General features: G+C 36.8%; 134 protein-coding genes, 2 pseudogenes, 2 riboswitches and 1 other annotated feature (2 of these 139 cut by a window edge). Of the genes and pseudogenes, 84 read left to right on the top strand and 52 right to left on the bottom strand.

The features are described from left to right. From RBB48_RS19110 to RBB48_RS19120, 3 genes and pseudogenes are all read left to right on the top strand, one after another. A protein-coding gene (locus tag RBB48_RS19110) for a YxeA family protein (protein WP_088064660.1) crosses the window boundary here: on the top strand, positions 1–57 show its end. The gene continues 291 nt to the left of window position 1, outside the view; only the last 57 of its 348 coding nucleotides appear in the window; its start codon lies beyond the left edge, outside the window; its stop codon occupies positions 55–57. A gap of 75 nt (positions 58–132) precedes the next feature. Then, positions 133–312 (top strand): hypothetical protein, encoded by a 180-nt coding sequence (locus RBB48_RS19115; RefSeq protein WP_088064659.1) that lies wholly within the window; start codon positions 133–135, stop codon positions 310–312. A 19-nt stretch (positions 313–331) separates the two neighbouring features. Continuing rightward, positions 332–648: pseudogene (locus RBB48_RS19120) on the top strand (FtsX-like permease family protein); the annotation flags it as partial. A gap of 283 nt (positions 649–931) precedes the next feature. Here RBB48_RS19120 and RBB48_RS19125 read toward each other — a convergent pair. The 3 genes from RBB48_RS19125 to hpt form a co-directional block, all read right to left on the bottom strand. Next, complete coding sequence (locus tag RBB48_RS19125; RefSeq protein ID WP_000289924.1) at positions 932–1,111, bottom strand: cold-inducible protein YdjO-related protein; 180 nt, start codon at positions 1,109–1,111, stop codon at positions 932–934. Between the two features lie 148 nt (positions 1,112–1,259). Then, positions 1,260–2,162, bottom strand: a complete 903-nt coding sequence (locus RBB48_RS19130) for a diacylglycerol/lipid kinase family protein (RefSeq protein WP_088064658.1) — start codon at positions 2,160–2,162, stop codon at positions 1,260–1,262. Between the two features lie 82 nt (positions 2,163–2,244). Next, complete coding sequence (gene hpt, locus RBB48_RS19135; RefSeq protein WP_001047287.1) at positions 2,245–2,772, bottom strand: hypoxanthine phosphoribosyltransferase; 528 nt, start codon at positions 2,770–2,772, stop codon at positions 2,245–2,247. 161 nt (positions 2,773–2,933) lie between these two features. Here hpt and RBB48_RS19140 point away from each other — a divergent pair, with 161 nt between their 5' ends. The 6 genes from RBB48_RS19140 to RBB48_RS19165 all read left to right on the top strand — a co-directional run bounded on the left by RBB48_RS19140 (position 2,934) and on the right by RBB48_RS19165 (position 7,616). Next, positions 2,934–3,149, top strand: coding sequence for a hypothetical protein (locus RBB48_RS19140; protein ID WP_048541082.1), 216 nt, complete (start codon positions 2,934–2,936; stop codon positions 3,147–3,149). 183 nt (positions 3,150–3,332) lie between these two features. Beyond that, positions 3,333–3,665 carry a hypothetical protein gene (locus RBB48_RS19145; RefSeq protein ID WP_046199459.1) on the top strand — a complete coding sequence of 111 codons (333 nt, stop codon included), beginning with the start codon at positions 3,333–3,335 and terminating at the stop codon, positions 3,663–3,665. Between the two features lie 177 nt (positions 3,666–3,842). Next, entirely contained in the window at positions 3,843–4,331 is a 489-nt protein-coding gene (locus RBB48_RS19150; protein WP_088064657.1) for an LPXTG cell wall anchor domain-containing protein, read from the top strand. 88 nt (positions 4,332–4,419) lie between these two features. Continuing rightward, the gene (locus RBB48_RS19155) at positions 4,420–5,040 is read left to right on the top strand and encodes a class D sortase (protein ID WP_088064656.1); all 621 of its coding nucleotides are present in this window, start codon (positions 4,420–4,422) and stop codon (positions 5,038–5,040) included. Between the two features lie 39 nt (positions 5,041–5,079). After that, entirely contained in the window at positions 5,080–5,769 is a 690-nt protein-coding gene (locus RBB48_RS19160; protein WP_060486642.1) for a response regulator transcription factor, read from the top strand. Further along, complete coding sequence (locus tag RBB48_RS19165; protein WP_088064655.1) at positions 5,766–7,616, top strand: sensor histidine kinase; 1,851 nt, start codon at positions 5,766–5,768, stop codon at positions 7,614–7,616. The genes RBB48_RS19160 and RBB48_RS19165 overlap by 4 nt, the downstream gene beginning before the upstream one ends. Positions 7,617–7,824: 208 nt before the next feature. Here the strand turns inward: RBB48_RS19165 and thiT are convergent, their stop codons facing one another. Further along, positions 7,825–8,493 carry an energy-coupled thiamine transporter ThiT gene (gene thiT, locus RBB48_RS19170; protein ID WP_088064654.1) on the bottom strand — a complete coding sequence of 223 codons (669 nt, stop codon included), beginning with the start codon at positions 8,491–8,493 and terminating at the stop codon, positions 7,825–7,827. Positions 8,494–8,579: 86 nt separating this feature from the next. Next, positions 8,580–8,681: riboswitch (TPP riboswitch) on the bottom strand. 194 nt (positions 8,682–8,875) lie between these two features. On the opposite strand from thiT, the gene RBB48_RS19175 reads away from it, so the two are divergent. The 3 genes from RBB48_RS19175 to RBB48_RS19185 are packed head-to-tail and all read left to right on the top strand — an operon-like array spanning position 8,876 to position 11,272. Then, positions 8,876–9,103, top strand: a complete 228-nt coding sequence (locus RBB48_RS19175) for a FeoA family protein (RefSeq protein ID WP_000060518.1) — start codon at positions 8,876–8,878, stop codon at positions 9,101–9,103. Beyond that, positions 9,100–11,088, top strand: a complete 1,989-nt coding sequence (gene feoB, locus RBB48_RS19180; RefSeq protein ID WP_088064653.1) for a ferrous iron transport protein B — start codon at positions 9,100–9,102, stop codon at positions 11,086–11,088. Before RBB48_RS19175 ends, feoB begins: the two co-directional genes overlap by 4 nt. Before the next feature lie 16 nt (positions 11,089–11,104). Further along, positions 11,105–11,272 carry a FeoB-associated Cys-rich membrane protein gene (locus RBB48_RS19185; protein WP_000989599.1) on the top strand — a complete coding sequence of 56 codons (168 nt, stop codon included), beginning with the start codon at positions 11,105–11,107 and terminating at the stop codon, positions 11,270–11,272. Positions 11,273–11,308: 36 nt separating this feature from the next. Here the strand turns inward: RBB48_RS19185 and RBB48_RS19190 are convergent, their stop codons facing one another. Then, positions 11,309–11,887 carry a lipoprotein BA_5634 family protein gene (locus tag RBB48_RS19190; RefSeq protein WP_088064652.1) on the bottom strand — a complete coding sequence of 193 codons (579 nt, stop codon included), beginning with the start codon at positions 11,885–11,887 and terminating at the stop codon, positions 11,309–11,311. Positions 11,888–12,291: 404 nt separating this feature from the next. On the opposite strand from RBB48_RS19190, the gene RBB48_RS19195 reads away from it, so the two are divergent. The 5 genes from RBB48_RS19195 (at position 12,292) to RBB48_RS19215 (ending at position 15,114) form a co-directional block, all read left to right on the top strand. Next, positions 12,292–12,957: a PspA/IM30 family protein gene (locus RBB48_RS19195; RefSeq protein WP_000110287.1), complete on the top strand. Its 666-nt coding sequence runs from the start codon at positions 12,292–12,294 to the stop codon at positions 12,955–12,957. 79 nt (positions 12,958–13,036) lie between these two features. Next, entirely contained in the window at positions 13,037–13,441 is a 405-nt protein-coding gene (locus tag RBB48_RS19200; protein WP_000220323.1) for a DUF350 domain-containing protein, read from the top strand. 21 nt (positions 13,442–13,462) lie between these two features. Beyond that, positions 13,463–13,969, top strand: a complete 507-nt coding sequence (locus tag RBB48_RS19205) for a DUF4178 domain-containing protein (protein WP_088064651.1) — start codon at positions 13,463–13,465, stop codon at positions 13,967–13,969. A 12-nt stretch (positions 13,970–13,981) separates the two neighbouring features. Next, positions 13,982–14,797 (top strand): DUF4247 domain-containing protein, encoded by an 816-nt coding sequence (locus RBB48_RS19210; RefSeq protein WP_000071201.1) that lies wholly within the window; start codon positions 13,982–13,984, stop codon positions 14,795–14,797. Between the two features lie 98 nt (positions 14,798–14,895). Next, a complete protein-coding gene (locus RBB48_RS19215) occupies positions 14,896–15,114 on the top strand; it encodes a hypothetical protein (protein ID WP_088064650.1) in 219 nt (72 codons plus the stop codon). Positions 15,115–15,223: 109 nt separating this feature from the next. Here the strand turns inward: RBB48_RS19215 and RBB48_RS19220 are convergent, their stop codons facing one another. Next, positions 15,224–16,096, bottom strand: coding sequence for a YitT family protein (locus RBB48_RS19220; RefSeq protein ID WP_088064649.1), 873 nt, complete (start codon positions 16,094–16,096; stop codon positions 15,224–15,226). 187 nt (positions 16,097–16,283) lie between these two features. Then, entirely contained in the window at positions 16,284–17,318 is a 1,035-nt protein-coding gene (locus RBB48_RS19225; protein WP_087984896.1) for a YdcF family protein, read from the bottom strand. Between the two features lie 710 nt (positions 17,319–18,028). Between RBB48_RS19225 and RBB48_RS19230 the strand changes: the two genes are divergently transcribed. Then, positions 18,029–18,859, top strand: a complete 831-nt coding sequence (locus RBB48_RS19230; protein WP_088064648.1) for an S-layer homology domain-containing protein — start codon at positions 18,029–18,031, stop codon at positions 18,857–18,859. An 82-nt stretch (positions 18,860–18,941) separates the two neighbouring features. Continuing rightward, positions 18,942–19,175, top strand: a complete 234-nt coding sequence (locus RBB48_RS19235; protein WP_033657613.1) for a spore germination protein — start codon at positions 18,942–18,944, stop codon at positions 19,173–19,175. A gap of 166 nt (positions 19,176–19,341) precedes the next feature. On the opposite strand, the gene cydB is transcribed toward RBB48_RS19235, so the two are convergent. Together cydB and cydA are read right to left on the bottom strand one after the other, a co-directional pair. Further along, the gene (gene cydB / locus RBB48_RS19240) at positions 19,342–20,370 is read right to left on the bottom strand and encodes a cytochrome d ubiquinol oxidase subunit II (RefSeq protein ID WP_088064647.1); all 1,029 of its coding nucleotides are present in this window, start codon (positions 20,368–20,370) and stop codon (positions 19,342–19,344) included. Beyond that, positions 20,360–21,709: a cytochrome ubiquinol oxidase subunit I gene (cydA, locus tag RBB48_RS19245; protein WP_048541033.1), complete on the bottom strand. Its 1,350-nt coding sequence runs from the start codon at positions 21,707–21,709 to the stop codon at positions 20,360–20,362. The genes cydB and cydA overlap by 11 nt, the downstream gene beginning before the upstream one ends. A 224-nt stretch (positions 21,710–21,933) precedes the next feature. Between cydA and RBB48_RS19250 the strand changes: the two genes are divergently transcribed. After that, positions 21,934–22,497, top strand: coding sequence for a beta-class carbonic anhydrase (locus RBB48_RS19250; protein WP_000838167.1), 564 nt, complete (start codon positions 21,934–21,936; stop codon positions 22,495–22,497). Here the strand turns inward: RBB48_RS19250 and yidD are convergent. Next, positions 22,494–22,730, bottom strand: coding sequence for a membrane protein insertion efficiency factor YidD (gene yidD, locus RBB48_RS19255; RefSeq protein WP_000809334.1), 237 nt, complete (start codon positions 22,728–22,730; stop codon positions 22,494–22,496). The two genes, RBB48_RS19250 and yidD, sit on opposite strands and share 4 nt — an antisense overlap. Positions 22,731–22,858: 128 nt before the next feature. Here yidD and luxS point away from each other — a divergent pair, with 128 nt between their 5' ends. Further along, positions 22,859–23,332, top strand: coding sequence for an S-ribosylhomocysteine lyase LuxS (luxS, locus tag RBB48_RS19260; RefSeq protein WP_001141371.1), 474 nt, complete (start codon positions 22,859–22,861; stop codon positions 23,330–23,332). Between the two features lie 227 nt (positions 23,333–23,559). Here the strand turns inward: luxS and RBB48_RS19265 are convergent, their stop codons facing one another. The 6 genes from RBB48_RS19265 to ytzI are packed head-to-tail and all read right to left on the bottom strand — an operon-like array spanning position 23,560 to position 24,941. Next, the gene (locus tag RBB48_RS19265) at positions 23,560–23,790 is read right to left on the bottom strand and encodes a YczI family protein (protein WP_088064646.1); all 231 of its coding nucleotides are present in this window, start codon (positions 23,788–23,790) and stop codon (positions 23,560–23,562) included. 11 nt (positions 23,791–23,801) lie between these two features. Then, complete coding sequence (locus RBB48_RS19270; protein ID WP_088064645.1) at positions 23,802–24,041, bottom strand: hypothetical protein; 240 nt, start codon at positions 24,039–24,041, stop codon at positions 23,802–23,804. A 24-nt stretch (positions 24,042–24,065) separates the two neighbouring features. Next, positions 24,066–24,299: a DUF3953 domain-containing protein gene (locus RBB48_RS19275; RefSeq protein ID WP_088064644.1), complete on the bottom strand. Its 234-nt coding sequence runs from the start codon at positions 24,297–24,299 to the stop codon at positions 24,066–24,068. Between the two features lie 28 nt (positions 24,300–24,327). Then, the gene (locus RBB48_RS19280) at positions 24,328–24,558 is read right to left on the bottom strand and encodes a YczI family protein (RefSeq protein ID WP_088064643.1); all 231 of its coding nucleotides are present in this window, start codon (positions 24,556–24,558) and stop codon (positions 24,328–24,330) included. Positions 24,559–24,601: 43 nt separating this feature from the next. Further along, complete coding sequence (locus RBB48_RS19285; RefSeq protein ID WP_088064693.1) at positions 24,602–24,799, bottom strand: DUF3953 domain-containing protein; 198 nt, start codon at positions 24,797–24,799, stop codon at positions 24,602–24,604. After that, positions 24,792–24,941 carry a YtzI protein gene (gene ytzI, locus RBB48_RS19290; RefSeq protein WP_000472802.1) on the bottom strand — a complete coding sequence of 50 codons (150 nt, stop codon included), beginning with the start codon at positions 24,939–24,941 and terminating at the stop codon, positions 24,792–24,794. Before ytzI ends, RBB48_RS19285 begins: the two co-directional genes overlap by 8 nt. 83 nt (positions 24,942–25,024) lie before the next feature. Between ytzI and RBB48_RS19295 the strand changes: the two genes are divergently transcribed. The 3 genes from RBB48_RS19295 (at position 25,025) to RBB48_RS19305 (ending at position 26,555) form a co-directional block, all read left to right on the top strand. Beyond that, the gene (locus tag RBB48_RS19295) at positions 25,025–25,342 is read left to right on the top strand and encodes a hypothetical protein (RefSeq protein WP_000448410.1); all 318 of its coding nucleotides are present in this window, start codon (positions 25,025–25,027) and stop codon (positions 25,340–25,342) included. Positions 25,343–25,426: 84 nt separating this feature from the next. Next, on the top strand, positions 25,427–25,906 hold the full coding sequence (gene mutTA, locus RBB48_RS19300) for an antimutator 8-oxo-(dGTP/GTP)ase (RefSeq protein ID WP_000276386.1): 480 nt from the start codon (positions 25,427–25,429) through the stop codon (positions 25,904–25,906). 112 nt (positions 25,907–26,018) lie between these two features. Further along, positions 26,019–26,555 carry a DUF3267 domain-containing protein gene (locus RBB48_RS19305; RefSeq protein ID WP_087984890.1) on the top strand — a complete coding sequence of 179 codons (537 nt, stop codon included), beginning with the start codon at positions 26,019–26,021 and terminating at the stop codon, positions 26,553–26,555. 105 nt (positions 26,556–26,660) lie between these two features. On the opposite strand, the gene RBB48_RS19310 is transcribed toward RBB48_RS19305, so the two are convergent. Then, positions 26,661–27,332 carry an HAD family hydrolase gene (locus tag RBB48_RS19310; protein ID WP_088064642.1) on the bottom strand — a complete coding sequence of 224 codons (672 nt, stop codon included), beginning with the start codon at positions 27,330–27,332 and terminating at the stop codon, positions 26,661–26,663. 81 nt (positions 27,333–27,413) lie between these two features. Between RBB48_RS19310 and RBB48_RS19315 the strand changes: the two genes are divergently transcribed. Together RBB48_RS19315 and RBB48_RS19320 are read left to right on the top strand one after the other, a co-directional pair. After that, positions 27,414–28,538, top strand: a complete 1,125-nt coding sequence (locus RBB48_RS19315; protein ID WP_098133826.1) for a zinc metalloprotease — start codon at positions 27,414–27,416, stop codon at positions 28,536–28,538. A gap of 214 nt (positions 28,539–28,752) precedes the next feature. Further along, a complete protein-coding gene (locus RBB48_RS19320; RefSeq protein ID WP_000849118.1) occupies positions 28,753–28,980 on the top strand; it encodes a hypothetical protein in 228 nt (75 codons plus the stop codon). A gap of 33 nt (positions 28,981–29,013) precedes the next feature. Here the strand turns inward: RBB48_RS19320 and RBB48_RS19325 are convergent, their stop codons facing one another. The 3 genes from RBB48_RS19325 to RBB48_RS19335 are packed head-to-tail and all read right to left on the bottom strand — an operon-like array spanning position 29,014 to position 31,596. Continuing rightward, positions 29,014–29,820 (bottom strand): ABC transporter permease, encoded by an 807-nt coding sequence (locus RBB48_RS19325; protein ID WP_088064640.1) that lies wholly within the window; start codon positions 29,818–29,820, stop codon positions 29,014–29,016. After that, positions 29,813–30,577, bottom strand: a complete 765-nt coding sequence (locus RBB48_RS19330) for an ABC transporter ATP-binding protein (protein WP_088064639.1) — start codon at positions 30,575–30,577, stop codon at positions 29,813–29,815. The genes RBB48_RS19325 and RBB48_RS19330 overlap by 8 nt, the downstream gene beginning before the upstream one ends. Before the next feature lie 11 nt (positions 30,578–30,588). Further along, positions 30,589–31,596, bottom strand: coding sequence for an ABC transporter substrate-binding protein (locus RBB48_RS19335; protein ID WP_137035365.1), 1,008 nt, complete (start codon positions 31,594–31,596; stop codon positions 30,589–30,591). Positions 31,597–31,716: 120 nt separating this feature from the next. Between RBB48_RS19335 and RBB48_RS19340 the strand changes: the two genes are divergently transcribed. The 3 genes from RBB48_RS19340 to RBB48_RS19350 all read left to right on the top strand — a co-directional run bounded on the left by RBB48_RS19340 (position 31,717) and on the right by RBB48_RS19350 (position 34,673). Next, on the top strand, positions 31,717–32,013 hold the full coding sequence (locus RBB48_RS19340; protein ID WP_088064638.1) for a DUF3986 family protein: 297 nt from the start codon (positions 31,717–31,719) through the stop codon (positions 32,011–32,013). 11 nt (positions 32,014–32,024) lie between these two features. After that, on the top strand, positions 32,025–32,255 hold the full coding sequence (locus RBB48_RS19345) for a hypothetical protein (RefSeq protein WP_087984884.1): 231 nt from the start codon (positions 32,025–32,027) through the stop codon (positions 32,253–32,255). Between the two features lie 273 nt (positions 32,256–32,528). After that, positions 32,529–34,673: an LTA synthase family protein gene (locus tag RBB48_RS19350; protein ID WP_141542725.1), complete on the top strand. Its 2,145-nt coding sequence runs from the start codon at positions 32,529–32,531 to the stop codon at positions 34,671–34,673. Between the two features lie 715 nt (positions 34,674–35,388). Here RBB48_RS19350 and RBB48_RS19355 read toward each other — a convergent pair. Further along, positions 35,389–36,159: pseudogene (locus RBB48_RS19355) on the bottom strand (catalase); the annotation flags it as partial. A gap of 182 nt (positions 36,160–36,341) precedes the next feature. Here RBB48_RS19355 and RBB48_RS19360 point away from each other — a divergent pair. After that, on the top strand, positions 36,342–37,598 hold the full coding sequence (locus RBB48_RS19360) for an ATP-binding protein (protein WP_088064634.1): 1,257 nt from the start codon (positions 36,342–36,344) through the stop codon (positions 37,596–37,598). After that, complete coding sequence (locus RBB48_RS19365; RefSeq protein WP_046958663.1) at positions 37,595–38,812, top strand: ATP-binding protein; 1,218 nt, start codon at positions 37,595–37,597, stop codon at positions 38,810–38,812. Before RBB48_RS19360 ends, RBB48_RS19365 begins: the two co-directional genes overlap by 4 nt. Before the next feature lie 80 nt (positions 38,813–38,892). On the opposite strand, the gene RBB48_RS19370 is transcribed toward RBB48_RS19365, so the two are convergent. Both RBB48_RS19370 and RBB48_RS19375 read right to left on the bottom strand, forming a co-directional pair. Further along, on the bottom strand, positions 38,893–39,999 hold the full coding sequence (locus RBB48_RS19370) for a collagen-like domain-containing protein (RefSeq protein ID WP_306007979.1): 1,107 nt from the start codon (positions 39,997–39,999) through the stop codon (positions 38,893–38,895). Between the two features lie 215 nt (positions 40,000–40,214). Next, positions 40,215–40,379 (bottom strand): hypothetical protein, encoded by a 165-nt coding sequence (locus RBB48_RS19375; RefSeq protein ID WP_087984879.1) that lies wholly within the window; start codon positions 40,377–40,379, stop codon positions 40,215–40,217. Positions 40,380–40,502: 123 nt separating this feature from the next. Between RBB48_RS19375 and RBB48_RS19380 the strand changes: the two genes are divergently transcribed. Together RBB48_RS19380 and RBB48_RS19385 are read left to right on the top strand one after the other, a co-directional pair. After that, positions 40,503–40,826, top strand: a complete 324-nt coding sequence (locus RBB48_RS19380) for an iron-sulfur cluster biosynthesis family protein (RefSeq protein ID WP_048540845.1) — start codon at positions 40,503–40,505, stop codon at positions 40,824–40,826. A gap of 223 nt (positions 40,827–41,049) precedes the next feature. Beyond that, positions 41,050–41,955 (top strand): DMT family transporter, encoded by a 906-nt coding sequence (locus RBB48_RS19385; protein ID WP_088064632.1) that lies wholly within the window; start codon positions 41,050–41,052, stop codon positions 41,953–41,955. A 28-nt stretch (positions 41,956–41,983) separates the two neighbouring features. Here the strand turns inward: RBB48_RS19385 and RBB48_RS19390 are convergent, their stop codons facing one another. Beyond that, positions 41,984–42,205, bottom strand: a complete 222-nt coding sequence (locus RBB48_RS19390; RefSeq protein ID WP_000639043.1) for a hypothetical protein — start codon at positions 42,203–42,205, stop codon at positions 41,984–41,986. 291 nt (positions 42,206–42,496) lie between these two features. Here RBB48_RS19390 and RBB48_RS19395 point away from each other — a divergent pair, with 291 nt between their 5' ends. After that, positions 42,497–42,880 carry an ATP synthase subunit I gene (locus RBB48_RS19395; protein WP_000624934.1) on the top strand — a complete coding sequence of 128 codons (384 nt, stop codon included), beginning with the start codon at positions 42,497–42,499 and terminating at the stop codon, positions 42,878–42,880. A gap of 115 nt (positions 42,881–42,995) precedes the next feature. On the opposite strand, the gene RBB48_RS19400 is transcribed toward RBB48_RS19395, so the two are convergent. Both RBB48_RS19400 and pckA read right to left on the bottom strand, forming a co-directional pair. After that, positions 42,996–43,193 (bottom strand): hypothetical protein, encoded by a 198-nt coding sequence (locus RBB48_RS19400; RefSeq protein WP_088064631.1) that lies wholly within the window; start codon positions 43,191–43,193, stop codon positions 42,996–42,998. A 273-nt stretch (positions 43,194–43,466) separates the two neighbouring features. Then, positions 43,467–45,053 (bottom strand): phosphoenolpyruvate carboxykinase (ATP), encoded by a 1,587-nt coding sequence (gene pckA, locus RBB48_RS19405; protein ID WP_087984876.1) that lies wholly within the window; start codon positions 45,051–45,053, stop codon positions 43,467–43,469. Positions 45,054–45,281: 228 nt separating this feature from the next. Further along, positions 45,282–45,403, top strand: a riboswitch (SAM riboswitch). Between the two features lie 169 nt (positions 45,404–45,572). On the opposite strand from pckA, the gene metK reads away from it, so the two are divergent. Further along, the gene (gene metK, locus RBB48_RS19410) at positions 45,573–46,772 is read left to right on the top strand and encodes a methionine adenosyltransferase (RefSeq protein WP_000163113.1); all 1,200 of its coding nucleotides are present in this window, start codon (positions 45,573–45,575) and stop codon (positions 46,770–46,772) included. Positions 46,773–46,813: 41 nt separating this feature from the next. On the opposite strand, the gene RBB48_RS19415 is transcribed toward metK, so the two are convergent. Further along, positions 46,814–46,993 carry a hypothetical protein gene (locus RBB48_RS19415; RefSeq protein ID WP_097889167.1) on the bottom strand — a complete coding sequence of 60 codons (180 nt, stop codon included), beginning with the start codon at positions 46,991–46,993 and terminating at the stop codon, positions 46,814–46,816. A gap of 6 nt (positions 46,994–46,999) precedes the next feature. Then, the gene (locus RBB48_RS19420; RefSeq protein WP_088064629.1) at positions 47,000–47,179 is read right to left on the bottom strand and encodes a hypothetical protein; all 180 of its coding nucleotides are present in this window, start codon (positions 47,177–47,179) and stop codon (positions 47,000–47,002) included. Between the two features lie 238 nt (positions 47,180–47,417). Here RBB48_RS19420 and RBB48_RS19425 point away from each other — a divergent pair, with 238 nt between their 5' ends. Both RBB48_RS19425 and RBB48_RS19430 read left to right on the top strand, forming a co-directional pair. Next, positions 47,418–47,927, top strand: a complete 510-nt coding sequence (locus RBB48_RS19425) for a MogA/MoaB family molybdenum cofactor biosynthesis protein (RefSeq protein ID WP_000117127.1) — start codon at positions 47,418–47,420, stop codon at positions 47,925–47,927. Further along, complete coding sequence (locus RBB48_RS19430) at positions 47,924–48,526, top strand: molybdenum cofactor guanylyltransferase (protein WP_088064627.1); 603 nt, start codon at positions 47,924–47,926, stop codon at positions 48,524–48,526. Before RBB48_RS19425 ends, RBB48_RS19430 begins: the two co-directional genes overlap by 4 nt. Positions 48,527–48,807: 281 nt before the next feature. Here RBB48_RS19430 and RBB48_RS19435 read toward each other — a convergent pair whose 3' ends face one another. From RBB48_RS19435 to RBB48_RS19445, 3 genes are all read right to left on the bottom strand, one after another. Next, positions 48,808–49,950, bottom strand: coding sequence for a glycosyltransferase family 4 protein (locus RBB48_RS19435; protein WP_088064626.1), 1,143 nt, complete (start codon positions 49,948–49,950; stop codon positions 48,808–48,810). 12 nt (positions 49,951–49,962) lie between these two features. Further along, positions 49,963–50,496: a phosphatase PAP2 family protein gene (locus RBB48_RS19440; RefSeq protein WP_000868583.1), complete on the bottom strand. Its 534-nt coding sequence runs from the start codon at positions 50,494–50,496 to the stop codon at positions 49,963–49,965. A gap of 295 nt (positions 50,497–50,791) precedes the next feature. Continuing rightward, complete coding sequence (locus RBB48_RS19445) at positions 50,792–51,304, bottom strand: gamma carbonic anhydrase (protein WP_000640213.1); 513 nt, start codon at positions 51,302–51,304, stop codon at positions 50,792–50,794. A gap of 74 nt (positions 51,305–51,378) precedes the next feature. Here RBB48_RS19445 and RBB48_RS19450 point away from each other — a divergent pair, with 74 nt between their 5' ends. From RBB48_RS19450 to RBB48_RS19460, 3 genes are all read left to right on the top strand, one after another. Beyond that, entirely contained in the window at positions 51,379–52,182 is an 804-nt protein-coding gene (locus RBB48_RS19450; RefSeq protein ID WP_000267444.1) for an alpha/beta hydrolase, read from the top strand. Between the two features lie 41 nt (positions 52,183–52,223). After that, complete coding sequence (locus RBB48_RS19455) at positions 52,224–53,288, top strand: tetraprenyl-beta-curcumene synthase family protein (RefSeq protein WP_142291822.1); 1,065 nt, start codon at positions 52,224–52,226, stop codon at positions 53,286–53,288. Between the two features lie 62 nt (positions 53,289–53,350). Continuing rightward, a complete protein-coding gene (locus RBB48_RS19460) occupies positions 53,351–53,566 on the top strand; it encodes a hypothetical protein (RefSeq protein ID WP_088123562.1) in 216 nt (71 codons plus the stop codon). Between the two features lie 36 nt (positions 53,567–53,602). Here the strand turns inward: RBB48_RS19460 and RBB48_RS19465 are convergent, their stop codons facing one another. The 6 genes from RBB48_RS19465 to mnmL all read right to left on the bottom strand — a co-directional run bounded on the left by RBB48_RS19465 (position 53,603) and on the right by mnmL (position 58,925). After that, positions 53,603–54,904: a PepSY-associated TM helix domain-containing protein gene (locus RBB48_RS19465; RefSeq protein ID WP_088064623.1), complete on the bottom strand. Its 1,302-nt coding sequence runs from the start codon at positions 54,902–54,904 to the stop codon at positions 53,603–53,605. 123 nt (positions 54,905–55,027) lie between these two features. Next, a complete protein-coding gene (locus tag RBB48_RS19470) occupies positions 55,028–55,702 on the bottom strand; it encodes an aspartate/glutamate racemase family protein (protein ID WP_088064622.1) in 675 nt (224 codons plus the stop codon). A 24-nt stretch (positions 55,703–55,726) separates the two neighbouring features. After that, positions 55,727–56,407 (bottom strand): ABC transporter permease, encoded by a 681-nt coding sequence (locus tag RBB48_RS19475; protein ID WP_088064621.1) that lies wholly within the window; start codon positions 56,405–56,407, stop codon positions 55,727–55,729. Between the two features lie 18 nt (positions 56,408–56,425). Then, complete coding sequence (locus RBB48_RS19480; protein WP_088064620.1) at positions 56,426–57,259, bottom strand: ABC transporter ATP-binding protein; 834 nt, start codon at positions 57,257–57,259, stop codon at positions 56,426–56,428. A gap of 137 nt (positions 57,260–57,396) precedes the next feature. Further along, positions 57,397–57,969: a tRNA 5-(aminomethyl)-2-thiouridylate-methyltransferase MnmM gene (gene mnmM / locus RBB48_RS19485; protein WP_088064619.1), complete on the bottom strand. Its 573-nt coding sequence runs from the start codon at positions 57,967–57,969 to the stop codon at positions 57,397–57,399. Further along, positions 57,966–58,925, bottom strand: a complete 960-nt coding sequence (gene mnmL, locus RBB48_RS19490; protein WP_029440192.1) for a tRNA modification radical SAM protein MnmL/YtqA — start codon at positions 58,923–58,925, stop codon at positions 57,966–57,968. Before mnmL ends, mnmM begins: the two co-directional genes overlap by 4 nt. Positions 58,926–59,036: 111 nt before the next feature. Here mnmL and RBB48_RS19495 point away from each other — a divergent pair, with 111 nt between their 5' ends. The 11 genes from RBB48_RS19495 (at position 59,037) to RBB48_RS19545 (ending at position 71,772) form a co-directional block, all read left to right on the top strand. Then, on the top strand, positions 59,037–59,300 hold the full coding sequence (locus RBB48_RS19495; protein WP_000840869.1) for a YtzC family protein: 264 nt from the start codon (positions 59,037–59,039) through the stop codon (positions 59,298–59,300). Positions 59,301–59,315: 15 nt separating this feature from the next. Next, positions 59,316–59,465, top strand: coding sequence for a hypothetical protein (locus RBB48_RS19500; protein WP_001129345.1), 150 nt, complete (start codon positions 59,316–59,318; stop codon positions 59,463–59,465). 136 nt (positions 59,466–59,601) lie between these two features. After that, on the top strand, positions 59,602–60,624 hold the full coding sequence (locus RBB48_RS19505; protein WP_088064618.1) for a DUF418 domain-containing protein: 1,023 nt from the start codon (positions 59,602–59,604) through the stop codon (positions 60,622–60,624). Between the two features lie 252 nt (positions 60,625–60,876). Beyond that, a complete protein-coding gene (locus RBB48_RS19510) occupies positions 60,877–61,638 on the top strand; it encodes an ABC transporter ATP-binding protein (protein WP_046198226.1) in 762 nt (253 codons plus the stop codon). 16 nt (positions 61,639–61,654) lie between these two features. Then, positions 61,655–63,514 (top strand): FtsX-like permease family protein, encoded by a 1,860-nt coding sequence (locus tag RBB48_RS19515; RefSeq protein ID WP_088064617.1) that lies wholly within the window; start codon positions 61,655–61,657, stop codon positions 63,512–63,514. 345 nt (positions 63,515–63,859) lie between these two features. Further along, complete coding sequence (locus RBB48_RS19520) at positions 63,860–64,426, top strand: tyrosine-type recombinase/integrase (protein WP_088064616.1); 567 nt, start codon at positions 63,860–63,862, stop codon at positions 64,424–64,426. Positions 64,427–64,460: 34 nt separating this feature from the next. Further along, a complete protein-coding gene (locus RBB48_RS19525) occupies positions 64,461–64,958 on the top strand; it encodes a cation:proton antiporter regulatory subunit (protein ID WP_001026048.1) in 498 nt (165 codons plus the stop codon). Between the two features lie 3 nt (positions 64,959–64,961). Then, a complete protein-coding gene (locus RBB48_RS19530; RefSeq protein ID WP_087984862.1) occupies positions 64,962–66,185 on the top strand; it encodes a cation:proton antiporter in 1,224 nt (407 codons plus the stop codon). A 318-nt stretch (positions 66,186–66,503) separates the two neighbouring features. Then, on the top strand, positions 66,504–67,697 hold the full coding sequence (locus tag RBB48_RS19535) for an MDR family MFS transporter (protein ID WP_001137571.1): 1,194 nt from the start codon (positions 66,504–66,506) through the stop codon (positions 67,695–67,697). A 188-nt stretch (positions 67,698–67,885) separates the two neighbouring features. Further along, positions 67,886–68,105, top strand: a binding site (T-box leader). A gap of 65 nt (positions 68,106–68,170) precedes the next feature. Then, positions 68,171–70,579 (top strand): leucine--tRNA ligase, encoded by a 2,409-nt coding sequence (leuS, locus tag RBB48_RS19540; protein WP_000009479.1) that lies wholly within the window; start codon positions 68,171–68,173, stop codon positions 70,577–70,579. A 203-nt stretch (positions 70,580–70,782) separates the two neighbouring features. Next, positions 70,783–71,772, top strand: coding sequence for a hypothetical protein (locus RBB48_RS19545; RefSeq protein WP_306007980.1), 990 nt, complete (start codon positions 70,783–70,785; stop codon positions 71,770–71,772). 44 nt (positions 71,773–71,816) lie between these two features. On the opposite strand, the gene RBB48_RS19550 is transcribed toward RBB48_RS19545, so the two are convergent. The 5 genes from RBB48_RS19550 to RBB48_RS19570 form a co-directional block, all read right to left on the bottom strand. Continuing rightward, entirely contained in the window at positions 71,817–72,239 is a 423-nt protein-coding gene (locus RBB48_RS19550; protein WP_000180547.1) for a pyrophosphohydrolase domain-containing protein, read from the bottom strand. Positions 72,240–72,428: 189 nt separating this feature from the next. Further along, on the bottom strand, positions 72,429–72,614 hold the full coding sequence (locus RBB48_RS19555; RefSeq protein ID WP_001982745.1) for a hypothetical protein: 186 nt from the start codon (positions 72,612–72,614) through the stop codon (positions 72,429–72,431). Positions 72,615–72,704: 90 nt separating this feature from the next. Further along, positions 72,705–73,784, bottom strand: a complete 1,080-nt coding sequence (locus RBB48_RS19560; RefSeq protein WP_147786578.1) for a Ger(x)C family spore germination protein — start codon at positions 73,782–73,784, stop codon at positions 72,705–72,707. Next, positions 73,760–74,854 (bottom strand): spore germination protein, encoded by a 1,095-nt coding sequence (locus tag RBB48_RS19565; protein ID WP_262719823.1) that lies wholly within the window; start codon positions 74,852–74,854, stop codon positions 73,760–73,762. The genes RBB48_RS19560 and RBB48_RS19565 overlap by 25 nt, the downstream gene beginning before the upstream one ends. 16 nt (positions 74,855–74,870) lie before the next feature. After that, positions 74,871–76,802 (bottom strand): spore germination protein, encoded by a 1,932-nt coding sequence (locus tag RBB48_RS19570; protein ID WP_306007981.1) that lies wholly within the window; start codon positions 76,800–76,802, stop codon positions 74,871–74,873. Between the two features lie 155 nt (positions 76,803–76,957). Between RBB48_RS19570 and RBB48_RS19575 the strand changes: the two genes are divergently transcribed. Further along, positions 76,958–78,082 (top strand): homoserine O-acetyltransferase family protein, encoded by a 1,125-nt coding sequence (locus tag RBB48_RS19575; protein ID WP_097889178.1) that lies wholly within the window; start codon positions 76,958–76,960, stop codon positions 78,080–78,082. A 49-nt stretch (positions 78,083–78,131) separates the two neighbouring features. Here the strand turns inward: RBB48_RS19575 and RBB48_RS19580 are convergent, their stop codons facing one another. Then, positions 78,132–78,314 (bottom strand): hypothetical protein, encoded by a 183-nt coding sequence (locus RBB48_RS19580; protein ID WP_000171896.1) that lies wholly within the window; start codon positions 78,312–78,314, stop codon positions 78,132–78,134. 199 nt (positions 78,315–78,513) lie between these two features. On the opposite strand from RBB48_RS19580, the gene RBB48_RS19585 reads away from it, so the two are divergent. From RBB48_RS19585 to RBB48_RS19610, 6 genes are all read left to right on the top strand, one after another. Then, positions 78,514–78,819, top strand: coding sequence for a rhodanese-like domain-containing protein (locus RBB48_RS19585; RefSeq protein ID WP_000141210.1), 306 nt, complete (start codon positions 78,514–78,516; stop codon positions 78,817–78,819). Positions 78,820–78,896: 77 nt separating this feature from the next. Continuing rightward, positions 78,897–79,121, top strand: a complete 225-nt coding sequence (locus RBB48_RS19590) for a spore germination protein (protein WP_000512461.1) — start codon at positions 78,897–78,899, stop codon at positions 79,119–79,121. A 20-nt stretch (positions 79,122–79,141) separates the two neighbouring features. Further along, entirely contained in the window at positions 79,142–79,465 is a 324-nt protein-coding gene (locus tag RBB48_RS19595; RefSeq protein ID WP_001110863.1) for a hypothetical protein, read from the top strand. Positions 79,466–79,586: 121 nt separating this feature from the next. Further along, positions 79,587–82,451: a BclA-related collagen-like exosporium protein gene (locus tag RBB48_RS19600; protein ID WP_306007982.1), complete on the top strand. Its 2,865-nt coding sequence runs from the start codon at positions 79,587–79,589 to the stop codon at positions 82,449–82,451. A gap of 173 nt (positions 82,452–82,624) precedes the next feature. Further along, positions 82,625–83,638, top strand: a complete 1,014-nt coding sequence (gene moaA, locus RBB48_RS19605; RefSeq protein ID WP_060486692.1) for a GTP 3',8-cyclase MoaA — start codon at positions 82,625–82,627, stop codon at positions 83,636–83,638. A 16-nt stretch (positions 83,639–83,654) separates the two neighbouring features. Next, complete coding sequence (locus RBB48_RS19610; protein WP_060486693.1) at positions 83,655–84,668, top strand: molybdopterin-synthase adenylyltransferase MoeB; 1,014 nt, start codon at positions 83,655–83,657, stop codon at positions 84,666–84,668. 37 nt (positions 84,669–84,705) lie between these two features. Here RBB48_RS19610 and moaC read toward each other — a convergent pair whose 3' ends face one another. After that, entirely contained in the window at positions 84,706–85,191 is a 486-nt protein-coding gene (gene moaC / locus RBB48_RS19615; RefSeq protein WP_000094144.1) for a cyclic pyranopterin monophosphate synthase MoaC, read from the bottom strand. 84 nt (positions 85,192–85,275) lie between these two features. Between moaC and moeA the strand changes: the two genes are divergently transcribed. The 7 genes from moeA to RBB48_RS19650 all read left to right on the top strand — a co-directional run bounded on the left by moeA (position 85,276) and on the right by RBB48_RS19650 (position 89,952). After that, positions 85,276–86,565: a molybdopterin molybdotransferase MoeA gene (moeA, locus tag RBB48_RS19620; protein ID WP_097856804.1), complete on the top strand. Its 1,290-nt coding sequence runs from the start codon at positions 85,276–85,278 to the stop codon at positions 86,563–86,565. After that, positions 86,535–87,050: a molybdopterin-guanine dinucleotide biosynthesis protein B gene (gene mobB / locus RBB48_RS19625; protein ID WP_060486695.1), complete on the top strand. Its 516-nt coding sequence runs from the start codon at positions 86,535–86,537 to the stop codon at positions 87,048–87,050. Before moeA ends, mobB begins: the two co-directional genes overlap by 31 nt. Beyond that, positions 87,047–87,511, top strand: a complete 465-nt coding sequence (gene moaE, locus RBB48_RS19630; protein WP_306007983.1) for a molybdopterin synthase catalytic subunit MoaE — start codon at positions 87,047–87,049, stop codon at positions 87,509–87,511. Before mobB ends, moaE begins: the two co-directional genes overlap by 4 nt. A 2-nt stretch (positions 87,512–87,513) precedes the next feature. Further along, on the top strand, positions 87,514–87,747 hold the full coding sequence (gene moaD, locus RBB48_RS19635) for a molybdopterin converting factor subunit 1 (RefSeq protein WP_000621775.1): 234 nt from the start codon (positions 87,514–87,516) through the stop codon (positions 87,745–87,747). Positions 87,748–87,839: 92 nt separating this feature from the next. After that, positions 87,840–88,259 (top strand): DUF3888 domain-containing protein, encoded by a 420-nt coding sequence (locus RBB48_RS19640; protein ID WP_306007984.1) that lies wholly within the window; start codon positions 87,840–87,842, stop codon positions 88,257–88,259. A gap of 36 nt (positions 88,260–88,295) precedes the next feature. Beyond that, the gene (gene glcU, locus RBB48_RS19645; RefSeq protein ID WP_048540762.1) at positions 88,296–89,153 is read left to right on the top strand and encodes a glucose uptake protein GlcU; all 858 of its coding nucleotides are present in this window, start codon (positions 88,296–88,298) and stop codon (positions 89,151–89,153) included. A 13-nt stretch (positions 89,154–89,166) separates the two neighbouring features. Next, a complete protein-coding gene (locus RBB48_RS19650; RefSeq protein ID WP_000286669.1) occupies positions 89,167–89,952 on the top strand; it encodes a glucose 1-dehydrogenase in 786 nt (261 codons plus the stop codon). A 72-nt stretch (positions 89,953–90,024) separates the two neighbouring features. Here the strand turns inward: RBB48_RS19650 and RBB48_RS19655 are convergent, their stop codons facing one another. After that, entirely contained in the window at positions 90,025–90,519 is a 495-nt protein-coding gene (locus RBB48_RS19655; RefSeq protein WP_000451450.1) for a CarD family transcriptional regulator, read from the bottom strand. 258 nt (positions 90,520–90,777) lie between these two features. On the opposite strand from RBB48_RS19655, the gene RBB48_RS19660 reads away from it, so the two are divergent. Both RBB48_RS19660 and RBB48_RS19665 read left to right on the top strand, forming a co-directional pair. Continuing rightward, on the top strand, positions 90,778–91,014 hold the full coding sequence (locus RBB48_RS19660; protein WP_000533808.1) for a DUF2553 family protein: 237 nt from the start codon (positions 90,778–90,780) through the stop codon (positions 91,012–91,014). A 1-nt stretch (position 91,015) separates the two neighbouring features. Continuing rightward, positions 91,016–91,198, top strand: a complete 183-nt coding sequence (locus tag RBB48_RS19665; RefSeq protein ID WP_000621751.1) for a sporulation protein Cse60 — start codon at positions 91,016–91,018, stop codon at positions 91,196–91,198. Between the two features lie 34 nt (positions 91,199–91,232). On the opposite strand, the gene RBB48_RS19670 is transcribed toward RBB48_RS19665, so the two are convergent. After that, entirely contained in the window at positions 91,233–91,460 is a 228-nt protein-coding gene (locus RBB48_RS19670) for a DUF3973 domain-containing protein (RefSeq protein ID WP_000498995.1), read from the bottom strand. A 424-nt stretch (positions 91,461–91,884) separates the two neighbouring features. On the opposite strand from RBB48_RS19670, the gene RBB48_RS19675 reads away from it, so the two are divergent. Together RBB48_RS19675 and RBB48_RS19680 are read left to right on the top strand one after the other, a co-directional pair. Further along, positions 91,885–92,316: an SRPBCC family protein gene (locus RBB48_RS19675; RefSeq protein WP_000437776.1), complete on the top strand. Its 432-nt coding sequence runs from the start codon at positions 91,885–91,887 to the stop codon at positions 92,314–92,316. Next, a complete protein-coding gene (locus RBB48_RS19680; protein ID WP_306007985.1) occupies positions 92,317–92,640 on the top strand; it encodes an ArsR/SmtB family transcription factor in 324 nt (107 codons plus the stop codon). Positions 92,641–92,669: 29 nt separating this feature from the next. Here the strand turns inward: RBB48_RS19680 and RBB48_RS19685 are convergent, their stop codons facing one another. Both RBB48_RS19685 and RBB48_RS19690 read right to left on the bottom strand, forming a co-directional pair. After that, positions 92,670–94,112 carry an MDR family MFS transporter gene (locus tag RBB48_RS19685; protein ID WP_098230836.1) on the bottom strand — a complete coding sequence of 481 codons (1,443 nt, stop codon included), beginning with the start codon at positions 94,110–94,112 and terminating at the stop codon, positions 92,670–92,672. A gap of 261 nt (positions 94,113–94,373) precedes the next feature. Further along, positions 94,374–95,645, bottom strand: a complete 1,272-nt coding sequence (locus RBB48_RS19690) for a BaiN/RdsA family NAD(P)/FAD-dependent oxidoreductase (protein WP_000558876.1) — start codon at positions 95,643–95,645, stop codon at positions 94,374–94,376. A 294-nt stretch (positions 95,646–95,939) separates the two neighbouring features. Between RBB48_RS19690 and RBB48_RS19695 the strand changes: the two genes are divergently transcribed. Together RBB48_RS19695 and RBB48_RS19700 are read left to right on the top strand one after the other, a co-directional pair. Further along, positions 95,940–97,592, top strand: a complete 1,653-nt coding sequence (locus RBB48_RS19695) for a putative polysaccharide biosynthesis protein (RefSeq protein ID WP_001284033.1) — start codon at positions 95,940–95,942, stop codon at positions 97,590–97,592. A 41-nt stretch (positions 97,593–97,633) separates the two neighbouring features. Next, positions 97,634–98,362 carry a pseudouridine synthase gene (locus RBB48_RS19700; protein ID WP_001234944.1) on the top strand — a complete coding sequence of 243 codons (729 nt, stop codon included), beginning with the start codon at positions 97,634–97,636 and terminating at the stop codon, positions 98,360–98,362. 81 nt (positions 98,363–98,443) lie between these two features. On the opposite strand, the gene RBB48_RS19705 is transcribed toward RBB48_RS19700, so the two are convergent. After that, positions 98,444–98,665, bottom strand: coding sequence for a DeoR family transcriptional regulator (locus tag RBB48_RS19705; RefSeq protein WP_000805512.1), 222 nt, complete (start codon positions 98,663–98,665; stop codon positions 98,444–98,446). A 357-nt stretch (positions 98,666–99,022) separates the two neighbouring features. Here RBB48_RS19705 and pepV point away from each other — a divergent pair, with 357 nt between their 5' ends. The 4 genes from pepV to RBB48_RS19725 all read left to right on the top strand — a co-directional run bounded on the left by pepV (position 99,023) and on the right by RBB48_RS19725 (position 104,799). Further along, positions 99,023–100,429 (top strand): dipeptidase PepV, encoded by a 1,407-nt coding sequence (pepV, locus tag RBB48_RS19710; protein WP_088609958.1) that lies wholly within the window; start codon positions 99,023–99,025, stop codon positions 100,427–100,429. Positions 100,430–100,798: 369 nt separating this feature from the next. Continuing rightward, positions 100,799–101,344 carry an RNA 2',3'-cyclic phosphodiesterase gene (gene thpR, locus RBB48_RS19715; protein ID WP_088609957.1) on the top strand — a complete coding sequence of 182 codons (546 nt, stop codon included), beginning with the start codon at positions 100,799–100,801 and terminating at the stop codon, positions 101,342–101,344. Between the two features lie 288 nt (positions 101,345–101,632). Further along, positions 101,633–103,774, top strand: a complete 2,142-nt coding sequence (gene pulA, locus RBB48_RS19720; protein WP_306007986.1) for a type I pullulanase — start codon at positions 101,633–101,635, stop codon at positions 103,772–103,774. A gap of 227 nt (positions 103,775–104,001) precedes the next feature. Continuing rightward, a complete protein-coding gene (locus RBB48_RS19725; RefSeq protein WP_087984845.1) occupies positions 104,002–104,799 on the top strand; it encodes a phosphotransferase family protein in 798 nt (265 codons plus the stop codon). A 3-nt stretch (positions 104,800–104,802) separates the two neighbouring features. On the opposite strand, the gene RBB48_RS19730 is transcribed toward RBB48_RS19725, so the two are convergent. Next, positions 104,803–105,081 carry a YtzH-like family protein gene (locus RBB48_RS19730; protein ID WP_001122236.1) on the bottom strand — a complete coding sequence of 93 codons (279 nt, stop codon included), beginning with the start codon at positions 105,079–105,081 and terminating at the stop codon, positions 104,803–104,805. Between the two features lie 228 nt (positions 105,082–105,309). Between RBB48_RS19730 and trmB the strand changes: the two genes are divergently transcribed. Then, on the top strand, positions 105,310–105,963 hold the full coding sequence (gene trmB, locus RBB48_RS19735) for a tRNA (guanosine(46)-N7)-methyltransferase TrmB (RefSeq protein WP_001239384.1): 654 nt from the start codon (positions 105,310–105,312) through the stop codon (positions 105,961–105,963). Positions 105,964–106,034: 71 nt separating this feature from the next. Beyond that, entirely contained in the window at positions 106,035–106,889 is an 855-nt protein-coding gene (locus RBB48_RS19740) for a YtnP family quorum-quenching lactonase (RefSeq protein WP_075311122.1), read from the top strand. 40 nt (positions 106,890–106,929) lie between these two features. Here RBB48_RS19740 and RBB48_RS19745 read toward each other — a convergent pair whose 3' ends face one another. Both RBB48_RS19745 and RBB48_RS19750 read right to left on the bottom strand, forming a co-directional pair. Further along, positions 106,930–107,439 carry a GNAT family N-acetyltransferase gene (locus tag RBB48_RS19745; RefSeq protein ID WP_088609956.1) on the bottom strand — a complete coding sequence of 170 codons (510 nt, stop codon included), beginning with the start codon at positions 107,437–107,439 and terminating at the stop codon, positions 106,930–106,932. Positions 107,440–107,511: 72 nt separating this feature from the next. Further along, the gene (locus RBB48_RS19750) at positions 107,512–107,823 is read right to left on the bottom strand and encodes a PepSY domain-containing protein (RefSeq protein WP_199695299.1); all 312 of its coding nucleotides are present in this window, start codon (positions 107,821–107,823) and stop codon (positions 107,512–107,514) included. 148 nt (positions 107,824–107,971) lie between these two features. Between RBB48_RS19750 and RBB48_RS19755 the strand changes: the two genes are divergently transcribed. From RBB48_RS19755 to RBB48_RS19785, 7 genes are all read left to right on the top strand, one after another. Next, entirely contained in the window at positions 107,972–109,045 is a 1,074-nt protein-coding gene (locus tag RBB48_RS19755) for a M42 family metallopeptidase (protein WP_001031515.1), read from the top strand. Between the two features lie 285 nt (positions 109,046–109,330). Further along, positions 109,331–109,840 carry a DUF84 family protein gene (locus tag RBB48_RS19760; protein WP_088609955.1) on the top strand — a complete coding sequence of 170 codons (510 nt, stop codon included), beginning with the start codon at positions 109,331–109,333 and terminating at the stop codon, positions 109,838–109,840. Between the two features lie 83 nt (positions 109,841–109,923). Continuing rightward, positions 109,924–110,238 carry a thioredoxin family protein gene (locus RBB48_RS19765; protein WP_000838193.1) on the top strand — a complete coding sequence of 105 codons (315 nt, stop codon included), beginning with the start codon at positions 109,924–109,926 and terminating at the stop codon, positions 110,236–110,238. Between the two features lie 78 nt (positions 110,239–110,316). Continuing rightward, positions 110,317–111,129: a DUF1444 domain-containing protein gene (locus tag RBB48_RS19770; RefSeq protein WP_306007987.1), complete on the top strand. Its 813-nt coding sequence runs from the start codon at positions 110,317–110,319 to the stop codon at positions 111,127–111,129. Then, positions 111,126–111,740 carry a YtpR family tRNA-binding protein gene (gene ytpR / locus RBB48_RS19775; RefSeq protein ID WP_088609954.1) on the top strand — a complete coding sequence of 205 codons (615 nt, stop codon included), beginning with the start codon at positions 111,126–111,128 and terminating at the stop codon, positions 111,738–111,740. The genes RBB48_RS19770 and ytpR overlap by 4 nt, the downstream gene beginning before the upstream one ends. Before the next feature lie 194 nt (positions 111,741–111,934). Continuing rightward, a complete protein-coding gene (locus RBB48_RS19780) occupies positions 111,935–112,279 on the top strand; it encodes a thiamine transporter (RefSeq protein WP_087984841.1) in 345 nt (114 codons plus the stop codon). Between the two features lie 38 nt (positions 112,280–112,317). Continuing rightward, positions 112,318–112,862, top strand: partial view of an N-acetylmuramoyl-L-alanine amidase gene (locus RBB48_RS19785; RefSeq protein WP_097889186.1) — the 5' portion only. The gene runs 412 nt beyond the window's last position; the window shows 545 of its 957 coding nt (coding positions 1–545); its start codon is at positions 112,318–112,320; the stop codon falls past the right edge of the window.

Raw genomic sequence — 112,862 nt, forward strand, 5'->3', positions numbered from 1 at the left:
GTACAAGTAACAACAGATAAAATTCCTGATGGAGCGAAGGCGAAATTAGGATTATAAGTATAAAACCGATTCTCAATGAGAGAATCGGTTTTGTTGTTTTATGGTAATGTTTAGTGTAAGGGGGCGAGGGTGATGCTACTCATTGTTAGTCTTATTTTAATCGGGGTTATGTGTAGTATGAGAATAGTATCTTTACATATGATAGAACGAGAAAAGATAGAAGAGCGATATGTATATTGTCCAAAATGTAATGCGAAAATTAGGAGAGGCAATTCTGCTCCCTTTTGTTCGAAATGTAATTTAACATTTTAATTATAGGGAATTTGAAATCATTTTGTATGGTTTTGGATTTTTTACACGAAAGCGTAAGAAAGAAATAGGTCTTTACTCTTTACTAGGTATTGGAAAAAAAGAAATAGGCAAAATGCTGTTTTATGAAAATACGTTAATGGTTTTACTATCGATTAGTAATCGGCATTGTAATTGGTAGTTTACTTTCAAAATCATTCCTTCAGTTATTAGTAAGCATGATGGAATTAGGCGTAAACGTTCATTTTGAAGTACCGATTGGAGCGGTTATTGATACAGCATGTATTTTTTTGTTTCATTTTTCTTTATACATCTTTTAAAGGATATAGCGTTATTTATATTAGTTATTATTTCTTAACGGTTCATTCTTATGTTCGGATTGTGAGTAAATGAAAATAGTGATAAAGTTTTTCGTTTTTTATTAGCTAAAATGAGGTGTGCATAACTAAGGTTTGATAAGGGGAATTTGAAACAGAAAAGAGATGGGAAAACCATCTCTTTTCTGTTTCAATGTTTTACGCTATTATCTATTTTCTTTCTATTCACATATAGGAAATGCATCTTGTAGATAAGGAGAAAGATAATCCTTTATTCTAATATTTAAAGTGGAGAAAAGCAGAAGTTAGAGCTTTTGTAATAAACGCTCGCTACTATTCATATCATTTTTGCATAATGGACATTTTGGTTCTTCTTCTAATGAAAAATTTTTACGCATCCATCCACGGCAGTCTTTTGCCGTGCATTCCCATATAGCTATCGCTTCGGGATCTTCTACAGGCTTATCATTTTTTCTCCAATACATGTGATCGCTCCTCTAAAGTGAAAAGTTTTTTTGAAAAAATAAAAAGGTTGTTAACATTTTTTGTTAACAACCTTTTACTTATTAATTATACTGTATTTTTCGCAAAAATGCGAAGTTTAGTAATTATTAAAGTATAATAAAGTATTCATTACACAACCGCAGGATTATAAATCATCGTAAAGTGTCCTTGTAATAGTTCAATATGACAAGGTGTATGAAGCGAGCTTTCTCCATCTGTATCTACTTCTTTTTCTTCTTCTGTTTCAATATGAATGGATTTCGCTTTTACGTGGAAGATGTCATTTTCATTTGAGTCTTCAAATAGTTTCTTTCCGATATAATCTTTAAACGCTTGAATGCCTGTTGATTTGACTACGAAAATATCAAGTGTTCCGTCGTCGCATTTTACGTTCGGGATAAAGGACGGGATCCCGCCAAGATATTCACCGTTTCCAACCATAACAAGGACAGCTTCGTCTTCATATATTTGTCCATCGTACGTAATTTTTACGGGGAATGTTTCAGCATTCTTTACAGTTCGAATAGTGCTTAAGTAGTAACCAATTTTTCCGAGCTTTGCTTTCTCTTCGGCATCAATATTGTTTGATACTTCAGATACGAGTCCAATGCCCCAGAAATTTAAGAAGTGTTGGCCATTTGCTTTTGCGACGTCAATTGGTTTTACATGTCCTTGTGTAATAAGCTTTGCTGCTTCTGCGATGTTTTGCGGAACGCCAAGTGTACGAGAGAAGTCGTTGCAAGTGCCGCCTGGAATGATTGCAAGTGTAGGTCTAGTTTCAAGAGGTGCTAAGCCGTTTGTGCATTCAAATACAGTGCCGTCACCACCAAAGACGATAATTAAATCTACTTTACTAGCAAACTCTTGGCAATATTTTGTTGCATCGCCTTGCTCTTTCGTATGAAGGATATGTAAGTCAGGAAAAGCTGCCGCAAGAGGTGGTACGATTTTCGTTAAGTTCGTATGTAGATCACCTTGTCCTGCTTTCGGATTTACGATGAGGAGTACTTTTTCAAATTTTGTTTTTGTCATTTTATTCTCTCCCTTTGTCTTTTACGAATCGTGATAGAAAATAAACTTCCATCAATGATTGATAGAAGTTTATTCTATTATATTATTCCGTTACAACTGAAGCGATAAATGGTAAGTTACGATATTTTTCTGCGCAGTCGATACCGTAGCCAACGATAAATTCGTCTGGAATTTGGAAGCCAACATATTCAGCTTTTAAGTCCACTTTACGACGCTCAGGTTTATCAAGTAACGTACAGAATTTCAATGCTTTCGGTTTATGCATAAAGAAGTGGTCTTTTAAGAAGTGAAGTGTTAAACCAGAATCGATAATATCTTCTACGACAATTACGTTTTTTCCAGTAATGTTTACATCGATATCTTTTAATAGTTTTACTTTGCCAGTTGTTTCTGTTTGATTTCCGTAGCTAGATGCAGAAATAAAGTCGATTGTTACATCGTTTTTAATGTGACGAATTAAATCGGCAGCGAATACGAAAGATCCTTTTAATACAGCGATTACTACGATTTCTTCTCCTTCAAAGTCACGTTCGATTTGAAGTGCTAGTTCTTTTACTTTTTCTTGTAATTGTTCTTCAGAAATTAAAGTATCTTTTATTTCAAGATTCATTGGAGTCCTCCTACAGTGTAAAACTTGTGAACATTTCGACTGTAAAGGAAAGAAGGGGAAAAGTCAAAGAAGATATAAGTTTTTTACAGAAATCCCCACAAAATAGTCAGATGATATGATATACTGATCATATAAAGAAAACGCTTCCAAAAAGGGTGATTATGATGAGAAAGAAAGAGTATACAAGTGCAACATTTATAAAAGCATTACTTTTAACAATTGTTCTTGGTAGTTTGGCTTACATAATTGATGTACCAGCGATTCGAATTTCACTAATTGGAATGACTTTAGTATTAGGCGCAATTTCCCACGGTATGATGTCACAGCTACAAGAAGCTGGAGTGGATCATATGAAAGATCATATAGATAAGAAATGAGAAACCTTCACGTATAGAGAGTGAAGGTTTTTTGTTTCTTACAAAAATGTAAGGTAGTTGTAAGGCAAATCGATAGTTGCATAGTAGTGTTTTGGATAAACTATAGGTGTAAGGTAAAAGGCAAGCATATTTTAGGTAAATTAAGTTTTAGGCACTCTATATGTGAAAAAGGAGTAGGAGGGCATGGAGAAACGTTGGACGACCTTTTCTTTTTTAGCAACTAGCAACACCGTAATGCTAGCTGGCGAAATGGATTTTTTGCACTTGTTTGATCGAGAAGACGATCATTCTTCTTCTAAATTTACAATGAAATGGAATAAATGGAGCGAAAGTTGTAGGTTTGAAGAAGAGGCCCCTAACGAAGAGCAAAAGATTATTTTGACAAACCCTATTAAAGCGTGGGTTGTTCAACGTCGTAAGTGTAACGTCAAAAATCACTTAAAGAAAACTGAGCCGAGACAATTAGTTATCGCTCCGGCCCGTTCTACTTCTAAATCACGCGAAAGTAACATGTAAATATTGAGACACACACCCGAAAAAACATCGTATATATTGCGATGTTTTTTTATTTTTCTACAATGAAATCTTTAAATGAAATATATTTCATCTGCATCTTATATTTATATCTCTTGTTTATTCTAGTGATACATCCGATGCGAGTTGATGTGAATAAAATATAAGGAGAGAATGAAGATGAAAAAGAGACTATTACCAATTTGTGCAATGGCACTTTTAACAGTAGGATATTCTTCAGTAGCGAGTGCGGATACTGGAACAGTAACAAAGGAAGAACAGGCACAACTGCAGCAAGATAAAGCGAAAAAAGAAGCAGTGATTAAAGAACAGCAAAAAAGTGAAGAAGAGAAAAAGCGAATAGCGCAAGAGCAGTTGAAAAACGATAAGGCGAAAAAAGAAGCATTGATTAAGGAACAGCAAAAAAGTGAAGAAGAGAAAAAGAGAATAGCACAAGAACAGTTGAAAAATGATATGGCAAAAAAAGAAGCAGCACAAGTACAACAAAAAAATGGTGCGGTAAAAAAAGAAGTAGCGAAGCCAGCTGTACAAGGTGAAAAATTACCAAACACAGCATCTAATAATGTAGCAATGATGGCACTAAGCGCATGTCTTGTAGGGATAGGGACATTATTTGGTTTGAATCGTCGCAATAAAGTTAAGGCGTAAATAAAATATTGTCCTATAAAGAATGGAATAATTTCATATATTAAAAATGGTAGGTTATTCCTACCATTTTTGGCATGGAGGGATGAACATGAAGTTACTCAATTATATAGGTATCATATTGATGGCCATAGGGCTATTCACGGGATCATATTACGCTATGGAATGGTATAAAGGAAAAAGCTCTGCTCAACAATTAACGAAAGAAGAATTAAAGAGCCTTGAAAATATACAACATAAGCAACTTTCTTACGAAACACCTGTAACTTCCCAAGTACCTTCTTCTCAAACAGAACATAAAGAAGGAGAAAAGGTTGCACTGTTAAATATACCGAAAATAAAGAAGAAGTTTTCTATATACTGGGGAGCGGATGATGCAACGTTGAAGAAAGGAGTTGGAATGTTCGTTAGTGATGTAACGACAACACCATCTGGAGGGGGACATACTGTACTGAGTGGACACCGGGATACTGTCTTTACAGATTTAGGGGAGTTAAAAGAAAAAGACACTCTTGTTTTAGAGTATGATAATAAAACTTACACATACGAAATTCAAAAGATATGGATTACCCATGCGGATGATCGTACTGTTATTATAAAAAAAGAAGAACCGATATTAACACTAACGACTTGCTATCCATTTGATTATATAGGGGATGCACCAGATAGATATATTATCGAGGCGAAGTTAACGGCTAGTTATTCAAAATGAAGTGATAGTTTCTGAAAGCGGAAGGGGGATACATAAGTTATGTCAAAAAACATTTTAATTGTGGAAGATGAAGATATTTTGCGTGAAATATTAAAAGATTATTTTTTGAGCGAGCAATATGTAGTGTTTGAAGCAAGAGATGGGAAAGAAGCTTTAGTTGTATTTGAGGAAGAAGAGGTTGATTTAGTTATTTTAGATATTATGTTGCCGGAACTTGATGGATGGTCTGTTTGCCGAAGAATTCGTAAAACATCTGAGGTTCCTATTATTATGCTGACGGCACGTGTAGATGAAGATGATACGTTACTTGGATTTGAACTTGGGGCGGATGACTATGTGACGAAGCCGTATAGCCCACCAATTTTATTAGCAAGAGCGAAAAGGCTGTTAGAAAGTAGAAAAGTAACGAAGCAACTTCTAGAGAATGAAGATGATACATTATCCATTCACGGTATTCACGTCCACTTCCCATCGCGCACTGTTACGGTAGATAGGACAGACATTAATTTAACACATACTGAATTTGAAATATTAGCGTATTTCATGAAAAATCAAGGGATTGTTTTAACGCGAGAGCAACTCATTTCAAGAATTTGGGGATATGAATTTGCTGGTGACGATCGAACGGTTAATAGTCATATTCGTAATTTAAGAAATAAATTAGGAGAGAAAGCAAAGTGCATTACAACTGTAGTACGAACAGGTTATAAATTTGAGGGGAATGTATGAGAAAGGGGATTGTACTAAAATTATTTGCCCTCACAACAGCATTATGTATGTTAATTTTAGCGACGATATTTATTGGACAAACGATATTTTTTAAACAATATTATGCGAATCGAAAAGTAGAAGATATTAAAGTGAATTTAAATTCCTTTGAGAAGAATTATTTGAATTATGCAGGAAGTGCAGAAGGAATTCAGAAGCTGGAGCAAGACTTTTTAAGAGAAAATAATACGTGGATTACAACGTTAGATCAGAATGGGAATTTAAAACATGCGGATGATTTTTATTTTGAAGTAACGATAGATCGTAGGCAACAAAAGAGCTTTGGACAACAAATATTCAAAATTCCTTTATACAATCTCGTCAATATAGAGGAGATTGATAATAAATTATCAGATCCGTTTTTAGGACAAGAAATTTATTTTTCTGGCGTGAAAAAAGGTGATAGTTTTATTCCATTCTCTTTCGCGTTAGGTAAGCAAAATTTAAATGGATCTAATAAACCGTTAGAAAAAGCGTTTCAGGAGAAAATGAAATTAGATGAGGAGAAAAAGAGAGCGGATCAAGAACAACTTGTTAAAGAAAAGAAACCAGCTGTTCAGGAAGAATCTGCTCAGGAATTAGATACTTACATAAGAGGACGTGTTACGAAAGTACAGTTTCCTGATGTAAAAGGTCTTGTAAATCCAATTTATAAAAATAGTCTATTCTTAGATAGCATAAAAGAGTTTCAAAGGGATGTATTACTAAATGAAAGTAATCAAATAGAATATTCAATAAAAACAATGGACTATGAAAAAAATGATATAAAATATAAATTATTAATGAAACCAATAACAGAAAGAGACGGATCAGTCACATATATTTATGCGATGGCTTCTTTACAGCCTGTAGATGAAGCTGTACAAATGGTGCAAGATTACTACATTTACATCATTGCATTTGTAGTCGTTCTTATTTTTCTAGCTTCGTTCTATTATTCAAAACAAATTGCAAAGCCGTTATTAAAAATAAATGATACGACGAAGAAAATAGCACACTTAGATTTCACAGAACAAATACCGATTACTTCAAAAGATGAAATTGGTGATTTATCGAAAAATATTAATGTATTATCTAATAAGCTCCATTCGCATATTGGACAGCTAGAACAAGATATTGAAAAGGAAAGAAAGTTAGAAAATACGCGGAAAGAATTTATTTCTGGTGTTTCGCATGAATTAAAAACACCGCTGAGTATTATGAAAAGCTGTATTTCTATTTTAAAAGATGGAGTAGCTGAGCATAAAAAAGAATACTATTTTCAGGCAATGGAACGAGAAGTAGATAAAATGGATACTTTAATTTTGGATATGCTGGAGTTAGCTAAATTTGAGTCAGGTACATATAAAATGAAAAAGGATGTATTTTATATCGATACAGTAATTGAAGATATATGTGAACACCTTTCTGTGGACATAGAGAAAAAAGAACTTCATGTGCATAAAAATATATGTTCATTTGAAGTAGTCGCAAATCAAAGTCGGATTGAACAAGTAATCGTGAACTTCATTACGAATGCCATACGTTATACACCGAATAAAGAGGATATTATTATTTCTACAATAGATGAGAAAGATCGTATAAAAGTGTGTATTGAAAATAAAGGTACTCACATTGAAGAAGAGCAATTAGATAAAATTTGGGACCGTTTTTATCGCGTGGATGCAGCTCGCCACCGTTCACAAGGTGGAACTGGGCTTGGTCTAGCTATTTCTAAAAATATTTTAGAACTGCACGATGCTGAATATGGGGCAGAAAATACAGAAGATGGTGTATTATTTTACTTTTATTTACCTAAAAAAGCGTAGATGATGCATGCTACGCTTTTTTAATTTATTTTCATATTATCTTTACCTAATCTTTATTTTTAAGCGATATAATCTGGTTAGAAAATGAGGTTATGTAAGGAGTCGATGAACCGTGCATAGCAAGTGGCTAAGTATAATGGTATTTATTTTCTTTTGTGCATTTATTGTATTTTTAATTGATATTACGATATAACAAAAAGAGCGCTTATTAAGCGCTCTTTTTGTTTGAATTTATTTGATAAGCATTGATGCTCTTGAATAAGCGAGGTGAAGTAAGAAATAAAAATATAAGTAAAACGGTACATAAAATAAAAGAACCGAGCATTGTACTGCCGTTTACGATTAATGAGTATAGAACTGCTGATTGACCTTTCGGTGCATATTGTCCCCAGAAAATAATACCAGCAATAAAGTGGCAGAAATAGCGAGCAAAGCTACCGATAAATGTAGCAAGGATAATATAAGCAAGGACTTTCTTACCTTCGTTTTGTTTTGATGAAGGTTTTTCTTTACGGCTACCTAAACTTGATTGTTCTAAGTTATTTTCATTAGACGTTAAAAGTGCTTTTTGAATTGGACGATAGAATAAGCCAGCAAATCCGATAAAAGCAAAGGCAATGAAGTACTCAATGAAAGCTTGAATAGGTGTTAAAATGTAAGCATCTCCTACGACAATTTGTAATAGTCCCCAAACTAAACCACCTAAGAAAGCTGATTTAAAGCCCCAGCGGTATGCAATAATAAAAATAGGAATCATAGCGAATGAAATGGAACCGCCTGTTGGAAGTTTGATTGATAATGGTAAAATGTCGATGACCAAGGCGAAGGCTGCAAGAATTGCAGATTCGATCATCGCTTGTAAATTGGTGTTACGCATGTTGTCTCCCCCTAAATCCAAGTTGTGCAAAAAAGAATAGATATCATAGGAGGATACGAAATACGTAAATAAAAAAGAGGTATGTATTTCGGACGTTTGCACAATCCCTGCGTTAGCATTAACTAACAGGTTCGAAGGGTCGGAACGAAGTGTTCCCTCTCAGCGGCATGGCTCCCCCAGTGATAACGAGATTCTTTATTTGCTATTGTTTATTGTAAGCGAAATGGATGAGAATGGCAAACGAATACAGTATGACAATGATTGAAATAGAATTGTAGCGAAATGTTAATAAATATGAAGCAAAAGGGTATAGTACAAGAGAAATAGAGTGTGCTATAATTTTTTTGAAAATAATTATCATTCTCTTCTGAGGGGGAAGGTTATGAGCTTAGTAGATATTAAAATCGGTGAGAAAGTGTTAGTAAAAAGCGTTCAGTCTTTAGATCATTTACTGAAGAGAAGATTGGCTGCTTTCGGTCTTTCTGAAGGAAGCGAACTTCGCATGAAGCAGAAAGCGATGTTCAAAGGTCCTTGTACATTGGAGTGTCGTGGACAGTTAATTAGTATTCGTCATTGTGACGCGAAAATGATAAAGGTGGAATTAGCGTGAATAAGGTAGCTTTGCTAGGGAATCCGAATACAGGGAAGACATCATTATTTAATGCACTTACTGGTTCTTATGAATACGTAGGAAACTGGAGCGGTGTAACAGTAGAAAAGAAGGTTGGTAAATTAAAAGATAAGCAAGGAACATTAATTGATTTACCAGGTGTTTATGATTTGAATCCAGTTTCGCGTGATGAAGGTGTCGTTACAAATTTTCTACTAACAGACGAATTTCATCATATGTTAAATATAGTGGATTCTTCGCAATTCGAGAGAAATATGCATTTAACGTTGCAATTACTTGAGTTTGGAAAGCCGGTTTCAATCGGATTAAATATGGTCGATGTGGCAAAGCAACGAGGCATTGTAATTGATGTAAAACGATTATCAGAGCTATTAGGTGTAACAGTCGTTCCGGTCGTTGCAAGAAGTGGAAAAGGCTGTGAAGAACTACTTGCTACTCTTAAAGAAAATGACAAAAACGAGAAAAAGCCATTCATTATTTCATATGGTGTACAGATGGATGAAGGAATTGGAGAGGTAATAGCTCTTTTAGAGACAGCGAATTATAAGCATCCAAGATGGTTAGCCCTTCAATTTTTAAGCAATAACGAAGTAGTAGAAAAAGAAATGAAAGCATTACCAATTTATAAGGAACTTGTAGCCATTCGATCTCGCTTAGAAGGAAAACTTGATTGTACGTTGGAAGAGCACATTTACAAAACTCGTGAAGCGTATATTGAAAAGTTAAAAACAAATGTTATGAAGCATGAGAAAGAAGGAAAAATTCCTTTTTCGGAAAAAATTGATAGATTAATTACACATAAAATTTTAGGACTTCCAATCTTTTTAGCAGTTATGTTTTTTATTTTTCAGGTTACGTTTACGTGGATTGGTACACCTTTATCCGATATGTTAGATGAATTTTTTGGTGGACAGCTTACGGATTGGGTAACGGCTGGGCTCACAAGTGTTGGAGCTTCTGATTTTATTCAAGCACTCGTTACAGAAGGTATTATTGCCGGTGTTGGTGCGGTATTAGTATTCGTTCCACAAATCTTTGCACTATTCTTTTTCATTTCATTATTAGAAGACTCAGGATATATGGCGCGAATTGCAGTTGTTATGGATAGAATTATGGAGTTCTTCGGTTTAAATGGAAAAGCATTCATTCCGATGATTATCGGTTTTGGATGTAATGTTCCAGGTATTATGGCAGCGAGAACGATTGAACAAGAAAAAGAACGTTTACTTACAGTTCTTGTAACACCATTTATGTCTTGTTCGGCACGTTTACCTGTATACGCATTATTTGCGGGAGTATTCTTCCCTCATAGTCAGGCAACTGTTGTGTTTTCTTTATATGTTGCAGGTATTGTTCTTGCATTATTAGTTACAAAAATTATGTCTCTTACCATTTTAAAAGCGGAAAAGTCTATTTTCGTCATTGAACTACCTCCTTACCGCGTGCCACAAGCGAAAACGTTATGGCTAAGCACGTGGGAGAAAGGGAAAGGATTTGTTCGTAAAGCAGGTACATTCATCTTCGGTGGTTCTGTTGTCATTTGGTTATTAAACTATGCAGGTCCATCAGGATTTGGTGTTGATATGGGAGATAGTTACTTAGCGATGATTGGTGGATTTATTGCACCACTATTTGCACCGCTCGGCTTTGGAACGTGGCAAGCTGCAGCATCTCTTTTAACAGGATTTTTAGCGAAAGAAGTTGTCGTTTCTACAATGGCAATTATTTATGCGGTGAAAGAAGATGTGCTTGGAAATGTAATGGGAGCACATTATACTGCGTTATCAGCATATGCATTTATGTTCTTTATTTTATTATATGTTCCGTGTTTAGCGACAGTAGCTGTTATTAAACGTGAAACAGGATCAACGAAGTGGACAATTTTCTCTGTCGTTTATCCACTCGTTGTTGCTTATGTATTAACGTTCATTATATACCAAGTTGGATCCTTACTCGGATTCTAGAAGGAGATGTATTAGAGTGATGGTCAATATTATAATCGGAGCTATCATTTTTGGTTATGCAGCATACACGTTAGTTAATTTTGTAAAGAGAAGTAAAAAGGGAAAATGCGCAGCATGTTCTTTAAATAAATCATGTCAGTCGCAAACTTGTAGTCCGGATATGGAGCAAGTTGCTCATAAATAGAAAAAAGCTTTGCGAATTTCGCAAAGCTTTTTTGTTTTACCTTTTAATTTTTACAAGTTGAGAAGCTTCTACACCGTTGTAGCCAGGGAATTCTTTACTAGGGTCTTTATCGAATTTTAATACCCCAACAGATTTTTCATCGCCTTTTACATTTACGTAAGTTGCATCATCAACAATCGCGAACATGTCGGCATATGCACGTCCACTTCCGATAATTGTATTGCCTTCGTATTTTAATTTTGCCCCATCAAGTGTAGCATTTTCTACTTTTTCTTTAGCAAATAATACACCTTGTTCTGCTGTTACAGCTGGTAATTTATTAAGTGGTTTCGTGTCGTCTTTTTCATCAACTTTGCTAAGTAACTCTTTCTTCACCAGTTCTTCACCAGTTTTCTTATCCATAACAAGAACTTTTTTACCCTCTAATGTAGTCATTTTCATTTTATAGAAGTCTTTTTCTTTCACTTCTTTTTTGTTTTTATCTGTAATTTGTTGAACTTGTTCTTCTGATCCGTACAGTACAAAACCGTTTGCTTTCTCTCCTAATAAAGAACAACCTGATAATGCTCCGAATGAAATTGCTGCTGCTAATCCGATGCCTACTAATTTTTTCATGATGATTTCTCCTTTTTATATGTTTTATTGTAAATACAGTTTTTGTATTAGTTCTGAAATGATGAGAAGCTTGTTCGTTGCTTCTGGTATTAGTGTATAAGAAATATTGCAACGTAACTATCGAGTTAGCTTACAGTAACATTACAATAATGTAATTTAGTGAAAGTGCATAAAAATAAGTCAATTCTGAAGAGGGTTAATGAGAATATATTAGGAATACAATGTTTTATATAGAATGTCATATTATATTGGCTGTATTTTGGAAATAACATGTAAGGACATATTAGTTTTGTTATAATAAACACGTAGGCTGTAAAAATGAATATTCTTTACTGTTAAGGGAGATTTTTCAGTTTTCCAAGTAGTGAATTTGAAATATGAGGTAAGTCATAGGAGGAATTAGAATGTCTGTATTTAAACGATTACGAGATTTAACAATGTCGAATGTATATTCATTAATTGAAAAAGCGGAAGATCCAGTTAAGATGACGGATCAATATTTACGCGATATGCAAGCGGATGTACAAGAAGCTGAGAAAAGTGTAGCAGCTCAAATTGCACTTGAGAAGAAATTCAAAATATTATTTGAAGAGCAAGAAGCACTTGTGAAAAAACGTGAAGAGCAAGCTCATATGGCTGTTCAAGCAAGCAATCTTGATCTTGCACGTCGTGCTCTTGAAGAAAAACAAAACGCAGAGCAAAAGATGAATGAGTATAAAGCAAGCTATGAGCAAAACAAAGCTGCTGCCGATAATCTTCGCCTGAAGCTAGAAGAAATGCGTAAGCAATTAACAGAGCTGAAAAATAAACGTGAAACACTTGTAGCACGTGTAAATGCGGCGAAAGCACAAAAGAATATTAATCAGGCGATGTCTGGATTTGATTCAAATTCAGCAAAAGCTGGTTTAAGTCGTATGGAAGAGAAAGCTCTTCAATTAGAAGCTGAAGCAGAAGCAAGTGGTGAAGTGTATAAAAAAGAAAAGTCATTAGATGATGAATTCGCAAGCTTAAACAAAAATTCTGCTGTTGACGATGAATTAGCTCGTATTATGAAGCAGTATGAGAAATAATATAGAATAGACAAAGAAACCGACATGTCTGAAGAGAATTCATGTCGGTTTTCTATTACATTTTAGAGGAGGTTTTGCAATGACATGGACAAATGTGTTAGCCATGCTTGTATGGACTGGAGCAAGTGCAGTACTTTTATTTGCAATTATGTGGGTTGATTCAATTTTTACTAAATACAATGATTTAAAAGAAATAAAGAATGGGAATACAGCTGTAACAACGCGTTTCGTTATGAAATTATTCGCGCAAGGGTACATTTTATCTCAATCCATAACGAAAGCAAATGACTTATGGCAAGCGCTACTTGCATCAGCAGTTTCTTTCGTTATTTTATTAGTGGTAGAAATGTTTATCGAATTTGTGTTAAAGAAAATGTCCGGTTTAGATTTAGAAGAAGGTACGAAAGAAGGCAGTGTTGCGCATGCGATGTTGGCCGGATCATTACATATCGTTGGTGCACTTATTTTAGGTGCTTGTTTATAAAGAGAGAAGGAGGGGTAAATCATGAGTTTATTTAAACGAATTAAAAATATAATGAAGAGCCCAGAACCGTCGAAACCGGAGAAGAGTTTGTTAACGTTAGCTCCTGGCGATATGATTGAAGTTTCATTAGTCATGTACGAATTAACTGGGAAAACGAGTATGCATTCTCGTAAAGAAATTGTTTTAACACTGCAAGACGGGAAAGATATTCGTTATTTAAAAATTGAAGATCGTGAAAATACGTATTACAAATTATATACACCAATCGATGGTCGTTTAGATTCAATTGATGAAGTTCCGACGACAATTGAAATGGATGATACAGAGTACCATATGGAAGAGCAATATAACGGACGTGTTGTTGTGATGGGGAAAACACCATTCTCTGCTTCAGAGGAACAGTACGTATGGGAATTCCAATCAGATAACCGAAAATTATTACGTATTGAATGGCAAAATGGTCGCACAATGATGTATGAGGGAGAAGCAATTATTCCTGCTGATGTACAAATTATAAGAGCAACGTAAGGGGGCGTAATCATGTCAAACCGATTGTTTACCATGATTAAATCGTTCGTAATCCCTATACTTGCTATCGTTCTATTACTTGTTGTTGCTGGATATGCCTTATCAGGTTGTCAAGGCGGACAGACAAAGTCGATTCAAGACCGTTATCCACTAGAATCTGTCGCAAAAGAAGGTAAACAAGAATCTTACGTGTATAGGGCCGCCAATCGGTCAGTTCCTGAAGTCGCAAAGGAACTCATTAATGAAAGAGAACCGAAGCAAGCATCTAAAGAAGACGAAAATCAAATGTTCCTCGTTTATTCTGATAAGATTTATAACTTGCAAAAGGATAAAGAGAAACCTTCTGATACGTTAATTGAAATAAGTAATAAAGAATTTGTCCGTCAAAATTACCAACCATCCTTCCTGCAAGGATATATTATGGGAAGTATTTTAAACGATATATTCGGTTCACGAAAATCATCATACGGTGATTATCGCGGATATAATGACAGACAAAATCATAAACCGGTTATTCCAGAGAGACCGCCTACGAAAGAAGAAAAGAAAACCCCGCCTCCAATTACGAAGGAAGGGAAAGGATCTATCATTAAGCGAGGCGATAATGTAGATTCGAAACCTTCCGTAGGAGATACAGGAAGTATTACGAAAAAAGGAAGTAGTACGCCTCCGCCTTCTACTGGAAGCAAAGGAAAAATTACAAAAACACCAGGTGGCTCGAGCGGATCAGATGTGAAGCCGAAATCATCTATTAAAACGCCGCCAAGGAATACATCTCCTCCGAAAACGAGGGTCGGTGGTTCAGGAAAAATTACGAAGAGAAGATAGGTATAGAGGCCGAAAAGGAGAAGTTGCTTTTCGGTCTTTTTATTATGGAAATTAATTCCTTGTAGCTGGTACAATTAAGTTATAAGGAGGAAATTAGTATGACTATATATAAAAGGTTTAGTTTGATTATGTTCCTCGTTTTATTCCTCAGTTTGTTTATTAGCACAACGATGAAATTTCACTTTGTAGTAGGTATTCTATGGATACTATGTACATGTACTCTTTTTCTATATGTTCCGCTGCGCTTTCAACATGAAGTGCCTGCCTTTCAAAAATACGTAGCATGGATTAAGAGAGGAAGAAGATGGGGAGAGTAAAATTATATCAGCGATTATTGAAATATATCGACTTACCGACAACGACCGCAACTTCATAATAAGAAGAGGGTGTGCCAAATTGTTGGCACACCCTCTTTATTCATGATGATTAATGAATATCACGTTTCTTAAAGTTACCGCCTTTTACTTCTGCTACGTCATAAACTGTAATAAAGGCCTGTGGATCGATTTCATTAATAAGTTCTTTCATTTTACTTTCTTCTAAACGGTTAATTACACAAGAAATTTCTTTGAATTTCTCTCTTGAATAACCACCGTATACTTCGTTATATGTTGCACTTCGGCCTAAACGATCACGAATTGTTTCTACCATTAATTCAGGCTCTTTCGTAATGATTTTAAATGCTTTCGAACCACTTAAACCAACTTCAACGATATGAATCACTTTCGAAGCAATAAAGTAAGCAATTGCCGAAAGGATAGCTCCTTGAAGACCGAATACTGTTGATACGAAAATAAATACGAACATGTTTAAGAATAAAATAAGGTCACTTGTTCCAAAAGGTAACTTACGAGAAAGCAATACAGCTAGCATATCGATTCCATCTAATGCGCCGCCGTTACGTAATGCTAGTCCCATACCGAAACCGATAATAATACCACCAACAACTGTAACAAGTAGTGTATCGCCTTCAATAATAGCTGGTATTCCGTGCATAACAACAGTACCTACTGCTAATGAAGCAATCCCGATAATGGAATAAATAGCAAAGCTTTTACCGATTTGCTTATATCCTAACCAAACGAAAGGAATGTTAATAACTGCGATTAGAGCTCCTAATGGCAATCCAAATAATCTTGAACTAACGATACTTAAACCAGTCACACCACCGTCTGATACGTTATTTGGAATTAATACTGCTTCTAATCCGTACGCTGTGATAAATGCCCCAATAATAATCATCAAAGCTTTTGAAGCAATTTTTAGCTTATTGGGCTTGTTTTTGATAATTTTCTCCATGTAATTTCCTCGTTTCAAACTAGTTTCTTATTTGTTACGTCATTCACACCTAACTTCCATTTTAACATTTAATTTGAAAAATTTCTCCTTTAATGGATGTATGCAGGGGATATTATGACCATACTCACTTTAAAATATTTTTGAAGTGAGTATAAGAAATCCCATCCTTTCAAAGGATGGGAGACTATTAAGAAATGATAAAACTAAGCACGGATAGGAATAAAGAAAATCCTAAAATAGCTCCGCAAACTTTCATATGACGTTTACGTCCCATCACAACGATTGCGACATACTCACGAATCATTGCATTAGGCCAGTAATAAAATGCAGTTTTTGATCCGATTCCTTGGCTATTAAGCCCCGCTTGTCTTGCATATATACCAGCGCGGAAAAGATGGAAATTATTCGTTGTAAAAATACTTCTATACTTACCTTCAGGTTTTAAAGACTCCATAATTTCTTTAGAGAACGACATATTTTGATATGTGTTTACAGAGCGATTTTCTTGCACTGTATGTTCAAGCGGGATTCCTTTTTCAACAGCGTACTTTTGCATCGCTTCCGCTTCTGGAAGACCTTCATCTGGACCTTGTCCACCAGAGAAAATGATTGTTGGTGGTGTATTCACAGCGGCTTGTTTCCAGTAAAAGTCGATTGCTTTATGAATACGACTTGCAAGTAAAGGCGGTACTTTATCATTAATTAAGCCGCTACCAAGAACGATGATGAAATCTTGATTACGCCTTGGTCTGTTGAATTGATATAGAAAATAAGCGCTTAAGAAGTTAGATAAGTGTATAAAGAAATATAAGGTTATAAGAGAAATTCCACCAAAAATAGGTTGCAAATGCGGTGAGAAGAAACTTGCTGGACTTATGAAAAAGAATAATATACAGAATAAAATACCTAAAGCAGCAATGAGTGTTAAACAGTTAGTGAACCGTCGTCCTTCTCGTTTCATTAAAATTCTCGCATTCAGAAATAGCCCAAACATTAAAGCAACAACACCGAAAGGAATCATAAGAATAAGTGCTAAAATAGGTAAAATTATACTATAGCGTAGGACATCAATACTTGAATTTACAGATATAATCACACAAAAAAGAAGGAAAAAACAGAAAAAAACATTAAATAAAAAGCCGTTTATTATTTTTCGCGGATCCTTTAAGTAAGAGATAAGAAAAATAATAAACAATATAAGAGGAATAATTCCAAAATACATAAATATAGTACACCTCAATTTGTATAATAATTTGACATACCCTTTATATTACATGATTTTATAATTGAAAATGAAAGAAAAAATGATTTAGAATTTTCTCAATAAAATATATAGATACATATGTTACAATGTATGGAAAGCGATATATTAAAAGTAAAATGGTTGAAAAGGCACTCTATGGAGTGTCTTTTCTTTTTTTCATGTAATTATGCATATTATATTTATTTTCAAGTGAAGAGGATTAAAATATAAGTGGTAGGCAGACTATATAAAGCAGAATTTCTTACAAACATTTCCCTCTACTTTTTGTATCTAACAATCGTATAACAATAAATAATTCTGTTTTATAGCGTCTGTTTATGAAAGGTGCCCTCTTTGAAGGCACCTTTTTATTGTTTCATGTAGATACTTTTCACTGTTGATATAGTGGAAAGTATCTATACTAAACATTAGCAATCTTCCGTATAAATATTATCAATTTACTATATATTCCAGTGGTGTTAACCTACATATGAAAGGCTTTCTTTTTCAAAATATTACCCCTAATAAATTTTTGAAGAAGTCAACTGTCTCCAAAACTGCCATTCATGCTTAGCAAAAAAGAATCCTTTTGGATTCTTTTTTGTGTTCGACATAATGTGACAAAATATATTTAAATAATTTGTTATATTGTTAAATGGTTATTATAGGAAAGAAAAGGAGACTTAAGTATGGGATTTAAAAAATTAATTTTAACAGGTGCAATTGTTGCAACTACAGCATTTACTTCAATTGGAACAGCGCAGGCAAGTGCAGATTTTAAAGATGTTCCAAACAATCATTGGTCTTATAAAGCGATTATGGATTTAGCAAATAAAAACGTTGTTGCTGGATACGGAAATGGGATTTTTGGATTTGGTGATGATGTAACACGTGAGCAAGTTGCAGCTCTTATGTTCCGTCATTTAAAACCGACAGTAAAAGAACAGTATAACAATCCGTATAAAGATGTTACGGATCGTTCAACTATGTTTAAAAAAGAGATTCTTGCTTTAACAGAGATGGGTGTATTCGTTGGAGATAACACAGGAAAATTTAGACCGAAAGATTCGTTAACTCGTGAAGAAATGGCACAAATTTTGACAAGGGGATTCCAATTGCAAATAAGAGGCGATCATAATTTCCCGGATGTAGATAGAAATGGATGGGCGAATCCTGCGATTACTGCAATTAAATCAAATTATATTACGGCTGGAACTGGTGATGGTAAATTCGCACCTAAAATGCATGTAAGTCGTGAGCAATACGTTCAGTTCTTATATAATGCAACGTTACCATTTGAAGAAAGACCAGGAGCAAAACAACCACAACCAGAAGTGAAGCCAGAAGTAAAACCAGAAGTAAAACCTGAAGTGAAACCGGATCCGAAACGTTTTGCTAATTGTAAAGAAGCAAACGATGCTGGATATTATGACATTACAAGAGATAGTCCATATTATGGTAAGCATTTAGATCGTGATGGCGATGGAATTGCTTGTGAGAAAAAGAAAAAAGGTAAATAAGAAAAAGCACTCAGTTTGAGTGCTTTTTCTTATGGAAACATGCTATTTTTTTAGGCGGTTCTCATAAAATAAAAGTAAGGAAATGAAAGTAGGTGACAAAATGCCGTCAGTTGTGGAAGGCGTTATTATTGAAAACTGTAACGGAACGATTAATTTAGGAGATAAATATAACGTGCAGCCGATTGAAAAAACGAAAGCCTATAATGGATCAGGATCATCGAATACAGGAAAAAAAGTACAAACATTTAGTGGTATTAGTACAGCAGATGTAAGGGATAGCGATGCGAACGATCAAGGAATACAGTTTACTTTATAGATAAATATGTAAAATTGCATAAAATGATGAACGTGCCCTGTGCTACAATCTAGCTGTGAGCTGTTCATGATTCTTCTGTATTATAGTTGTTAGATTGGAAATATAACATCTTATCAAAAATCATACGTACAAAAAAGACACTTCAAACGAAGTGTCTTTTTTTATTTTAGTGATACCCTTTAGCAGAGTCTTTATGAATTTTATTTTTAAAGATACTGTAGCTCCAAAGTTGATATCCAATAACAATTGGTACCATAACCATTGCAACGAAGAACATAATTTTTAAGTTTAATTGACTACCAGCTGCGTTATATAGCGTTGTACTATAAGCATCATTAATACGAGATGGTAACATTCTTGGGAACATACCTGCAAATCCAGTTGTCATAAACATTGCGATTGTTAAACAAACGAATGTGAATGCGAGACCTATATTATGTTTGTACACCATAATAAGTGCGAGTACACTCATTAACATGGCAAGTACCGGAAGAATGAATAGTACCGGATATTCTGTGAAGTTTTGGAATAAATTTGTACGATTTGCAGTTGCTACATAGAAAATAGCTAAAATGATAGCAGCTGCCATTGAAAATGGTCTTGCGATTTTATAAGCACGATCAGATACTTCACCAGTTGTTTTAATCATAACCCAAAGGGCGCCAGATACGACGAATATAGCAGTGAAGAACAGACCACCTAAAATACCATAATGATTTAGTAAGCTTAGTAAATTTCCTTCATAGCCATTTTTTCCGATTTGTAGTCCGTAATAAAGGTTAGCGAACGTAACACCGAATAAGAAGGCGATTAGGAAACTACCAATTGTAAATGCCCATTTACAAGTTTTTTGCCAAATTGGTGAATCGTCTTTATGCATAAATTCAAGTCCGGCAGCACGAGCAAACAGTGCGAGTAATACTAAAAATAGTGGTGTATATAGGTAACTAAACATATTTGCATATGTGACTGGGAAGGCAGCAAATGTTGCGCCACCAGCTGTAATTAACCATACTTCATTACCACCCCAGAATGGGCCGATTGCTTCTTGTAATTGATTTCGTTCTTGTCGGTCTTTCGCAACGAAAGGAAAAATCATTCCGTTACCAAGTGCATATCCATCAAGAATGAAGTAAACTGTCCAAATCACGCCCCATAAACAAAACCAGATAATTGCAAGCATATCATGAGACATGAGCTGCACCTCCCTCAGTAGCAGGTTCTTCTAATGCTGCTGGTCCTTTTTTCGCGAACTTTAGCATTAAGTATACGTCTGCGATTAAAAGTAATGTGTAGAACAAGATTAAACTAATTAATGAGAACCAAATTTGTGGAACAGATATAGGTGATACAGATTCTGCTGTACGCATTAGTTTATAAACTGTCCATGGTTGACGACCTACTTCGGCAACAATCCAACCAGCGTTAATTGCGATATATGGTAGTAAGACAGACCATATTGTAATTTTTAAATAACGTTTTGAGTTTTCTAGTTTTCCTTTTCGGTTTAAGTAGAAACCGTACCAAGTTAATGCCATAAAGAACATACCAAGTGCAACCATTAAGCGGAAGCTATAGTACACGAGGTTAACATTTGGACGTTCATCTTTCGGGATATCTTTTAAACCAACAATTTCGCCATTAAATGAGTTTGTATAGAAGAAACTCCCTAGTTTCGGAATAGTAAGGAATTCAAAGTTCTTTTCGTTTTTTACATCAGGAATTTGAACAATCGAAAAGCCTTGTCCTTTTCCAGTTTCCCAAACTGCTTCCATCGCAGCTCCTTTAGCTGGTTGATATTTAGCTGCTGATACACCAGACTGATGACCCATAAACGGTGTAACAGTTGCAGCGAATAAACCTAACATTAAACCAAATTTAAATGATTTTTTGAAGAATTCCACTTCATTTTTACGTAATAAATGATAGGCGCTAATTGCCATAACGAAGAAAGCACCAACGATATAACAACCAATTACAGTATGGAAGAACATGTTCCAAGCATATGGATTTGTCACAAGTGCCCAGAAATCATTTAATTCAGCGCGGCCGTTACGTACGACGTAGCCAACAGGATTTTGCATAAAACCGTTTGCTGTAATAATCCAAAGGGCGGAAATATTTGTTCCAAGTGCAACCATCCACATACAGAAGGCACGGAACTTTGGTGAAATTTTGTCTTTACCGAATAACCATATTCCCATGAAAGTAGATTCTAAGAAGAAGGCAACGAGTGCTTCGATTGCGAGAGGTGATCCGAAAATATCTCCCATATATTTGGAGTACTCAGACCAGTTTGTTCCAAATTGGAATTCCATCGTAATCCCAGTTATAATCCCCATTACGAAGTTAATTGTAAATAATTTACCCCAGAAATTTGCCATTTTGCGGTATGTTGGATTCAATGTGCGGGCGTATTGAGTTTCCATACATGCTACTAAAATAACAAGTCCGATTGTCAAAGGTACAAATAAAAAGTGATAAAAAATAGTAATTGCAAATTGAAAACGACTCAGTAACAGAACGTCGGACATAATGAAAATTCACTCCTTTTTTACATTATCTACAATCAGTTTATAGTGAAAATACGTTTTAAATAGGAGGGACTTGTTACAAAGGTGTGTGTATATTTTGAAAGAATTATGTCGGTTATCTGAAAATATCTTATTTTCACTATAAAGTAATATCCTTTTTGAGTTTTTTAAATTTTGGTACACTATATAAGTAATGTAAATGAGAGAAAAGAGGGTTCTTTACTATGAAGTCATTAGAAGAGATTTTACAATACAATGAAAAATTCGTTGAAGAAAAAAAATACGAAGAGTACGAAACAGGTAAATTTCCAAACAAAAAGATGGTAATTATCTCTTGTATGGATACTCGTCTTGTTGAATTATTACCGAAAGCGATGAATATGCGTAACGGTGATGTGAAAATTATTAAAGTAGCAGGCGCTGTTATTTCACATCCGTTTGGAAGTATTATGCGTAGTATTTTAGTTGCTGTATATGAACTTGGTGCTGATGAGGTTTGTGTAGTTGGTCACCACGATTGTGGTATGGCAAAAATTCAAGCAAGCAGTACAATTGAGAAGATGAAAGAGCGCGGTATAACAGAAGAGAAATTAGATACACTTCGTTATTCTGGAATCGATTTAGAAAGATTCCTACAAGGATTCTCTAGTGTAGAAGAAAGTGTAGAACATAGCGTATCAATACTTCGCAACCATCCATTACTTCCTGAAGAAGTACCTGTTCACGGTCTTGTTATAGATCCTGACACAGGAAAATTAGATTTAGTTGTGAATGGTTACGACAATTAAGAATTTACTTTGTCATCCTTTTTATCTGGGACAGGATCAAATCCTCCCGGGTGGAAAGGGTGACATTTTAATATACGCTTGCATGTAAGCCAAAACCCTTTCAGAGCACCATGTTTTTGAAATGCTTCTAATCCATAATGAGAGCAAGTTGGGTAAAAGCGGCACGTTGGTGGTGTCATTGGAGAAATGAATTTTTGATAAAAGCGTATAATCCCAATAAAAATCTGTTTCATAATGGTCTCCTTTTCAGCATAGTCTTAAAGTATTATAGCACGACTGTACATAATACTTTACTAATGTTGATTTCCGTTATATCATATTGGATATAACGGAATTAAATTAAAAGCGGGAGAGATGTTGTATGCCATCAGTAGAAAGCTTTGAATTAGATCATACGATTGTAAAGGCGCCTTATGTAAGACATTGCGGAGTTCACAACGTAGGTAGTGACGGTATTGTAAATAAATTCGATATTCGTTTTTGCCAACCGAATAAACAAGCAATGAAACCAGATGTTATTCATACGTTAGAACATTTATTAGCATTTAATTTACGTAAATATATTGATCGTTATCCGCATTTTGATATTATCGATATTTCACCAATGGGCTGCCAAACAGGATATTATCTTGTAGTAAGCGGAACACCAACGGTTCGAGAAATCATTGATTTATTAGAATTAACATTAAAAGATGCGGTTCAAATTACAGAAATTCCAGCTGCAAATGAAACACAGTGTGGCCAAGCGAAGCTTCACGACTTAGAAGGAGCACAACGCTTAATGAACTTCTGGTTAAGCCAAGATAAAGATGAACTTGAGAAAGTATTTGGATAAAAAGAAAAAACTGCCTGTGAAAGGGCAGTTTTTTTGTAACACGATGATAAATGAAATTATATCGACGATTTTTCGAATATATCGAACACAACTTGAAATATATCAACGATTTTTTTAATATATCGATGTTTCGAAACTGGATATCGACTTACCGACAAAAACTGCCAATAGTATGAATCAAATATAAAGAAGAGGCCGTCTAACATATGTGTTGGGCGGCCTCTTTTTTATGAAAGTATACTAGACACCCCAACATATAAAATAAAGGCAGAACCGAGAAAATAAACAAATGCTTTTGCTTTTTGCCGCTCTTTTATTTCATCGATTCCAAAAAGGATAAACATAATACTCAAAAGGATAAAAACGTATGGTAAAAGCATAGAGATATTTGCGAAGAAGCTAAATAGGGCGAGAATAAGAGCGATAGTAGCTATTATAATTCGAATGTTTTTAAACATATAATTCTCCTTTAAAAGAACATTATAAATGGAATAACAAAAACAATCGTAAAAAGACTTAAACCGATGCTAATAGCTCCAATTTGTTTTTGTTGTTTTTGAATCGTCTCAATTCCTACTAAAATGCCATATATACTAAAGAGGAACAAAATGATAGGTGAAAAGGTTTGAAAGTTCATTGTAAATGTGCTGTATAAACATAAGATTAAAGTAATAAAAACGATGGTTAGCTGTACTTTTCTTATATGCATTTTAACCTCCTAGTAGAAAAATAATTACCGAGAGACAAAAATTATAATAGCAACGATTAAAGTGAATACGCCAGAAAAGAAGGAGAGTGTACTATGTACTTTCTTTTGTTTCTGTTTTTCTTCTGCGCTCATGATGAAGGTCATAACAGATAAGGCGATGAGCATATAAGGCATTGTAACAAGTGCGTTTGTAAACATTCCGGATAAAGCGAGAGCGATGACGATAAGAGCCGATACAATTCGTAATGTTTTTAGCATACAAATCTCCACCTTTTAAATAGATTATTTACCGGAATATTTCTGAGAAGCCAAGCAGTAAAGCACCAGCTCCAGCCATGAAAGCAAGTATGCTGCTAGATTGTTTCTGTTTTTTTATTTCCTCTAAACCTATAGTGAAAGCCATAGCCCCTAAGAAAATGAACATGTAAGGCATAATGTCTCTGTTACCGCTAATAAATCCATAGATTGCTATAGATAAGGCGATAAGTGCAAAAGTAATTCGAACGCCTTTTAACATAAAAGCCCTCCTTCTAGTTTATGTAGGTAATGATGAGAACAATCTAAATGAAAGCACCTGCAACAATACAAATAAATCTAGTTCCTGAATCCTTTTTCCTGATTTGTTCAATGGTAATAAGAAGCAGTAAAACTCCTAATAGAGATTGTGAAAGTGGTAGAAAGTTATGTTGAAATGTCAGTAAATTAATACTGGATAGGATGTGGGCTAAAATAAGTAGTATATGAAGCGTATTATGAATTCTTCTTGCTGTTTTTTGTATAAGGATTATCTTCTGGCTTATCAACAGAATGTTTATAAGCGTAGCCTTTATTAATCGTCATGACGGAGAGTACTAGTATGACTAGGACGATTATAATACCGATAATTAATATTTTGAACATGGAATCCCTCCTTTTCTTTATTTTACATAATTTTGTAATTGATGAAAACAATAGAAATTAAAAGGATGAAAGAAGGGTGTTACATGGAGACGAAAAAAACATATTATATATCAATAGGAAACGGTCAAATTTCACAAGTGAAGACGGCGGATACGTATAATTTTGAGATTTCCGCAAGTGATGAGGAAATTACGGAGTTAAGAGAGTACTTTGATCAAGCATATGTAGAGGATTTAGGTTCATTTGTACGTTCTCACGTTCCATTTGTTGAGTATCATCACGATTCGAATAATGACCGATATGATGAACAACTACAAAAAGCATATAAAATGATTTACGATTTAGGTAATCATGAGACGAAAGAATTAGTCGCGCAAATGGGAATAATCAATGGATTGTAATTGGATAATATTATGCAGAAAAGCGAGAATATGCTACAATTTGTGGTAGGAAAAACTTGTAACCATCAATAGGGGAGTAATGGCATGTACAAATTTAAAGATTATTACCACAATACTGTACAATTATCGTTTGAACGTTATCCATTTTCTCCTGAGCCAAAGCATGTTTGGGTTGTATGCCGGTACGGGGATCAATGGTTATTAACGCATCATTTACGTCGCGGTCTTGAATTTCCAGGTGGTAAAGTAGAATTAGGGGAAACACCGGAAGAAGCGGCAGTTCGAGAGGTTCATGAAGAAACCGGCGGCATAGTTTCTGATTTAACTTACTTAGGACAATATAAAGTATCTGGAAAAGACAAAATAATCATTAAAAACATTTATTTTGCAACAATTAGTGCGGTAGAAGAACATACGCATTACGAAGAAACGAAAGGATCTGTTTTATTAACAGACATTCCTGATAACATTAAAACGGATAGAAAATTTAGCTTTATAATGCGTGACGATGTACTGGCGCGCACGATGAAACATATAGAAGAAATCGGCTGTTTTACGAAGTAAAGTGGCCGGTTTCTTTTTTTGTTTGTAAGAATAAATGTAAATATATCTTTACATCATTTTGGGTATATTATACAATTTTGTAAAGATATATTTACATTTTAGGAGGGGGAAGATGGATAAAAGAAAAGAAACGACTGTTACTGTTTCGATGGGGAAATTAAATTTCTATTCATGTTGTATAGCATTTGCTCTGGCGATTGGAGTTAGTTTTTTACATTCACTTCTTTCAGGTGAGTTTCAAATTGAAATTACGTTACCAACCTTGTTTCTTTTTATTATCGCAATGATTGTTCTTGTTTGTATTCATGAAGCGATACATTTAATAGGGTTTCGCTATATCGGTGGTGTTCCGTGGAGTGAACTGAAATGGGGTGTTAATTGGAAATTAGGTGTTGCATATGCTCATTCTAAACAGGCGATTACAGTAAAGCAAATGAAGAAAGTGTTAATGCTGCCGTTTTTACCAACTGGAATTTTGCCAATTGTAATTGGGTTAACTACGAATGTGCAATCCATCTCATTTTTAGGGATTTTACTAACAGCAGGTTGTATCGGTGACATTGCCCTATATCAAAAAGTTTCAAAGTTTCCAGATGGTGCGCAAGTTAAAGATCATCCGAGTAAACCGCAGTTTACAGTATATGAATAATAAAGGAAGGGGAGGCGTTTTTGAAAAACGGCCTCTTTTTTGTTTGTCAGCTTTTGTCGGTAAGCCGATATATTGTAAAAAATTGCCAATGTAATTTATTTACTATTATTTTGTTTTCATTTTTACCTCTAAAAACGAAAGCACCTCCAACAAATCGTTCACTATACGTGGATGCTCAAAATCATCCCAAAATGAATCTCTCTTCCACACACCAAGAATCCCTACTCGTTCAGAACCAAGCACGTCGTTTTCTGGATGATCTCCAACGTAAAGACATTCTGTGGCCTTAACATCTAGCTTTTTTAAAGCCCGTTCGAAAATCTCAGGATGTGGTTTTTTAATTCCTTCCGCTTCTGAAACGAGAATTGTATTTGTATACGTATGTATGTTTAGTGCGCGAAGATTATTCATTTGAAAGTCAGTAAAGCCATTTGTAATAATACCAATTTTAATATTTTGTTGTGTTAAACGCTGAAGTAATTCATGCATATTTTGGAAAGGAATACAATGATGTTGAAAGTTTGTAATGTAGTCGTACAGCAGTTGCTCTGGTGTTAAAGTGGTAATGTTGTATTCGCAAAGGAGAGTAGCATATACTTTATCTTTCCACGTATAGCCATTATTATCGAGTTCAAGAAACCGAGAACAATACCCTGTTTTTTTTATGCTCATTAAGTGAGAGGCAAAGCGATTATATTGATCATGAATAAACTGTTCTAGAGATTGGCGCCGATCTAATAGTGTTCCATCTAAGTCGAATAAGACTGCTCGAATCATGAGAAACCTCCTTACAGTTTGTATAATTAATTATCGCATATTCGTTAAAAAATGATTATGATATTTTTGTAGAATGGAATAATGGAGGATTGTATGAAGAGACTGTGTGGCAAGTTAGTAGGGTTGATCGTCGCAATTGGTTTAATAGCAGGATGCGATAGTTCTATGAAGAGTGTGAAGGAAAAAGAAATTTGTAAAACAGAAGAAGAATGTGTGGAAATAGGAGATAAGAAACTTCAAAAAGTATATGAAAAAATAGATGGATTATCTGAACTTGAAGCAGTAGAAGATTATGATATAGAAGAGCATGAAAGTGCGAATATGAAAGAGGCAGAGCAGAAAAAAGAGGATGACGAAAATTATTTCTTTTTAGCCTCTTATTATATTGATGGTGATGAAATTGTAGATCCTTATTTTGAAAAAATAGAACGGAAACGTTTAAATAAAGTATTCGCTGAAGATAAAGAAGCGAAAGAAGAGGTACTACAACAGCGTCAAGATAGAGGTTATCATGAAGACTTATGGGATATGTACCGTACTCTCATTCCAGCTAAATATCGCGGGAATATAACAGAATTTGATTTAATAACGGACGGTTATGACGGTGTTGTTGCTCACGTTATGCCTAGTATGGAGAATCCGAAAGATTGGACCCTAAGCTTAGATACACTTGATTCCGCGGTAAATATCGATGAAGTGATGAAAACATTAATTCATGAGACGGCTCACGTGTTGACGCTCGGGCATAAGCAAATACCAGTAGATGAAAACTATGTAAAGGATTTTGAAGAAGATAAAGATATTTCAACGTACCGAAATAACTGTGAAACTCTTTTCTTACAAGAGGGATGTGCGAGGGGAAAATCTTATATTAATCAATTTTATAACTCTTTCTGGAAGGACATTGAGCAGGAGTGGATAGAAAAGAAAGTAGAAGAAAGTGAAGAAACTCAAATTGAATTTTTTAAAGAAAAGCATGAGGAGTTTGTCTCACAGTATGGAACGACAAACGTAGCGGAAGATATTGCAGATACGTTTACAGCATTTATTTTGCAAGATTCAAAAAAGGTGAAAGAAGGATCGGAGTTAAAGTATAAAAAAATTGCGTTCTTCTATCAGTTCCCTGAGCTTGTAAAAATGAGAGCGGAAGTGTTGACGGGATTATATGATGTTTCGAAAACGTTAGAACAACAAAGTGGACACTAATGCGAGTTATATATGTTAGCCAAGAAAACGTAAAGAATTTTAGTTCTTTGCGTTTTTTATGTTGATAAAATTGAAAATTCTGTCTTTTTATCAAAAAGAAGAAGGAACTGAAGCTTTAAAAGAGAATTAGTATAAAAATGTCACAAATTAGACACAATTATAATGCGCATATTGTAGGGACTATAAGTTTACTCTCAAGGAGGTAATGAAACGTATGAAAACGATTCTTGCGGTTGCTGGTCTCATTTGGGTAATGTCTCACGGTTTTCCGATTTTTGAAGGAGAGCAAATTCGTAGTGCATTAAATAAAAAGTATGATGATTATCATGTAATAGATCGAAAAGAAAATGTCGTTACAGTACGTGTGAAGGATTGTTTCCATACAGTTACAGTTGCGGATGGAAACGTTACAAATGAAACAAAGATGTGTGATAAAAGGTAAAGAAAGAAGCTGACTATAGTTTATCGCCCTAAGTCAGCTTCTTTTTCGTTTTCCAATTAGAAGTTTTTCAAATGCCTCAACAAACACATACATAAGTGTTGCGAGGACGCAGGTGAGTAGTACGCTCAGTAAGACGAGCGTGAAATTAAATACTTGGAATCCGTAGCTAATTAAGTAGCCAAGACCTTGTTTAGAGACGAGAAGTTCGCCGAATATAACACCGACCCATGATAAACCAACGTTCACTTTTAACGTTGAAATAATTGCTGGGAAGGATGCAGGGAGAACGACTTGCTTATAACATTGCCATTTATTTGCGCCAAACGTGTCCATCACTTTTATATAGTTAGAATCGACTTCTTGAAATGCGCTGTAAATAACGAGAATGGTAATGATGATGGAAATGATTACCCCCATTGCAATCGACGAAGAAATATTTGGACCGAAGATTACAATGATAATAGGTCCAAGTGCCACTTTTGGCATGGCGTTTAGGACGACGAGATAGGGGTCGAGCACGCGAGCGAGAAGTGGCATCCACCAAAGAAAAGTAGCGATAATAGCGCCGAGCACTGTTCCAAGAATGAAGCCTACTCCTGTTTCAAGTAATGTCGTCCATATGTGAACCCAAAGCGAACCGTCAATCCATTTACTAAGGAAGAGATCCCAAATGCTTGAAGGAGAGCTAAAGAGTAAAGGATCAATCCACTCTTTTTTGCTAGCTATTTCCCATAGTGAAAAGAAAAGAATGAGCAGTAAAAGCTGCAGTGAGCGTGCTAACCATGCACGCTTACGTTCTTTTTTCTGAAACTGTTCATGTAGTTGCTTTATATTATCCAAGTCGCTCCAGCTCCTTCCATATATCTTGGAAGAGGGATGGGAAGTCATGGTGGTGGCGTGATTCTAACGGTGATAAGGAACGGATGCTTTCTGGGACGATAAATGTTTTTGCAATTTTCCCGGGATTCGCTTGTAGTAAATAAATACGATCACTCATCGCAATTGCTTCTTCAATATCATGTGTTACGAGTAGTGACGTTTTCTTATATTTGCGTAGTAAGTTGAAAACGAGATCTTCTAGTTTCAATTTCGTTTGATAATCGAGTGCTGAGAATGGTTCATCTAGCAATAAAATTTTAGGATCGGTCGCTAACGTTCGAACGAGAGCGGCACGTTGACGCATACCGCCGGACAGTTCACGAGGGTATTGCTCTTCTACATCATGTAGACCGACTTGTTTTAAAAGCTGTAAAGTATGTTCTTTCGTCTGTTCATTGTAAATTTTTCGGGTGTGAAGTCCGAGCATAATATTTTCTTCAATTGTTTTCCAAGGGAACAAGTAATCTTGCTGCAGCATATATCCCATAGATGAAGTTTTCGTTGTAATAGGCTCACCATCTAAAAAGACGATACCTTCAATTGGATCAAGTAGCCCGGCAATAATGGAGAGGAGTGTCGTTTTGCCGCAACCACTTGGACCGAGTATAGAAATAAATTCGCCTTCTTCCACTTGTAAGCTCATATCTTCGAGAATTAGTTTGGCATTCTCTTTCGCGAAAAAGCAGTGAGAAACGTTACGTATTTGTAAAAAACTCATACACTTCGCCTCTATTTCTTAATAACGCTTTCGGCAATTTTTGTATTGACGAGCGCTTCATGTGGAACTTCTTTTTGTAATTCGCCAGCTTCTTTCATAATCGTTTGGAGCTGTTTCCATTCTTCAGCATCTAATAGCGGATTTGTCGCATAAGAATGTTGCTTTTTATAACGTTCAATTACTTTTACTGTAATGTCCTTTGAAGTGTCTTTAAATAATGGAGAAACGGTGTCAGCAATCTCTTCTGGACTATGTGTATCAACCCATTGTTGTGCTTTATAGAGCGCACGTGTGAATTTTTCAGCAGCATCTTTATCTTTCTTTAAGAAGCTTTCTTTTGCCATGAACGTTGTATACGGAACAGTTCCAGATTCATTTCCGAACGAAGCGACGATAAACCCTTTTCCTTCTTTTTCGAATATACTTGCAGTCGGTTCAAAGAGCTGTACAAATTCCCCAGTACCAGATGCAAAGGCACTTGCAATGTTAGCAAATTCGATGTTTTGAATTAAGTTTGTATCTTTGCGAGGATCAATGCCATTTTTCTTTAAAACGTATTCTCCAACCATTTGCGGCATGCCGCCTTTACGCTGTCCTAAAAACGTAACACCTTTTACGTCATTCCAATTAAAAGAGTCTAATTTTTTACGCGAAACTAAAAATGTTCCGTCTGTTTGTGTAAGTTGTGCGAAGTTAATGATAGGGTCTTTTGCACCTTGTTGATGAACATAAATAGACGTTTCAGAACCGACGAGAGCAATATCAATTCCGCCAGATAATAGGGCGGTCATCGTTTTATCTCCGCCAGCTGTTGTTTGGAGGTCAATATTTAATCCTTCATCTTTAAAAAATCCTTTTTCAATCCCGACATATAAAGGGGCGTAGAAGAGAGAATGGGTAACTTCGCCGATGCGAATGTTTTGCGTTTGTTCTTTCGTACCTTCCTTTTTACTACTGCAAGCAGCAAATGTGAAAACAGATAGTAACATGATGCAAAAAACAGCTATAAATTTTTTCACTATATGACACCTCCTAGAAGTCACTCTACAAGCATGATATGTAGGTAAGTGCCCATATGTGAGTGTAGATAGCAGGAATTTTTTGGGTGATAAAGAAGTACAAATATAAGGGGTGATAAAATGGAGTACGAATATGATGATAGCGTACATTTACATCTTGACTATTTCGGAACAGAATGTGATATGGAATCGATTGCTTATAAGCGGAAGAATGAAGACGTGTGGGATGTGTATTTTAATTTTGGAACATATGGTCTTCAGAAAGATGAGATCGAGACAGGTAGATTTATGGACGAATATGCTGGTCATTACGTTTTTTCTGTACATGCTCGTGATCTTAGTTGGGAATTTGGAAGTGCTCAATTTGAAGAGTGGGTCTTGAAAAATCATATAGTAGAAAAATCGCTGCAAAAATAGGGAGGAATTTTGTGGTCGATTTTCTCATTTTCTTGTTCATTTTCGTAGTCGGTTTTTTTATTATGCAAGTACTCATTTACAGATTTGCAAAGAAAAACATTCAAAAATATACAAAAAGAAAATGGATTCATATGTGGCTAGAGATGAATATGAAAAAGGGCCCGAGATTAGATCTTTTTGATTTTGTAGTTATCTTACTTGTATGTATTATATGGAAAGTATGGATGTATTCTCTTATATAATACATATGCTCATGTCTGTTAGAATGAAGCAGAACCTGTCAGTGTTGATAGGTTCTTTTCTTATGGTAACAATTTTGTGAAGCGTAGTTCATTTATGCTGTTAGAATATAGAGCGAAGAAGGTTTATCCCGTTCAATCCTGAATGGTTCGGACTTATTAAAGTTTCACTGCATTTTTAAGGGGAAATTAAGGATACATGTGTATTATTACAAGCACATAGGGAGACTAGCTGCATACAAATATGGTATTTTGTATATGACAATATGTTTGTTGATGCGAGACGAAGGGGTAAAGGAAAGAGGGAATAAATTGCGCTTTAATGTTTTTACACAGCGACGAAGAAGAGATGAATTTCATTTTAGTTTCTCGGCTCAGCAACCGAGAAAGAATCTATTAATTTCTATCATTCTTAGTGGAATGTGGGCGATCTGTTTAGAAACGCTATTCTTTGTTATGTTAAGGTCTTTCGAATTTGAGAGAACGAAAGATTTTTTTAATGGGGAAATACCGCTAAGTATACTCATTATTGTTTTGTGGAGTGTACTACTATATATCATTCATTTGAATAAAGGCATCAGTCATAAGCTTAGGCCGGCTATTCGAGTGTATGTCGTATTATTTTTAATTGCTCATACAATGAATTGGATGTATATCATAGTGCAGGAGGACATGAACCTTATAGTAGTAAATACATGGGTGTATTTACAATATGGACAGTATATATTAAGCCTGTTATTTATTTATATGGTATACGTTTTTGCATATAATTTGCTTGGAAGAGTTTTCTTAAGTACAACGATAACTAGCTTAGTCTTACTTATTTTTGTGATGGTGAACCATTTTAAACTCATTTTTAGAGGAGAGCCATTCTACCCGTCTGATTTTACACAGATTGGTCATATGAATTCCGTTATACCGATGGTCATGGAGTATTTTAGTTTTTGGAATATGTTCCTGACAATCGTTGGCATTGTGTTGATTGTATTTGTAGTTACGTATATACGAAAGTATATTCCAGTTATAAAATCACATATTATTATGAGGATTATTTTAATATGTGGCTCTGGGTTTATGTTGTATGGATATAGTAACTATCCTACTACCTTTATGAATGATTTATTTATAAAAGGTGGAGTAGACATCCGTGCATGGAATCAAGCTGCAAATTATAAAGCGAATGGTTTTATTATTGGATTTTTAAGTAACTTAGATACGACAGTTATTAAAGAGCCAGAGGAATATTCAAAAGAAAATATGCAGCAAATTGCAAAGGATATAGAAAAACAATATAGCGGCAAAGTAAAAGCACAAAAAAAAGTAGAGAAGCCGAACATTATATTTATTATGAGTGAAGCATTTTGGGATCCAACAAAATTAACGAATCTTTCATTTAGCGAAGATCCAGTGCCGAATTTACATCATTATACAGAGAATTTTCCAGGTGGACAAACGATAGCTCCTACATTTGGAGGGAATACAGCGAATACAGAATTTGAAGCCTTAACGAGTTATTCGATGAGTCTTTTAATGCCAGGTTCTATACCATATCAACAAGCTGTTCCAAGCCAAAAAGAGATTCCATCGATTGCAAGTGAGTTGAAAAAACAAGGGTATTATGCAAGTGCAATTCATGCGTTTAATCGATCGTTTTATAAACGTGAAGATGTATATAAAACATTGGGATTCGATAATTTTAATGCAGAAGATACGATGAAAAATAAAGAAGTAGTGGGAGACAATATTGGTGATTTATCTATGAGTAAAGAAATCATAGATGAATTAAATAAGAGAAAAGAACCTACATTTATTCATGCGGTGACGATGCAAAATCATTTTCCGTATACGCCAAATATGTTTGGAGAAAATAAAATAGAAATTAGTGGATTAACAGAAGAGGAATCGAAAGCGGAATTAGAAGCATATACAGAAGGTGTAAGACTGTCTGATGAAGCTCTGCAATATTTAATCGAGCAGCTTAACGATTTAGACAGACCTACTTTATTAGTCTTCTTTGGAGATCATTTACCTATGTTAGGAACTAATAAATCTATTTATAAAGAAGCAGGATATATAGAAAATGAAGAGACGGTAAGAGAAAGATTAATTATGTCAGAAACACCATTGTTAATGTATGCAAATTTTGATTTGCCAAATGACAATTTAGGTTTAGTAAGTCCAATTTATTTTTCTAATCTTGTTTTTGATTATGCAGGACTAAATCAATCACCGTTTTATCAATTTTTATCGGAAATGCATAAAGAAATACCGGTTCTTAGAGATGAGTTAAAGGTTAATAAAGATGGGGAAGAGATAACAGATTTAACAAAGAAACAAAAAGAAATGTTAGAGCAATATAAAATGATCCAATATGATTTACTTGCTGGAAAGCAGTATAGTAAAGATATACTTTTTAAATAGAACAAACAAAAAGAACTTGTATAACGATACAAGTTCTTTTTTTTATAGTATTTAACGGGGTAACCAGACAAGCTGGGTTTAGGGAGTATTACCTGTACATTTAGTATAAATGTACAGGTAATCGTTTTATTGATTGATTTGTGAGAAATATGTGAATTTTAATCTTTTCAAAAAATGCGTTCCAATTGAAGCGATTTGGTATAGATTTTTATGAATGCAAAAACTTTATAAGTTCTGCATTTAATTCATCCGCTTGATCAATTGGAGAGCCGTGACCGCTATTTGTAAGAGGATGTAACTGAGAATTTTTAATCCGCTTTTGCGTGAGTTCAGCGCTTTTGTAAGGGATAAGTTGATCGTGAACACCGTGGAATATTTTTGTTGGGACGTTAATTTCACTTAAATCTTTCGTTACATCTTCATTTGCGGCTGCTTGCAATATTTTGATGAGAGCGTAGGAAGCAGACTGCATACCGAGATAAGAAAACCATTCTAACGTAGCAGATCCTAAGTTTCTATTAAAAAATGATAAAGATACATCATTTAAAAATTTTGGCATATTGGCATACATTTGATTAATGAGGGTATCTGCTTGTTCTTTTGGGACACCATAGGGCGATTCTTGATTTTTAACGAAAGAGGGGGAAACAGCATCGACTAATACAAGTTTAGAAATACGATGGCCATTATAGCGGGACATGTACCGAATAGAAAGAGCACCACCTAATTTTTGCGCTTCATCCCAAATTAATGAGTGAATGCCGAGCTTCGGCTTCCAGTGAAATTTTACGAATCGTGACTTTCCATTTTTATTCACTAAGCGAAATGTATGAACGCCAAACCCTTGCATCATTCGAAAACTTCTTGGAATGGCACGATCAGACATAATCCACATCATCATCGCAGCCGATTCTTGGTTATTGGCGATGAAGTCCCAAAATGTATCATGTGCTGTTTGTCCCTGTGGAATCTCATTATGCGGTTCAGGTTTAAGGGCGTGAATAAGATCAGGGAATTTAATGCCATCTTGAATGAAAAAAATAGGAATATTGTTTCCTACTAAATCAAAATTTCCTTCTTCTGTATAAAATTTAACGGCGAACCCTCGTACATCTCGATTTGTTTCATTCGCCCCTTTTGATCCAGCTACTTCAGAGAAGCGAACGAAAAGGGGTGTTTTTTTTGAAGGGTCTTGTAAAAAGTGGGCCATTGTTAGCTCTTCTAAAGATTCATATAGCTCGAATATACCATGTGCACCGTATCCACGTACGTGAACGACTCTTTCAGGAATTCGTTCACGGTCAAAATGAGCAAGCTTTTCTCGCATTAGGAAATCTTCTAGAAGGGTAGGACCACGATCACCAGCGGTTAAAGTATTTTCATCATTTGAAATGGTAACACCTGTATTTGTCGTCATTTTCTTTCCTTCATTCTCACGCGTGAAGGGTTCCAGTTGTTCTGTTTTTTTATTTTTTTTGCCGTCCACATAAAACACCTCCCATAATATACGTATTATTGTTTATAGCTTTTATGCTTATATAGCCTGAAGATACTTTGCTTTATTGGGATGATTTTCCTCAAATGTTCGATTTATCTTTGTTTGTCTATGAAAATCATTTATTATAATAAATGGTATTCTTCGAGATATTATTTTGAAGGGGTGTTGAAGTGAAAGGAAGTTTTCTATCATATAAAGAAGAAGAAAGGAATGCAAAAATTTTTTTATGGGTGCTATATGTCATTGTTGTTTCATACCAAATTTTCTATGCAATCGTATTAGAAAATAAATCATTAACGGATATGGGACATAGCATACTATGGCAAGTTATTTGCGGAACTGCAATACTCGGTGTGAATGTATATTTAATAAAAAAAGAGAAAGCGAACCTTGTTAAATATGCATGTGTATTTGCATACATAGGAATAGAAATCGTTAATATACTTTCGTATATGCTTTATAATGAGGCGGCATTTGATGGAGTAAATATAATAGAAATTATTTTCATCTTCTTTGTACCTATATTTTTAAATAAAAAATATTTTGTGTTTGTACTTTCGACAATTGTAGGGAAATATGTTATTTATTTATTCGTATTAAAGGAAGTAAAAGGATTTATGTTCCTCATTATGTATACACTCGTATTAATAGCGGCATACATCATTTTAAATCGATTTATACAATACCTTTCAGCGGTAAAGGAAAGTATTAAGATTGCTAGTGAATCACAAAAATTAGCAGTAATCGGAAAAATGGCAGCGACAGTGGGACATGAAATTAAAAATCCACTTGCTTCATTAAAAGGGTTTACGCAATTACAACGAGAGAAGCATGAGGAGGACCCTATTTACGAACAGATGATTTTTGAAATAGAAAATATGAATAATATGATAAGTGAGTTAATGGAAGTTGCTACATGTAAACCTTCTGTTTATAAGAAACATAATATAGGTGAAATTGCATTACAAGCAGTAAAAATTGTTCGCGAAAAAATGAATGAATCTAGCGTCCAGTTTATTTCTAATGTGGAAGAAAAGACGATAGAAGTTGAATGTGATGAGCGGAAAATAAGAGGAGTCTTTCTATATGTCATAAAAAATGCTCTGGAGGCAATGGAGCAAGGTGGCACATTAGAGTTACGGTTAGAAAACAAAGGACAAGATTATGTAATGCTAAGTGTAATTGATAATGGTTACGGTATTAAGAAAGAAAATTTAGCTCGTGTTAAAGAGGCCTTTTATACAACGAAACAAGATAAAATTGGCCTAGGACTTACTGTAGCGAATCGGCTTGTTACTGAGCAGCATCTTGGTGAATTACATATTTCAAGTGAAAGAGATATTGGAACTAGAATAGATATTATGCTCCCGAAGCAACGTGGAAATAATGAAATCCAAGAGGGAGAAAAGCTAGGAGTTACGATATGAATAAAGACGATATATTTAAAAATGAAGAAATGAAGGCACTGAAAATATTTTTAAGTTTATTTTTCATTATATTTTTTGTATACGATCTTGCCTACGAATTTATTGTACCTTTAATAGGAGGAGAGCAAGAAGGAGTAGGACAATTTGAAGATGGTTTAGGTTTATGGCTTTATTTTCTAATGGTGATTTTGTTTTGTATTGGAGTATACTTCATGAAATGGAAGAATCCATTTGCAGTGAAATATATTATTCTAATTGGATATAACCTACTAGATTTTATCCATAATTTTATGATTTACTACGGTAGTGATGCTGAGTTTGATGGTGGGAATATAGTAGAAGGATTTTTTATTTTATTTGCCCCACTCTTTGTGAACAAAAGGTATTTTTGGTTAGTTACTGGTATACTTGTTGGGAAATACGCTCTTATAGGAATCATTATTCACTCGTCACTCGTTTTAATCCCGATGGCATTATATAGCGTATTTACTATCATATGTTGGATTATGTTTTTAAGGTTTCAATCTTACGTTCGTACGCTTGAGATGATGGATAAAGAAATACAACAAACAGAAAAGCTAGCAACTGTTGGGAAAATGGCTACAGTTATTGGTTACAAAATTAGAAGACCTCTAGCTAATTTAGATAAATTTGTTAATAAGCAAGCAAATAAATATCCTGAGGATAAAATATATAGTGATATTATGAAACAAGAAGTAGAGCGAATTCATACAATCGCTACAGAACTTAGTGGATTTGAGAAATCTAAATCACTAGAATCAGAAGTTCATAATATAGAAGAAATTATCGCTTATGTTATTCGAGTTATGGGAAAGCCTGCTTTAAAGCAAGGAGTGCACATACAAGGTATTTATAGTAAAGACATACCATCGATTACATGCGATGAAAAACGATTAAAGCAAGTATTTTTTAATTTAATTAAAAATGCGATTGAAGCAATGTCAGTTGGCGGAACGATTACGATTAAAGTGACTGTAGAAGATGCAATCATTGTTCAAGTTAAGGATGAAGGTTGCGGTATTCCAAAAGACAAAATTCCGAAGTTAAATGAAGCTTTTTACACAACGAAAGAAACGGGAACAGGTTTAGGTTTAGTAGTTACAGAAAAAATTATTAAAGACCACAACGGTAAAATGAGTTTTGAAAGTGAAGTTGGGGTTGGAACGACTGTGAAGATTGTATTGCCAATGTAATGAAAAAATTTTTAAAAGGGAGATTACTTATTTGAGAGTGATCTCCTTTTTTTGTTAAATAAATTACTGTTAAGAAGGAACTAAATATTAGTGATTAGAAAAATAGAATATACAGCACTGGCAGTAATTCCAGGGTTAATATAAAGAGATATAGCATCCCCTCTTGAAACAGGGTTTCCAGTTGTAATGCTAGTCCAAGTTACAGTAGCCGGACCTACGGCTGGAGTAGGATTAAATACTTGAATTTGTCCTGATCCAGTATCCGTCGGTTTAATGGAAAATACTATAGTTCCGGTAATTTTGTCCGTGGTAGTTAAGGTAATAGTAGTTAAAATGTAACTGGAAGTAGGGGCAGTGAGGTTTGTTGGGACATTCCTGCAAATATCAATCGTATAAACAGCAGCAGGTAAGTTATTTACATTTATAGATGCAGCAAAGCCAACTACACTACCGTCTCCAGCAGTGACATATGGAATAACATTGGAGTCAATGCCAGGAGAACCCGCTATACGTTGAAAACCAGCATTTGTTCCTTGAAAAATAATACTTTTTGCTGAGGCACTACCTGCAGCTCCAGTAGGTCCGGTAATGCCAGTAGGTCCGGTACTACCAGTAGAACCAGTAAATCCAGTAGGCCCGGTAAATCCAGTAGATCCAGTATTCCCCGTAGGCCCAGTACTGCCAGAAGGTCCAGTATTCCCCGTAGGCCCAGTACTGCCAGAAGGTCCAGTATTCCCCGTAGGCCCAGTACTGCCAGTAAATCCAGTATTCCCCGTAGGTCCAGTGATGCCGGAAGGTCCGGTACCGCCAGAAGGTCCAGTACTGCCAGTGTTTCCAGTAGGTCCACTTTCTACTAATACGATATAATCTGGAGATACATTCGGAAATCCTTGAGGTGCATCTTTTTTTACAACATAGCCGCTGCTCGTATAAGTGACAACTTGTCCTTTTTTATAGGTGGGGGCGGCTGCTAGACTAAAGGCGGTAGTACTTTGGAAACCAGCTCCGGAAGGCCCGGCAGAGCCAGAAGGTCCAGTACTACCAGTGGGTCCGGTGTTCCCGGAAGGTCCAGTGATGCCGGCAGAGCCAGTGTTTCCAGTAGGTCCGGTGCTACCAGTGGGCCCGGTGTTTCCGTTAGAACTACTATTGCGTCTGCCGTCGCAACTAAAACAATTACGTGGGTACATGTATGTTCTCCTTTCTATATTTTGAAAAACTAGTTTTAAAAATAGAACCACTATATACATATTATGAATTCTATATTTTTGTGTGTTCAATCGTATTGTGTATAGATTTTAAAATAGAGAGGAGAGTTGAATCGTTATAGAGCCAACGTTTCTCTTGTGGGCCGAAAGTAACACCCAAGTCAAAATTAAGCTGCAAATAAATCTTAAAGCGCTTCTTATTTTTTCATAGCAAAATAAGAAGCGGTTAGGAAACAAATAAAGCCTAAAATCCAACCAATAGAAGGAGAATAAGGAAGTATATGTTGTAATAGCATTCCGCTAGAAATAAAAAAGCTACCGAGTAGGCCTAAGAAGATGGGGTATCGCAGTAATTTGAACATGAGTGATACAACCTCCTTTATTACATATATTGTATATTAGTCTTAATTTTATGTATATAAATTTAAGAGAAAATGGTGGTACAATGTATGAAGGATATGAGAAGAGAGGATGAAGATTAACATATGTACGTTACTGTAACAGAAGCAGCATATAAAAAGATTATGGATACGATTCCAAATGAAGCGAAATATATAAAGTTATTTTACGATAATGAAGGTTGCGGTTGTGTAATGAGCGGAATTATCGATTTAGTAGCTGTAGCAGAAAAAGATGAGCGCGATGTGGATATCGAATCTAGCGCAATGAATTTTATCGCAGATCGTACAAAGCTTGTATTTATGGATGATAAGTTAACAGTTGATTGGCATGAAGTTGGAGGAACTTTTCAGCTGAAGAGCCCAAGCCAATTTTATAATCCAAATATGAAGTTACACGTTCGAGTGTAAGAAAGAAAAGATGGTCCAAAATATTTTTGGACCATCTTTTTATTATATAAGGTACTATTATTTTCGTTTTTTGTTGATAAGTCGATATATTCGAAAAATCGTCGATATAAGTTTATGTACCAAACAAAGCAAACCTCTCCATACAATACAAAGATTTTTTCACATAATGAAATATACATGTGATTGAATTTTCTGTATAATCTTATTTGCGGAGGGGATATGCATGAGAAGATGGGGGATTGAGTTATTAATTTTAGCAGTCGTTATTATTTGGGGGATTAATTTTACGATTGCTAAATATGGACTTTTAGAATTTACAGCAATTGAGTTTACTGCACTTCGGATGATATCAGCGGCACCGCTTATGTTACTCCTTACATTTTTTATTGAAAAGTCGGTTTATATGGAACGAAAGGATATACCTAGATTAATCATCGTTAGTGTTGTAGGTATTGTACTGTATCAAACGTTATTTATGGAAACTGTCAAATATACGTCCGCTACAAATGCCTCTTTACTCATTTCTATTTCACCTATTTTTACAACTGTATTTGCTATTTTTTTGAAACAAGAAAAGTTTTCTTCTCGAAAGCTCATCGGTTCTATAATTGCCTTTGGTGGTGCTGCATTAGTTTTATTAGCAGGGCATTCGCTTGCTAGTTCTTTTTATGGTAACGGAATTGGACTTATTACATCAATATGCTGGGGGCTTTATCCTGTTTTAGCAGGTCCATTAATTAAAAAATATTCAGCACTACGTGTTACCGCATGGTCAGCATTAGTTGGCGCGATTCCGCTTTTATTGTTAAGTGGACCACATGTATTTATAATGCCATTTCACATTACACATGGAATGACACTATTCGCTTTACTATATTCCATTTTCTTTGTAACAGTATTTGGTTTAGTGATGTGGTATGTTGGTATTCAAAAAATTGGCGCGTCACATACGATGGTATATATGTATATAACGCCACTTGTAGCTGTTTTATTTGCAGCTATATGGGCAAATGAATATGTATCATTTCAACAAATAATCGGTGGAATTATTATTTTCTTCGGTCTATGGTTTGTGAAATCGGAGAAAGTAAAAATTCATTCTACTGCGGGGGAACCTATATCAAAATAGGAAAACAGATCATCTATGATCTGCTTTCCTATTTTTTTATTTTTGGTAAGAAGACGAGAAATAAGATAGCAGTAATAAGTGGAATTAAGTTTAAAAATGGAATACGGAAGAGTGTGATAAGAATAATACCTGGAAGAAGAACACCGAGGACAGCGTAGAAAATACTATGATTTTTCGTGTACCAATACAATGAAAGTCCAATAAGTGCAGGGATAATGAGGTGAATGAGAGCCATTAAAAAATAAATCATTAGACGCCCCCTTTATTTGTGTACTTATTACATCATATCCGTATGTTCATAGATTGATATCACTTTTTTCATAAATGGACGAAAAATGTTTGGAAAAACGTCACAAATTATGAGAATATGATGCTTGAAATCTTGTATAATATTATTTCCTGAAAACATTCAAACAACATAAACATACTGTTTATGTTGTTTTTAATTTGAGTGAAATGAATTTTAAGTAGTATGAACTCGAAAGAAATGAGTTATACAGCTTTTGTTGGATAGATAAAAATTACTGAAGAGGAGAACAGCATGATTAGTATGTCATTAAGATCATTTAAAATTCAATCGTATTATTTACTAGGTTTTCTTTTGCTAGGATGGATGTTAACACCGTTTTCAGCTCATTTTCTAGGTGCTGGAATTGGACTTATCGTAAGTATGTATTGTGTTTGGCTTTTAGGGAGACGAATTGAGAAGCTTGGAGATAGTATCGTAAAGAAAACGAAAGCACCGACGCTCGGTATGTTTAATCGTTTTGCAGCTGCCATTTTGGGCGCTGTTATTATGTACGAAATTGAGCACCACATGGTTATGTGGGCATTTGCAGTAGGGATTCTGGGGGGTTATTTCTTAATCGTTGTGAATTTAGGCTACTATAGTATGAAAGATGAGGAAGAATTAACAAAGAGCTAAAAAGATAAAAAGCCTCTTTTTAGGTGGAATAGAGGATCCGGCGAGGGGTAGTTACAATAGGAAGCATAATTTTGCATAAAATACAGGTTGCTGCTTCCTATAAGCTAACATGAAATCACGTATTAGTATGACTCTTATGTTCTTTAAAAAAGGTGGATATAATACAACAAATTATTCCGGTAATTAGAATAATATATTTTATCGTTTCACTTGTATGCTCAAATAAATTAACGTTAAGCATCACAAGTCCCCAAAACATTTGGATCGCTCCGTAACTGAATAAAATTTTTCCTGTACGAGAAAAATTTTTCATAGGCCTCATCCTTTCCTTCATATGTAAATTTTATCATAAAAAAATAATAATGAATGAATATAAAATGAATTTTCTGTGATTTCACGAACTAAGTCATAGATGAAGAGATAAGATATAGAAAGAAGCTTACGTTTTTAACGTAAGCTTCTTTTTTATGTAAGTGTGTATAACCGTTAAGCCGCATTGGGTTTTGTCGGTGAGTACGCGGAACTTTACGGTTACACGACACTTATTCATATGAGTAAAAGGGGTATTCCAACAGAAAGTTTGTACTTAAGCGATTGGACCGCCTAAGTTAATAATATCTTCAGAAACGCTGTCGAACTTTTTGAAGTTCTCTTTGAATTCGCTCGCAAGCTCGATTGCTTTCGCTTTGTAAGCAGCTTTATCAGCCCAAGTTTGTTCAGGCATTAACACTTCGTCAGGTACACCTGGTACGTGAAGTGGAACTTCAAGACCGAAGATGTCATGTTTAGCTGTTTCAGTTTTCGCAAGTTCGCCGCTTAATGCTGCTTGAATCATTGCACGAGTGTAACCTAAGTTCATACGTTTACCAATGCCGTATTCGCCACCAGTCCAGCCAGTGTTTACTAAGAATACTTTCGCATCGTGTTTCTCGATTTTTTCACCAAGCATTTCAGCATAGCGAGATGCATCAAGTGGTAAGAATGGTGAACCGAAGCAAGTTGAGAATGTTGCTTGCGGAGATGTAACGCCGCGCTCTGTTCCTGCTAGTTTACTAGTGTAACCACTTAAGAAATGATACATAGCTTGTTCTTTTGATAACTTACTGATTGGAGGCAATACGCCAGATGCATCAGCAGTTAAGAAAATGATTGTATTTGGGTGTCCAGCAACACTTGGCAGTACGATATTGTCAATCGCATGCATAGGGTATGCAGCACGAGTATTTTCTGTTAAAGTAGTATCGTTATAGTCTGCGATACGCGTTTGGTTATTAATGATAACGTTTTCTAAAACAGATCCAAATTTGATTGCATCGAAAATTTGTGGTTCTTTCTCGTGAGAAAGGTTTACACATTTTGCGTAGCAACCGCCTTCAATATTGAATACACCGTTATCAGACCAACCATGCTCATCATCACCGATTAATTTACGGTGTGGATCAGCAGATAATGTTGTTTTACCTGTTCCAGATAAACCGAAGAATAGTGCTACGTCACCTTCTTCACCTACGTTTGCAGAGCAGTGCATAGAAAGAATATCTTGTTCAGGTAGTAAGAAGTTCATAATAGAGAAGATTGATTTTTTCATTTCTCCAGCGTATTCTGTACCACCAATTAGTACGATACGTTTTTCGAATGAAACCATAATGAATGCTTCAGAGTTTGTACCGTCAACAGCTGGATCAGCTTTGAAATTCGGTGCAGAAACAATTGTGAACTCTGATTCATGAGTTGTTAATTCTTCTTCAGTTGGACGAATGAATAATTGATGTACAAATAAATTGTGCCATGCATATTCGTTAATAACTTGAATTGGTAGGCGGTAATTGCGGTCAGCGCCTGCAAATCCATTGAAGATGAATAACTCTTCTTTTTCTTTTAAGTATTCTAAAACTTTAGTGTATAATTTATTAAAATGTTCTTCAGAAATCGGTTGATTCACTGCTCCCCAAGCAATTTTGTCAGCAACCGATGCTTCTTTCACAATAAATTTATCTTTAGGAGAACGTCCTGTATATTTTCCTGTTGAAGCAGAAACGGCACCAGTAGAAGTTAATTTCCCTTCATTTCGCATTAATACTTTTTCCACTAATTGCGGAACACTTAGTTGAATCTGTGCATTGCTTCCGTTCAATAATTCGTGTAAACCAATTTGGACATTCACAGTACTCATATTTATATACCATCCTTTTCATTTAATGAAATATTTCTCGTAATCCCCAACAAGAGTATAACACAATTATATAAATAATGTATACTATTTATTTCTTTTTGTTTGTGTGAATGTATTATTTCCTTATTAATATTTCATTCCAGGCGTATTGAGAAAAACTTTCAGGAAAATGTGAATATTAATTGACAAATGAATATCATTTCTTTAGTATAGGTTGGGACGGATACTCTCTTATCCCGAGCTGGCGGAGGGACAGGCCCGATGAAGCCCAGCAACCTCACTTGTAGTGGTAAATACAGGTGAATAGGTGCTAAAACCTGTGCGAGGCTAACGGTCTCGAACGATAAGAGCAAAGGGCAAAAAGCAGTATGCAAGTAGCAAATTAAACCTTTCCTCTATGTAAAGTAGGAAAGGTTTTTCTGTATGCTTGTGTGGGAGAATAAATGTATGTCGCAGTTTGTGGCAAATTAAGGATGAGTTCCGTACAATATATACAATTACTGTAGGGAGGTTTACCACATGACAAAAAAACGTCATCTGTTCACATCTGAGTCTGTAACTGAAGGACATCCAGATAAAATTTGTGACCAAATTTCTGATTCAATTTTAGATGCGATCTTATCAAAGGACGCAAATGCACGTGTAGCTTGTGAAACAACTGTAACAACTGGTTTAGTATTGGTAGCGGGGGAAATTACGACTTCTACTTACGTAGATATTCCAAAAATCGTTCGTGAAACAATTCAAGGCATTGGTTACACACGCGCAAAATACGGATTCGATGCAGAAACTTGTGCAGTTTTAACATCTATCGATGAGCAATCTGCTGACATCGCTATGGGTGTTGACCAAGCGCTAGAAGCACGCGAAGGTCTAATGACTGACGCTGAGATTGAGGCAATTGGTGCGGGAGACCAAGGTTTAATGTTTGGCTTCGCATGTAATGAAACACAAGAATTAATGCCACTTCCAATCTCGCTTGCTCACAAATTAGCTCGCCGTTTAACTGAAGTACGTAAAGATGACACATTATCATACTTACGTCCGGATGGAAAAACGCAAGTTACAGTTGAGTATGATGAAAATGGTAAACCTGTACGTGTAGATACAATCGTAATTTCTACACAGCATCATCCAGATGTTACATGGGAAGAAATCGATCGCGATTTAAAAGAGCATGTAATTAAAGCTGTAGTTCCAGCAGAATTAATGGATGGAGAAACGAAATTCTTCATTAACCCAACTGGCCGCTTCGTAATTGGTGGACCACAAGGTGATGCTGGTTTAACAGGACGTAAAATCATCGTTGATACTTATGGTGGATACGCTCGCCACGGTGGCGGTGCATTCTCTGGTAAAGATGCAACGAAAGTTGACCGTTCTGCAGCATATGCAGCTCGTTATGTTGCGAAAAACATCGTAGCAGCTGGTCTTGCTGACAAAGCAGAAGTACAACTTGCATACGCAATTGGTGTAGCACAACCAGTATCAATTTCAGTTGATACATTCGGGACTGGTAAAGTATCTGAAGACGTACTAGTAGAACTAGTTCGTAACAACTTCGATCTTCGCCCAGCTGGTATTATTAAAATGCTAGACTTACGTCGCCCAATTTATAAACAAACAGCAGCTTACGGCCACTTCGGACGTACTGATGTAGACCTAACATGGGAACGTACAGACAAAGCTGCAGCTTTAAAAGAGCAAGCTGGTCTATAATATATGAAAAAAAGCTTTGCGCCGTGAGCGCAAAGCTTTTTTTATTTTGTTTTACTTCCAATTTGAATACATGAGCTACAATACACTTCGCCGTCTAGCTCAATATACTTTTTCATATTCGTCATACTATTTGCTGGAAAGGGCATATGAATCCATGCTTTTTCATACGTTTGTATTTCTTTTTTACATGATTTACAAAGGATTGGTTTCTTCTGGAACATATGTAATCAACCTTTCATTTGACGTGCTTTACCCGCGCAAAAGGCACTGCATAGTAAAAATAGTGTCGCGAATATAATGCTTACTAATGTAGCGTATGGAATTGCGCCTTTTAGAGAAAAGCCGACAGTAATGGAAGCGACGAATAAGAGGATGAATGTTGTTGTTAGTTTTTTATAAAGTTCCATAGTGAGTGAACCCCCAAATTATTTTGTAATTTAAAATGAAATCTACTATGTGGAAAATATAAGAGGATTTAAAGAGTAGCTAATGATGTGTAGTCTAGGAGTATAAGAAAGTATATTTTCCTTTTTGTGGTTGTATATACTTATATTGTATCATGGTGTATTAGCGGCTTCATACATAATTGTGTAAAGATAGGTATGATAAAATGAAGAAAAGACTTTAGGAAAGGGAAGATATAAAATGAGCGTAACCGAACATAAAAAACAAGCACCGAAAGAAGTGCGTTGCAAAATCGTAACGATTTCCGATACACGTACGGAAGAGACAGATAAGAGCGGACAACTATTACATGAATTGTTAAAAGAAGCGGGACATAAAGTAACTTCTTATGAAATTGTAAAAGATGATAAAGAAAGTATTCAGCAAGCGGTGTTAGCTGGTTATCATAAGGAAGATGTAGATGTTGTATTAACAAATGGCGGTACTGGTATTACGAAACGCGATGTCACAATTGAAGCAGTATCAGCGTTATTACATAAAGAAATTGTCGGATTTGGTGAGTTGTTCCGCATGATTAGTTATTTAGAAGATATCGGAAGCAGCGCAATGTTAAGTAGAGCGATTGGTGGTACAATTGGGCGCAAAGTAGTTTTCTCGATGCCAGGATCGAGCGGAGCAGTTCGCCTTGCGATGAATAAATTAATTTTACCGGAATTAGGTCATATTACATTTGAGCTGCATCGCCAATGAGTAAGTATGCTGGAATTGTATTAGCAGGCGGTATGTCGAGTCGATTCGGTGAGCCGAAAGCGTTAGCAATTTGGAAGGGAACTACTTTTGTTGAGCATATTGTGAAAGTGATGGGAAATACTTTGCAAGACATTGTAGTAATTAGCCATACTGATATAAAAGAGCGAGTAGAGCAACTCGTACAAGTTCCTGTTATAGAAGATATTCCGCATTATAAAGGAAATGGACCGCTTGCCGGCATTGTATCAGGTATGGAATATATAGAAGCAGATTGGTACGCTATTATGCCTTGCGATGCACCAAACGTTTCGCCAGAGTGGTTTACCATTTTACTAGAGCAAACGAGTAATGAATATGATGCGGTTGTACCTATTATTAATGGAAGAAAACAACCGTTACTTGCAGCGTATCATAACCGTGTGAAAGAAAAGATGTATGCTTTGCTTCAGGAAGAAAAAAGAAGTGTGGGCCAGCTTTTATCACAATGTAATGTAAAGTATGTTGCTGGAGAAGATGTACAAGCGCATGCGGATTGGTTTATAAATGTGAATACGAAAGAAGAATATGTGCAGGCTCAAAAAAACCTTTCAAATGAATGAAAGGTTTTTTGGTATACAGAAATTGGGGAACAATTACTGTATAAAGGTATGTGAGTAAGTTGATTTTAAGGGGAATTCTTAAAATCAATATACAGTTAAAATACTGTATGACCATATATTAATTTTTATGGGTTTTTATTACAAGTCTGTTTGGTTATGTTTATTTTTGATATAATGAATATAGAAATAAAACAATGTTTAACCTTATGTATCATTTATGAAACTAAAATTTATAACTGTGTAATAAACTCCCTTCGTCTAGTTGAAGGGAGCTCTTCTGTTTAAGCGAGTAATTCTGATGCGGTGTTCTGAAGGACGGTTTCATATTGGTCAAGTAACCCACGGAAAATCTCATCCCAGCTTTTTGTTTTAGCATAAGATGAAGCCGCTATGCTCATTTGCATAAGTTGCTCTTCATTTCGCAATAAAGAATGGATGGATGATAGAAATGAATCCGCATGTTTGGGCGGGCAAAGAACTCCTGTCTGTCCATCCGTAATAATATTTTTAACCCCGCCACTATTTGCACCGATGACAGGTGTACCGCATGCAAGTGATTCGAGTACGACATTTCCGAACGTTTCAGTAGCGGATGGAAATACCATGATGTTAGAACAAGCATATGCTTCAGCTAAATCCTTACCTTGTAAATATCCAGTAAAAGTGACATTTGTATTCGGAACAGCTTCACGTAAATTTATTGCTAGAGGACCGTCTCCTGCAATGAGCCAATGAATATTGTTTCGAGTATGCGCTGTTTTCGCAATAAGGTGTTGTAACGTATCAATATCTTTTTCAGGGGCAAGCCGTCCAACATAGGAAAGGACATACTTCGCTGTAATATTATATTTTTTTCGGAATAGGTCTGTATTGTAAGATGGATGAAAGAGTGTGCAATCTACACCACGTCCCCATATGGAGAGGGAATGAAAGCCTTTATTTTTTAGTTGGTGTAACGTTTCAAAGGAAGGAACGAAATTTTTTTGCATATGGCTATGAAACCATTTTAAATAGTTCCAAAGCATGTTAGAGAGAAATTCGATTTTGTAATAGCGTAAATAAGCATCGAAATCAGTATGATAAGAACCGACAACTGGGATGTTTAACTTTTTTGCATAATACAATCCACAAAGTCCCATGTTGAAAGGTGTAGCAATGTGAATAATGTCAGGTTTAAAGGAAAGAAGTTCTCGTTTAATGCGCGGAGTAGGAAAAGAAAAGCGGCATTCTGGATATAATATTGTTAACGGGATACTTCTCATCTTGTTCACATTAGCTACGAAATTATCTTCAGCTGTATGCTGAGGGGCGAAAACAGAATAGGCGATCTTTTCTTTCTGAAAGTAACGTGTTAATCGTTCTAATGTTTTCGCAACTCCGTTAACTTGTGGCGTAAAAGTATCGGTAAAAATGGCGACTCTCATCATATCACTCCTTTATGTGAAAAGTGGGATGAATTGATAAAAAGAGATGATGCCAGAGCAAGTGCCGAGGCACATACCGACGAATACATCAGACGGATAGTGAAGCCCTAAATAAATGCGAGAAATGCCAACGCATAATGCTAACGGTAATAGAAAAGCAAATATGCTTGGATTATAGCAAATAAATGGAATAAGGACAGAGAAAACGGCTGTTGTATGACCAGACGGGAAAGAGTGGTCTTTTAATGGATGGACTGGATATTTCGCATCCTGAATTGTTAAATAAGGGCGTTTTCGCGGATACCATCTTTTTAATATTTGTACAGGAATATGGCTAATTGCTAAAGAAATAGCAGTTGCGATTGCAGCTTGATGCAAAGTCCCTTTTGCAAAAATTAAAAAGAAAAGTGTGAGTGCGATTGAGAAAGTAGCACCACCGATATGAGTAATATTGCTGAAAAAGATATTTAATGTTTTTTGATCAAAGTATCGGTTAATTCCTTTGAAAATGTAACATTCTATTTTATACAGTCCACTGACCTTCATGAAAATTCTCCTCCCTTGTTTACATATATATGGAGATATTAGCTTTTATTTTAATAAGATTTTATTGAGGGAGTAATAATGTTTTGTAAAGAAAAAGTTAGTTTTTATCTCGCTTTAATGGGCAGTAAGACCCCCACCTCAAAATTCAGCGAAAGCAAAGAAGTTAGGTGGGGGATCAACTGCCCATAAAAGTCCGACTGGTTCAACTAATAATCAGTGGGGGATGAAGAAAAACCCCACTGATTAAAGTTTCACTTTATATAAAAAGCTGCCATTAAAGTGGCAGCTGGAAAAGTTACTTCTGTAATGATTTATAATACTGGCCTTTTTCAACATATTGTGTGCGAATTCGCTCCATGTCTTTACGGTCTTCTTCTGTTAATTCACGAACGACTTTAGCTGGTCGACCGAATGCTAATGTGTTTGGCGGGATTTTCTTTCCTTGTGAAACGAGGCTTCCAGCACCGATAAAGGCTCCTTCACCAATTTCAGCACCATCTAATATAATAGATCCCATTCCAATTAAAGCATCTTTTTTAATATGACAGCTATGTAAAATAACTTGATGCCCAATGGTCACGTCGTCTTCTAAAATAAGAGGATACTGTGGGCTTTGGTGAAGTGTACATTGGTCTTGTACATTTACCCGGTTTCCAATGATTGTTGGTGAAACATCACCGCGTATGACTGTATTAAACCAAATACTTGATTCTTCACCAATGGAAACGTCGCCTGTAATCGTAACATAATCAGCGACAAAAGCACTACTCGCAATTTTCGGATTTTTTTCTTTGTAAGGATATATCATGTAAAGTCTTCCTTTCCTAGAGACTAGTTTCAGTGTATCAAATTATGAGAAAGAGTGAAATGGAGGAGGTCCGTATGTGGAATTATGAAACAGAGGAAGCGAAAGCTGTCGTTGTTATCGTGCACGGCGCAATGGAATATCACGGACGTTATGAAGCCGTTGCGGAAATGTGGAATCATATCGGCTATCACGTCGTGATGGGGGACCTTCCGTCACACGGAACGACTTCAAGAAATAGAGGACATATTGATTCATTTGATGAATACATAGAGGAAGTTAAATTATGGGTGAAAGAGGCAAGAAAGTATAGGTTACCTATTTTTATATTTGGTCATAGTATGGGTGGTCTTATTGTCATTCGTATGATGCAAGAAACGAAGAGAGAAGATGTAGACGGCATTATTTTAAGTTCGCCATGTTTAGGCTTAGTAGCTGGACCTTCAGCACCACTTCAAGCTGCCTCAAAAATATTAAATATTATCGCTCCAAAATTGCAATTTGCAACGAATCTTACAGTGGAAATGTCCACTCGTAATCATGAAGTTAGGGACGCGATGGAGAATGATTCATTGTTCTTGCGCAAAGTATCAGTACGTTGGTATAGTGAATTGATTAAGTCTATCGAAATTGCTCATAAAAAAATAGATGATTTTCCAGATGTTCCGCTCTTGCTAATGCAAGCTTGTGAGGATAAACTTGTAGATAAAATACGTGTCCGCACTTGGTTTGATAATGTTAAAATAAGTGATAAGGCTTTTAAAGAATGGCCGAATTGTTATCACGAGTTATTAAATGAGTATGAGCGTGATGAAATTTTGAATTATATTCAGTCATTTACTGAAATACGCATCAATAACATAATAGAAACAAACAAATAAGTAAATTATTTGTACATCGAATAGAGGAGATGAAGGAAGAAGTGAACGTACCGAGTAATCCCATAACGCTCATGGCGAAAGTATACCGTGATGTGTTTCCGGTAGTACACCATGAGCTAGCGGTGTGGAAAGAGCGTGCCTACCATATTCCGAATGATGAGCTTCATAGTCAGGCAATCGCGAGTATTGAGAATAAAACGTTTCATTGCGAAGGCGGTGGTATTTTAGCACTGTTAGCAAATGAGCACCGAGAGGAATGCATTCGTTTTATCGTAGCGTATCAAACAATCAGCGATTATTTAGATAATTTATGTGACCGCAGTACATCACTTGATCCGAATGATTTTGCCGCACTGCATGAATCTATGTTAATGGCATTATCACCTGAAGTAGAAGGTGGCGGTAATTATTATCGCTATCGTGATGATCAAGACGATGGTGGTTATTTAGATGAACTTGTTGAAACATGCCAAGATGTTTTAAAGAAAACGAAGCACTATGACAAAATTGCTCCTGTTCTTCATGAACTTGCTTGTTATTATTGTGATTTGCAAATTCATAAACACGTGAAGTTAGAAGAAAGAGAACCACGCTTACAAAAATGGTTTGAAGCACATAAAGAAAATTTACCTGAAATGAGCTGGTTTGAATTTTCAGCATGTGCCGGTTCTACACTTGGAATCTTCTGTCTTGTAGCATATGCATTTCATGATGAATTACATGATGAAGATATTGCGAAAATTAGACAAGGATACTTCCCATACGTACAAGGACTTCACATTTTACTTGATTATTTCATCGATCAAGAAGAAGACCGCGCCGGCGGGGATTTGAATTTCTGTAGTTATTATGAAAACGAGCAAGCGATATTAGATCGTATGAAACATTTTGTAGAAGAAGCAGAGAAGAGCATTGGTGATTTACCTCATGCGAAGTTTCATCGTCTCATAAGCCGAGGGTTACTTGGTATTTATTTATCAGATCAAAAAGTATCAGCACAAAAGAATATGAACAAAATGGCACGGCGCATTGTAAAATACGGAGGGCTTACTTCACGATTCTTCTATTGGAACGGGAAGATGTACCGAAAGAAAATGGCGCAGTGATGAAAAAAACCACTCATGTAGAGTGGTTTTTTGTTATAATATGGTAAATGCTGGTGGTGGAAATGAAGCGATTGTTTCAAAAGCTATATGAAAATATTGAAGTAACGTTACTCATGCTACTTTCCATTTCATTTGTAACTGGAATGTATATGATGATGAATAGGCCAAGTGGTCCTACTATGATGGATTATGTGCCGCAAGTAATAATTGGCACAATTATTATTGTAGATATCGTGTTCTTAATGAATAGTAGAAAAAAACAAACGAATAGTAAATAAAAAAGCATTTGTACACGGGAGTACAAATGCTTTTTATTATGATCGTATTTTTGCAAATACATATATGAGAAGTTCAATTGCGAAAATAACTAAAACAGATAGTCCGAATAAAGGCATGACAGCGCCTAGTATAACCATCATGATAAAGAAAACGATTATGCTTTTCTTATCTCTTTGTTTTGGCGGTGCTGCTAATTTTCCTTTCGGCTTTCTTGCAAACCACATTTTTACTCCGTAATAAATAAGAAGTAATAAAGATAATGTCGTTAGTAAGCATAATATTTTATTTGGCCATCCGAATAAATGACCTTCGTGAAGCGGGATACCGTAAGTGAACCATTGTGCAAATAAGCCATAATCACGATAGTCCGTTTTTGAAATGAGTTTTCCGCTATATTGATCAAAGTAAGCTGTTATTTCTTCATTTGGTGCCACATCCATGCCCGTAATACCAGAACCGCTCGATTTCGAAACGGTGAATACACCTTTCGGATCAGTTGGTAGTGAGATAACGTATGGCTTTTTTATTTCAATTCCTTTTTGTAATTCATCGACAGAAATTGTTTTTGGCTCATTTGAATTCGATTCAGGAGGAGCTTCTTTTCTTGTTGCCCACGGCAATTCTTTTACCTTTGATTCAGGCGGTGCCATATACAACTTGGGATATCCAATCGATTCATTCGACGATGCGATTTTATAAATTTGGTTACCCATAAATCCTGACCATGGCAATCCAGATGCGACTAACAAAACGAGTGGAATTGTAAATATAATACCGATAATAGAATGACGTCGTTTTGCTTTTTCTCGCTTAGTGGATGCCGGTGTGTTTTTGAACTGGCGTATACTCATATACAATCCAGTCACAATTAAAAAGATTGTCCAGCATGCCGCAAGCTCTACAGTATAGTTGACGACAGTGCCACCAACTAAAAGAGAACTATGTAATTCCCGCATTATATTGGCAAACGTTTCACTTGCATTTTGATCTCCAATAATTTGATTATTGCTATCTAAATACACATATTTTTGTTGCCCTGTATATTCATTTGCAATAGTAAGCCTCGTATTATAATCCCCATTAAACTCACTAATTTTCGCCACACTATAATGTGGATATTTTTTCTCTGTTAAGGAAATAGAATCAGACATCGAAATAGATTCCGTTTGGGCGCTCTTCCCAAAATATAAATCTTTATAGATGAAATCTTCAACTTCTTCCCGAAATAAATACCCAATTCCGCTCAGTGACAACGTAATAAGAAGCGGTGTAATAAAAAGCCCAGCATAAAAATGCCAACGCCAAAAAATGTAATGAAGCGAACGATTTACTTTCATACTTTCAGTTCCCCTAACCTTCCCTATATGAATAAATTCCTCATTTTAATATAGCGAGATTAAGTGTGGATATTTTGAAGGAATTGTGAAAAATGTTAAAAGTTTTGGGGAGGTTTTCTATGTTTATGAAGATTTCTTTGTATTTGATAGATACATCCTAACAACCGCCTCAGCAAGACATTGAGAGGAATCAACAAAATCCTCATCCGCCACAACATTTAAATCGGTACATGCGATAATTGCGGTATCTACTTCATTTCTCAATTGTAAAACGAGCGTATGCCACAATTCGCGGGCTTTTTCAATTTCTCCGCCTTTAATACAAGAAATAGTTTGATTAATCATTTCTTGCCATTTTCCATGATGAATGTATTCTATATTCCGTTTTGCAATACCGTCTTGATAAATACCAGCTTGAATTGTCGCTTCTGTTGCGAGAAGCGCGACTCTTTTTGTACTTTCAGGAATTGCTTGTAACGTCTCATCGACTATATTTAAAATCGGGATAGAAAGAGAATGCTGTAATTCTTCAAAATAAAGATGCGCTGTATTGCAGGGCATAGCGATAAAGTCTACGCCAATACTTTCAAGTTTTTGTGCCCCTTCAATAATTGCTTTTTTCATCGCCTCATGATCAATAGGCCGATCCATATAAAACGGTGTCGGACAAGAATAAATCATCATATGAGGAAAGTCCATATCATGCTTTGCTCCGTATATAGTTTGGCACCCTGCTACAACTGTATCAACGAATGGCCCAGTTGATTTTGGTCCCATTCCTGCTAGTATTCCGATCATTGGTTTGTCTCCTTTAATATGTAATTAAAAACGTTTTTTACGAAGGACAAAAAGAAATAAAGTAAGTAATAAAAATGAATATACGATAGCCCAAGCTGTGAGCCATAGCGTGTGAGTAAGTATATTAAATTTGTATTGTCCAAGCATTAGAAAGCTTTCGACAGGTGGTAAAAACCATAGTAACTCTTTTTTAAACCGGATTGAGGCGATTGTTATAAGTAATATAAATATCAGGCTAAGCCAAGCTGTGCTTGCTTTTGGAATCATATTTCTAGTAAATAAAGTTGCAATTGAAATTCCTAGTATAGAGAAAGACATATGAGCGAGAAATCCGACTAGGAATAAAGAAACTGTCATTTTTTCATTAAACATTTGCAAAATCATTGGATAGATTACGGATATAAAAGATAGCACAGTACAAATGAGAAGAGCGGTAATATATTTACCCACATATAGTGCGGAAATATTATTTGTGTGAGAAATAGTAATTTGTTCTTGTACAGGATCTTCCGTATGAAAAATTGTGATTGTAATCCAGGCAGATAATAAATAAAGGGCGAGAGCTGTTTCTAAGTATGTCGGTACAATAGGAGTCGGCTTATATGTATATACAAAAAGTAAGCTCACAAAGTACATCGCAATAGGAGGGACGTACTTATACGATTTTGTATAGTCGAGAAAGTGATAACGAATAAGAGCAAACATAATAAACCTTCTTTCGATTTAAAAGTTAGGTTGTAGCAGTGTGATAGATGCTTTTTTATGTAATAAAAACTGAAGCATTTCGTTTGTATATTCTTTTTCGATTTGTAATTGAATAAGGTTTTGATTTGAATTGTGTGTAACGTGTATAAAACCTAATTGTTTCCGTAGTTCTATCGCTGAAAACGTTTCGTGAACGATTGCTTCAATATAGACTTGTTCTGCCACTTTTTGCACAGAGATATCTTCTGTGATTGTATGATTTGCTAACGTCACAATTCTATCGGCGAAGTTTTCTAGTAGTTGTTTTTCATGACATGTGAAGAGTATAGATATGCCTTGTTGTTTTAATGAGAGTAAAATATGTTCTAATTCTTGCTGAGAGTTAGGATCAAGTCCAGAAAGAGGTTCATCTAAAATTAATAAATGGACGTCTGTAAGCAATGCTTGCATAATGCCAGTTTTTTGTTTCATACCTTTTGAAAAGTTTCGTAAAACGGAATGCCTTGCATGATGTAAATGAAAAGATTCAAGAAGCATCGGAATTTTATCTTTTAAATATTTTGTTGATAAGCCGTGGATGTGGCCGAGATGATATAAATAATCCTCTAATGTAAAACGAATCCCTTCAGGAAAATGTTCAGGTACATAGCCAATTTGTATATGTTCTTTTCTTTGAAGTGTCCCTGTTGTAGGTGAAATAAATCCTGCAATTATTTTGAGTAGAGTACTTTTTCCAGTCCCGTTCCCGCCAATAATAGCGAGTGCCTCTCCTTCTGGAATGGATAAATCGATGTTGTCTAGTATAAGTGATTTGCCGTACTTCTTTTGAATTCCCCTTAGTTCTACTAGCAAAGTTCTATCCTTCTTTCTTCAAATAGTGTATATATCCATTATATAGGAGAATAAGAAAAAGACGTGCAATGAGTGCACGTCTTTTTTTGTTATGTTTTGTCGAATCGTCGATATATCGAAAAAATCGTTGATATATTTTATCGCTTCTCAATCGCCACAATAAATGGTGGGTTATTTTGCTGGTTAATGAAGCCGTATCGTAGTACGTGAGCTTGTTTTTGGTCGAGTTCTTCTGCAAATTTGAGAACAGCGTCGCGTTCTACTTGTCCTTCTGGGTGTCCGTGGTAAATGACAAGGACGATGATTCCTTCAGGTGCCATTACTTCTAGTAATTGTTCAATTGCCGAGAGTGTTGAGTTCGGTTTTGTAACGATATGCTTGTCACCACCAGGAAGGTAACCTAAGTTGAAGATAGCGCCTGTTACTTTTCCTTTTGCATCTTCTGGTAGTACGGATAGAAGCGTATCGTGACTATCGTGAACTAAAACAGTACGTTCAAAAAGCTCTTTTTCTTTTAGACGGATAGTAGAGCTTTCAATTGCTTCTTTTTGAATATCAAATCCAAATACTTTTCCGTTATCTCCAACGATTTCAGCTAGGAAGCATGTGTCATGTCCATTGCCGAGCGTTGCATCTACAGCGTAATCGCCTTCTTTTACTGCCGTTTGCAGTAGTGTGCGAGCAAACGGTAATACACGTTCTAATTTCATTGTTGTTTCTCCTCATTTGCATATTTTCCTTGCCAGCTTCCGCGGCGTACAAATTCTGCATCGATGGAATTTAATACTTCCCATTTATTTAAGCTCCACATTGGACCAATCATTAAGTCAGGCGGACCGTCACCTGTGATACGGTGCACAATTACGTCTTCTGGAATCATTTCAAGTTGGTCAACAACGAGACTTACGTAATCTTCAAGAGAAAGGAATTCTAGTTGTCCTTTTTCATATTGCTTCACCATTGGCGTTCCTTTTAATAAATGAAGTAAATGAATTTTAATTCCTTGTACATCAAGCTTCGCTACTTCACGAGCTGTTTCCATCATCATGTCGTAATCTTCAAGTGGAAGACCGTTAATAATATGAGAGCAAACTCTAATGCCATGCTTACGTAATTTATTTACACCTTCCACGTAAGATGGGTAATCATGAGCGCGATTAATAAGGTTTGCAGTTCGTTCGTGAACAGTTTGTAAACCGAGTTCAACCCAAAGGTATGTGCGTTTATTTAAGTCCGCTAAATATTCAACGACATCGTCCGGTAAGCAATCTGGACGAGTGGCGATAGAAAGACCGACAACGTCTTTTTCTGCTAGAAGCGGTTCGAATTTTTCTTTTAACACTTCAAGTGGTGCATGTGTATTTGTGTACGCTTGGAAATAAGCGATACATTTTCCGTCTTTCCACTTTGAGCGCATTTTTTCTTTCATTTCATGATATTGCGTTATAACATCATCGCGGCGATCACCAGCGAAGTCACCAGATCCGGCAGCACTACAAAATGTACAACCACCGTAAGCAACTGTACCGTCACGGTTCGGGCAATCGAAGCCAGCATCTAATGAAACTTTAAAGATTTTTTCACCAAATTCATTTCGTAAATGGTAATTCCATGTATGATAACGTTTATTGTCGTTTGTATATGGAAAAGGGTTTTGAACCTTCATTACTTTCCCTCCTAAGCCGAGTCAAAATGAAACAAAATCCATTATAACATACTCATAAGGTAGAGATGGAAGGGACACACTAAAGGGGAATTGAAGCAAGGAGGGACAATTATGGCAGAGCGTCAATCACTTGAATCGTATATTACACAAGCGGAACAAGCGGTGGAATATGCGAAAGAACAATTAGACCAAGGTATGAGACAAGAGCATTATAATACGATGGAGTATTCAGATGCACAGTTACAATTAGAACAAGCATATAACGATTTACAAACGATGCAGCAACATGCGAATGATGAGCAACGTGAGCAGTTAAATAGAGCACGCATGGCAATTCGCCAACTGCAACATCAAATGATTATTACACCGCACTAATAAGGAGTGAATGTAATGGCGAAACGTTCCGATCAAAATAATCCAGAGCAAAAAACGCAAAATGGACATAACGCTGAGTTTTCAAATGAACTTGATCCAGTTGTTCAAGTGAAACAGCGCAACAGTAAAAAAGGACAACCTCAAAGATCAAAGCAATCAGAGTAAACCAGGTCGCAATATGACCTGGTTTTATTTTGCTATATGACAATAATGTAAGATTTCTGTAAGGTTTGCCGATAGTTGTAAGCTTACTTTTCCAGTAGAGTAAGGGAGGATTAAATTTTGGACAAGGAGTTGCTTTATGGGGAACAACATTACAAACAAACGAATTGATGAGTTAGATTACATTCGTGGCTTCGCATTACTGGGGATTATTTTAGTAAATATTCTTGCACTACTCAATATTAAGGTACCCGATCCTAATACAGTAGATGCCAGTTATCAAAGGTTTCTATACTTATTTGTAGAAGGTCGTTTCTTCTCGATTTTCTCATTCTTATTTGGAGTAGGATTCTACATCTTTATTACAAGAGCAATTGCGAAAGGGAAGAATGGGTACGTTCTATTTCTACGCCGCGTAGTTGCACTATTTATTTTTGGTTTAATTCATCAAATGTTTCAGCCTGGAGAAGCACTAGCGTTATACGCAATTTGTGGATTAGTCGTTTTACCGTTTTATAAAGCGAAAAAAGAAGTGAATGTAGTACTCGGTCTTATTCTTACGATAGCTTTTAGTATTATGGCAGCTAAGGAATTATTACCATTAGGTTTAATTTTATTAGGTCTTGCTGCAGGGCAGTATAAAGTGTTTGAAAACCTTTCAGCAAAAATCAAACAAGTCGCTATTTTTACAGGCATTATGTTTGTTTTAAGTGTTGCAGCGTTATGGTATCAATATGGGCACGTTCCTGCTAATCCATTTGTAAATATGATAATTATGAATGAAGATGGAACAATGGACGCTGCAGGTCAATTCTTAAAAATTGGTGTTACAGTTGGACCAATTATTTCAGCTTTCTATGTAGGAGCATTAATTTTATTACTTCAGTTAAAACCAGTTCAAACATTGTTAGCACCATTGAAATACTACGGTCGTATGGCTTTAACGAATTATATCGGACAAACTGCAATGATTTTAATTGCTGGTAGTGTATGTAACTTTGCAGGAAACTTAACATACATGCAGACGTTATATGTATGTATCGCAATTTATGCTATTCAAATTGTGTTTAGTGTAATTTGGATGAAAATCTTTAAAATGGGTCCACTAGAATGGATTTGGCGTGTTATTACGTATTGGACGGTAACACCTTTAAAGAAATAAGGAGAGAATTGGGCTGTTCCTTTTGTGGAACAGTCTATTTTTATTGTCATCTTTTTTCGGTAAGTCGATATTCCTTTGAGAATCGCTGATAAAATTGCATTTACCAATGAGGTTGATCTAAAAAAAACGAACCTTACACGCGCGCCTTTTTTATATTACAAAAGTGTAAGGTAATTGTAATGTTAACAAATAGCAGTTCTCTTCTAAAAGGCGCAAAATAGGTAATGGAAAAACAAGCGTAGGAGGATATATATGACGAAACCAGTTGTAGACGTGAAAAACGTTCAAAAAGTGTACGGTAAAAAAGGTGAGAACCAATCACACGCGTTAAAAGGTGTTTCATTCTCAATTCAAGAGGGTGAGTTTGTTGGAATTATGGGACCATCTGGTTCTGGTAAAACGACATTATTAAATGTAATTTCAACGCTTGATAAAGCAACGGGCGGCGTTGTTGAAATTGCGGGTACGGATATTACGAAAATGAAGCAAGGTGAGCTTTCTGATTTCCGTTCACAAAAATTAGGATTTATCTTCCAAGACTTTAACTTATTAGAGAACTTATCTATTTATGAAAACATCGCACTTCCACTTTCCCTTCAAGGTGTTTCATCACGTAATATTGGACCGAAAGTAGAAAAAGTAGCGGATATGCTAGGGATTACAGAAATTCTTCAAAAGTATCCATCTGAAGTATCTGGTGGACAAAAGCAGCGTTCAGCAGCAGCGCGTGCACTTGTGCATGAGCCAGCAATTATTTTAGGGGACGAGCCAACAGGAGCTCTTGATTCTAAAAATGCAACGAGTTTACTTGATGCGATGACAAACTTAAATAAAGATCAAGGTGTATCGATTATGATGGTTACGCATGATCCGTATAGTGCAAGTTACTGTCAGCGTATTTTATTCATTCAAGATGGTGAGCTATATAAAGAAATTCATCGCGGTGGTACGCGTGAAGAGTTCTACAAAGAAATTTTAGATGTACTTGCAGATTTAGGTACACAAAAAGCGTAAGAAAGGAGGTTCCAGTATGTTATTTAAACTTTCCATGTCGGGGCTGAAGAGTAAGCTGAAAGATTATATCGTCTTACTTGTTGGTCTTGTCATGTCTATCTCAATTTTTTATATGTTCCAAACGTTAGCGCTTAATAAAGCGTTTATTGAATCTAACTCAGTTATTCAATCAATTGGATTCGTATTCCAGGCAGGTTCATTTTTACTAGCCATTATAACGTTCTTCTATATTTTATATGCGAACTCTTTCTTATTATCTCTTCGTCAAAAAGAGTTTGGTATGTACATGATGTTAGGAGCAAAAAAACATAAAGTTACATTGCTTATGTTTATTGAAACGATTGTATTAGGTGCTGCGTCTCTTGCGATTGGTATTACAGTTGGTGTAGGACTTGCAGAAGGTATCGGACAGTTATTAATGAAACAATTAGAATTTGCTGGTGAAGGCTATAAAGCATTTTATCTTCCATCTATGACTGTTACTTGCATTTTCTTCTTTGCACTATTTGTATTATCAGCAATTATGAACAGTATTAAGTTATCACGTATTTCTGTACTGCAACTTGTACATGCAGATGCACAAACAGAGCGTGTTGCAGTAAAAGGAAAAATGACAGGTGTCGTTGCAATCCTTGCTGTTATTTTATTAGGAATTGGCTATGCATCAATGATTTATATGGCAAAACTAAGAGAAATGGGAATCCTTATTGCATTAATTACAACAACAACTGGTACTTACATGCTATTTGGATCACTTCTCCCAGTTATCATTAGAAAGTTAAAGAGTAATAAAAAACGTAGTGAAAAAGGACTTAATGCTTTTACGTTTGCACAATTAAATTTCCGTATTAATAGCTTAACGAAAGTACTTGCAACGGTAGCGATGTTAGTTGCTCTTGGAGCGGGTGCAATTTCAGGTGGTATGGCGTTTAAAAATAACGTTATAAAAATGGTTGATGGTTTAGTAATATATGATTCAGTTATTCATAACCCAACAGCTGAAGAAAAGAATATTTTAGATGGTATTACATTTAAAGAGAAAAATGAATATCGTTACAAAGTTGATAATAAATACGTTTATTATGTAAAAGAAGATTTAGAGAAAAATCCTCCTTTCGTACAAGATACAAAACAGATGGAAAGTATGAAGGATTTAGGAAAAATAAAGAAAGTTTCAGAGGAACTGCCAGTAGGTGCAGTTTCTAGAGAAATGAATGAAAAAGATGCGAGTGCTAAAGAACTTCCAGAAGAATGGAACGAGGCTTTCAGAACAATTCAGCCATTTTATCTATATGAAGATCATGCAATTAAAATTGTAGATCAGAAAATGTACGATACTGTAAATGGTAAAGAAGGAATCGTAGTTACTGGAAAAACAGACGATTTTGTAGCATACACAAAAGAATGGAAAAAACTTGACGAGTTGCAGCTAGTTAAATATAAAAATGTAAAAGCTGAAAGATTAGATAGTAAATATCAATCTTACAATGGATTCTACGGCGTTGCGAGTGGAACAGTATTTATGGGATTCTTCCTCGGAATTGCGTTCTTAGCAATGATGGCAAGTTGTTTAATGTTTAAAATTCTTTCTGGTGCATCAAAAGATATTACGCGTTATCAAATGCTTCGTAAAATCGGTGTGCGCCGTGAGTTATTAACGAAATCGATTTATAAAGAATTATTCTTAGTATTCTTATTCCCGGCAATTGTGGGTATTGCTCACGTATTAGTTGGTATGAATATTTTCGGATTTATTTTAATGGATCCTTACTTCCGTATTTGGGTACCGATCGTAATTTTCGTAGTTATTTATGCGATTTATTACTTCATTACAGTTCAATTGTATAAAGGAATTGTTCTTCCAAAAGAAGATTAATAGGTAAAAAGCCGAGTGAAAGTGCTCGGCTTTTTGTATTTTCAGAAAAAACACTTTAATGTTACTGAAATATATAATATAATGTAAATAAGTAACATAATATGAAAGTATCAGCAACCGGAAAATGAAAGGAGTAATCCGATCTGTAGAAAGAAGCTGAACTTGTACTCCCCCTATTTTTTCTACCCACACCGTATTTGTACAATCATAAATTTCCAAATGAAAAATTGTCGTAAGAGTATATTGTGAAAATAATGGATAATACATGGAAATCTCATAGCATGATAAGGTAAAATGGACAGGATAATGAGAAAATTACCGTTCATAAGATGAGGAGATACATGTATGGAAGTTGTAGAGGCATTAAAAGATATAAGCCAAATTGAGGCTATGAAAAAGTATTTAAAAGAGCATTCGCAGCGAGATTATCTTTTATTTGTTATTGGAATTAACACTGGATTAAAGATCACTGAACTACTTAGTATGAAATTTGAAGAGGTATTGAATGAAGATGGAACTGTTAAAGAGTTCTATTCTCTTCCTGTGAAAGATGAAAAATTTAAACAAGATATTTATTTAAATACAAAAGTAAAAGAAGCCCTTTTAGAGTACGCACAATCTATTGATGCTCAAAGAGAAAACTACGTATTTCAATCTAATAAAACGAAAAATTCAATCTCACGCCAACAAGCATATCGTGTTATCCATAGCGCAGCTGAAGCGGTTGGGATTGTTGGAAAGATTGGAACGAATTCAATGCGAAAAACATTTGGATTTCATGCGTACAAAAGAGGAATAGCGATTGCGCTATTGCAAAAGCATTTTCATCACGCAACTCCATCAGAAACGCTCAAGTATTTAGGAATCTCAAAAGATGAGAAGTTTAAAACAGAGATTGATGTAGATTTGTAAGAGCCGTAACTAAAAACTTTAGGAGGCGGAAAATATGAATATTAGAGAGAGTGAACTACCTGGCATTGGATGTAAATTTGAAGTGATAACAAAAGGTAATGAAAAAATGGTTATTGTGATTCATGATGATGGCCGAAGAGAAATGTATCATTTTGATGCGGATCATGATGAGAGTATTTCAAGCATTTCTCTTCGTGATTCTGAAGCGAGACAAATTGCGGCTATATTAGGCGGAATGGTATATAGGCCGCAAGCGCTAGACACAATTGAGATGGCTTTTGAAGGATTATCAATTGAATGGTTTAAGGTGGAGAATAATGCACCAGTAGTACAACAAACAATTGGTAGCTTACATGTCAGAAAAACATATAACGTAACGATTATTGCTATTTTGAAAAAGAATATGAAGAAATTCTTTAATCCAGGTCCAGATTCTATTATTGAAGCTGGCGATATGCTCGTATTGTCGGGTGAAAGACATGAAGTGAAAAGAATTATTAATGAATTGCTTTCAGCAGGAGGTGATTCCTAATCGATGGATACTTTAATCTTTGAAGTTGGAACTGCGTTAGTATTAGTAGCTTTTGCAGCTATCCTCGCTGCGAAGTTAAAGTTCTCGATTATTCCGTTTCTCATTATACTCGGTATGTTAGTGGGGCCTCATGCCCCAGATTTAGGACTTATCGATTTAAGGTTTATTGAAAGCGGAGAAGTTATTTCCTTCCTCGGCCGTGTTGGCGTCATATTCCTCTTATTCTACTTAGGTTTAGAATTCTCAATAAAAAAATTAATTAAATCAGGAAAGTCGATTGCTTTTGGGGGTAGTATTCATATATCGCTTAATTTCATATTGGGTTTACTTTATGGATATGTTATGGGTTTTCCCTTATTAGAAACATTAATTATTGCTGGAATCATTACAATCTCATCGAGTGCAATTGTTGCAAAAGTAATTGTTGATTTAAGAAGATCTGGTAATAAAGAGACTGAATTAATATTAGGAATCATTATGTTTGATGATATCTTTTTAGCTGTATATTTATCAGTCGTTTCAGGGTTAGTACTCGGTGGTGCAACATCATTTGTAGGTGCTCTTACATCGGTGTTAATCGCGGTAGGGTATATGCTACTATTCTTTGTAATCGCTAGAAAAGCTACGCCGTTTCTAAATAAAGTATTAGATATTTCGTCAAACGAAATTTTTATTATCGTAATATTCGCCATTTTATTCTTTGTAGCAGGATTTTCAGAAACGATTCATGTTGCTGAGGCAATTGGAGCATTATTGTTAGGACTCGTCTTTTCTGAAACAGAGCATAGTGATCGGATTGAGCATCTCGTCGTTCCATTTCGTGACTTCTTTGGAGCCATATTCTTTTTCAGTTTCGGTTTAAGTATAGATCCGTTTTCACTTGGAGGAGCAGTGTGGTTGGCATTAGGAGCAGTTTTCATTACGCTCATCGGTAATTTTACAGCTGGAATGATGGCGGGACGTAAAGCCGGGTTATCGCATAAGGCTTCTACGAATATCGGTTTAACCCTTGTATCACGCGGAGAGTTCTCCATTATTGTAGCCAATATCGGCATTGCGGGTGGTTTAATGGCAACGATTAAACCGTTCTCTGCACTGTACGTTTTAATATTAGCATCGTTAGGACCGCTATTAACGAAGGAGTCTGGGAGAATATACTCTCTACTAGATAAAATATTTAAATGGAGTGCGAAAGAACGTGCGAAGCGAGAAAAAGAAGTTGGATAGTATAAATAAGGGGGAGACTGCATGAACTTTATGTAGTCTTCCTTTTTTATATATTGTTGTTGATGTCGTTTTTTGTCGGTAAGTCGATATATTTTAATAATCGCTCATATATTTCGGGAATCGCCGATATATTTTGAGATTCGCTGATATATTCCCCAAATCGCTGATATATTTTCAAGTGACAATTCATATAATTTCATTTACCGAAAAACCATTATCTGAATTTCATCAACTATTAATCAGTTGCCTTCCTATTTAAAAACGACTACAATTTTACTGTTATAGATGAACGAAAAAAATAGAATAGGAGGGGAGACTATGCCAAGGAAAGTATGGCTATTAGTAGCTGGGATGATTATTAATGTCACGGGTGCTTCTTTTTTATGGCCTTTTAATACAATTTATTTGCATGATCACCTAGGAAAATCTTTATCTGTGGCCGGAATGGTATTAATGATCAACTCGCTTACTGGTGTAATCGGAAACTTGCTCGGCGGTGTTTTGTTTGATAAATGGGGCGGTTATAAATCAACTTTAGTAGGGATTGTCATTACACTTGTATCGATTTTAGGCCTTGTGTTCTTCCACGGTTGGCCGTTATATGTTGTGTGGCTAGCATTAATCGGCTTTGGTTCTGGAATGGTCTTCCCATCGATGTATGCGATGGTCGGTACGGTTTGGCCAGAGGGCGGAAGACGAGCATTTAATGCGATGTATGTTGGGCAAAACGTTGGTATTGCGATCGGAACAGCGTGCGGTGGTTTAGTTGCATCTTACCGTTTTGATTATATTTTCTTAGCCAATTTTGTTTTGTACTTTGTTTTCTTCTTAATTGCTTTTATTGGATTCCGTGGTATGGAAGACAAGAAAGAGCCAGGAGTGCAAAAAGAAGTCGAAACGAAAAAAGGCTGGACACTTACACCTGGATTCAAAGCACTTCTTATCGTATGTGTAGCATATGCTTTATGCTGGGTTACATATGTGCAGTGGCAAGGGGCGATTGCGACTCATATGCGGGAATTAGATATTAGCCTCCGCCATTATAGTTTATTATGGACGATAAACGGAGCGATGATTGTTTGTGCGCAGCCACTTGTTAGTATGTTAATTCGCTGGATGAAGCGTTCTTTAAAACAACAAATTATGATTGGAATCGTCATTTTTGCGGCGTCATTTATTGTGTTAAGTCAAGCGCAGCAATTTACGATGTTCCTCGTTGCGATGGTGACGTTAACGATTGGTGAGTTATTCGTATGGCCAGCAGTTCCGACCATTGCAAATATACTTGCACCAAAAGATAAGTTAGGGTTTTATCAAGGGGTTGTAAATAGCGCGGCGACTGTAGGGAAAATGTTCGGACCGGTCGTTGGCGGAGCAATTGTTGATTTATACAATATGGAAGTATTGTTTATAGCAATCATGGTAATGCTTGTAGTAGCGATTATTGCAACGAGCATGTATGATAAACGAGTAAAAGTAGAAGAAACAGTAGAAGAAAAAATTGCAGTTTAGTTTGACGGAACATGTAACATGTTTTAGAATATATTTAAATAAAACAACCTTTGGAACAAGGGAGATAGCTCGGCTGTCCTAAGACGAATTCGTTAGTTATGAAGAGTAACGATTAACCGAGAAGCCTTAGCTTCAAGTAAGCTCTTTAGAGATACGAAGTGGTGGGTAGTTCACATTAACTTATATTTGTAATAACAGTGAGAAGGAGTAGTAGTAATAGAAGCTGGTTTAGAGAGTTGACGGTCGGTGCAAGTCAATCCACGTTTCGTTATGAACTCGCCTTTGAGTTGCAGTTGTGAAACTAGTAGTAGCAATTGCCGTTAATCCACGTTACGGATCTAAGCGAATGTATATTTGTACATTAATTTAGGGTGGTACCGCGGGAATCTATAACCTCTCGTCCCTTTCTAGGGATGAGAGGTTTTTTGTATTTTGGGCGGTGAAAATAAATAGAATTTCAAGGAGGGTATCTCATGAGCTTTAATCATCAAAATATTGAGAAGAAGTGGCAAGGGTACTGGGAAGAGAATAAAACATTCCGTACGCCAGATGAGACAGAAAAACCAAAATTTTATGCACTAGATATGTTCCCATATCCATCAGGTGCAGGCCTACACGTAGGACATCCAGAAGGTTATACAGCGACAGATATTTTATCTCGTATGAAGCGTATGCAAGGATATAACGTTCTTCATCCAATGGGATGGGATGCGTTCGGTCTTCCAGCAGAGCAATATGCACTTGATACTGGAAACAGCCCGGCAGAATTTACAGAGCTTAATATTAATACGTTCCGTAATCAAATTAAAGCATTAGGCTTCTCTTACGATTGGGATCGTGAAGTAAATACAACAGATCCAAACTACTACAAGTGGACACAATGGATCTTCCTAAAACTATTTGAAAAAGGTTTAGCTTACGTTGATGAAGTACCTGTAAACTGGTGCCCAGCACTTGGTACAGTACTTGCAAATGAAGAAATCATTGACGGTAAGAGTGAGCGCGGTGGACATCCAGTTGAGCGTCGTCCGATGAGACAGTGGATGTTAAAAATTACAGCTTACGGAGATCGTCTATTAGAAGATCTAGATGAGCTTGATTGGCCAGAAAGCTTAAAAGATATGCAACGTAACTGGATTGGTCGTTCTGAAGGTGCAGAAGTACACTTCAACATCGATGGTACAGACGAGAAATTCACAGTTTTCACAACGCGTCCTGATACACTATTTGGTGCGAGCTACTGTGTACTTGCCCCAGAGCATGCGCTTGTTGCTGACATTACAACAGCAGAGCAAAAAGAAGCTGTAGAAGCTTACATTAACTCTGTTAAAATGAAGAGTGACCTAGAGCGTACAGAACTTGCGAAAGAGAAAACTGGTGTATTCACTGGTGCTTACGCAGTTAACCCAGTAAATGGTGAGAAATTACCAATCTGGATCGCTGACTATGTTCTTGCAACTTACGGAACAGGTGCTGTAATGGCAGTTCCCGCTCATGATGAGCGTGACTATGAATTCGCATCAACGTTCAATCTTCCAATGAAGGAAGTTGTAAAAGGCGGAGACATTACGAAAGAAGCATACACAGGTGATGGTGCGCACGTAAACTCAGCATTCCTTGATGGTTTAAATAAAGAAGAAGCAATCGTAAAAATGATTGAATGGCTTGAAGTAACGAGCGCAGGAAATCAAAAAGTAACGTACCGTCTACGTGACTGGTTATTCAGCCGTCAACGTTACTGGGGTGAGCCAATTCCAGTAATCCACTGGGAAGATGGCACAATGACAGCTGTGAAAGAAGAAGAATTACCATTAGTTCTTCCTAAAACAGAAAACATCCGTCCTTCAGGTACAGGTGAATCACCACTTGCTAACATTGACGAGTGGGTAAACGTTGTTGATCCTGAAACTGGTAAAAAAGGTCGTCGTGAAACGAACACAATGCCACAATGGGCTGGTAGCTGCTGGTATTACCTACGTTACATCGATCCAAACAATAGCGAAGCACTTGTAGATCCTGAAAAAGTAAAACAATGGCTTCCAGTTGATATTTATATCGGCGGAGCGGAGCACGCTGTACTTCACTTACTATATGCTCGTTTCTGGCACAAAGTATTATACGATATCGGTGTAGTTCCAACGAAAGAGCCGTTCCAACAATTATTCAACCAAGGTATGATTCTAGGTGAAAACAACGAGAAAATGAGTAAATCAAAAGGTAACGTTGTAAACCCTGATGATATCGTAGCAAGCCACGGTGCAGATACACTTCGTCTATATGAAATGTTCATGGGACCATTAGATGCTTCAATCGCTTGGTCTGAAAATGGTCTTGACGGAGCTCGTCGTTTCCTAGACCGCGTATGGCGTCTATTCATTCAAGATAACGGTGAATTAAGTGAGAAAATTACGGATGCACCAAATAAAGAGCTTGAAAAAGCTTACCACCAAACAGTGAAGAAAGTAACAGAAGACTATGCAGAACTTCGCTTCAATACAGCGATTTCTCAAATGATGGTATTCATTAACGATGCATATAAAGCTGAAACACTTCCGAAAGAATATGTAGAAGGTTTCGTGAAAATGATTGCACCAGTTGCACCTCACATCGGGGAAGAGCTATGGAGCAAACTTGGATACAATGAAACAATCACATATGCAAGCTGGCCAACATTTGATGAGTCTAAACTTGTAGAAGATGAAGTTGAAATCGTTGTTCAAGTTATGGGCAAAGTTCGCGCGAAACTAACAATGAGTAAAGACGCATCAAAAGAAGAAATGGAACAACTTGCACTTGAAGCAATTCAAGACCAAATTGAAGGGAAAACAGTTCGTAAAGTAATTGTTGTTCCTGGAAAACTTGTTAACGTTGTTGCAAACTAATTCATTCTAAATAAAAGCTCAGAGCATTTATGCTCTGAGCTTTTTTGTGTAGAAAATAATTTCAGGATCTCTTTCATCTAAATTTTCAACTATTCCACTACGTACAAATAAAAGAGCGGAATTCCAATACAGACAAACACCTATTTTTCTATAGGAAATATGATAAAAAAGGTAGGCTAAATTGAGTAGAAGAGGTGAAAGGAATGAAAGGGATGGACAATAATGCACCACATGGCTTCTTCGGAGGCGAATCGGACAGTTATACACAAATGATGTTAATGGGAGGAGCTGGCCAACAAGGGTACGGTGGAATTCCGAGCTGGATGGGTGGAGGAGCAGGGGGATTTCCAACATCGGTAGCGGGCATGCAAACTGGAATGCCTACATTAATGGGAGGGTTTTCGACATCAGGGGCTGGAATGCCTACAGTAACAGGAGGATTTCCGACATCAGTAGCTGGCGTACAGACAGGAATTCCAGTAGGAGTACCAACTACATTTCCTTCTTTCGTTGGAGGAGTGCAGACAGGATTTCCGGTACCGGGAGTAGGTGTTGTAGCAGGTGGAGTAGGTGGTTATCCGCAAGGTGTTCACGGTCATCATGTACATCACCACCACCAAGGCCAACACGGTCATCATGGACATCACCACCATCAAGGCCAACACGGTCATCATGTACATCATCACCATCAAGGCCAACACGGTCATCATGTACATCACCACCATCAAGGTCAACATAGTCATCATGGACACCATCATCACCAAGGTCAGCACGGTCATCATCATCACCAAGGTCAACACGGCCATCAACAACAAGTACATCACCACGGACACCATCATATATATCCACAGGCTGTTCTTTATCAAACGCATCAAGGTCAACACGGTCATCATGGTCACCAAGGCCAGCACGGTCATCATGGTCACCAAGGCCAACACGGTCATCATGGTCAACACGGTCATCAAGGCCAACACGGACACCAAGGTCAACACGGTCATCAAGGCCAACATGGTCAACAGCACCAACAGCACCAACAGCACCAACAGCACCAACAGCACCAACAGCACCAACAATATCAACAGCAACAATCTTCTCCTTGGACAGGTGGAATTGGAGCAGGAGGAGCAGGAGCAGCAGCAGGAGCGGCTAGCATTAGTGGAGCAGCAGGGCACGCTGGACACGTGGGTCATTAATGAATTGCAGAAAAAAAGACATAATAAAAAACTGCTAGGAAATCCTAGCAGTTTTTTTCAGCTTCTTGGCGCTGGCGTTCGATTTCAGCACGAAGTTGTGGTTCTGGTGCTTGCCAGCCTTCTGGTTTTAGAATTTTGCCGTCCCCTTCACGGAATCGAGGTTTTCCATCAGGGAATAGTTTTGCCATGTTTGCGTTATTTACAATTTCGAATCCTTTATCAGGACGTACGCCCATTTCGGCAAACGTTCCGAATGCAAAGTAAATAAGGTCAATTAGTGCATCATATTGATCTTCAACAGTCGTTGCTTCTAGAAATTCTTCTAGCTCTTCTTGCATAAAGCTAGCACGAATTTTTGCACGTTCTTCTGTTAATTTCGTTGGAGTATTTGTCACAGGGTGTCCGAACTCTTCATGCATTTTTGCAACAAGTTCGTATCCTTTATCTAAACCTTTTTCGTTTGTCATGTTGTTTCATCCTTTCTCGCTTTGTGCCGAATCTCATTGTAACATAAGGTGATTATGAAATGAAAAAGGACTGTTCAAAAGTTTCATCTTTTAGTTAAGGTAGGGAAAGATTATATCGACTAAACGACAAAACATAACCTATTAATAAAAGAAAGCCATCCCGGAATATTTTTGGGACGGCCTTGCTCGTTATTTTTCTTCTTTTATTAAAATGGATAAAAGAAGATCGATGCCAAACATACCAACGAGCAACATTGGAATAACGACAAGTAAATAACGTGTGAAGGAAACATTTTTTAAGTATGTATGAGCAAATAAAAAGACGCCGAGAAATAAAATACCATTTAAAATAGGCTTTACTAATTTTTTAGACATAAGCTCCCCCGTAAATATCTTCTCTCTCTATCTAAAATAAAAACTCCTCTTTCCGTTGTATCATGCTAGAGAGAGGAGTTCAATCATTTCTCATTCAATTACACCAGAATTTGTAATATTTACGGTGTATTTTATAGTAACTGGAACATCTTTATACATTTGCCTCCACTCTTCTAATTTGAATGGGCGATAATGTTGCTTGTATTTAGCTCCTAGCCCGAGCGGATCGACACCTAAAGATTTGAATTGCTTAATTAACTTGTTACCTTGTATATCCAATTGTTTTTGGATGGCTTTCTCAATCTTTTTTGTGTTCTTAGCATTCTCTAAGTTAATTTGTTTTGATACTTCTTGAATGCGAGCATCAATTTTAACATGAATGGAAAAAGAAGGCTTTCCATTTTTTATTTTTATATCGTATGTTGGAACAGAACGAATATTATTAATCATTACGTACCCAGGATTTGCTTTAAATTCATGTGAATCCAACTTATGTTTCTCTAAAAGTCCTTTGAATACAAACATATCTTTTTCTGCAATTTTACCAACATATTTATCCTTTTTAAAAAGACCAATTCCGGTGATTTTTATTTTATCACCATGTTTCTTTAAAATTGGAATATAGTAGTCTTGCCCTTCTTGATAATAACGGAATGCTCCTACATGCAGATTATCTGTTGGTAAAGGACCGGTTTCCATATTATGTTCTAGCATTTTTTTTATATAAATTGCAACGTTGGATGAAGTCGTGTACTTTCCTTTTAAAAGTTCAGTACCATTACCTTCAAGTAAAGCAACATATAAGGCATTTCCAATGTTTACATCGCGAATTAATGTATCGAAGGAAGCAACCATTCCTTTCTTAGCAATTCGGGTGGTAAATAGAGCAACTCGCATTTGCCCGCTAGCAAATGGTTGAGAAGACTCTAAAGATGTGTCTGCTTTTACTTGTTTTACAGCATTTGCTGTTCCTTCAAAAACTTGAACTTTGTTCCCTTTTTGCTGAATAGGACAAACAAATGTTACCTTTATTTTATTATCTTTTGCTACATCAAAGACAGTTCCTTGGATAAGGTGTACGTCATCGATAATATTTTTTTGTAAACATCCAGTTAGACTGATGAGTGTTATACAAGAGATAAGTATTAATTTATTTTTGATTTTTTCCATTTTCTTTTCACCCACACAATGATAAATAGGATTGGGATGTATACATAAATGAGCCAAAAGCTCCCTTTTGATGCATTACTAATAAAATTATTAATATCGTGTCTGTTTGTTAAAAGTTGTGAAACAATGAGGGTGATAATGATAAAAGCGATTAAAACACCTCTTTGTTTTACACGGAATATTTCGTGAGTTGCTCTCATTGCCGCCCACAAAGGTAGAATAAAACTTGTAATAATAACGAGGGCATAAGCTGAAATTGCAATATATTCTAGCCTTTCTATGAATGGTAATTGAATGACTTGGGTCATAGAAAGTTGGGCCCATATCGTTTTTAATAATTGTTTTTCACTAAAAAACGAAAAGGCTAAAAGGGTACTAAATAAATATAGAAGGTTTGAAAATAGTGCTCCAAGCTGGGCGTATTTATGAGATTGCATAGGCTTTTTCACAAATGGATACACCATGAGGTAAATCTCAAAACCGGTCATACTGTAGATTGACAGTTGAGCGGATTTTAAAATGTCTGAAAAAGAATGTGTGAATATAGGTAGTAAATTATCCCAATGTGAATATTTCAAAACGAATAAGCTTAGAAATAAATATCCTAATGTACCACCAACAGAGATGACGCAAATACCGGTAATTACACGAAATCCAGAAGAAATAATGTAATAGCTAACTAAGCATAAAAAGAGTGTTAACATCCAAGTGGAAGCGGTAGGAAACATCCACACTTGAATAATTTCAACGTATGTTCGAATGACGGAAATACTGACGATTAAAAAATAAGCAGCAAAGATGATGTTAACGCCGTTCCCTAGCCACTTTCCAAATGTTTGCCGATGTAAGTCGATTAAATTACCGTTTGTTTCTTTTAATAAAAAATACATCATCCATATAAGAATCTGGATACAGATTCCTGTGATTAGAACGCCCATCCAGCCATCGTATCCAGCGGCCTTGGCAGTAATTCGAGCGAAGCCGAGAACGCCAGCTCCAAACTGTGCACCGTGAATTAAGAAGAAGACAAAGACAGGAGATATTTGATATTTTTCTTGAACTTTACTCATCGATGCACCTCGTTCTTTAATCATCAAAGTCTGATCTATGTTTTGTTGAAATTCCTTTTGCTGATTTTTTTACATGTTGTGGCCTCGCTTGTACATCCCTTGTATCAATCATCGTTAAAGGAAAACGAATCCAAGAGTCCTTAACCGACTGTTGTCTCGTCGGATAAAACAAAGCGTACGGCTTACGTAAGGAAGTAAGTCTGAATAGATGCGTAAATAAGAAGATAAATCCAAGAGAAATCCCGAACAATCCGCCTATTTCTGCAAACATAAGAAATGGAAAGCGTAGTAATCGAACTGCATTACCCATTTTATAAATAGGTGTAATAAAGGAAGCAAGTGCTGATAAGGCAACGATAATTAATAAAATATTACTCGTTAAACCAGCCTGTACAGATGCTTGCCCGATTACGATACCACCTACAATTCCGAGTGTTTGACCAACTTTCATCGGTAATCTCGCGCCAGCTTCTCTCAATAAGTCGATTGCAAGTTCTAAAAAGAGTGCTTCAATTAAAGGTGGGAATGGTACTTGTGCCCTTGATAAAATCAAAGTTTCAAGTAAATCACTTGGAATAAGTTCATAATGATAATTTAAAATTGCAACATATAGTGGTGTAGCACAGATTGAAAATAGAACAGCGATAAGGCGTAAAATGCGTGAAAATGTAGCGTATAGCCAAGAAACGTTATAGTCTTCTGGTGAAATGAAAAAATCGAAATAGGATACTGGCGTAAGTAGAACACTTGGAGAACCATCCACAAAAATAGCAATTTTCCCATCAATGAGTGCTTTTGTAACTCTATCAGTACGTTCTGTATTGATATAGAGAGGGAAAATCGACTTTTCACCCATTAGTTCTTGTATATAAGCACTATCATTAATTTGATCATATTCAAGAGCACGTAATGACTCCTCGAGAAAATCTACATTTTCTTTTTCAGCGAGGTTGTCTAAATACATCATGACAACTTTTGTTTTGGAAAACTCGCCGACAATCATTTCTTTTGTTTGTAAATCTAAAACAGGAAGACGTTTTCGAACTAAATTAATATTTGTATCAATATCCTCTACGAAACCTTCTTGAGGACCGATAACAGTCGATTCGTTTAAAGGAGGGCTTGGTGCCCGATACGTATCAATTGCAATGTTTGCAAGCATACACTTTTGGTCTTGCTGATTTAATTGAATAATCGCATGTCCCTTTAACACCATATCCTCAATTTTTTGTAAATCGTTCGTAATTGTAATACCGCTCATTGGAATATGTTCTTTTAGCTCTTCTAGTGAAGCGTTAGGTCGTTCTAAAAGAGTAGGCATTAAATACTTTTGTAATTTCTCTCCATCAAGCGAAGGGCGATAGTAAGAAATCCAATAAGGCATCGTTTCATCGTCAGATGTGTGATAATTAACAAAATCGCTAGATTTTTTAAGTTTCTCTATTAAATCTTGTAGAGAGTGAATCCGGTCTTTTTCTGGTTTCGTAAAATCATAAATACTATTATTTCCAGAGTTTTGCTGCTGATCTTGATCCGAGTTCCCTTGTTTAGAATGTTGTTGCTGATTCTGATTCGAGTCGTTTTGTTTAGAGTTTTGTTGTTGATTCTGATTCGAGTCGTTTTGTTTAGAATGTTGTTGTTGATTCTGATTCGAGTCGTTTTGTTTAGAGTTTTGTTGTTGATTCTGATTCGAGTTGTCTTGTTTAGAGTTTTGTTGTTGATTCTGATCTGAGTCGTTTTGTTTAGAATGTTGTTGCTGCTGATCCTGAGAAGGCTCTTTGTGTTCCTCTTTTTTTTGCTCGCTATTGCTATCTTTATTATGTTTCATACTTCTAGTCTGTTCTTTGTTATCATTCTCTTGGTTGTTAGGCTGTTGCTCCGAGTTATCTGTTTCGTTTTTCTCTGTCGTATTTGATTTTTTTTTCTTACGTAGCCAATTCCAAATCATATGTATGCCCTCTTTGATTGTGTAATATAATGCTATTTTGTGGATAATTTTGTATATTATTCATTTATTTATGAAAAGAAGGAGGAGATTAGTTTGCATAGAAAAAATCCTTTAGTAAGCAGCAGTTCATACTATGGCGGGAAGAGGGCGAGTCTGTGCAATTTGTAAAAAAGGAAAAGTTTGTTTTAAGAGAGTTTACGTTTGAAAATGGTAGGGGAATTCCTGTTCAAATGGGGTATGAGACGTATGGTACTTTAAATAGAGAAAGGTCAAATGCGATTTTGGTATGCCATTATTTTAGTGCAACGAGTCACGCGGCAGGGAAATATACAGCGCATGATGAGGAGTCTGGTTGGTGGGATGGTTTAATTGGACCGGGAAAAGCAGTTGATACAAATAAATATTTTGTTATATGTACTGATAATCTTTGTAATGTGCAGGTTAAGAACCCTTATGTGTTTACAACGGGACCGAAATCGATTCATCCGAAAACTGGAGATGAATATGCGATGGATTTTCCGGTTTTTACATTTCTTGATGTAGCTCGTGTGCAATATGAGTTAATAAAAGATATGGGAATCTCAAGGTTACATGCTGTAATGGGACCGTCAGCTGGTGGGATGATTGCGCAGCAATGGGCTGTTCATTATCCTCATATGGTAGAGCGGATGATTGGTGTTATTACGAACCCGCAAAATCCAATTATTACGTCGGTAAATGTAGCGCAAAATGCAATTGAGGCTATTCAACTAGATCCAAGTTGGAAGGGCGGAAAATATGGAGAAGATCAGCCAATGAAGGGACTTCATTTAGCAAATAGAATGATGTTTATGAACGCATTTGATGAGCATTTTTATGAAACGACATTCCCTCGTAATAGTGTAGAGAAAGAACCTTATGAAACATTTGCTGCATTAACATCATTTGAGAAAGAAATAAATAAAGTGACATATAGAAGTATAGAGTTAGTAGATGCAAATTCGTGGATATACACTGCGAAAGCAGTTTTATTACATGATATTGCGCATGGATTTTCGTCTTTAGAAGAGGCGCTTTCTAACATAGAAGCAAATGTACTTATGATTCCGTGCAAACAAGATTTGCTTCAGCCGTCACGTTATAATTATAAAATGGTAGACATTTTGCAAAAACAAGGGAAGTATGCGGAAGTGTATGAGATAGAAAGTATAAATGGGCATATGGCAGGAGCATTTGATATTCATTTATTTGAAAAGAAAGTTTATGAATTTTTAAATCGGAAAGTATCTAGTTTGGTGTAGAAAATAAATGGTGTGAAAAAGGTGCGATGTATGTAGTAGGCACCTTTTTTTACATGATTTGTAGACGGAAAATATATGTGGCAATTGCTATACCGAAGAATGCGATACTAAGCAATAGAAATAAGAATGACATTTCTTGTGGTGATTTTATCTTTTTATTATTCTTCATACTAAGTGCAATAATTGCGGCGATTAAGAAAATGATGCCCGTAATGAAAAGAAAAAGTGTCATTTTCATTGGCTCCTTTCATAAAACAAGTATATTGAGGATACAATGCACGAGTTATGTTTGTAAAGAATAAGTTTTGCGAGAAAATTGAGAAATAAAATTTCCATTCTTTGCGTTCTTTCTTTCGCATGCTAAAATTGACTAGATATGCTTGTTTAAGGAAGAGACTAAAGGTTTTATTGTATATAAGGAGGAACGACATATGACAGAAGTTAAAACAATTACTACAGAAGAAGTGCAAGAGCGTTTAGAAAATGGAGAAACGTTATTTTTAGTAGACGTAAGGGAAGATGAAGAAGTAGCGGCAGGGAAAATTCCAGAAGCTGTACATATTAAAATGGGTGATATCCCAAATAAAGTAGATTTCTTTGATAAAGAGAATGAATATATCTTTATTTGTCGCTCGGGAATGCGCAGTGAAAATGTATGCCATTATTTAAATGAGCAAGGATTTAAAACAATGAACATGGTTGGCGGTATGCTTCAATATGAAGGTGAAACGAAATAAGTAGCTAAAAAAACTTGAAACGTGTTTGTTTCAAGTTTTTTTCTTTTGCATACAGTGTACAAAAGGGGGATAGGTAAATGGGGATTAACTTGCGGAAAGTAAAAATTATTAATAATACAGGGGCTGTTAATGTCGGTGACTGTTATGATATCTCACCTTTAGCTGTAGCAAAAATATATGCAGGTGCTGGAGGATCGAGTGCGGCTATTTTTTTAAATGGGAAAAGGCAGCCAGAAGCGGTGATTCGAACATCAGTATTTCTTCCGCCATTAGCAACGAGTACACGTACATTAGGTTCATAGAGGAAAGGTAGAGTGTAATTATGCCTGCTCATATAAAAGAGTTTGTTATTGTGAATAACACTGGGAATATATTTACTGGTGATAATTTGAGTGATACGTCATTTACTGCTACGAAATCGTATAGTGGCTCAATGGGGTGCACTTGGATTGACGTTGTTACAGTAATAGGGACGGAGACGAAGCTTTGTTTACAGCCGGGTGATTCGGTGACGACAACATATACAAGAGGCACTCCTGCCGGTACTGTAACAGGAACAAATATGGGGCAAAGTGTAAATGCATCGAGTATAGCACAAGCTGTCCCTAATACAGATAATATGGATTCAATTGCTGGACTCCCTTAAGGATTTAAGGGAGTTTTTATTATTTCAAATAAAAATAGTCTTTGAGTTTGTTTTTGTAAATACATATTAAGAAGAAGAGGTTTGTTTCATGTAAAAAAGATGGTGTGCAGGTGGTGAAAGTGTGAGAGAGCGCGATAAAAAACATTCATTAAACTCTAATTTCAGAATTTCACCAAATCTTATTGGTCCTACCTTTCCACCCGTTCCAACGGGATTTACTGGCATTGGGATTACTGGCCCAACCGGTCCCCAAGGTCCGACTGGCCCTCAAGGACCAAGAGGATTACAAGGTCCGATGGGGGAGATGGGCCCGACAGGACCTCAAGGTGTGCAAGGGATACAAGGACCAGTTGGACCAATAGGTGCAACAGGAGCAGAAGGACAGCAGGGGCTGCAAGGATTGAGGGGAGCACAGGGAGCTACAGGAGCGACAGGACCAGAAGGAGTGCAAGGGTTGCAAGGTCCGATTGGTCCAACAGGAGCGACTGGGGCACAAGGTATACAGGGGATACAGGGGTTACAAGGTCCGATTGGAGCGACTGGACCTGAGGGACCTCAAGGAATTCAAGGTGTGCAAGGGGTACCAGGTGCAACAGGTCCACAAGGAATACAAGGGGCACAAGGGATACAAGGACCACAAGGACCGAGTGGAAGTGCGGGGACAACAGGAGCAACTGGTCAAGGGGTTACAGGCCCAACTGGAATAACAGGTCCAACAGGGATAACGGGTCCATCTGGAGGACCACCAGGTCCGACGGGGGCAACTGGTGCGACAGGTCCAGGAGGTGGACCGAGTGGAAGTACAGGTGCGACGGGAGCGACGGGAAATACAGGGGTAACAGGAAGTACAGGTGTAACTGGAGTAACGGGAAATACAGGACCGACTGGAAGTACAGGAGAAACAGGAGCACAGGGATTGCAAGGAATACAAGGGGTTCAAGGGCCAATTGGACCAACAGGTCCAGAAGGTCCGCAAGGTATTCAAGGTATTCCGGGGCCGACGGGCGTAACTGGTGAACAAGGAATACAAGGAGTTCAGGGAATTCAAGGGATAACAGGAGCAACAGGAGATCAAGGTCCACAAGGTATACAGGGAGCTATAGGGCCTCAAGGTGTAACAGGAGCAACAGGAGATCAAGGTCCACAAGGTATACAAGGAGTACCGGGTCCAACAGGAGAAACGGGACCACAAGGAGTTCAAGGGATTCAAGGCCCGATGGGTGAGATCGGACCAACAGGACCAGAAGGCCCAGAAGGACTTCAAGGTCCGCAAGGAATCCAAGGGGTGCCAGGACCAGCTGGAGCAACAGGTCCAGAGGGGCCGCAAGGTATACAGGGAATCCAAGGGCCAATAGGAGCAACAGGTCCAGAAGGTCCACAAGGTATACAGGGGGCTATAGGACCTCAAGGTGTAACAGGAGCAACAGGAGCACAAGGAGCAACTGGAATTCAAGGTGTACAAGGGAATATAGGAGCAACAGGTCCAGAGGGCCCGCAAGGAGTGCAAGGTACTCAAGGGGAAATAGGCCCAATAGGTCCAATGGGAATACAGGGCGTGCAAGGTATTCAAGGAATTCAAGGTCCAACGGGTGCGCAAGGAGTGCAGGGGCCACAGGGAATTCAAGGGGGCCAAGGTCCAACCGGAGTAACAGGAGATACGGGTGTAACCGGAGCGACAGGGGAAGGAACTACAGGCCCGACAGGAGTAACCGGTCCAACAGGGGTAACTGGTCCTTCTGGAGGACCAGCAGGACCGAGTGGTCCAACGGGGCCATCAGGTCCGACAGGAGTGACAGGTCCATCCGGTGGACCACCTGGACCAACAGGAGCAACCGGTGTGACAGGAGCAACTGGAGATACCGGTGCGATAGGCTCAACTGGAGTGACAGGAGCGACAGGAGAAACAGGAGCAACTGGTGTGACGGGCTTACAGGGACCCCAAGGAATTCAAGGTGTTCAAGGAGAAATAGGTCCAACCGGTCCGCAAGGTGTTCAAGGTCCCCAAGGGATACAAGGAGTAACGGGAGCAACGGGAGATCAAGGCTCACAAGGAATCCAAGGCCCGCAAGGAATCCAAGGCCCAACCGGTCCACAAGGAGTACAAGGAGATCAAGGCCCACAAGGGATTCAAGGTGCGACAGGAGCAACAGGAGCACAAGGTCCACAGGGAATTCAAGGAATCCAAGGAGTGCAGGGGCCGACCGGTCCACAAGGCCCAACAGGAATTCAAGGTGTTCAAGGAGAAATAGGTCCAACCGGTCCGCAAGGCGTGCAAGGGTTGCAAGGTCCACAAGGCCCGACAGGGGATACGGGAGCTACTGGTTCACAAGGTCCACAAGGAATTCAAGGTCCACAAGGCCCGACGGGATCCACTGGAGCAACAGGAGCGACAGGCCCACAAGGAATTCAAGGAGCACAAGGAATCCAAGGTCCAACGGGATCCACTGGAGCAACAGGAACACAAGGTCCAACAGGAGACACGGGTCCAACCGGTTCACAAGGAATCCAAGGTCCAACCGGTTCAACCGGAGCTGGAGCAACCGGGGCCACTGGAGCAACGGGTGTGACCGGAGTTAGTACAACTGCAACGTATGCATTTGCGAATAATACATCAGGAACCGCTATTTCCGTTTTATTAGGTGGTACAAATGTACCATTACCGAACAATCAAAATATTGGACCAGGAATTACCGTTAGCGGAGGAAATACCGTATTTACGGTTGCGAATGCGGGGAATTACTATATAGCTTATACAATAAATTTAACAGCCTCTTTACTTGTAAGTTCTCGTATAACTGTAAATGGCAGTCCGCTTGCAGGAACAATAAATTCACCAGCAATAGCTACAGGTTCATTTAATGCGACAATAATTGCTAATTTGCCTGCTGGAGCTGCTATTAGTCTGCAGTTATTTGGATTAGTTGCAATAGCTACATTATCTACGGCAACGCCAGGAGCTACGCTAACTATTATTAGGTTAAGTTAATAGGGAGAAAACCTTGGGGCTTTTATGCTTCAAGGTTTTTTATCCCGTTATAAGTAGGTAGTCTAATTGGTTAGGAAAGTTTCACTTTATTCACTTGAGCAAAAACATCGCAGTTCGAAAATATATTATAATAGAATGAAAAGAGAGAAATTTGGCAGAAAGGGAGGGTGGCGATGCAGGAGATGGTTACAGATTTTTTTGGACGCCCACTTCAAGATTTGCGCATATCTGTCATTGATCGTTGCAATTTTAGATGTACATATTGTATGCCAGCGGAAGTTTTTGGGCCAGATTATGCTTTTTTGAAAGATGAGTTTTTACTGACGTTTGATGAAATTGAGCGTTTGGCAAAACTATTTGTTAGCATCGGTGTACGAAAAATTAGACTTACTGGTGGCGAACCACTACTGCGTAAAGATTTAACAAAACTTATTGCTCGTCTCGTGAAAATTGAAGGGTTAGTAGATATAGGGTTAACGACAAATGCAATTCATTTAACGAAACAAGCAAAAGCATTAAAAGAAGCTGGATTACATAGAGTAAATGTTAGTTTGGATGCAATAGATGACGATGTATTTAAGGACATTAATGGCCGGAATATTAATACGAAACCTGTTATAAAGGGAATTATGGCTGCAAAAGAGGCCGGGCTTGATGTAAAGGTAAATATGGTTGTGAAAAAAGGGATGAATGAACATCAAGTACTTCCGATGGCTGCTTATTTTAAAGAGCAAGGAATCACACTTAGGTTTATTGAGTTTATGGATGTTGGTAGTACAAATGGATGGAACTTTGATCAAGTCGTTACAAAGCAAGAATTAATTGAAATGATTCATAGTGTGTATCCACTTGAGCCAGCTGAAGCGCATTATTTCGGTGAAGTTGCGAAGCGATATCGTTACGTTGGAACAAATATCGAAGTCGGTTTTATTACTTCTGTTTCAGAGTCATTTTGTTCCTCTTGTACGAGAGCAAGAATTTCGGCAGATGGAAAGTTTTATACTTGCTTATTTGCGACAGAAGGATTGGATGTAAGGAAACTTCTTAGAGGAAATCTTTCGGATGATGAGTTAGTAAGCGTTATACAAGATGTATGGATGAATAGAAAAGACAGGTATTCGGATGAACGGACAGAAGAAAGTGCAAAGAATCGTCCGAAAATTGAAATGTCTTATATAGGAGGATAAGAAAGGGGGCTATCGTATGCAGGAGCGATATTCAAGACAAATATTATTTTCTGGTGTTGGAGAAGAAGGTCAGAGAAAAATTAGAGAGAAGCATGTGCTTATTATCGGCGCTGGCGCTCTCGGGGCAGCGAATGCAGAAGCAATTGTTAGAGCAGGTGTTGGCAAAATAACAATTGCGGATCGTGATTATGTAGAATGGAGTAATTTACAAAGGCAACAATTATATACAGAAGAAGATGCAAAGCAATATAAACCAAAGGCGGTAGCAGCAGCAGAGCATTTACAAGCGATTAATTCTGAGGTGAAAATAAATCCGGTTGTGACTGATGTAACAGTGCGAGAAATGGAAGAGCTAGTGAATGATGTAGATTTAATATTAGATGCGACAGATAATTTTGAAACGCGTCTTCTTATTAATGATATTTCACAAAAGTATAATATTCCGTGGATATATGGTGGTTGTGTCGGAAGCTACGGAGTAACGTATACAATTTTACCAGGAAAAACACCGTGTTTCCGCTGTTTAATGGAACATCCAGCGAGCGGGGCAACATGTGATACGGCTGGTATTATACAGCCCGCAGTACAATTAGTAGTTGCGCATCAAATAACGGAAGCGCTGAAAATATTAGTAGAAGACTATGGGGCACTTCGCGAAACGATGTTATCGTTTGATCTTTGGAATAATCAACAGATGGCATTTAAAGTGAATAGGCAGAAAAAAGACACATGTTTATCTTGCGGAAGATTACGTACATATCCGAGTTTAACATTTGAAGCACAAACAAAAACAGAAGTGTTATGTGGCCGAAATACAGTACAAATCCGTCCAGGTGTGCGGAATGAATTTAATTTAGAAGAAATTAAAAAGCGCTTACAAAGAAGTGTGGATGTAAAAGCTACTCCGTATTTATTATCATTTCCGGTGGAGGAATTTCGTTTTGTTTTATTTACAGATGGCAGGGCGTTCATTCATGGGACGAATGATATAAATATAGCAAAACGCTTATATGCAAGATATATAGGTTGAACCTAAAGGGAGCCCTTTAGGTTCAACGGAAAGAAGATTAAGACTTTCTCGTATAATCTCCACTTTTTCCACCTGTTTTTTCAAATAAGTAAGTTTCGCCAATAATCATACCTTTATCAACAGCTTTGCACATATCGTACACAGTAAGAGCTGTAGCGGAAGCGGCTGTTAAAGCTTCCATTTCAACACCGGTGCTACCTTCTGTTTTAACTTTTACTTCAATAAGTAATCGATATTGTTCTTCGGATTGTTTCCAATCGAAAGAAACGTCAACACCTTTTAATAATAAAGGATGGCACATTGGGATAATATCAGAAGTGCGTTTCGCAGCCATAATACCTGCGATTTGTGCAACTGCTAATACGTCACCTTTCCCAATTTCATTGTGAGAGATTTTATCGTAAATTTCTTTTGTAACGACAATGCTAGAGCACGCAATTGCTGTTCGGACGGTTGCTTTTTTGTCACTTATATCAACCATCTTCGCGCGTCCTTGGTCATTAAAGTGTGTGAATGAAGACATGGAATTCCTCCTTGAAGTTAATTTCTATTTAATATATAAAGTTTAATCGAGATAAAAAAAATTGCAAATATGAGGTGAGAAACGATGATAGAAAAACGAATTCCAATTCAAGTTGCTGAGGCAGTAGAGAGAGTAATGGAATATGCGAAAAATGGTGAAGTAGAAGAGGTTTCTATTACGGAAAGTTACGGGAGAATTCTTGGGGAGGATGTTATCTCTGATCATGACGTTCCTCATTTCGATCGTTCTCCTTACGATGGTTTCGCGATTCGAGCAGAAGATACGAAAGAAGCACATCAAGAGAATGCGATTGAGTTTGAAGTAATAGGAGAAATCGGGGCAGGATCTGTTTTTACAGAAGAAGTAGGACATTTTCAGGCGGTTCGTATTATGACAGGAGCAGCTATTCCAGAGGATTGTAATGCAGTCGTAATGCTAGAGTTGACGGAAGGTTTTGAGAAGAACGGAAAAACATATATGAAGGTAAAGCGTCCTTTTCATAGTGGTGACAATGTGTCATTTAAAGGAGAAGATATAAAGAAAAATCAAGTTCTCGTTCAGAAAGGTGTTGCAATTAATCCAGGTGTTGCCGCCTTATTAGCGACGTTTGGATATAGTACTGTGAAGGTTGTAAAACAGCCTGTTGTTGGTATTGTGACGACAGGAAGTGAACTGTTAGAGGTACACGAGTCGTTACAGCCGGGGAAAATTAGAAATAGTAACTCGTATATGATTGCCGCTCAAATTATGAAAGTCGGAGGGAAAGTGCGTTATTATGGCCAACTTGCTGACGAGTTAGATGCATGCTTTGCAGCTGTTCAATCAGCGATGAATGAGGTTGATATTTTAATTACAACAGGCGGTGTGTCGGTAGGAGATTATGACTACTTGCCAGCTATTTATGAAAGATTACAGGCGAATGTACTCTTTAATAAAATAGCGATGAGACCAGGAAGTGTAACGACAGTAGCTGAAGTTGATGGAAAGTTACTTTTCGGTTTATCAGGAAATCCGTCAGCTTGCTACGTAGGCTTTGAGCTATTTGTGCATCCGGTTATAAAAACATATTTGTATGCGAAAGAACCCCACGTATATAGAGCAGATGCTATTTTACAAAAAGATTTTCCGAAGCCAAATCCGTTTACTCGTTTTGTAAGAGCAAACGTGACAATCGTGGACGGGGCATTACAAGCGATGCCGGTCGGTTTAGATAAATCGAGTGCGGTCTCTTCACTCGCCGATGCGAATGCTTTTATTGTGTTGCCTGGAGGAACGAGAGGATTTGAGGCAGGGATGAAAGTATCTGTATTATTGTTAGAGCACGACGAGGGATGTGATTGGCCATGGGCAAAGCCCCTTCAATCTTACAAATAGTAGGATATCAAAATAGCGGGAAAACAACGCTCGTTGAGAAAATTGTGTATGCATTAGCTGAACGAAACATGAAAGTTGCTACAATTAAGCATCACGGGCACGGAGGTTTTCCAGAAGTAGCGCAAAAAGATAGTGAAAGGCACCGAAAGGCTGGGGCTGTTGTCAGTAGTGTAGAAGGCGCTGGATTACTTTCACTGTCGTCATTAAGAGAGGAATGGTCCTTGCAAGAAATTATTCGCTTATATGAGTTTTTTGAAGTGGATACAATTTTAATAGAGGGCTATAAAAAAGAGAGCTATCCGAAAGTAGTATTACTTCGTTCTGCGGAAGACGTTGAACTTTTACATAAAGTAGAAAATATAGTAGCGGTTATTACGTGGCATGATGCACCTGCAAACTTACGAGAAGAATATAAAGTATTTCATATAACAGAAGAAGAGTTGTATATAGACTGGTTTATACAAACGGTAAGGAGTACGAAATGACAAATACGTATTATGAAGTAATTGATACAGAAATCTCGATTGAAGAGGTAGCAAAGAAGGTTATTCGCCGCGAATGCGGTGCTGTTACAACATTTATTGGAACGGTTAGGGAGTTTACGAAAGGGCGTCGTACATTATACTTAGAATATGTCGCTTATAAAACGATGGCAGAAAAGATGCTAGAGAAAATTGGCTCAGAAGTGAAAGAGAAGTGGCCAGGTACACACGTTGCGATTACACATCGCATCGGTACACTGCAAATTTCTGATATCGCGGTTGTTGTTGCTGTTTCAACACCGCATCGTAAAGCGGCCTATGAGGCGAATGAATACATTATGGAACGTATAAAACAAGTTGTTCCGATTTGGAAAAAGGAGTTTTGGGAAGATGGAGACTCATGGATTGGTGATCAATTAGAAAAAACGCCATATCCGGCAGGGGAGCCTGGGAAGGAGCTGTAAGTATGATTCGAGTATTATTATTTGCGCACTTGCAAGAGGAAGCAGGAACAAGTGAATTACAAATAGAGAAAGAAAATATTACGGTTGCAGAGTTAAAAGATGTTGTTGCTAAAGAATATAATGTACCAGTGACAGCATCAACTATGGTTGCGATTAATGAAGAATATGCGAATGAAGATGATACGATCCGAGATGGTGATGTTGTTGCACTAATCCCACCAGTGAGCGGTGGTTAATATTGGATTCATTCAAACGACTTTCCTACATAGGGAAGTCGTTTTTTTATGGAAGTTTTGCGAACACTAACTTATAGAACAAGGAGGGTGTTATGAAAAAAATATGTGTAGTTAGTACAATGCTATGTGCAATCTTTTTCTCTTCTCCAAGTGATTCTTTTGCGAAAGAATCGAGGGAGCAGCTGTTAGAGAGTGCATTATCAAATAGGTACTATTCAGTTATTAGACAAGTGACAGAAGATCAGTATGAATGTGCTTCCGTTATAAATATAAAACGTCTCGGTAAGAACGGTGAGTTCGTTCCTAGATTTGAAATTACGCTACAATTTCTTACGTTCCAAGGTGCACATAATCCGCCGAATGATAAAGTTACACTTATTTTGGAAGATTATTTAGATCACGTAAAAATAAAGAAGGTGGAGCGAGAAAAGAATGTTTCTGGTGCTATTGCAGAAAAAGTTTGTGAACGGGAAAAAGAAAAAATAAAAGCTCACTCTAATGATTCAGAGTGATAACTTATGACATTTAGTAAAGAAAGGTAATGAGCGATGGACATACTTTTAGCGATTTTACCGGCTATATTTTGGGGAAGTATTGTGCTATTTAACGTGAAACTGGGCGGGGGACCGTATAGTCAAACGCTCGGTACAACGTTTGGGGCACTTATTTTCTCGATTGTTGTTTATATTTTTATGAAGCCAGTATTAACTCCTACTGTTATTGGAGTTGGAATTGTGTCAGGTTTATTTTGGGCACTTGGTCAGGCGAATCAATTAAAAAGTATTGATTTAATGGGCGTTTCGAGAACGATGCCCATTTCAACAGGACTGCAATTAGTTGCGACGACTTTATTTGGAGTCATCGTATTTCATGAGTGGTCCACGACTATATCAGTCGTCCTTGGTGTTTTGGCTCTCGTTTGTATTATTATCGGTGTTATTTTAACATCACTTCAAAGTGAAGAAGAAAAGAGTGCAGAGCAGGCGGGTAATTTTAAAAGGGGCATTATCATTTTATTGATTTCAACAGTCGGTTATTTAGTTTACGTAGTAGTGATTAGGCTATTTAACGTAGATGGTTGGTCAGCTTTATTGCCACAAGCAGTTGGTATGGTGTTAGGGGGCGTTTTGCTTACGTTTAAACATCATCCATTTAATAAATATGCACTACGAAATATTATCCCAGGATTAATTTGGGCAGCTGGAAATATGTTTTTATTCATTTCGCAGCCGCGTGTTGGAGTGGCAACAAGTTTTTCGCTATCGCAAATGGGGATTATTATTTCAACGCTTGGCGGGATTCTTATATTAGGTGAAAGAAAAACGAAACGCCAATTAACGGGGATTGTTGTCGGTATCGTTTTTATTATCGCAGCCGGAATAATGTTAGGTGTTGCAAAAAGTTAAAGGGGGTATTGAAATGTATAGTGATTTAGCAGGAAAAGTTGTCGTTATTACAGGATCAGCAACTGGTCTTGGAAGAGCGATGGGAGTACGGTTTGCTAAGGAGAAAGCAAAAGTAGTAATTAACTATCGCTCACGAGAGTCAGAAGCGCATGATGTATTAGAAGAAATTAAAAAAGTAGGCGGAGAAGCGATTGCTGTAAAAGGTGATGTGACAGTTGAATCTGATGTCGTGAACCTCATTCAATCTGCTGTGAAAGAGTTTGGTACGCTTGACGTTATGATTAATAATGCAGGGATAGAAAACGCGGTCCCGTCGCATGAAATGCCGTTAGAGGATTGGAATAAAGTAATCAATACAAATTTAACAGGTGCTTTTTTAGGAAGCCGTGAAGCGATTAAATATTTTGTAGAACATGATATTAAAGGTTCTGTTATTAATATGTCGAGTGTTCATGAGAAAATTCCGTGGCCACTATTCGTGCACTATGCGGCGAGTAAGGGTGGTATTAAACTGATGACAGAAACGTTAGCGTTAGAATATGCACCAAAAGGTATTCGAGTAAATAATATTGGGCCAGGTGCAATAAATACGCCAATTAATGCCGAAAAGTTTGCTGATCCTAAAAAACGTGCTGACGTAGAAAGTATGATACCGATGGGCTACATTGGAAAACCGGAAGAAATTGCAGCAGTCGCAACGTGGCTTGCTTCCTCAGAAGCGAGTTACGTAACTGGAATTACGTTATTTGCAGATGGTGGAATGACTTTATACCCGTCGTTTCAAGCAGGGCGCGGTTAATAAAAAAGGACAAAGAGATTATCTCTTTGTCCTTTTTTCTGCAAAAAAAAATAGCGGTCGGCTATTTTAAATTTAATGATTAATTGTATCTTGAAGAAATTCTGTTGCTTGATGTTCAGAAACATTTTGCACAAGTGCAACTTCGCTAATCATCATTTTGCGTGCATTATCTAGCATTTGTTTTTCGCTCGCATTTAATGCTCTCTCTTTATTACGGCGAAGTAAATCGCGAACAACTTCTGCGCTATCTTGCAGATTGCCGTTTTTCATTTTTTCCATATTCATTGTATATCTCTGTTTCCAGGAAAGTGATGTGTCTGATTCCCCGTTTTGAAACTCAAGAAGTATAACATCTAATGTACCTTTATCTACGATATAACGAATACCTGATTTTTGTAATTGATCCATAGGAAGCATTATTTGCATGTCTTTACTAATGATACGTATCACACAATATTGACGTGTTGTTCCTAATATTTCTTTCTCTTCAATGGCTTCGATGACTCCTGCGCCGTTCATTGGATAAACGATTTTATCGCCAATTTGAAACAAATCATCCACCTCCATATGTGGTAACCACTTTTAATGATAGCACAAGTGAGTGAAAATGTCAAATTTTATATAATACCATAATGTTGATATTATAGTCAATAAGTAAAAACTCTTTTTTTTTTTTTTATATTTTTTTGCTCTTATTTATTGATGATTTTTTTGAAAAATAGTACAGACGAAGAAAGAAGGCATATCCACTTATTTTTAAGCATAAAATGTAAAATCGTTAATACAATATACCTAAATCCGTTCTTTGCAAGGGAGGGAGAGAAGGTGGGGCGCACAATAAGAATTGATATTACAAATAAAGTTGTAGCTAAATTTAGACCGGATTATTTGGAATTATATACGAGTAAATTTATGATAGGTAAGTTTTATGTCTATACTGAAGGTAAACAATATGTGTTAGAAGACGGATATATATATGAAGACGGAAAATTTTATCGCATCATAGATACGCACCGTGGCAATAATCAAGCGGCGGAGGGCTGCGATCTAGGATGGTGTTAACATGATTCGTGTGAAAGTGTTTGATGAAAGTCACGAAAAAGACTTAGAAGACGCTGTAAATGTTTTTTTGAAAAAGATTGATGATAGTAATTTTGTAGATATTAAGTACCAAGTCGGTGTCTCCATTAATGATGACGAAAACCAAATTTATTGTTTTTCAGCAATGATCGTTTATAAAGCATAAAAAAGAGCTGGGTGAGCCAGCTCTTTTTTATGTTTTATGTTGGGACAACATGTGTCGGTAATACGTTCATAATAGATTGAGTTGTGCCTAATTTCTTTTTCGCTAAAAGAGGCTCCCCTGTTTCATGGTTTTGGGCATCTGTACACATACCAAGGTGATAACGATCACCTAAAAATGGATCGATATAAAAACCGTTTTTGAATACTTTATCATTCGGATGTTTTTCATGGTGAATGTCAGAGCAATTAATGCAATAGAACATAGCTTTCATCCCCTTTTTATTTTTGTTTGAAAAAAGTGAGTTGGTAGTCATTTCGCTCCTAAGGAAATGTTGAGGAGAAGAGAAATAACTACCTACTCAAATGGTGGGCATATTCCTTCTGATTTTTCATATCTCGCGTAGTGTCCCTGAGGGAAGGAGGAGAGACGAAATACGCATGATATACGTAAGGCACTTCTTTCAAGATAAATGATGGAGTTTCATGTTGAGAGAAGTTTTTATTTTTTGTTGCCTTTGTGAGTATATTATGAGGGAATGCTCAGAGGGTGTTTGTCCTGTTGAAAAAATGTTGAGAATTTCTCAACAGTAAAAAATAACTAGCGTTGACATGAAATCAAAAGGTGTTATATTATCGAAGTATAACCAAAAGGTGTTATATTTAATTGCCGAATAAAGGAGAATGAAAATGGAACAACAAAATACATTAACTGATATTAAACAAACGATCGTTTTTAACGCGTCTATTCAAAAAGTATGGAATGTAGTATCAACTGCAGAAGGGATTGCGTCATGGTTTATGCCGAATGATTTTGTATTAGAGGTAGGACATGAATTTCATGTGCAATCACCATTTGGCCCATCACCATGTAAAGTGCTAGAAATTGATGAACCAAACCATCTATCTTTCTCATGGGATACAGATGGCTGGGTCGTTTCATTTAATCTGAAAGACCTAGGAGATAATAAAACAGAATTTACGTTAATTCACGGCGGCTGGAAACATCCTGATGAAATTCTTCCGAAAGCGAATGCGAAGAGCTCTATTATTCGCGATAGAATGAGTGGCGGCTGGGTAGCGATTGTAAATGAAAAACTGAAAAAGGTTGTTGAAGGCTAAGTGTCTTCATCAGCAGCGAAATATGATGTATTTCAAGCAATTGCTGATCCAACCCGCCGAGAAGTAATACGGTTATTAAGTGATAAAGAGTTACCGATTTCCAAAATAACGGATCATTTTCCGATGAGTCGTACTGCGGTTGTAAAGCACCTTCATATTCTTTCGGAAGCGAATTTAGTAAGCGGAAGAAAAAGCGGAAGAGAGAAGATATATCGTTTGCATCCAGAACCATTAGAGGAATTACAACAGTGGCTCTCATATTATGAACGTTTTTGGAATAATAAATTATCTATGCTGAAACATATTGTGGAGAATGAAGAGTAAAAAGAGGATGACCAAAATGGTCATCCTCTTTATGATTGCTCACTTGTTTGAGTAGCTGGTTTTAATAAAATCCAAGCGATAATTAGTGTAAATACTGCTAATACGAAAGTACTCATATAAATGACGTGTACACTTGATGCTAATGCCTCTTGCGATTCGGTTACTACGTTTGCTGTAGTTCCTCCATGTCCGCCACCAGATACAAGATCAAGGTTTTGAATACCGCGTGCATGAATCATCGTATTAAAGATTGTGCCAAAGATTGCAGCACCTAAAGTTTGGCTAAATGTATTAATAAATGTGTTTAAACCAACGGCTGTTCCGCGTGTATGAGCTGGTACGGCTGCTTGAATTGTTACCATATAAATAGGTGTCACAAGCCCCATTCCTAATCCGAATAATCCGACTGCTACATAAATAAGGAACGATGGTGAATTTGTTGATAATGTAAATAATAAGAACGTAGCGACTGATAAAATGCTAGCTCCAAGTAAAATGATTTGTTTCGTTTTTAATTTGCCTACTAAGTTACCAGAGAAAATAGCACCAAATGTCCACATAACAGGGATTGGCATTAAAATAAGTCCGGCTTCTGTCGCATTTTTTCCTAATACACCTTGGCTCCAAATTGGAAGGTACATTGTAATACTAATGATCATTGCGCCAGCAATGAGCGTTAATATGTTTATTGTAGATAATGTACGGTTAGAGAAAAGTGCTAGCGGAATTAATGGTTCCGGAGATTTTTTCTCGATGAATAAGAAAATAATGAATGAAACGACGGCGAAGATTAATAGGCCGATAATTGTTATGTCGCCCCAGTTTTGCTTACTGCTACCTGTTAATAATGCATATAGTAGAGCGATCGTACTTAATGAGAAGACTGTTGCACCAAGATAGTCGATATGGTGTTTAGCGGGCTTAATAGATTCTTTGTAGTAAATGGCGATCATTAAGCAAGCGATAATTCCAAATGGGACGTTTAAGAAGAAAATATAACGCCAAGATAGAGAATCAACTAAAAATCCACCGACTAACGGTCCGATAACACCTGATACACCCCAAACGGCACTCATCCAACCTTGTGCTTTCGCGCGGTCTCTCGCTTCGCTATATAAGTCTCCAATAATCGTCATTGTGATCGGCATAACAGCACCAGCACCTATACCTTGAAGAGCACGGAAGAAGATTAATTGTTCCATTGATGTAACGACTCCGCAAAGCGCAGAACCGATTAAGAAGATTGTAGCTCCGATGAGTAAAACTTTTTTACGGCCGAATAAATCAGCTAACTTTCCGTATATTGGAGTCGAAACAGCTGTTGCAAGCATATAAATTGCATATACCCAACTAACAAGTTCGACGCCTGACAAATCACTCGTTATACGAGGGATCGCTGTACTAACAATCGTTCCTTCTACCGCAGAAAGAAACGTCATTAGCATTAAAGACATCATGACTTTTTTTCTCATATTTTTTCCCCTTACCCTTTTTCAAATATTCAACAATATAAAATATAAAGGTACTAAGGTATATAAAGCAACAAAAAAGCAATGGGAAGTTAGGAGGAACGTATATTTGTCGTTCCTTGTCGGTAAGTCGATATATTTAAGAAAACGCCGATATATGTTGTAGAAACGCTGATATATTCGAGGAATCGCCGATATAATTGTAGAATCGCTGATATAATTTCATATACCTAAAAAAAGAAACAGGAAGCCCTGTTTCTTTTTTTAATATTGCATTTTCGCGTTTTCTCCAGCCGTTGTTCCGGCAATTCTACCAGTAACGAGAGCAGATGTAATATTGTAGCCGCCAGTATAACCGTGAATATCAAGAACTTCTCCGCAGAAATATACGCCGTTCGTGAATTTAGAAGACATTTCTTTCGGGTTAATTTCTTTAACGGATACACCGCCGCCAGTAACGAATGCTTTTTCAATTGACTGCGTACCATTTACATTCACAGTAAACTCTTTAAAGTCTTTCACAAGTGCACGAATCTTCTCGTGAGAAACTTGTCCAGCTTGTTCGCTGCCATCAATTTCATTCTTTTCTAATAAGAATAGGAAGTAACGTTCAGGAACATAACCTTTTAATACATTTTTAATTCCTTTTTTCGGATCTTCTTTCATTTGTTTCAGCATGCGCTGGAATAGTTGTTCACTATTTTCTTCTGGCAATGCATCGATACTCATTTGAATCGTATTCGTTTTAAACTTTTTCAGTGCTTTCACGACGAATTGGCTACAACGAAGAGCGGCAGGACCAGATAGGCCGAAATGAGTGAAGAGCATGTCCATTTTGTGAGAAATGATAGCTTTTCCTTTCGGGTTTAATACGCTTAAGTTAACATCGCGTAAAGCAAGACCTTGTAAGGAGCGATCACGAATAAATGGTTCGTTTGAAAGGATTGGTACTTCTGTTGGGAATAGCTCTGTAATTGTATGCCCAGCTTTTTCAGCCCAAGCGTATCCGTCTCCAGTAGAGCCAGTTTGAGGAACGGATTTTCCGCCAACAGCGATAACGACATGATTCGTTTCTAACACTTCGCCAGTTTGCAGTACGACTGCTTTCGTTTGACCGTTCTCATATTCAATTGTTTCAACAGGTGTATTCGTACGGATTTTTACACCTAAGTCTTTTAATCGTGTTAAAAGTGCGTCTACTACTGATTGTGCTTTATTTGATACAGGGAACATGCGACCATGATCTTCTTCTTTTAGTTGCACGCCAAGCTTTTCGAAGAATGTAATAATATCTTCATTATTGAAAATAGAAAAAGCGCTGTATAAGAAGCGACCGTTTCCTGGTATATGTTTAACGATCTCATCAAGTGGTAGACGGTTCGTTACGTTACAACGACCACCACCAGAAATCGCAAGTTTACGCCCTAGTTTATTTCCTTTATCAAGAAGTAAGACACTTGCGCCTTCTTCTGCAGCACCGATTGCAGCCATTAGCCCAGAAGGCCCGCCGCCGATGACAATAACATCATAATGCATAATATATCGACCTCATTTTCTACATTTCCTGCCTAAAAGAATAGCATGTTTTCCCTTAAAAGAAAAATAGAGTGAAGTACTGCTTAAGGAGAGAATTGTGGTACAATACAAAAGTTAGAGTTCAGCACTATCCTGCTATTTGTGGGTAAGAAGACTAAAACCTTAAGATGTAAGAGAAATAAAAAGGGAATTTGGTAGCCCATAAATGCTCGAATAGTTCAACTAATAATCAGTGGGGAAGAACACCCACACTGATTAAAGTTTCACTTTATGTAGATGTAGGAGGATTTTTGTATGTCCGATTCGAAATTTCTGCGCGGAACGCTTATTGTTACGTTAGGGACATTTTTAGTAAAGTTCTTAGGCATGATTTACGTCTTTCCGTTTCATGCATTAGTAGGTACAGAAGGCGGAACGCTCTATACATATGGATACATTCCATATACGATCTTTTTAAGTATTGCAACGGCAGGGGTGCCGCTTGCTGTTTCAAAATTTGTTTCCAAATATAATGCGCTTGGCGATTATAAAACGAGCCGGAGAATGTTCCGTTCGGGAATGGTTATGATGATAGTAACAGGAGTTCTTTCGTTCCTAGTTCTATACATGACAGCGCCACTGTTTGCAGAAGCAATGCTTGGTAAACAAAGTATACACAGTAATGTAGAAGAAGTTACGACGATTATTCGTCTTGTAAGTTTTGCACTTATTGTTGTACCAGCAGCGAGTTTAATTCGTGGTTATTTCCAAGGTCACCAATCGATGGGACCGACTACTGTTTCGCAAATTATTGAACAAATTATTCGTATCGTCTTTTTATTAGCGGGTAGTTTTATCGTTATTAAAGTACTTGGCGGTACAGTTGCAACAGCAGTTGGGGTAGCGACATTTGCTGCGTTCGTTTCAGCAGTTGGAGCGCTCGGTGTACTCATTTGGTACTGGTTAAAACGTAAAAAACATTTGGATCAATATTTAATTGAACAAACTGTACCAGAATCGACAGTGAGTACGGTTCAATTATTTAAAGAATTATTTGCATATGCGATTCCTTACGTTGTAATTGGGTTAACAATTCCTTTATATCAACAAATTGATACATTGACATTTAACTCAATTATGCAAGCGATTGGCCAAGGTGATATCGCAGAGCGAGCGCTTGGTATTTTCACAATGTGGACGCATAAATTAATTATGATTCCTGTATCGCTTGCAACAGCGTTTAGTTTAACGCTTGTACCAGCGATTACAAAATCATTTACTGAAAAACAATACCGCTATTTAAAGTTACAAATTACACAAACATTCCAGGCAAATATGTTCTTAACATTGCCAGCAGTTGTCGGTATATCAACACTTGCATATCCAATTTATACTGCGTTCTATGACTCAGATCCACTAGGTGGACAAGTATTAATGTGGTATGCACCGGTTGCGTTATTATTCGCTTTATTTACAGTAACAGCAGCAATTCTGCAAGGAATCAATCAACAAAAACATGCGATTGTCGCGCTTATTATGGGTGTTATTTTGAAATTCGTATGTAACGTAATCTTTATTCGTTATTTCGGTACAGTTGGAGCGATTTTAGCAACTGCAGTCGGATTCTTAGCTTCCGTATGGTATACGAATCGACAAATCAAAAAACATGTACACTATTCATTTGGTGTTGTATATAAGAGAACTTTCCAAATTGCAGTATTAACACTTGTAATGGTCATTGCTGTAAAGTTATCACAATGGACTCTGTCCTTCATGATCTCACCTGATGGCCGAATGGGTGCTCTTATTACAGTTGTGGTTTGTGCAGGTATTGGTGGTCTTGTGTATGGATTGTTAGCAATTCGCACAGGAGTACTTGAACGAGTATTTGGCGGAGAAGCGTTAGAGAAAATCCAACGTAAACTTGGCAATAGATTCAAAATAAAGTTGAAATCAAAAGGGGCGTAATTACGTCCCCTTTTCTATGATAAACAAAGAAGGTGAAAAACGTGAGATTAGATAAATTATTAGCAAATATGGGATATGGAAGTAGAAAAGAAGTAAAGAAATTATTGAAAGACGGCGTTGTAAAAATTGATGGAACGCCAGTGAAAGATGCGAAGGTTCATGTAAATGTAGAAGAGCAAGAAGTTATGATTCACGGAGAAGTTGTGGAATATAAAGAGTTTGTTTATTTAATGTTGCATAAACCACAAGGCGTTATTTCAGCGACAGAAGATGATAATCATGAAACGGTAATAGATTTATTAGAGTTAGAAGATGCAATCTTTGATCCGTTCCCAGTTGGACGACTTGATATTGATACGGAAGGTTTCTTATTGATAACAAATGACGGGAAGTTATCACATCAATTGTTATCTCCGAAAAAGCATGTGCCGAAAAAATATTATGCACACGTTGCAGGAGTAGTAACAGAAGAGGATGTAAAAGAGTTTGCTAAAGGTGTTATTTTAGATGATGGCTATGAAACAAAGCCAGGTGCACTTACAATATTAAAAAGCGATGAGATTTCTGAAATCGAGCTTGTAATTACAGAAGGAAAGTTCCATCAAGTGAAGCGTATGTTTGAAGCGGTAGGGAAAAAAGTAGTCTACCTAAAGAGAACAGAGATGGGACCATTAGTATTAGATGAAGAGCTAGAACTTGGACAATACCGAGAGCTATCAGATGAAGAAGTAGAAATGTTAAAAACATATCAAGTAGATACTGAAAAATAGTGCTGTTTTTGGCGCAGAAAAGACCCCTTTCTAACGAATTAGAAAGGGGTATGTATTTATTTACATACAATTATTTGTTCATTATGAGGTCATTCTCACTTTCTTTCCTGTTGTTGTCCACTTACCGCGGCAAGGGCTATACACGAGTTCATTAAACTGCAACACATTTAGATCACGTTGTATCGTTCGCGGTGTGATCCCGAACTCATCTACAAGGTCTTTCGTCGTTACCGTTCCGTTTTCATTGATGTACATATAAATTGATTTAATGCGTGTTAGCATACGAGTAGTTGTAGGTTTCAAGAGAAAACCACTCCTCTACTAGTTTTTTTGACCCCATTCAGGAAAGAAGGTCGTTACTACCATTGTACTCTACATGATAAAATTCATGCTTTAATCTACTTAAATTTTACAGAAATTTAACAAATATTCATATAGAAAAATATTGGTAGTTGACATTGTATATATGGTCAGTCAACTAACACATAAAATTCTACGTAAAACGCCAAATTCCTGCAAATTTTTTTAGAAAAATAAAAGAAAAACTAATAAGAAATATCTGAAATGTTACAATTGTTAGGTATTTGAGTTTCGTATATGGCATAAGAGATTTCGGTTTGTTATGATGAAAGAAACAATATAGTGAAGGATGGATGCGTGATGTCAGCGATTAATTGGACAGAAGAAGTTGCAAAACGAAAAGATGATTTAATTCGTGATACACAACAATTTTTACAAATTAAAAGTGTATGGGAAGAAGAATCAGCGAAAGAGGGCGCACCATTCGGTGAAGGTGTAGAAAAAGCTTTATCTTTCATGTTACATAAAGGAGAAACTGAAGGTTTTGCTTCTAAAAATTTAGAAGGGTATGCAGGTCATCTTGAAATGGGACAAGGAGAAGAGTTAGTAGGTATTCTTTGTCACGTTGATGTTGTACCAGAAGGAGATGGCTGGACGACTCCCGCATATAGTGCAGATATTCGCGATGGAAAGATTTTTGCACGTGGTGCAATTGACGATAAAGGCCCAACGATGGCAGCTTATTATGCGATGAAAATTGTGAAAGAATTGGGTTTGTCTCTTTCAAAACGCGTTCGCATGATTTTAGGAACAGATGAGGAAAGCAATTGGAAATGTGTAGATCACTACTTTAAAAACGAAGAAATGCCAACAATCGGTTTTGCGCCAGACGCAGATTTTCCAATTATTAATGCAGAAAAAGGAATTTCTGATATACAAGTTGTGCAAAGTGGTAGTGAAGAGAAGAAAGGTACATATGAACTTGTTTCATTTGAATCAGGTCGCCGTTTAAATATGGTTCCTGATTTTGCGGAAGCGACTATTACAGGAGAAGATGTAAATACACTTACAGTAGCATATGAAGAGTATTTACAAACTGCTAAAAAAATAGGTGAAGCAATTGTAGAAGGTAATACGGTGACGTTGCAAATCAAAGGGATTTCAGCTCACGGATCTACTCCAGAGAAGGGTGAGAATGCAGGTTTATTACTGGCAAACTTCTTAACTACAGTTGCTCTTGATGGAAAAGGGGCTTCGTTTGCATCGTTTGTAACAGAAACATTTACAGGAGATATTTTAGGAGAGAAAGCTGGGATTTCTTATAAAGACGATATTAGCGGACCGTTAACTGTGAATGTTGGTCGCCTTTCTTATACGAAAGAGAATGGTGGTAATTTAGGATTAAATGTACGTTACCCGGTTACGACTAACTTTGACGAAATGATTGCAAAGTTAAAAGAATACGTTGGTAATCATGGATTTAAAGTGGCGGATTATTCAAACTCTCGCCCGCATCACGTTGATAAAGACCACGTGTTAATTCGTACGTTGCAACGCGTATATGAAGAACAAACAGGTGAAAAAGCAGAGCTATTAGCAATCGGCGGCGGTACTTACGCTCGTTCATTGAAAGCTGGCGTTGCGTTTGGTCCGTTGTTCCCTGGAAAAGAAGAACTTGCGCATCAAAAAGACGAGTACATTGAAATTGAAGACTTATTAAAAGCAACAGCAATTTACGCGCAAGCAATTCATGAATTAGCGAAGTAATGGATATATAAATAAGGAGAGGCCGTCCCGATACATATTTTGGGACGGTTTTCTGTTACGTATAGGTTGCTTTTCTTATCGTATTTAGTTGTTAAGTCGATATAATTTCATTTATCCCGCATTAACGGGCAGTAAGCCCCCCACTTTAAAATTTAGCGAAAGCGAAGAAGTTAGGTGGGGATCAACTGCCCGTAAAAGCCCGATTGGTGAGGGCTAATAATCAGTAGGGGATGGACAAAACCCCCACTGATTAAAGTTTCACTTTATTAACGCGACCCTAACTTGGTTAGACTTGTAGGGAAGTTTGATTCTATTTAATTGAATGAGATAAGAAAGAAAAGCAACAATAGAAAGAAGGAGAAGATGTACATGGAGCCGCATTATTTTGTCGCGATTACGTTACCGAATCATATAAAAGAAGTGCTGTCTAACTATAAAGAGGAAATGCAGGAGGAATTACCATTTCGTTCATGGGTACATAAAGAAGACTACCATATTACCCTTTCATTTTTAGGTAGTGCAACAGAGGAACAATTAGAAGGAATAAAGAATGGATTACAAACCCTTACAGAAACGCAAGAACTATCGTTCACATTACAAGGATTTTCTACGTTCGGTATGGAAGATAGGCCGCGTATTTTTTGGTCGAAGGTAAGCGAGAATTACGATTTGCTTCAATTACAAAAGCAAGTGCACGCTATGTGTGAAGGGAATGGATTTTCTTTAGAAGCGCGCCCGTATCATCCGCATATTACTGTTGCTCGTAAATGGGTAGGAGAAGAGAAGTTTGATTTAGAACATATAAAGGAAGTACCTGAAATATCATTTCAAGCGGATACGATTACTTTATACGAATCTCACGTGAAGGAGACACCGAAGTATAAAGCGATTGCTGAAATAAAATTACAAAAATAGAATGTATGAAAACGTTTTTTATACAGGTGAATATACTATAGAGAATAATGAGTTACTGTATAGGGCTTCAATGATAAGAAAAGTCTTATCATTTGCAGCTCGTTTCATCCCTCTATTTGCGGGCAGTAAGACTCCTACCTCAAAATTAGGATCAAGCAAAGAAGTTAGGTGGGAGATCAACTGCCCATAAAGGCCCAATTGGTGAAGGCTAATAATCAGTGGGGTAAAGCTTTCCCGCTGATTAAAGTTTCACTTTATTTTAACTTTAAGAATGATGGTGATTTTTTTATGTTGAAAGTAAAACGTCCATTTGATGCCTATTTAGATGAAATGAATAAAATTACAATTTTGCTCCCACATGCGTATGGAACAAGCCGGACATTTCGTTTGCAAGAAGGAAGTAACGTGAAAGATTTACCGATTGCTCATACAATTGCGCTTCCGGATGCAACGAAGTATGAGTGCTTTATAGAAGAGCCGCTAGATGTGGGGAAGTATTATACAGTACGAGATGAACGGAATGAAGAAACAGATTTACAAATAGGTGCTGTCATAAGAACAGCGATTTTCGATGAAAAGTATTATTACGAAGGTACAGATTTAGGTGCTGTTTATCAAAAAGAAGCAACGACATTTAAAGTATGGGCTCCAACTGCGAGGCTTGCGAAAGTAAGGATTTATAAAAGTGATAAAGAATATACCGATCATGAAATGTATAGAGGAGAAAGTGGGGTTTGGACTCATACATTACAAGGTAATTTAGCTGGAGAAAAGTATACATTTCTTGTTTGTATTAATTTAATATGGAATGAAGCAGTGGATCCTTACGCAAAGTCAGTGACTGTAAATGGGAAGTACGGCGTTGTTATCGATTTGGAAAAGACAAATGTAACAAGACGAGAGCAATTACCACCATTACACGCAATGACAGATGCCATACTGTATGAACTGCATATTCGTGATGCCACTATTCATAAGGGCAGTGGAGTGAGTAAAAAAGGAACATATAAAGGGCTAATGGAAGAAGGGACAACAGGGCGAAATGGGACGTTAACAGGCTTGTCTCATATAAAAGATTTGGGTGTTACACATGTTGAATTATTGCCTTTATATTGTTTCGGTGGTGTAGATGAGGCGAATCCTTCTTCTGCATATAATTGGGGTTACAATCCATTATATTACAATGCGCCTACGGGATTTTATGCTACAAACCCTTCTGACCCGTATAACAGGATAGTAGAGTGTAAGCAACTAATTGAAACATTTCATGAGCACGGCATTAGGGTGATTATAGATGTTGTATACAATCATGTGTATGAAAGAGAGCTATCATCATTTGAAAAGCTTGTCCCAGGATATTATTTTCGTCATGGTGAAGATGGTATGCCTTCTAATGGGACGGGAGTCGGGAATGATATAGCATCTGAACGGAAAATGATGAGGAAATTTATTGTAGAGTCTATTTTATATTGGCTTACTGAATACAATGTTGATGGATTCCGATTCGACTTAATGGGAATTTTAGATGTTGATACAATGAATATAATAGAAAAAGAAGTACGAAACATAAAGCGAGATGCATTGTTATTAGGAGAAGGGTGGGAGCTACAAACACCACTTCCTCTAGAGGAAAAAGCAACGTTAAATAATGCAAAGAAAATGCCGCATATTGCGCAATTTAATGATCAATTTCGTGATGGGATAAAAGGGAGTACCTTTCATATAAATAAGCGTGGTTTTGCATTTGGTGGGCATGTAGACTGTAATCATTTGCAGTATATAGCATCGGGAAGTCTTTTGAGTATGAAAGAAACAGGTCTGTTTCTAGAGCCTGTGCAAAGCATTAACTATGTAGAATGTCATGACAATATGACGATGTGGGATAAACTAATGCGGAGTAATGAAGAACCAGAAGAGATTTTGAAAAAACGTCACCTTCTAGCGAGCGCAATGGTGATTCTTTCGCAAGGCATCCCTTTCTTACATGCTGGGCAAGAGTTTTATCGTACGAAGCAGGGAAATGAAAATAGTTATAATGCAAATGATGAAATTAATCAATTAGATTGGGATCAAAAAGAGGAAGAGATAGAGACCGTTAACTATATAAAAGGTTTAATTGCGATTCGCAAAGAGCACAGAGCATTCCGATTACAAAACGCAGACCTTATAAAAAAGCACATGACTTTTTTGCAAACATCTCCAGAAGTACTTGCATATCACCTAGAGCATGCAGAATCATTTGGACCGTGGCAAGAGATTATAGTTTTATTTAATAGCGGTTTAGAAGCTAAAACGGTGCAACTTCCGAAAGAAGAAACGTGGCATGTGTTAGTAAACGAAAAGCAAGCGAAAATAGAGCCAATTTCTTCATTTAGAGGAAAGGAACTTAGGCTCGCTCCGATTAGCACGTATATATTGACGATAATGTGACAAATCGCTACTTGACGATGAGAATGTAATAAATGTAGAATTGACAAAGGTGACGATTTTGATAAGTTGTCATTCTATGACAGGTTTTGTAAAATAAAATAGAGAGTTTTTGGCTTATGCCAAGTTTTCTTTTCATTTACAGTAAAATATATGAATCCACAACATATGTAGAAATGTTGCGGTTTTTCTTTTCATAACTATAAAAGATAAGGATTTGTTAACGGGTAATGAATATGGAATGGTTGGAACAATTATTAGGAAAAGAGTGGAGTCTTGTACCGGCTGGTGGAGTAACGGGCGATGCGTATATTGCGCAAAACGGACAACAGAAGTTATTTTTAAAGCGGAATACATCGCCCTTTTTAGCGGTATTGTCAGCAGAAGGAATTGTTCCAAAATTACTTTGGACAAGAAGGGTAACGAACGGTGATGTAATTTCTGCTCAAAAATGGCTTCCGGGACAGAAGCTAGAGCCAGAGGATATGAAACTAGAACGTGTTGCGAAACTTTTGAAGAAAATACACTCCTCTAAAGCGCTTGTACAGATGATTCAAAGACTTGGGAAGCAGCCGCTTCACGCACAAGAGTTATTACAACAACTGCAACTGGTTTTAAGAGGAGATATAAGGGATGATGAAACAATTCAGCAAGGCCTTCAATATTTAATGGATTCATTAAAAGATATTGAATACAATGAATTCGTTGTATGCCATTGTGATGTGAACCATAACAACTGGCTATTGTCGGATGAAGATGAGTTGTTTTTAATTGATTGGGATGGAGCTGTAATTGCTGACCCAGCTCTAGACCTCGGTATGTTATTATATTGGTACATTCCGCGCCACGAATGGAGCGAGTGGCTCAAATATTATGATATTGAAATGGATGAATCGCTGCTTAGGCGTATGAGATGGTATGTAATAGCACAAACGATTTTGTCTATGCAATGGCACACAACAAAAAAACAGCAAGCAGAAGCTGAATATTGGCATCAATATTTACAGCAACTACTTGCTTCAGAGTAATACTTAAGAAAAATTGTCCATTCCAGCAATCCACTGAGTAAGTTGTTCTTGATTATTGGAAATGTGGTTGTCCAAATTAGAGGAAGATTTACCCGATTGACTATAAGAATATACATCGTTTAGCATTGCTTTAGCGTCACTACTTATACTATCGTTTGCGAGTAACGATTGAATGAGACGCTCTAATTGCTCGCATTCAGAAACTGTCCCGCAACAATCACTTTGGTGATTGACTAAAATATCTTTCAGCACTTCTAATTGATGTTGTTGATTAATTGGCATGAACGGATCATCCTTTCGATTGTTTTTCTCTTCAAATGTACGAGAAAAAGCTGTTTCGTCATGGAATGTTTAATGCTGTATGTAGTTTTTATCAAAATGGTACATCTTATACTTGAAAGAAACGGACCGAGTGCTCGTACGTACTTGGTTTTTTGTTTGGGAGATTGATTAAAACAGAGAGAAGGAATTATTCCTTTAAAATAGCTATGTAAAGAGAGGGAGACATCTATGCGTTTAAGACATAAACCATATGCAATGGATCGAATTAATGAGTATTCACATATCGTAATTGGAAACCCAGAGGAGCGCGCTGGTAACTGGAAAGAAGTATTTGGAAATGAGCAACCAATTCATATTGAAGTAGGTACAGGTCGTGGCCGCTTTATGTACGATATGGCAAAAGCAAACCCACATATTAATTATATTGGAATTGAAAAATTCACAAGTGTTGTTGTAGATGCACTTGATAAATTAATTGAAGAAGAAGTACCGAACTTAAAGTTAATTAATAAAGATGCTGAAGATTTAACAGTTTTCTTTGCAAAAGGTGAGATTGACCGCGTTTATTTAAACTTCTCAGACCCATGGCCGAAGAATCGTCATACGAAGCGTCGTCTAACGTATAAAACATTTTTACGCAATTATGAAGAAGTGTTAGTAGAAGGCGGAGAAATTCATTTCAAAACAGATAACCAAGGTTTATTTGAATACTCTCTAATGAGTATGGCTGAGTATGGTATGTTATTAACTTACCTGAGCCTAGATCTTCATAATAGTGATTATGAAGGAAACATTATGACAGAATACGAAGAGAAATTCTCAAGTAAAGGTCATCGTATTTACCGAGTTGAAGCAAAATATCGCACAGAGCCTATGCAGTAATGCATAGGTTTTTTTTGTAACTAAAATAATCGGAATTTTATGTTAATATTGAAAGGAAAGGGGGATGAAAAATGGAACAGTTACAAATTGGAGATATAAAAGTGACGTGGCTAAAAGGCGGGAACACACATTTAGATGGGGGAGCAATGTTTGGTGTTGTACCGAAAGTGCTTTGGTCACGTAAATATAAACATAATGATACAAATCATATTTATTTACGAACAGATCCGTTACTTTTGCAAACGAAAGACGGTAATATGCTCATTGATTCCGGAATAGGAAACGGTAAATTGAATGAGAAGATGAAGCGAAATCAAGGTGTAACAGAAGAGTCATCGGTTTATAAATCATTAGAAAAACTAGATTTAAAACCTGAAGATATTCAGTATGTCTTAATGACACACCTGCATTTTGATCATGCATCTGGTTTAACGAAATGGGAAGGTGATCACCTTGTACCATCGTTTCCGAATGCGAAAGTTTACGTAAGCGAAACAGAATGGAATGAAATGAGGAACCCAAATATCAGGTCACGTAATACATATTGGAAGGAAAATTGGGAGCCGATTGTAGATCAAGTTGTTACATTCCAGCAAGAAATAGAAATTACGGATGAAATAAAAATGGCGCATACAGGTGGTCATAGTGATGGACATGCAGTTATTGCTTTAGAAAGCAAAGGTGAAACGATGATTCATTTAGCAGACCTATTGCCGACGCACGCACATCAAAATGTACTATGGGTGATGGCCTACGATGATTATCCAATGACATCAATTGAAAATAAGAAAAAGTGGATGGAGTACGGCGCTGAAAACGATGCTTGGTTTACGTTTTATCATGACGCGTATTACCGTGCAGTAAAGTGGAATAAGGAAGGACATATTGTAGAAAAGATAGAGCGGAAAACGAGTGTAGAAGCATAAAAATAGGAGGTTGTTCCAGAATATTTGCTGGAGCAGCCTCCTATTTAGATATGCTATATAAATAATGAAGCATATCTCCATTATAATATTTAGTCATGAATTCTTTTTCTTTAATCATACCAAGCTTCTTAGCAACTTTTTGTGAAGCAATATTGTCATGTTTAATCATTGAATAGACTTTTGATAGTCCTAATTCATTAAAAGCATATTCTTTAATGCTTTTAGTAATTTCACTTGCGTAACCTTTATGCCAAAACTCTTTTTTTAACAAATATCCAATTTCTATGACCTGTTCAACATCGGTATCCTGCATACTTAAACCGGCATTCCCTATAAATTCATCAGTTTCTTTTAGATACATCCCCCATAAGCCAAACCCAAAATCTTTATATCGTTTTATATTTTTATCTAACCAGGATTGGACATCAGCATCAGAAAAATTGTGCTCATAAGCATACATTACATCTGGATCTTGCAACATCATTTTTAAATCATCAAAATCATCTTGTCGCATTTCCTTTAGGCATAAGTATTCGGTTTCTAATATCATCTAACATCGATACTCCTTTTATTTCTTTCACAATTAAAAAATAAGAGGTTCACCTAATGGGAACCCTCCTTTTTATGCTGCTATAACCTCTAAAACAGTACCTGTTTTAGCATCAACTAAAAATTCAAATCGTTCTTGTATATCATCTAACATTGTTGTAAGACCGCCACGATAAACTTCGTATGCGACATCATATTTTTCAAATGCCTCTGGAACCATATGTACCCAAGAGCCAGTAATTTCACCTTTATGACGTAATGCTTGTTTCACCATTTTCAATGCTTTTTCTGAAGAAATATGGGATTGTTCTTGTACTTTGTTTGCAACAAGATAACCAGCTGCGAACCCAACGCCAAGACCTGCTACTAAACCTTTCCAGCTCATATATTCACCTCAATTCTATAAAATAAAAATAGTGTACCAATAATAATTATAAAGCAAATACAGTTAAAAAAGAAGAAACTAGAAACATTTCGAAAATTTCGTTACAATAAAAGAGGTATTCTACTAAGGTTTGAAAGAAGGGGACTTCGTGAATAAAGAGACATTACAATTATTTCGTACGTTAACAGAATTACAAGGTGCATCAGGTTTCGAACATGATGTACGCCGTTTTATGAAGCAAGAATTAAGCAAATATGCGGATGAAATTGTGCAAGACGGTTTAGGTAGCGTATTTGGTCTGAAAAAAGGGGACGAAACTGGCCCACGTGTTCTTGTAGCAGGTCATATGGATGAAGTAGGTTTCATGGTTACGCAAATTACGAAAAACGGGATGCTTCGTTTTCAAACGTTAGGCGGCTGGTGGAGTCAAGTGTTATTAGCGCAACGTGTACAAGTTATGACGAAGAATGGTCCTGTTATTGGGGTTGTTGGTTCTATTCCTCCTCATTTATTAAGTGACGCGCAACGTGCAAAACCGATGGATATAAAAAATATGTTAATTGATATAGGTGCAGATAGCTACGAAGATGCGATTGAGATTGGTGTAAAACCAGGACAACAAATCGTGCCAATCTGTCCGTTTACGCCGATGGCAAATGAAAAGAAAATTATGGCGAAAGCTTGGGACAACCGTTATGGATGTGGCCTTGCAATCGAATTATTAAAAGAATTAAAAGATGAAACATTACCAAACACATTATACTCTGGTGCGACTGTACAAGAAGAAGTTGGTCTTCGCGGTGCACAAACTGCTGCAAATATGATTCAACCAGACATTTTCTATGCGCTTGATGCAAGTCCAGCAAACGATGCATCTGGTGATAAAACGCAGTTCGGTCAATTAGGAAAAGGTGCTCTTCTTCGTATTTACGACCGTACAATGGTAACACATAGAGGAATGCGCGAATTCATTTTAGATACAGCAGAAACACACAACATTCCGTACCAATACTTTATTTCACAAGGTGGTACAGATGCGGGCCGTGTACATACAAGTAACTCAGGTATCCCATCAGCAGTAATTGGTGTTTGCGCACGTTACATTCATACACATGCTTCTATTTTACATGTTGATGATTATGCGGCAGCAAAAGAACTCATTACGAAGCTTGTAAGAGCAACGGATAAAACGACGTTAGAGACAATTAAGAATAACGCGTAGAGGAGAAGGGCGAAAAACCCTTCTTTTTTTAGGTTGAATAGACGCCCCAGCGGTGTGTGGTGGCGGTTAGTGCTTAATAGGTGCTCGAATGGTGTATTAAGACCGTGGGTAGGAAGAAAGAAGAAGCCTGTTTTTTTGTTTAGGACCAATAATATTGCGGAAAGCCATCTTCTTTTATAGGTAAAAGGGATTCCACTGTGGTGTGTGATAGTGGTTGGTACTTAATTTGTGCCGAAGCGGATATTGGATGGAACAAAATGATGAATTTTTATAGAGGTGAACGAAATGAAAGTAGTAGTTGGATCGAAGAATAAAACGAAAGTTGGTGCTGTGGAGAAGGTTTGGAAAGATGCTACAATTACATCTATTTCTGTTCCTTCAGGGGTAGCAAATCAGCCGTTTACAGATGAAGAGACGATGCAAGGAGCGGTTAATAGAGCGAAGCGAGCGCTACAAGAAGGAGAAGCTCAAATTGGTATTGGATTAGAAGGTGGCGTAATGAAAACGGAGCACGGTTTATTTATGTGTAACTGGGGCGCGCTAGCAACAAATACCGGTAAAACATTCGTTGCAGGCGGTGCACGTATTAAGTTACCAGATGATTTTTTAGCACCTCTTGAAGATGGCAAGGAGTTAAGTGAAGTGATGGAAGAGTTTGTACAAAGAAAAGATATTCGTAGTCACGAAGGTGCTATCGGTATTTTTACAGATGATTATGTCGACCGCACGGAATTATTTGTACATGTTGTTAAGTTACTTGTTGGGCAATATAAGTATGACGAAAAGCAAGCATAAACCTTGCACCATGCGCGATGTATGGTAGTATAAAAGAAAGATTATAACATGAAAAAATGCACTCGTTAGAGGAGGAAATATAGATGAAATCATTAGAAAGCATGGAGCAATTCCAACAATTGAAAAATGAAGAGAATGTAGTCTTTATGTTCTCAGCAGAATGGTGCCCAGACTGCCGTTTTGTAGACCCGTTTATGCCAGAAGTAGAAGAGAAATATAGTGATTTCTCATTTTACTATGTAGATCGTGATGAGTTTATTGATCTATGCGTAAAATTAGACGTATTTGGCATTCCGAGCTTTGTAGCGTACAATAAGGGTGAAGAAACAGGTCGCTATGTAAACAAAGATCGTAAAACACAAGAGCAAATCGAAGAGTTCATTGAAGGTTTAAAATAAGGCAATTTGCCAATTGAATTGTAAAACAACCTCTACCTTCGCGGGGGAGGTTATTTTTTTGGAAGGGAGGAAAAAGAGATGAAGATGACAAGTAAAAAGATGAAAGACGAGTTAATGAAGAAATTATCTCGCCCAGAATGGGACTTTCAGTATGATAGCGAGAAAGAAGTTCTACGTATAGAACAGAAAGACTCGAAAAAAGGTATTAACGTATCGCTTCCAGGAGTTATGGCAAAATGGGAAGTGAATAAAGAAAAAGCAATTGAAGAGGTTGCTTATTACGTACAAGAAGCGTTAATTGCGATGCATAAAGAAGAAAATAGCGCAGCGAAAATTTTACCTGTTATTCGCTCTACTTCTTTCCCGAAACAAGCAGAAGAAGGAAATCCGTTTATTATGACGGATCATACGGCGGAAACACGTATTTACTACGCGTTAGATTCGAATAAAACGTATCGACTCATTGATGAGCGTCTATTACAAAAATTAGAACTTACAGAGCAACAAGTGCGTGAGATGGCATTATTCAACGCTCGCTCATTAGGTTATGAATTTAAACAAGAAACAGTAGCAGGGAATACATTCTACTTTTTAAACACAAATGATGGGTATGATGCGACGCGTATTTTAAACGAATCGTTACTACAATCGATGCGTGAAAAGATTTCTGGTGACATGGTTGTTGCTGTTCCTCACCAAGATGTATTAATTATTGCTGATATCGTCAACGAAATCGGTTATGATATTATTGCACAAATGACAATGAAATTTTTTGCCGAAGGGCATGTTCCGATTACATCACTTTCATTCGTATATGAAGATGGAGACTTCGAGCCAATCTTTATTTTAGCGAAGAATCGGAAGAAGACAGACGGAAAAGAGAAAGGATGAACGAAGTGAACGTTTTTTACAACCTTGAAGGAATTGGTGACACTCTAATTGTTGCCTTACAAGATATTACTTTAGAGAACCGTACTTTTGATCGCAAAGGAGATGTTGCACGCGTATACGATCGTGAAAGCGATGTAACAGCAGGATTCAACATCTTTAATGCGTCTTCTTACTTAGAAGTAAAAGAAACAGGTAACCTAACATTAACGAAAGAATTTGTAGAAAAAATCAACGGGATTTTAGCGAAGAACGGCTTTGAAGAAACAGTAGAAGCAGATCTTTCTCCAAAATTTGTTGTAGGCTATGTAGCTGAAAAAGAGAAGCATCCAAATGCTGATAAGCTAAACATTTGTAAAGTAGAAATCGGTACAGAAACATTACAAATCGTATGTGGCGCACCGAACGTTGATGCAGGACAAAAAGTTGTCGTTGCAAAAATCGGCGCTGTAATGCCAAGCGGTATGTTAATTAAACCAGCTGAACTTCGCGGTGTTCCTTCTTCTGGAATGATTTGTTCAGCACGTGAATTAGAGCTTCCAAATGCTCCACAAGAAAAAGGTATTCTTGTATTAGAAGATAGCTTTGAAGTTGGACAAGAGTTCAAATTTTAATTGATGTAAGAAAAGAGAGGTTGTCCTTTTGGACAGCCTCTCTTTTCTGTTGAATCATTGATATATTGCGAGTTGTGACAGATATATTCAAAAAATCGTTCATATGATAAGGATGTCACCTTTTTTCTCAAAAACTATATTGTATTTTATAAACAAACTAGTTAAAATTTAGAAAAATAGAAGGGGATAGACGTATGAAACAACAACTAAAAATCGCAGAACTTCTGAAACGAATTGAAACTTCAAAACAGCAAGATATCGAACTAGGTTCCTATGAAATATATGTGTTTAGCGAAAATGAATTAGAAAAAGGACAAATCGGTTATCGATATGATAAACATAAAAATTCATTAATAAGTGAAGAACATGGAAAATGGAAAGAAGAATGGATTGTTATCGGATATGAAACAGATATGGGGGATCCGATTTTCGTAAATGTGGCTGATGGTGCGTATTTAGTTTATACGGCAGAGCGTGGTACAGAAACATGGCAACCCGTTCATATTGGAAATATGGATGAGATTATAAAACAATTATAAAAAACTTTGAGACCGGTGCAAAGTGATGGGAGAAACACATGAAGTATATAAAAATAATGAGCATGATTGTATTCATTGGAATATATATGGGAGGTTGTTCGCAAGAAGAGCCGAAAAAAGAAGTAACATCTTCTATGCAGGAAAAAAAACAAGATAACAGGGAAGACGCACCGGTAGAAAAGCAGCAAGAAGAACAAGAAAAGAAAGAAGAACCGCAAGCAGTTCAAACGAATGAGCAAGTGGAGCAGAAGCAGGAGGAAGTGCCGGCCGAGGAAAAGAAAGAGGAAGCTACGCCAGCGCAGCCAACAGAGCAACCGCTGCAAAATAATGAACAAAAAGTAGAGAGTAATGAAAAACAAGGAAAGTTTCTTGTTGTTATTGATCCGGGGCATCAACAAAAAGCAAATTTAAATTTGGAGCCAATCGGGCCAGGAGCAACGACGCAAAAATATAAAGTGACAGATGGTACAACTGGTGTTGTGACGAAAAAAAGAGAGGCTGTTCTTGTATTAGAAATGGCTTCCGTATTAAAAGAAAAGTTAGAAGCAAAGGGAATACAAGTATTAATGACGAGAACGTCACA

The organism is Bacillus sp. MMSF_3353 (assembly GCF_030733445.1).
Lineage (GTDB): Bacteria > Bacillota > Bacilli > Bacillales > Bacillaceae_G > Bacillus_A > Bacillus_A wiedmannii.

Bases quoted from the DNA above. Each gene is read 5' to 3' on its own strand.
- luxS (WP_001141371.1), top strand. From the start codon at position 22,859: ATGCCATCAGTAGAAAGCTTTGAATTAGATCATACGATTGTAAAGGCG.
- RBB48_RS19550 (WP_000180547.1), bottom strand. From the start codon at position 72,239: ATGACAAACGAAAAAGGTTTAGATAAAGGATACGAACTTGTTGCAAAA.
- RBB48_RS19545 (WP_306007980.1), top strand. From the start codon at position 70,783: ATGAAAGGGATGGACAATAATGCACCACATGGCTTCTTCGGAGGCGAA.
- RBB48_RS19210 (WP_000071201.1), top strand. From the start codon at position 13,982: ATGTCAAACCGATTGTTTACCATGATTAAATCGTTCGTAATCCCTATA.
- glcU (WP_048540762.1), top strand. From the start codon at position 88,296: ATGGACATACTTTTAGCGATTTTACCGGCTATATTTTGGGGAAGTATT.
- RBB48_RS19430 (WP_088064627.1), top strand. From the start codon at position 47,924: ATGAGTAAGTATGCTGGAATTGTATTAGCAGGCGGTATGTCGAGTCGA.
- RBB48_RS19655 (WP_000451450.1), bottom strand. From the start codon at position 90,519: ATGGAGGTGGATGATTTGTTTCAAATTGGCGATAAAATCGTTTATCCA.
- RBB48_RS19165 (WP_088064655.1), top strand. From the start codon at position 5,766: ATGAGAAAGGGGATTGTACTAAAATTATTTGCCCTCACAACAGCATTA.
- RBB48_RS19640 (WP_306007984.1), top strand. From the start codon at position 87,840: ATGAAAAAAATATGTGTAGTTAGTACAATGCTATGTGCAATCTTTTTC.
- RBB48_RS19275 (WP_088064644.1), bottom strand. From the start codon at position 24,299: ATGCTAAAAACATTACGAATTGTATCGGCTCTTATCGTCATCGCTCTC.
- RBB48_RS19505 (WP_088064618.1), top strand. From the start codon at position 59,602: ATGGGGAACAACATTACAAACAAACGAATTGATGAGTTAGATTACATT.
- mutTA (WP_000276386.1), top strand. From the start codon at position 25,427: ATGTACAAATTTAAAGATTATTACCACAATACTGTACAATTATCGTTT.
- RBB48_RS19400 (WP_088064631.1), bottom strand. From the start codon at position 43,193: ATGAAAAATTTTTCTCGTACAGGAAAAATTTTATTCAGTTACGGAGCG.
- RBB48_RS19195 (WP_000110287.1), top strand. From the start codon at position 12,292: ATGTCTGTATTTAAACGATTACGAGATTTAACAATGTCGAATGTATAT.
- RBB48_RS19585 (WP_000141210.1), top strand. From the start codon at position 78,514: ATGACAGAAGTTAAAACAATTACTACAGAAGAAGTGCAAGAGCGTTTA.
- RBB48_RS19530 (WP_087984862.1), top strand. From the start codon at position 64,962: ATGGATACTTTAATCTTTGAAGTTGGAACTGCGTTAGTATTAGTAGCT.
- RBB48_RS19670 (WP_000498995.1), bottom strand. From the start codon at position 91,460: ATGTTCTATTGCATTAATTGCTCTGACATTCACCATGAAAAACATCCG.
- RBB48_RS19220 (WP_088064649.1), bottom strand. From the start codon at position 16,096: ATGGAGAAAATTATCAAAAACAAGCCCAATAAGCTAAAAATTGCTTCA.
- RBB48_RS19510 (WP_046198226.1), top strand. From the start codon at position 60,877: ATGACGAAACCAGTTGTAGACGTGAAAAACGTTCAAAAAGTGTACGGT.
- RBB48_RS19780 (WP_087984841.1), top strand. From the start codon at position 111,935: ATGAAACAACAACTAAAAATCGCAGAACTTCTGAAACGAATTGAAACT.
- RBB48_RS19730 (WP_001122236.1), bottom strand. From the start codon at position 105,081: ATGCCAATTAATCAACAACATCAATTAGAAGTGCTGAAAGATATTTTA.
- RBB48_RS19495 (WP_000840869.1), top strand. From the start codon at position 59,037: ATGGCAGAGCGTCAATCACTTGAATCGTATATTACACAAGCGGAACAA.
- RBB48_RS19580 (WP_000171896.1), bottom strand. From the start codon at position 78,314: ATGACACTTTTTCTTTTCATTACGGGCATCATTTTCTTAATCGCCGCA.
- RBB48_RS19315 (WP_098133826.1), top strand. From the start codon at position 27,414: ATGGAGGATTGTATGAAGAGACTGTGTGGCAAGTTAGTAGGGTTGATC.
- RBB48_RS19395 (WP_000624934.1), top strand. From the start codon at position 42,497: ATGATTAGTATGTCATTAAGATCATTTAAAATTCAATCGTATTATTTA.
- RBB48_RS19440 (WP_000868583.1), bottom strand. From the start codon at position 50,496: ATGAAGGTCAGTGGACTGTATAAAATAGAATGTTACATTTTCAAAGGA.
- moaC (WP_000094144.1), bottom strand. From the start codon at position 85,191: ATGTCTTCATTCACACACTTTAATGACCAAGGACGCGCGAAGATGGTT.
- RBB48_RS19270 (WP_088064645.1), bottom strand. From the start codon at position 24,041: ATGCATATAAGAAAAGTACAGCTAACCATCGTTTTTATTACTTTAATC.
- RBB48_RS19560 (WP_147786578.1), bottom strand. From the start codon at position 73,784: ATGGAAAAAATCAAAAATAAATTAATACTTATCTCTTGTATAACACTC.
- RBB48_RS19595 (WP_001110863.1), top strand. From the start codon at position 79,142: ATGCCTGCTCATATAAAAGAGTTTGTTATTGTGAATAACACTGGGAAT.
- RBB48_RS19555 (WP_001982745.1), bottom strand. From the start codon at position 72,614: ATGTCTAAAAAATTAGTAAAGCCTATTTTAAATGGTATTTTATTTCTC.
- RBB48_RS19535 (WP_001137571.1), top strand. From the start codon at position 66,504: ATGCCAAGGAAAGTATGGCTATTAGTAGCTGGGATGATTATTAATGTC.
- RBB48_RS19390 (WP_000639043.1), bottom strand. From the start codon at position 42,205: ATGATTTATTTTTTAATGGCTCTCATTCACCTCATTATCCCTGCACTT.
- metK (WP_000163113.1), top strand. From the start codon at position 45,573: ATGACAAAAAAACGTCATCTGTTCACATCTGAGTCTGTAACTGAAGGA.
- RBB48_RS19145 (WP_046199459.1), top strand. From the start codon at position 3,333: ATGGAGAAACGTTGGACGACCTTTTCTTTTTTAGCAACTAGCAACACC.
- RBB48_RS19350 (WP_141542725.1), top strand. From the start codon at position 32,529: ATGCGAGACGAAGGGGTAAAGGAAAGAGGGAATAAATTGCGCTTTAAT.
- RBB48_RS19150 (WP_088064657.1), top strand. From the start codon at position 3,843: ATGAAAAAGAGACTATTACCAATTTGTGCAATGGCACTTTTAACAGTA.
- moaA (WP_060486692.1), top strand. From the start codon at position 82,625: ATGCAGGAGATGGTTACAGATTTTTTTGGACGCCCACTTCAAGATTTG.
- cydA (WP_048541033.1), bottom strand. From the start codon at position 21,709: ATGTCCGACGTTCTGTTACTGAGTCGTTTTCAATTTGCAATTACTATT.
- cydB (WP_088064647.1), bottom strand. From the start codon at position 20,370: ATGTCTCATGATATGCTTGCAATTATCTGGTTTTGTTTATGGGGCGTG.
- RBB48_RS19450 (WP_000267444.1), top strand. From the start codon at position 51,379: ATGTGGAATTATGAAACAGAGGAAGCGAAAGCTGTCGTTGTTATCGTG.
- RBB48_RS19140 (WP_048541082.1), top strand. From the start codon at position 2,934: ATGATGAGAAAGAAAGAGTATACAAGTGCAACATTTATAAAAGCATTA.
- mnmL (WP_029440192.1), bottom strand. From the start codon at position 58,925: ATGAAGGTTCAAAACCCTTTTCCATATACAAACGACAATAAACGTTAT.
- RBB48_RS19415 (WP_097889167.1), bottom strand. From the start codon at position 46,993: ATGTTCCAGAAGAAACCAATCCTTTGTAAATCATGTAAAAAAGAAATA.
- RBB48_RS19310 (WP_088064642.1), bottom strand. From the start codon at position 27,332: ATGATTCGAGCAGTCTTATTCGACTTAGATGGAACACTATTAGATCGG.
- RBB48_RS19130 (WP_088064658.1), bottom strand. From the start codon at position 2,162: ATGACAAAAACAAAATTTGAAAAAGTACTCCTCATCGTAAATCCGAAA.
- RBB48_RS19215 (WP_088064650.1), top strand. From the start codon at position 14,896: ATGACTATATATAAAAGGTTTAGTTTGATTATGTTCCTCGTTTTATTC.
- RBB48_RS19650 (WP_000286669.1), top strand. From the start codon at position 89,167: ATGTATAGTGATTTAGCAGGAAAAGTTGTCGTTATTACAGGATCAGCA.
- pulA (WP_306007986.1), top strand. From the start codon at position 101,633: ATGTTGAAAGTAAAACGTCCATTTGATGCCTATTTAGATGAAATGAAT.
- RBB48_RS19740 (WP_075311122.1), top strand. From the start codon at position 106,035: ATGGAACAGTTACAAATTGGAGATATAAAAGTGACGTGGCTAAAAGGC.
- RBB48_RS19295 (WP_000448410.1), top strand. From the start codon at position 25,025: ATGGAGACGAAAAAAACATATTATATATCAATAGGAAACGGTCAAATT.
- RBB48_RS19160 (WP_060486642.1), top strand. From the start codon at position 5,080: ATGTCAAAAAACATTTTAATTGTGGAAGATGAAGATATTTTGCGTGAA.
- RBB48_RS19155 (WP_088064656.1), top strand. From the start codon at position 4,420: ATGAAGTTACTCAATTATATAGGTATCATATTGATGGCCATAGGGCTA.
- RBB48_RS19695 (WP_001284033.1), top strand. From the start codon at position 95,940: ATGTCCGATTCGAAATTTCTGCGCGGAACGCTTATTGTTACGTTAGGG.
- mobB (WP_060486695.1), top strand. From the start codon at position 86,535: ATGGGCAAAGCCCCTTCAATCTTACAAATAGTAGGATATCAAAATAGC.
- RBB48_RS19445 (WP_000640213.1), bottom strand. From the start codon at position 51,304: ATGATATATCCTTACAAAGAAAAAAATCCGAAAATTGCGAGTAGTGCT.
- moaD (WP_000621775.1), top strand. From the start codon at position 87,514: ATGATTCGAGTATTATTATTTGCGCACTTGCAAGAGGAAGCAGGAACA.
- RBB48_RS19115 (WP_088064659.1), top strand. From the start codon at position 133: ATGCTACTCATTGTTAGTCTTATTTTAATCGGGGTTATGTGTAGTATG.
- mnmM (WP_088064619.1), bottom strand. From the start codon at position 57,969: ATGAAATTAGAACGTGTATTACCGTTTGCTCGCACACTACTGCAAACG.
- ytpR (WP_088609954.1), top strand. From the start codon at position 111,126: ATGAACGAAGTGAACGTTTTTTACAACCTTGAAGGAATTGGTGACACT.
- RBB48_RS19380 (WP_048540845.1), top strand. From the start codon at position 40,503: ATGTACGTTACTGTAACAGAAGCAGCATATAAAAAGATTATGGATACG.
- thpR (WP_088609957.1), top strand. From the start codon at position 100,799: ATGGAGCCGCATTATTTTGTCGCGATTACGTTACCGAATCATATAAAA.
- thiT (WP_088064654.1), bottom strand. From the start codon at position 8,493: ATGCGTAACACCAATTTACAAGCGATGATCGAATCTGCAATTCTTGCA.
- hpt (WP_001047287.1), bottom strand. From the start codon at position 2,772: ATGAATCTTGAAATAAAAGATACTTTAATTTCTGAAGAACAATTACAA.
- moaE (WP_306007983.1), top strand. From the start codon at position 87,047: ATGACAAATACGTATTATGAAGTAATTGATACAGAAATCTCGATTGAA.
- RBB48_RS19320 (WP_000849118.1), top strand. From the start codon at position 28,753: ATGAAAACGATTCTTGCGGTTGCTGGTCTCATTTGGGTAATGTCTCAC.
- RBB48_RS19305 (WP_087984890.1), top strand. From the start codon at position 26,019: ATGGATAAAAGAAAAGAAACGACTGTTACTGTTTCGATGGGGAAATTA.
- RBB48_RS19340 (WP_088064638.1), top strand. From the start codon at position 31,717: ATGGAGTACGAATATGATGATAGCGTACATTTACATCTTGACTATTTC.
- RBB48_RS19250 (WP_000838167.1), top strand. From the start codon at position 21,934: ATGAAGTCATTAGAAGAGATTTTACAATACAATGAAAAATTCGTTGAA.
- RBB48_RS19425 (WP_000117127.1), top strand. From the start codon at position 47,418: ATGAGCGTAACCGAACATAAAAAACAAGCACCGAAAGAAGTGCGTTGC.
- RBB48_RS19375 (WP_087984879.1), bottom strand. From the start codon at position 40,379: ATGTTCAAATTACTGCGATACCCCATCTTCTTAGGCCTACTCGGTAGC.
- RBB48_RS19685 (WP_098230836.1), bottom strand. From the start codon at position 94,112: ATGAGAAAAAAAGTCATGATGTCTTTAATGCTAATGACGTTTCTTTCT.
- RBB48_RS19770 (WP_306007987.1), top strand. From the start codon at position 110,317: ATGAAGATGACAAGTAAAAAGATGAAAGACGAGTTAATGAAGAAATTA.
- RBB48_RS19520 (WP_088064616.1), top strand. From the start codon at position 63,860: ATGGAAGTTGTAGAGGCATTAAAAGATATAAGCCAAATTGAGGCTATG.
- RBB48_RS19725 (WP_087984845.1), top strand. From the start codon at position 104,002: ATGAATATGGAATGGTTGGAACAATTATTAGGAAAAGAGTGGAGTCTT.
- RBB48_RS19610 (WP_060486693.1), top strand. From the start codon at position 83,655: ATGCAGGAGCGATATTCAAGACAAATATTATTTTCTGGTGTTGGAGAA.
- RBB48_RS19515 (WP_088064617.1), top strand. From the start codon at position 61,655: ATGTTATTTAAACTTTCCATGTCGGGGCTGAAGAGTAAGCTGAAAGAT.
- RBB48_RS19760 (WP_088609955.1), top strand. From the start codon at position 109,331: ATGAAAGTAGTAGTTGGATCGAAGAATAAAACGAAAGTTGGTGCTGTG.
- RBB48_RS19125 (WP_000289924.1), bottom strand. From the start codon at position 1,111: ATGTATTGGAGAAAAAATGATAAGCCTGTAGAAGATCCCGAAGCGATA.
- RBB48_RS19365 (WP_046958663.1), top strand. From the start codon at position 37,595: ATGAATAAAGACGATATATTTAAAAATGAAGAAATGAAGGCACTGAAA.
- trmB (WP_001239384.1), top strand. From the start codon at position 105,310: ATGCGTTTAAGACATAAACCATATGCAATGGATCGAATTAATGAGTAT.
- leuS (WP_000009479.1), top strand. From the start codon at position 68,171: ATGAGCTTTAATCATCAAAATATTGAGAAGAAGTGGCAAGGGTACTGG.
- RBB48_RS19230 (WP_088064648.1), top strand. From the start codon at position 18,029: ATGGGATTTAAAAAATTAATTTTAACAGGTGCAATTGTTGCAACTACA.
- RBB48_RS19475 (WP_088064621.1), bottom strand. From the start codon at position 56,407: ATGTTTGCTCTTATTCGTTATCACTTTCTCGACTATACAAAATCGTAT.
- RBB48_RS19665 (WP_000621751.1), top strand. From the start codon at position 91,016: ATGATTCGTGTGAAAGTGTTTGATGAAAGTCACGAAAAAGACTTAGAA.
- RBB48_RS19200 (WP_000220323.1), top strand. From the start codon at position 13,037: ATGACATGGACAAATGTGTTAGCCATGCTTGTATGGACTGGAGCAAGT.
- RBB48_RS19465 (WP_088064623.1), bottom strand. From the start codon at position 54,904: ATGAAAGTAAATCGTTCGCTTCATTACATTTTTTGGCGTTGGCATTTT.
- RBB48_RS19750 (WP_199695299.1), bottom strand. From the start codon at position 107,823: ATGAGCTGGAAAGGTTTAGTAGCAGGTCTTGGCGTTGGGTTCGCAGCT.
- RBB48_RS19235 (WP_033657613.1), top strand. From the start codon at position 18,942: ATGAAAGTAGGTGACAAAATGCCGTCAGTTGTGGAAGGCGTTATTATT.
- RBB48_RS19460 (WP_088123562.1), top strand. From the start codon at position 53,351: ATGAAGCGATTGTTTCAAAAGCTATATGAAAATATTGAAGTAACGTTA.
- RBB48_RS19385 (WP_088064632.1), top strand. From the start codon at position 41,050: ATGAGAAGATGGGGGATTGAGTTATTAATTTTAGCAGTCGTTATTATT.
- moeA (WP_097856804.1), top strand. From the start codon at position 85,276: ATGATAGAAAAACGAATTCCAATTCAAGTTGCTGAGGCAGTAGAGAGA.
- RBB48_RS19500 (WP_001129345.1), top strand. From the start codon at position 59,316: ATGGCGAAACGTTCCGATCAAAATAATCCAGAGCAAAAAACGCAAAAT.
- RBB48_RS19420 (WP_088064629.1), bottom strand. From the start codon at position 47,179: ATGGAACTTTATAAAAAACTAACAACAACATTCATCCTCTTATTCGTC.
- yidD (WP_000809334.1), bottom strand. From the start codon at position 22,730: ATGAAACAGATTTTTATTGGGATTATACGCTTTTATCAAAAATTCATT.
- pckA (WP_087984876.1), bottom strand. From the start codon at position 45,053: ATGAGTACTGTGAATGTCCAAATTGGTTTACACGAATTATTGAACGGA.
- RBB48_RS19190 (WP_088064652.1), bottom strand. From the start codon at position 11,887: ATGAAAAAATTAGTAGGCATCGGATTAGCAGCAGCAATTTCATTCGGA.
- RBB48_RS19565 (WP_262719823.1), bottom strand. From the start codon at position 74,854: ATGAGTAAAGTTCAAGAAAAATATCAAATATCTCCTGTCTTTGTCTTC.
- RBB48_RS19435 (WP_088064626.1), bottom strand. From the start codon at position 49,950: ATGAGAGTCGCCATTTTTACCGATACTTTTACGCCACAAGTTAACGGA.
- RBB48_RS19690 (WP_000558876.1), bottom strand. From the start codon at position 95,645: ATGCATTATGATGTTATTGTCATCGGCGGCGGGCCTTCTGGGCTAATG.
- RBB48_RS19470 (WP_088064622.1), bottom strand. From the start codon at position 55,702: ATGATCGGAATACTAGCAGGAATGGGACCAAAATCAACTGGGCCATTC.
- RBB48_RS19525 (WP_001026048.1), top strand. From the start codon at position 64,461: ATGAATATTAGAGAGAGTGAACTACCTGGCATTGGATGTAAATTTGAA.
- RBB48_RS19225 (WP_087984896.1), bottom strand. From the start codon at position 17,318: ATGTATTTTGGAATTATTCCTCTTATATTGTTTATTATTTTTCTTATC.
- RBB48_RS19370 (WP_306007979.1), bottom strand. From the start codon at position 39,999: ATGTACCCACGTAATTGTTTTAGTTGCGACGGCAGACGCAATAGTAGT.
- RBB48_RS19280 (WP_088064643.1), bottom strand. From the start codon at position 24,558: ATGTTAAAAGGCGTTCGAATTACTTTTGCACTTATCGCCTTATCTATA.
- ytzI (WP_000472802.1), bottom strand. From the start codon at position 24,941: ATGTTCAAAATATTAATTATCGGTATTATAATCGTCCTAGTCATACTA.
- RBB48_RS19675 (WP_000437776.1), top strand. From the start codon at position 91,885: ATGGAACAACAAAATACATTAACTGATATTAAACAAACGATCGTTTTT.
- pepV (WP_088609958.1), top strand. From the start codon at position 99,023: ATGTCAGCGATTAATTGGACAGAAGAAGTTGCAAAACGAAAAGATGAT.
- RBB48_RS19330 (WP_088064639.1), bottom strand. From the start codon at position 30,577: ATGAGTTTTTTACAAATACGTAACGTTTCTCACTGCTTTTTCGCGAAA.
- RBB48_RS19765 (WP_000838193.1), top strand. From the start codon at position 109,924: ATGAAATCATTAGAAAGCATGGAGCAATTCCAACAATTGAAAAATGAA.
- RBB48_RS19175 (WP_000060518.1), top strand. From the start codon at position 8,876: ATGAGCTTAGTAGATATTAAAATCGGTGAGAAAGTGTTAGTAAAAAGC.
- RBB48_RS19745 (WP_088609956.1), bottom strand. From the start codon at position 107,439: ATGATATTAGAAACCGAATACTTATGCCTAAAGGAAATGCGACAAGAT.
- RBB48_RS19590 (WP_000512461.1), top strand. From the start codon at position 78,897: ATGGGGATTAACTTGCGGAAAGTAAAAATTATTAATAATACAGGGGCT.
- RBB48_RS19205 (WP_088064651.1), top strand. From the start codon at position 13,463: ATGAGTTTATTTAAACGAATTAAAAATATAATGAAGAGCCCAGAACCG.
- RBB48_RS19265 (WP_088064646.1), bottom strand. From the start codon at position 23,790: ATGTTTAAAAACATTCGAATTATAATAGCTACTATCGCTCTTATTCTC.
- RBB48_RS19570 (WP_306007981.1), bottom strand. From the start codon at position 76,802: ATGATTTGGAATTGGCTACGTAAGAAAAAAAAATCAAATACGACAGAG.